This window comes from Antribacter gilvus (assembly GCF_003946865.1).
Taxonomy (GTDB): domain Bacteria; phylum Actinomycetota; class Actinomycetes; order Actinomycetales; family Cellulomonadaceae; genus Antribacter; species Antribacter gilvus.
In genome coordinates this window covers 284731-397562 of the sequence record NZ_QXTH01000004.1, presented here as the reverse complement: position 1 = coordinate 397562, position 112832 = coordinate 284731, and the positions used below count along the sequence as shown (strand labels likewise).

Genomic DNA, 112832 nt, shown 5'->3' with positions numbered 1-112832 from the left:
GCTTCGCGAGGAGCAGTGGCACGCAGGCGAACCCGGCCGCGACGTGCAGGCCTTGCGTGACCCGGTAGGCCCAGGCCGGCTCCGGGCCGAAGGGGAGCCACCACACCGGGTTCTGGTGCAGGTGCGAGACCAGGCCGGTCACGAACAGGATCACGATCGCGGCGCCGAACCAGACGCCCACCCGCGCGACGACGCGCTCGTCGTGGACCGCGGAGGTGAAGTCCTCGGGGCGCGGCACCCGGTCGAGGATCCGGCGGGCCGCGCTCACCACGGCGTCCTCAGCAGGGTCTCGAGCAGGATCGCCGCGCCGCCCTGGGCCCAGAGCCAGCCGCGGCGGGCGCGACCGGCTGCGGGGTCGGCGCCACCACCGGCGCCACCACCGGGGCCACCACCGGGGCCAGCACCAGGGACGACGGCGGCCGCCGCCACCGTCACCCAGTAGGCGACCGGCAGCCAGATCCGCTCGACCTCGCCGCGCTCGAACCCGATCAGGGCCCCGGCGACGGCAGCGCCGGCCGCCACCAGAACCACCCACCGGACCGGCACGGGCAGCCGGCGCAGACCCGCCAGCCCGCCGATCCCCGCGGGCCCGATCAGCGCGCCGAGCACCACAAGGTCGACCAGCAGGAAGTACAGGTAGGGCCGGCCCGTGCCGGCCCCCGCAGCCCAGGCCACCTGGGTGGCCGCGATGCCGTCCCAGAGCCAGAACCCGGCGAGCCCGCCCGCCACGGCGCCGCCGACCACCACCAGCCCGGCGACGACCGTCGGCCACACGCGGCGCGTGACCACCGGGACGACGAGCGCGAGCGCGCCCATGTGCAGCAGCCCGTACGACAGGAACGGGCAGGCAGCGAGCAGCAGCCCGGCGCCGACGGCGGCCACGACCCGCGTGGCGGTCCCGACCCGCGTGGCGGTCCCGACCCGCGCTGGAGTCCCGTCCGGCGCGGCCCTCCCGACCCGCGTGGCCGTCCCGACCCGCGTGGCGGTCCCGCTCGCCCGCCCAGCCCGAGCGGCCGCTGCGGCCCCAGTGGCCGCTGAGGCTGCGGGGCCGGGGGGCGCGGCGCCGTCGTCGGGCGGCGAGGTGGAGGCCACCGCCACAAGCGCGACACCCCAGGCCAGGACCCCCGCGAAGAACGCGTCCGCCGAGGTGGCGACCCACAGCGCCGCCGGCGCGAGCACCAGGGCAGGCGCGGCCCGCCGGGCGATGTCCTCCGTGCCCGAGAGCCGCCGGACGGTGATCAGCACGGCCGGGACCACGGCGGCCCCGGCGAGGACGAACAGGGCGGTGGCCCAGCCGGGACCGCCGAGACCGATCCGGTCGAGACCCGCGAGCAGGAGGACCAGCCCGGGCGGGTGGCCCTTGACGTGGATCGGGTAGTCGAGGAGGTCGCCGGTGAACCCGGACCAGAACGCGGCGGGGTCGGCGGCGGCGAGAGGGACGACCGGCAGGTACTCGTGCCTGCTGGTCGTGGGCGCGACGAGGTCGGACCAGCGCACGGACGCGCCGAGGGCCGTCGCCCAGGCGGTGGTGGCGACCCACGACCCGAGGAGCAGCCCTCGCCAGGGCAGGCGGGCTGCCACGTCAGGCCCGAACCGGACCACGGCGACGAGGAGCGCGACGGCCACCACGGTGCCCAGTCCGACGCCGAAAGACCAGTGCCCCACGAACGGCTCGGCGCCCGTGAGCAGCACCGCTTCCCCGCGCAGGCGGAGCAGCACCGCCCACCCGGCAAGCAGCGGGATCGCGACGAGCCACACCACCACGGCCCGGACCTCTGCTCTCATGCGTCCACAGTGCCAGCAGGGCGGGTCGTCGAGGCGGCTGGGGACCTGACGGAACCCTGACGGCGCCCTGTCCGCCACGTGGACCACCCCTGGCTCACAGGGCGGTCATGCGTATCCTGGAGAGCAGCCATCCAGAGCGGTCGAGAGTCCTGGCTCGTCGACACCGCAGCAACCCGCCGACGGAAGCCTCCCGAGGACAAAGGTGCTAACGCCAGGTCCGATGGAGAGACTCATGGTCACAGAGGCATCCGCACAATCGTCATCCGGCCGGCGCCCCACGGTGTCGTTCGAGCTCATGCCGCCGCGTCGGCCCGACGCCGCCCCGAACTTCTGGGAGACGGCGCGGCAGCTCGTCGCCGCACGACCGGATTTCGTGTCCGTCACCTACGGCGCCGGCGGGAGCGACCGGCAGACGGCGCGGCAGGTGGTGTCGAAGCTGCTGACGGGAACACCCGTCCTTCCCGTCGCCCACCTCACCTGCGTGGGGGCGTCCCGTGAGGACGTGTCGGAGGTCATCGACGACTTCCTCGAGGCCGGCGTCCGGTCGTTCCTCGCGCTGCGGGGCGACCCTCCGCGCGACCAGCCCGACTGGCGGCCCCCGGCCGACGGCGTGCACTCGAGCATCGAGCTGGTGCGCCTGCTCCGTGAGGTCGAGGCGGCGCGCTGTGCCGCGGACCCGGGCACGGCCCTTCGCAGCGCCGCCCGGCCGCTCACCGTCGCGGTCGCCACGTTCACCGACGGGAACCCCGGCGCGGGCACCACGCGGGAGCAGGAGGTGGCGCGTCTCCTCGAGAAGCAGGAGGCGGGGGCGAGCTTCGCCATCACGCAGCTGTTCTACAGGGCGTCGTCGTACGCGGAGTTCGTCACGGACGCCCGCGCGGCCGGCGTCACCCTCCCCATCCTGGCGGGCATCCTGCCCACCACGGAGCCGCGACGGCTGCGGCGCGTCGAGGAGCTCACGGGTGTGGTTCCGCCGCCCGAGCTGCTGCGGGAGCTGGACGCCCTGGACGACGCAGAGGCGCAGCACGCCCACGGCATCGAGCGTTCGGTGCGGCTGGCCCAGGAGGTGCTGGACGCGGACGCGCCCGGGCTGCACGTGTACACCTTCAACAAGCACCGCCCGGCGCTCGACCTGCTCTCCGGGGTGGGCCTCCTCACCCGGGCGGCAGCCTGACCTGGGGTTTCGCGCCCCGGTGGGTGTGTTCGCTCAGAGCGAACACACCGCATCTTGGCACTCGGCCCGAGGGAGTGCTAATTCTTGAGGTGTAGCCGGGCGGCGGGATCGCAGCCCCGCCGCCGATTCGCGACGGTCCCGGAAGGGCCGGGACCGAGTCGTCGTAGGAGGTGATGTGCGATGGCTACGCGGTGGGACCCCTTCCAGGAGATGGACAGGCTGTTCAACTCCCTGGCGACGACGACACGAGATTCCGCGGCGATGCCGATGGACCTCTTCCGCGCCGGTGACCACTACGTGCTCGCGCTCGACCTTCCGGGGGTGGACCCGGGCACGATCGACGTGTCCGTGGAGGACCGCACCCTGACGGTCCGGGCCGAGCGGACGGCTCGCTCCGGCGAGGACGTGCAGTGGCTGGTGCGTGAGCGCCCGGCCGGCACCTATGCCCGCCAGCTGACGGTGGGCCACGGTCTGGCTCTCGACAAGATCTCGGCGTCCTATGCCGACGGCGTGCTGTCGCTGACGATTCCCGTGAGCGAGGAGGCCAAGCCCCGCAAGGTCGAGGTCTCTCACTCCGGCATGGCGACCCCGATCGAGCAGAGCAGCGGACAGCAGACGATCGAGGCCTGATCCCCAGCCCGCCCGCCGCTGTGGGTAACCCACAGCGGCGGGTCTGCGTGTCCAGGATGTCCGGACTGTTACTTCTTGGGGAATTCTTTCCCTAGGCATGGTCATGACGTGGGTGAAAGTGGTACCTCTTCGGAGCACCATCTCCCGTCCCACACGACCACCGGAGGCCTGTGTGTCTACCCACCCCACCCACGACCACGCCCTGAACCGCCGTGACCTGCTGCGCGGGGCAGTCGTGCTCGGCATCGGCTCGTCCACCGGCGTGCTCTCCGCCGTCGTCGGCGCCGGATCGGCAGCCGCCGACGAGGCTGTCGGCCCGACGGCCGCCCCGGCCGCCGACCCTGCCGCGAACCCGGCCGCCGACCCGGCCCTGGCCCAGCCCGTCGTCGACCCCGGCGCCCGGGCTGCGCTCGACGCCACGGCCCCCGCCCCGGGAATCCTGGTCGCTGCCCCGACCATCGCGAGCTGCCCGACCTGGGGGGCCGCCGCCCCGCGCGGCACCATCTCGACGGTCAGCACGGACCCGGACAAGATCCTGATCCACCACACTGCGTCGGGGAACGTGACCGACTACTCGCAGGCTGCGGGCTACCAGATCGCCCGCGACATCCAGCAGTGGCACTTCGCGAACGGCTGGGTCGACACCGGCCAGCACCTCACGGTCAGTCGCGGGGGATACGTCATGGAGGGCCGTCGCGGATCGCTGTCCCGGCTGCAGAACAGCAACGGCATGGTCGTCGGCGCCCACGCCCCGGGCCAGAACGACAAGGCGATCGGCATCGAGAACCAGGGCACCTACACGAACGCGACACCTCCCGCCGCGCTCTGGAACCGCCTGGTCCAGCTCTGCGCCTACATCTGCCAGCAGTACGGCATCGCGCCGTCGCGGATCTACGGCCACCGCGACTTCACCGCCACCGAGTGCCCTGGCGAGGCGTTCTACGCGCTGCTCCCGCAGCTCCGGACCGAGGTCGCGGCCGCCCTCGCCGGGACCGCGTGGTCGGTGACCATCGACAACTCGTCGGCCGGTTTCGCCGCGGGAACCAGCTGGCTCACGTCCACGTACTCGGGCGAGCGGTACGGCGCGAACTACCGGTACGCGACTCCGGCGGAAGCCAGCGACCTCGCCACCTACACGGCCACGATCCCGTCGGCCGCCCGCTACCGCGTCGAGGCGTGGTTCCCGGGCGTCGCGGGCTACAACGCGTCGACGCCGTTCGTCATCAACACCGGCAGCGGCACCTCGACCGTTCGCGTGGACCAGTCCACCGGCGGCGGTGCCTGGCTCTCGCTGGGCACCTACGCCATGACGGCGGGGTCGCGACAGGTGGTGGCGGTCAGCCGGTGGACCTCCGGCACGGACTACGTGATCGCCGACGCCGTCCGCATCACCCGGGTCTGACTCACGCCCCCGCCCCCCGGGTTGTCCGAAGCTCTCCGGTCTATACACCGGAGAGCTTCTGACAGCTCGGGTGGGGCGAGCGCCCTACTTCAGCGAGCCCGCCGTCAGGCCGCCCACCAGGCGCTTCTCGATGGCGAGGAACAGCAGGACCACCGGCACGATCGCCACCACGGACACGCCGAACACGTAGTGCCACGAGGTCTCGTACTGGCCCACGAACTTGGTGAGCGCCACGGACAGCGGCTGGTTGCCCGCCGTGGACAGCAGCACGAGGGACGCCGCGAACTCGTTCCACGACGCGACGAACGTGAACACGATCGCCGTCACGACCCCCGGCCACACCAGGGGCAGGTTGATCCGCGTGAGCACGGTGAACGTCCCGGCACCGTCGAGCTGGGCCGCCTCGTCGACCTCCTTGGGGATCCCCGCGAAGAAGCTGTGCATGATCCACACCGCGAACGACAGGTTGAACGCGGCGTTCACCAGGATCATCGCGGCCCAGGTGTCGAGCAGGCCCACGGCGAGGAACTCCCGGAACAGGCCCGACGTCAGCACAGCCGGCTGCATCATCTGCGTGACGATGACGAGGAACAGGAAGATGTACCGGCCCGGGAAGCGGAACCTCGCCGTGTAGTACGCGGCGGGCAGCGCCACCGCGAGCACGAGGAGCGTGGCGCACACCGAGATCACGAGCGTGGAGACCAGGTTCTGCACCAGCGGCGTCTCGGGCGTGGACCACATGTCGAGGTAGTTCTCCCAGTGCCACTCCACCGGGAAGTACGTGGGGTCGACGGACCGGATCTGCGCCTTCGTCTTCACCGAGCCGAAGAACATGATCAGGTACGGCAGGAGGAAGACGACGAGCACCGCGAGCCCCGCGGTCGTGCGCAGCACGACCGCGCCCAGCGGCACCTGGTCCTCGGTGTAGCGCCGCGTGCGGGCGGCCCGGACGGGCACGCTGCCCGACGGCACGCTGCCCGACGGCGGACCGGTCGCCTCGGTCATGACAGCCACCTAGACCTCCTCGAGCGGGCGCACGACCCGCAGGTAGACGCCGACGATCACGACGACCAGCACGAAGGCGACGACGGACAGCGCGCTGGCCAGGTCGATCCGGTGCTGGTTCTGCAGGTACTTGAAGATCATCGTCATCACGGTGTCCGCGTCGTAGCCGGGGATCGACCCCGTCATGACGCGGAGGATCGGCAGCGAGTTGAAGACGTTGATGATGTTGATCAGCACGGCGACCGCGAGCGCGCTGCGGAGCTGGGGCAGGATCACGCCGAAGTAGGCGCGCACCGGTCCGGCGCCGTCGATGCGCGCGGCCTCGACGGTGTCGCCGGGCACCGTCTGCAGCCCGGCGAGGATGGTGTAGGTGGTGAACGGCAGCGAGACGAAGACCGCCACGACGATCGCCCAGGCGAACGCGGTGCCGGGGTTACGTGTCCAGCCGAAGCCCTCCGGCCGGTCGATGAGCCCGACGTCGACGAGGAACGCGTTGATGATGCCGAAGTACGGCTCGAGGCCGTAGTGCACCACCAGGGTGGTCATCACGACGCTCGCGGCCCACGGCACCACCACGGCCATGCGGACGAACCGCCGCCCCGGGAACGCCTTGTCGAGGAGCTGGGCGAGAGCGAGCGAGATCACCACGGTGAGCCCGACCACCACCACGACCCACACCAGCGTGCGCCCGACGATCGGCCAGAAGTACGGGAACGCGAAGACCTCGGCATAGTTCGCGAGGCCGACCCCGCCCCGGTCGATGCCGCTCTGGCTGATGTCCCGGGTGCTGTTCCCGATCATGAGACCGATCGGGAACAGCACCACGAGGACGATCAGGGCCAGCGCGGGTCCGATCCAGGGCAGTGCCCGGAGGAACGCCCGCATGTCGCCGTCAGCCTGCGTCGACCTGGGCCTGGATCTCCGCGAGCACGTCAGCGGCGGGCTTGCCGGTGGCGAGCTGGCCGAAGAGCGCCTTGAACGCGGAGTCCGCAGCGGACCACTTCGGGTTGGCGTTGGGGTAGAACTGCGCGTCGGGCAGCACCTCGAGGAACGGCGCCAGCGCCTCCTCGTCGCCGAGCGCGTCGGAGCCCGTCTTCGTGGTGGGCAGGAAGCCCTCGGCCTGGACCCACGGCACGTACACGTCGGCGGCGTAGAAGTAGTCGAAGAACGCGGCGATGGCCTCCTGCTTGTCGCCGTCGTTCTGGAACGCCATGAGGTGGTCGGCCACGCCGAGGGTGAACGGGCTGCCGTCCTGGGTGGGGATCGGGTGCACCGAGTACTCGAGCGCGGGGTTGTTCTCCGCGATCTGCCCCACGGTCGGCGGCAGGCCCACCTGCATGCCGATCTTGCCCTGCACGAAGATGTCGAGCAGCGGCGTGCGGTCGGTGGAGCCGGCGTCGGCCTGCGTGGCACCCTCCGTGACCATCCGCTGGATGAACTCGGCGCCCGCGAGGTTCTCCGGGGTGTCGATGGTGATCTCCTCGGCGTCACCGAACGTGCCGCCGCCGCCCCAGAGCCAGACGGCCGCCTCGGCCTGTGCCTCCTCGGAGCCGAGCGGCATGCCGTAGCCGGCCACGCCGCCGCCGAGAGCGGACACCTTCTTCGCGGACTCGACCAGCTCGTCCCACGTGGTCGGGACCTCGGCGCCGGCCTGCTCGAGGAGCGCGTCGTTGACGAAGAGTGCCCGCGCGGAGGCGATGAAGGGCAGCCCGTAGGTCACGCCATCCACCTGCGCGTTGGTCAGGAAGCTGTCCTGGAAGTCGGCGTAGGTCTCGTCCGAGGTGACGTCCTCGACCGGGTACAGCAGTTCGTCGGCCGCGAACCCGGCGAACGGGCCGCCGTTGTAGATGTCGGGGGCCTGGCCACCCTGGATCTTGGTGGCGATGACGCTCTCGAGGTTGTCCCACGACTCGACCTGGAGGTTGACGGCGACCTCCGGGTTCTCCGCCTCGAACCCGGCGATCACGTCCTCCCAGAGGCCCTGGGTCGCGTCGGAGTAGCTGGGGACGAGCAGGTCGAGGGTGGTCCCTCCGTCACCGCCCCCGTCGTCGGTGCCGCCGCCGAAACCGCAGGCGGTCAGTCCTGTCGTGGTAGCCAGCGTGATCGCGATGATCGCGCCGGCGCGCCTGGTGTCGCGCCCGGTGTGCCGCACGTGTACCCCTTGTCGCCTGGTGCTGACGAATTTGTGCCCGATACGTACTTTCTACTGAAAGCACGATGCTCGTGCACCGCGACACTCCGGTCAAGACCTCGCACAAAGGGGAAAGCGCGATCCAGGCGCCCGGCTCAGCGCTCCCGCGCGCCGACCATGGGCAGGCCGAAGGCCAGCGCCACGGCCACGATCCCGCCCACGAACAGGTACGGGCCTACGGCCACGTCCCGGGAAGCGCCGATGCCGATCAGCAGAAGGCCGGCGGTGAACAGGACGAAACACAGGATGACGCGGACGAGCAGGACCGGCGTCGGCTCCTGCTTCTCGCGGCGGGCCACCTCGAAGTTGCTCATGGCCCAACCGTAGCGCGGAGGCCGTGGCACGCATCACCCGCCGAACCCCTGGAAACTCACGGAGCCCGGTCCATAGAATCGATTCGATGCCTTCCCCCCTGCCGAACCGCGGCACCGCTCTGCCCGTTGATCCCCGAGTCTCCCGCGCCCGCCAGACCCTCATGGCGCTCTTCGTCCTGTTCGGCATGATCCAGATCAGCTGGATGAGCCGACTCCCGTCCATCCGCGAGAGCCTCGGCGTCTCGTCCGCCGAGCTGGGCGTGTTCCTCATCGTCGGAGCGGTCGGTGCACTCGCCGCCGTGACCACGGCCGGGGCCATCATCACCCGCTTCGGCAACCGGGCCACGCTCGTGGCCGCGACCGCCGGCAACGCCGCCGGGTTCTCGCTCCTGGCCGCGGGCACAGCCCTCGGCAGCGTGCCGCTGTTCCTCGGCGGCGTGCTGCTGAACGGCATCTGCGGCGCTCTGACGAACACCCCGATCAACCTCTCCGCCGCTCTCGTGGAGCAACGCCTGGGCCGCGCCATCCTGCCGCACTTCCACGCGGCGTTCTCGATCGGCGCGGGGGCGGGTGCGCTGGTGGCCGCCGGTTTCGCTGCGGCCGACGTGCACGTGTCCGTGCAGGTGGTGATCGTGGCCGTCCTCGTGACCGTCGCCCGTGTGTTCCTCGTCGGACCCGCCACGGCGCTCTCCGCCCGCAGCGGCCGGCCCGGCACCGCGGAGCCCAGCCCTCGCCGCGGCGCCGGGCTGCGCACCGCCCTGCGCGCGTGGCGCGAGCCGCGCACGCTGCTCATCGGTCTCGTCCTCCTCGCCGGGTCGCTCTCGGAGGGCTCTGCGGGCAACTGGCTCGCCATCGCGATGGTGGACGGATTCGCCGTGCGCGAGGCGGTCGGCGCCGCCGCGTACGGCAGCTTCGTGGCCGCGATGACCGTGGTGCGGCTGGGCGGCACCCGCCTCCTCGACCGCTTCGGCCGTGTCGCGGTGCTGCGCGTCTCGAGCGTGTCGGGCCTCGTCGGGCTGGCGCTGTTCGGCCTCGCGCCCGACCTCCGCTGGGCCTGGGCCGGGATCCTCCTCTGGGGCATGGGGTCTGCGCTCGGGAGCCCTGTGGCCGTGGCCGCGGCCTCGGACGAGCCGATCCACGCCGCCGCACGCGTCTCCGTCGCGACGTCGTTCTCCTCGATCGCCCAGCTCTCCGCACCACCGCTGCTCGGCCTGCTCGCCGACGGGGTCGGCGTCCGGCACGCGCTGCTCGTCATCTGCGCCGCGATGGTGGTGAGCCTCGTCCTGGCAGGACATGTACGGCCGGTCGGCACGGCGCGGCCCGCGCTGCCCGACGACGTCCCGGCCACGCCTCCCGTGGCCGGCTCACCCGACGCTCCCCTCGCCCAGGCAGAGGCCGACGCCCTCGCGGACGAGCTGCGGGACGAGACCGAGCACGAGCGACGGCGGGTACCCGTCGGGGTCTGAGTCCCACTGCAGGTAGTCGAGCCCCACCCGACCAGCGATCGCCTCGGGGCCTTCGGTAGGTGATCTTCCTCCGGTCCCCACGGCCGGGCCCGGCCGTGGGACTAGTCGGGACATCCGGCGCATTTCAAGGTTCCGTTATCAAATCTTCACCGGCGAATGCCTCCCTGTTCGCCCTCAGCGAAACAGGTTGCCCCAAGAAGTCACTACCATCCGTTCGTGAGCACTGCCACCTCTGCCTTCGACCAGCGTCCCGCCCGCGTCCGCACGGACTGGGGACTCTCCGGCGCCCTCGCCCTCACCGCGACCGGCGCACGGTCGTCGCTGGTGGTCGTGATCGACGTCCTGTCGTTCTCCACGTCGGTGACGGTGGCCTGTGAGCAGGGCTCGGGCGTCTACCCGTTCCCGTACCACGACCCGGCCGGGGCGGCCCGTCTCGCCCGCACCATGCGTGCGGCCCTGGCGGGACCGCGCTGGGAGCAGGGACTCAGCATCTCGCCCGCGTCGCTCATGGACCTCGACGCGGAGCGCCTGGTGCTCCCCGCACCCAACCCGTCGACGATCTGCCACACGATCGCCAGCCGGGGCGCCCTGGTCATCGTGGGCTGCCTGCGCAACGCGACGGCGGTCGCCGGGCTCGCCGCGGCGCACCTCGCTGCGAACGACGCGCACGACGTGGTCCTCGTCCCCGCGGGCGAGCGCTGGCCGGACGACACCCTGCGTCCCGCCCTCGAGGACAACCTCGCGGCGGGCGCCATCGCGGCCCGTCTCGCCGACATGATGGACGACGACGTCACGCGCCTCTCCCCCGAGACGGCCGCGGCCGTGACCCTGTGGCGCGGCACCAACGACGCGGCGGACACCATCGGGGGCGCCGGCAGCGGCCGCGAGCTCATCGAGACGGGCTTCGTGGACGACGTGACGATCGCGTCCGACGTGGACTCCACCGACGTGGTCCCGGTGCTCGTGGACGGCGCGTTCGTGCCGCTGGGCCACCGCATCGCGGTCGCCCGCGCCGCCCGCCAGGCCGTCCCGGCCTGACGATCCCAGCAGGTCCAGACCCGCCAGACCCGCGCCCTACGGGACGAGGTGGCGCTCGATCGCCTTCACGATCGGCAGGTCGCCGTCCAACCAGTCGACGTCGGCGAGCCCGTCCGGTGACAGCCACCGCAGCTCGTCGTGCTCCACGAGCGGGAGCGGGTCGCCGTCGGTCACGCGCGCGAACCAGAGCCGCATCACGTGCCGGTCCGTGATGACCCAGCCACCGTCGTCGGGGCCCGGGAGCTCGTCCCCCATTTCGACGCGGACGCCCAGCTCCTCGCGGAGCTCGCGGTGCAGCGCCTGGGTGGGCGACTCGCCGTCGTCCACCTTGCCGCCCGGGAACTCCCACCTGCCGGCGATCTCGACGGGACGCGCGCGACGTGCGCCCAGGAGCCGCGTCGGCCTCGCGAGGTCGTCCACGATCGCGGCCGCGACCACGAGGCGTCGTTGGTGCATCCCGTGAGTCTGCCACCGGGATGCCCCGGACGCGACGACGGCACCCGGCGACAGGGCGTCGCGGGTGCCGTCCGAGATGCTGCGCTCCGGGCTGCTCAGTAGAGTCCCATCCGACGCGCCATCGCGACCGCCTCGGCCCGGGTGGAGACCCCGAGCTTCTTGTAGACGCTGCGGACCTGGGACTTCACCGTGTTACGCGTCACGAACAGGCGGTTGGCGATCTGCTCGAGGGTCACGTCCTCGGTGAGGTTCGACAGCACGACCTGCTCCCGACGCGTGAGCGTGGGAAAGACCGGGTTCAGCTCGATGGCACTCATGGGGCTCCTCCTCTGCAGCGGCCGGGACTGGGGTCCGGCCGAATGGTTGCTGCTATGAGGTAGGAGTGACGTAGATCCCGTTCATGACGCGATCTACGGAAAACTTCTGTGCAGGTCAGAACTTGTGCTGACGTTCCGTCAGTGGCCGGTGTGCTGGCCGTACTCCTCGGCGGTGAGCAGCTGGCCCTCCGAGCTGACCTCGACCTTGAAGAGCCAGCCGGCACCGAACGGGTCGGCGTTGACGACGGCGGGGTCGTCGATCGCTGCCTGGTTGACCTCGACGACGGTGCCCGACACCGGCGAGTACAGCTCCGAGACCGACTTCGTGGACTCGATCTCGCCGATGACCGTGCCGGCCTCGACGGAGGCGCCCACGGCAGGCAGCTCCAGGTAGACGACGTCGCCGAGCGCCTCGGCGGCGACGGACGTGACGCCCACGACCGCGGGGCTCGACGTGTCGACCCACTCGTGCTCGACGGTGTAGCGCAGGGCTGCGGGGAACTCGGCCATGATGGCTCCTCGTTTCAGGGGTTCAGTGCTGGGGACGACGGTAGAACGGCAGCGGCACGACGACGAACGGTTCGGTGCGCCCGCGCACGTCCACGCCGACCTCGGTGCCCTCCGCGGACAGCTCGGGCGTCACGTACGCCATGGCCACGGGGTAGCCGAGCGTGGGCGACGGCGCCCCGGACGTGACGGTCCCGACAGGCCTGCCGGAGCCCGGGGCGACGACGGGGTACCCCGCACGCGCGGGGCGCTTGCCGAGCCCGCGCAGGCCCACGAGCACGCGCGACGGCGCCGAGTGCCGGCGCGACTCGAGCGCCGCCCGGCCCACGAAGTCGCCGACCTTGTCCAGGCGGACCACGCGGCCGAGGCCGGCCTCGTAGGGCGTCGTGGTCGTGTCGAGCTCGTGCCCGTAGAGCGGCATGCCCGCCTCCAGGCGCAGCGAGTCGCGCGCGGACAGGCCCGCGGGCACCAGCCCGAGCGGCTCGCCCGCGGCGAGCAGCGTGCGCCAGAGCGCCACGGCGGACGACGACGGCACGAACAGCTCGAAGCCGTCCTCGCCGGTGTACCCGGTGCGGGCCGCGAGGGCGGTCACCGTGCCGCCGTCGGCCAGCGTGAGCGTGACGGGCGACGCCGCGTAGTACTTCATCGAGCGCACCGTCGCGACGTCGTCGCCCGCGACCAGGCCGGCCACGATGTCCTCCGCCTGCGGGCCCTGGACGGCGATCAGGGCCGTCTCGTCGGAGCGGTCCTCGACGACCGCGTCGAACCCGGCGGACCGCTCCGCGAGCTCGCTCGCGACGAGCGGCGCGTTGCCCGCGTTCGCCACGACGAGGAACTCCGCGTCGCCGGTCCGGTAGACGATGAGGTCGTCGAGGACGGCGCCGTCCTCGGCGCAGATCATCGAGTACTTGGCCCGGCCCACGGCGATCGCCGCGGCCGACCCCACGAGGGCGTGGTCGAGGGCGGCCGCGGCGCCTGTGCCGCGGACCCAGATCTCGCCCATGTGGGACAGGTCGAACAGGCCGGCGGCCGCGCGCACCGCACGGTGCTCGGCGAGGTCGCTGGTGTAGCGCAGCGGCATGAGCCAGCCGCCGAACCCGGTCAGCGACGCACCGAGCGCCTCGTGCTCGTCATGGAGCGGGGTCTTCTTGTCCATCGTCGGCTCTCTCTCGTCTGCAGGGATCGTCACTCGGCGAACGCCTCGACCGGCGGGCAGGAGCAGACGAGGTTGCGGTCGCCCTTGGCGCCGTCGATCCGGCGCACGGGCGGCCAGTACTTCGCGGCACGCAGGCCCCGGACCGGGAAGGCGGCGACCTCGCGGGAGTACGGCTTGTCCCAGGCGTCCGAGGTGACGGACGTGGCGGTGTGCGGCGAGTTCCGCAGGGGAGAGCCCTCGACCGGCCACGTCCCCGCAGCGACGGCGTCGATCTCGCCCCGGATCGCGATCATGGCGTCGACGAACCGGTCCAGCTCGGCCAGGTCCTCCGACTCCGTGGGCTCCACCATGAGCGTGCCGGCCACCGGGAACGACAGCGTGGGCGCGTGGAACCCGTAGTCGATGAGGCGCTTGGCCACGTCCTCGGCGGTCACGCCCGTCTGCGCGGTGATCTGCCGCAGGTCGAGGATGCACTCGTGCGCCACGAGCCCGCCCGGACCGGTGTAGAGCGTGGGGAAGTGGTCCGCCAGCCGCGACGCGACGTAGTTCGCGGTGAGCACCGCGGCCTTGGTCGCCTCGGTCAGGCCGTCGCCGCCCATGAGGGCCACGTACGCGTACGAGATCGGCAGGATCCCGGCGCTCCCGAAGCGGGTCGCGGACACCGGGGGCACGGTCTCGCCGTGCGCGGCACCCGGCGTGGGGTCGCCCGGCAGGAACGGCACCAGGTGCTCCGCCACGGCCACCGGGCCGACGCCGGGACCGCCGCCGCCGTGCGGGATGCAGAACGTCTTGTGCAGGTTGAGGTGCGACACGTCGCCGCCGAACTCGCCCGGCCGGGCCAGCCCCACGAGGGCGTTGAGGTTGGCGCCGTCGATGTAGACCTGGCCGCCGGCCCCGTGCACCAGGTCGCAGACCTCGCGCACGTGCTCCTCGTAGACGCCGTGCGTGGACGGGTAGGTGATCATGATGCCCGCCACCTGAGGCCCGTGCTGTTCCAGCTTGGCGCGCAGGTCGTCCAGGAGCACCTCGCCGTCGTCGGCCGTGGCGACCACCACGACGCGCAGCCCCGCGAGCGCCGCCGACGCCGCGTTGGTGCCGTGCGCCGACGCCGGGATGAGGACGAGGTCGCGGCCGGCCTCGCCGCGCGACGCGTGGTACGCCTTGATGGCGAGCAGGCCGGCGAACTCGCCCTGCGACCCGGCGTTGGGCTGCACGGACACGGCCGCGTAGCCGGTGATCTCGGCGAGCTGGGCCTCGAGGCTGCTGATGAGCTCGGCGTAGCCCTGGGTCTGGTCCGCGGGCGCGAAGGGGTGGATGTCGGCGAAGCCGGGCCAGGAGATGGCCTCCATCTCGGCGGTGGCGTTGAGCTTCATGGTGCAGGAGCCGAGGGGGATCATCGTGCGGTCGAGGGCGAGGTCCTTGTCGCTCAGCGTGCGGAGGTAGCGGAGCATGCTGGTCTCGCTGCGGTGGGTGTGGAAGATGGGGTGCTGGAGGTATTCCGTCGTCCGGGTTATCTCCGCGGGGAGGGCGGGCAATGTCGGCTCGCCGCCTCGCTCACGCGCCCGGCTCGTTCCTCGCGCGGACGCTCCGCTACGGCTTGACGGCGTCGAGCCGACATCGCCCGCCCTCCCCGCTTCCTGCGGCGTCGCACCGTGCCAGGTGGTGGTGAGGGTCGTGAGGACTGTTTCCACGTCGTGCTCGGTGGTGGTCTCGTCGCAGCTGATTTGGAGGTGGTTCTCGTCCGGGGCGTAGAGGTTGTAGCCCACGTTCGCCGCTGCCTTCACCAGGTCCGCTGCCTTGCCCGGGACCTCTGCGCGGATCGTGTCGAAGAAGATCTCGTGCTCGACGTCGATCCCCGCCGCTTTCAGGCCGTCCGCGAGGGATGCCGCGTGGGTGTGGACCCGGTTCGCGATCGCCTTCAGGCCCTCCGGGCCGTGATAGACCGCGTACATGCTCGCCACGATCGCCAGGAGGGCCTGCGCCGTGCAGATGTTGGACGTGGCCTTCTCGCGGCGGATGTGCTGCTCGCGGGTGGCGAGGGCGAGGCGGTACCCCGCGGCTCCGTCGACGTCCACGGAGACGCCCACCAGGCGGCCGGGGAGCTGGCGCTCCAGCCCCTTCTTCACGGCCATGTAGGCGGCGTGCGGTCCGCCGTAGAAGAGGGGGACGCCGAAGCGCTGGGCGGAGCCCACCGAGACGTCGGCACCGAGCTCGCCGGGTGAGGTGAGGAGCGTGAGGGCGAGCAGGTCGGTCGCGACCGTGACGAGCGCGCCTGCGGCCTTGGCCTCGGCGACGACGCCGCGCGCGTCCAGGACGCGGCCCGAGGCGCCCGCCTGCTGCACGACCAGGCCGACCATGGTGCCGGGAGGCAACGCACCGGCGTCGGACACCATGGCCAGGGCCTGGGCGAGGCCCTGGGAGAGGTCCGCGACCACGACCGGGAGGCCGATGGCCTCCGCGCGGCCGCGCGCCACGGCGAGCGACTGGGGGAAGAGGTCGGCGTCGAGGACGACGTAGCCCTCCGCCGCGCGGGAGACGCGCCACATGAGGGCGACGGCCTCGGCGACGGCGGTCGCCTCGTCGAGGAGCGAGGCGTTCGCGATCTCGAGGCCCGTGAGGTCCTCGACAGCGGTCTGGAAGTTGAGGAGCGCCTCCAGGCGACCCTGCGAGATCTCCGGCTGGTACGGCGTGTACGCCGTGTACCAGGCGGGGGACTCGAGGACGTTGCGCCGGATCACGGGCGGGGTGTGCGTGCCGTAGTAGCCGAGGCCGATCATCTGCCGCTTCACGACGTTCTTGCCCGCCACGTCGCGCAGGTGGGCCAGCACCTCCGCCTCGCTGCGGGCAGCCGGGAGGTTCAGGGGGCGGTCGGAACGGATGGTCTTCGGCACCGCCGCGTCGACGAGGGCGTCGAGCGAGTCGTAGCCCAGCTGGTCGAGCATGGTGCGGACCTCGCGCCCGCGCGGGCCGAGATGACGGTCGGCGAAGACGTCGGGGTTGTACTGGGTCACGACGGGCTCCTGGCTCTCCGGAACGAGGTCCGAGACGGCGGGGTCGGGTACGAAGCCCTCCCCGCTCTGTCTTCGGACACTGTGCCCGCCTGCGGGCACCACGTCGACCTGAGAGTTTTGCCGGTCCGTCGGGTGCTCCGTGAGGAGGACGGGACGCGCCGGCTTGCACCGTCGGTGGGCCCCGGCGCGCTGCGCGTGCGGGGGCCGCTTTCCAGAGTTGCCTCGCCATGACGGTACGTGGGCCTGAGAGATTCCCGGGGAGGTCTTGCTCCTTCGGCGCCGGCCCTGCCCCGTGGGGCGCGGCCGGACTCTCCCGTCGCGGTTCTGGCGGCATGAAGTTGTGGGCACATCCTAGCCGGGCGCACCCCCCGCCGAGACAGTCACCTCGTCCGGTGCACCACGACCTTGCTCACCATCGCCAGCCGCTCCAGCGTGCGGACGAGGGAACGTGCCCGCCGCTCACCCGCGCGGAATGCCAGGGCCACGGTGCCCAGGCGGCCGGCGTGCTCCTGCGTCGCGACAGAGTCGACGGCGACCCCGCGCGTCGCGAACACCGCGGTGAGCGTGGCGACGATGCCGACCTGGTCAGCACCGACCACCTCGATGTCGACCTCCCAGGTCTCCGGGGCCGACGCCGGGACGCTCTCGACCGCCCGGGCCGGCATCCCGGGCGCCACCTTCGCGGGAGTCCCGGGAGCCGTGGGAGTCCCGGGCAGCAGCGACGCGAGCATCGCGTCGATCCCGCGGCCGGAGGCGGCGAGCAGCCGCTCCTCGTCCGGCTCCAGCGGGTCGAGGAGCACCTGCGTCCAGCCCTCCGGGCCCAGGACCACCGGGACACCCTGCACCCGGCCCGGCAGCGCGGCGCCGTCGGACAGCAGGACCTCGCGCTCGAGCGCGACCTGCCCGGCTACGACGATCTCCCGCCCGTCGAGGAGGGTGCGCACCAGGTCGACGGTGGCGCCCGCCGTCCCCGCAGGCGTCTTGGCGCCGCTCTGGTGGGTCATGGTGGGGCGGGCGACCATGCGCAGGTCCGGCGGGAGGAGGTCGACCTCGGCGAAGGCCTCGCTCATGTCGCGCGCGGCGACGGCGTTGAGCCGTTCCACCGCCGTCAACACCTCCTGGGCGAACGTGTCCAGGGTGCGGCCTCGGCGGAGCGCCGCCACCGCCGTCCGCCGCTCCGCCTCGTCCAGCCCGGCGATCCGCACCGTCGACCAGAGGGGGACGGCGCTCAGGCCGTGAAAGCCGCCCGCGAAGCCCGACACCCGGTGGCGCCGCACGCCGAGCGACAGCGCGACCTCGCGCCGGAACCGCAGGGTGTCGAGCCAGGCGCCCATACCGATCACCCGGTGCCTGCCCAGCGCCTCCGCGAACACGGCCACACCCAGCTCGACCGGGTTGGACACCACGATCACGACCTCGTGCCCCGAGCCGTGCCGGGCGAGCGCCTCGGCATACGCGGTGAAGCCGGCAAGGTTGTCTGCGGCGAGCCGGGCCCGGTCCATGCTGGCGCCTACCCGGGCGGGGGCGGTCGCGCCCGCGGCGACCACGACGACGTCGGCCACCACGTCCTCCGGCGAGAGCGCCACGTCGAGGAGCGGGGCACGCTCGTCGAAGGCGTCGACCAGGTCGGTGCGCAGGCCGTGGACCGCGCTCCCGCTCGCCCCGTCGCGACGGCCGACCAGCTGCAGCCGCGAGGTCGGGGACAGCACCCCGTTCGCGATGAGCTGGGTACAGACCTGCCGACCTACGTCCCCTGTTGCTCCGAGCACCGCGACATCCATGCCCCGAGCGTACGTCGGGCTCTGGGGGCTCCGGTCCGGTGGCGGGATCGGGTGGCCGGCCCGTGTGATCGGCAGTGCACGGCCGCGATAGGTTCGCGCTCATGTCGACTCCGACGACGGGCGACCGGTCCCGGGTCATCCTCATGTGCGGGCCGGCGGGCGCCGGCAAGAGCACGTTCGCCAAGGCGCTCGAGGGCCGGGGCTTCGTCCGCCTCTCGATCGACGCCGAGCTGTGGCGGCGGGGCGTGCGCGGCGCGGTGCCCGACGACAAGCGCGCAGCCGCCCAGCGCTTCCTCGAGGACCGGCTCGCCGAGCTGGTCGAGGCGGGTCGCGACGTCGTGGTCGACTCGTCGTTCTGGCGGCGGGCCGACCGGGACCACTACCGGGAGCTCGTCACCCGGTACGGCGGCACCTGCGAGCTCGTGTACTTCCAGGTCGCGCGGGAGGAGCTGCACCGCCGGATCGCGCGACGGAACACCGGGACCGGCGCCGACTCCGTGCACGTGGACGCCGCGACGCTCGACCGGTACATCGACGGCTTCGAGGTCCCGACGCCGGACGAGGCACCGGTCGACCCACGCGACGTCGTCTGAGGCCCGGCGCGCCAGGCGTCGGCGCGCGCCGGCCCGTGTGATCGGCAGTTCGGTGCGTGATCGGTAGTTCGAACTACCGACCACGCACCGAACTGCCGATCACACGGCTGATTCTGGCGAGCCGCCACCACCACCGCGACCGGCCCGGCGTTCAGGCCAGCTCCAGGCTCCGCGCCACGGTCACCATCTCGTCCACCACCGCCTGCACCGCCGGGCCGGGCTCGCGCCGCGACGACCGGTGCCGCACCACGAGGCGGCGCGAACCCAGGCCGGGCAGCCCCACCACCGTCACACCGGGTGCCACCTCGCCCTGGAGCGCGAGCGCCGGTAGCATCGCGACGCCCTGACCGGCGGCGACGAGCGCGAGGGCGGTGTCGAAGTCGTAGTAGGCGTGCCGGGTGGTGAAGGTCGTGCCGAGCGTGCGGGCGAGACGGCGCAGCGCTCGCTCGGCGGCAGTGCCGGACTGCGGCGCGATCCAGGCGACGTCGATCAGGTCGTCGATCCGCTCGGGCGTCGGTCCGGCCGCGGGGACCACGACGCGCCACGGCTCCTCGAGCAGCGGCACGTCGTGCGCACCGCGGGGTGCCGGCGCGTCCACGTCGACGTCTCGCTCCAGCACGACGGCGTCCAGGTCCCCCGCACGCAGCATGCGCAAGGAGTCGCCGGGGTCGTGCTCCCGCACGTCCACGACGATGCCCGGGTGACGCTCGGCGAGCGTGCCGAGCATGGGCGCGATGACCGCACGGATGCCTGTCTGAAACGACCCGATCGCGACCCGGCCGGTGACGTCGTCACCGAGCGCGGCGATGGCCTGCCGCGCCTCGACCAGCTCCGCCTCGATGCGCTCCGCCACCTCGGCGAGCACGCGGCCGGCGGGCGTGAGGGTGACGCCGCGGGGCCCGCGCTCCAGGACGTCGATGCCCTCCTCGGCCTCCAGCCGGGCGATCTGCTGGGACACCGCGGACGGCGTCAGCCGGAGCATGTCCGCCGCGGCGAGCACCCCGCCGGCACGGTGGACAGCGAGCAGGAAGGCGAGGCGCCGGGGGTCGGTTGCCATGTAGCAATGATACATGGTCCGTGCAGAATCATTCGATTGTGCTGAACGCTTGGTTGAGTCACCATAGTGCTGGCGCCGGCCGGTTCTCACTCCTCCTCAGCGGGCCGGCGCCCACACTCCCCCTACCGCACGTCGCCCCTGGAGCCCTTGCCATGTTCTCGCTCACCATCGTGGTCACCGCGCTCGGCTGGGTCGGCGCCGTCGCCGGCGTCCTGGCGTACGCCATGGTGAGCCGCGGGCGCTGGCGCCCCGACTCGCTCGCGTTCCAGCTCACCAACCTCGCGGCCGCGGGCGCGATGATGCTGGTGGCAGCGATGAACGGGGTCTGGCCGTCCGCGGTGGCCAACCTGGCGTGGGTCCTCATCGGCGGGGCCGCGGTGGCAGCCATGGTGCGGTCCCGGCGCCGCGCGCACTCCCTGGCGCCCGCCCCGGCCCTGGCCGTGGTCCCCGCCCTCGCCGCGGTCCCCGCCGAGGCCGTCCCCGCCCAGGCCGCGGTGACGGCCGAGGCGGCCTAGGGCAGTTCTGCCCCTGGCGAGGACCCGGCCGTACCGGGAGACTCGGCACATGATCCGCCTCGCCACCTTCAACGTGCAGCACGGGCGTGGCGCCGACGGCGTCGCAGACCCCCGCCGCCTGGCGCGGGCCGTCGCCGCGCTCGACGCCGACGTGGTGGCCCTCCAGGAGGTGGACCGGGCCCAGTCCCGCTCCGGCTGGGCCGACCTCGCCTTTCTCGCCGCCGAGGCGGCCGACGCCACGGACCATCGTTTCGTGCCCGCGGTCGCCGGTCCGGTGGCGGTCTGGGGTGCCCGACGGCGCGCGCGGGGCGACGAGCCGTCGCGCGTGCCGGGCTACGGCATCGCCCTGCTGACCCGGCACCCGGTCCGCGCATGGCACCGCCTGCGCCTGCCGCTGGCTGTCCCGTGGCTCCTCGGCCGGGGACAGGTTGCCCGGGACGAGCCGCGCGCCGCCCTCGCGGCCGAGCTGGACACGCCGGAAGGACCGCTGACCGTCGTGTGCACCCACCTCTCGTCGGGCCGGACGGGGCACAACGTGGTGCAGCTCCGCTACCTCCAGGACGCGCTGCGCGTGGCGCCGCGGCCGCTCGTCCTCCTCGGCGACCTCAACCTGCGCGGGAGGATCCCGCAGCAGGTCACGGGCTGGCGCCCCCTCGCGACGGCGGCGACCTACCCGAACGCGCGGCCGCGGTTCCAGATCGACCACGTGCTCGCCGACGGCCCCGTGGTGGCCGCGGGCGAGGCCAGGTCCGTCGACACCGGGGTCTCCGACCACCGGGCGCTCGTCGTGGACGTCAGGCTCGGTGCGCCTCAGGAGGGGTGACCGCCTCCTTCAGTCGTGGCAGCACCTGCTCGCCGAAGGTCTTCACGAACTCGTCCTGCCGCTGACCCACGTGGTGCAGGTAGAGGCGGTCGGCGCGCACGCCGTCGCCCAGGTCCACCAGGCTTGCGAGGTAGTCGACCGCCGCGTCCACGTCCGCGCAGACGAACACGCTGCCGCGTATCTGCTCGGCGCCGACCCCCTCGGCGAGCGCGTCGAAGTCGGACGGCAGCGGGAGATCCCAGGTCGCCGGCGGCCCGGCGGCGTTGGTGCGCCACTGCTCGACGGCGAGCCGCTCCGCCTCCTCGACGGTGCTCGCCCAGGACAGGTGCACCTGGAACGACACCTCCCCCCGACCGCCTGCGTCCCGGTACGCGCCCACGACCCGCCGCAGCTGTTCCCGGGGCTGGTTGGTGGTGATGAGCCCGTCCGCCCAGTCGGCGTGCATCGCCGCCGCCTCCGGCCCGATCACGGGCAGGATCAGCTGCGGCGGCTCCTCGGGCAAGGTCCAGACACGCGCCCGGTCCACGGTCACCAGGCCGTGGTGCGTCACCTCCTCGCCCGCGAGGAGCGCGCGGATCACCTCCACGCACTCGCGCAGACGTGCGTCCCGCTCGGACTTGGATGGCCAGGGGTCACCCGTCACGTGCTCGTTGACGTTCTCCCCGGATCCCAGCGCCGTCCACACGCGCCCGGGGAACATGGCCGCCAGCGTCGCGATCTTCTGGGCCACCACCGCGGGGTGGTACCGCTGGCCGGGCGCGCAGACGGTGCCGTAGGTCAGGCCGGTCGACGCGAGCGCCGCCCCGAGCCACGCCCAGGCGTACCCCGAGTGCCCCTGGTCCCGGCCCCACGGGGCGAAGTGGTCCGAGCACATCGCGGTGTCGAACCCGCACTCCTCGGCGAGACGGACGGCGTCGAGGAGGTCGCCCGGGTGGATCTGCTCGTGCGACGCGTGAAAGCCGACGACGGTCATGGCGCTCTCCTCACTCCGGCCGGTGGACCACGCGGTCCCGCGGCCGGAGCCAGCGGTACCCGTGCCCACGCAGCATGATCTTCGGGCGCTTGCCCGAGGGCGGGTCGTACGGTTCGTCCGCCAGCACGTCCACGAGGCCGTCGCCGCTCACGGGCGGCGGGTCCTGGATCGCGTCCAGGCGTCCCGTCTCGGCGCCGTCCGGGCCCTCGGCGTCCGGGCCCTGACCCTGGTCCGGCCCCCGGGGGCGGGTACCCGACACGCTGGCCGAGCCCTCCCGGCTCAGGGTGACCTCGACGTCGTCGGGACCCAGGTTGGCCAGCATCGTCACCGTGGACTCGCCCAGCGTGTAGCGCAGGGCGAGGACCTGGTGCGCCGGGCCGTCGTCGGTGCGGGCCTCCAGCCGCTCCGGGACCACGAGACCCGTCTCCCGCAGCGCCAGGCGCGCCCGGATCATCGCGCTCACCTTGCTGAGGAGGGAGCCGGGGTGCACCTGCTGGTCGTACACGTTGACGTTCTTGGGCGCGTAGCTGCCGGTCACGAAGGGTGCCACGAGGTTCTCCGGCTCGGCCGTGGAGAAGCCCGCGTTGGGTCCCGACGTCCACTGCATCGGCGTGCGGCCGGCCTCCCGCTCCGGACGGTCGAGGTCGTCCCCCATGCCGATCTCGTCGCCGAACCGCAGGATCGGCGGTCCCGGCAGGGAGAGCAGCACCGCATGGGCGAGCGCGATGCGGCGCACGTCGCCGTCGAGCATGGGGGCGAGCCGACGCCGGATCCCGCGGCGGTACGCCTGCATCTTCTTCTGTGGCGCGAAGGCGTCGAAGACCTCCTGCCGCTCGTCGGCCGTGAGCTGGCTCAGGGACAGCTCGTCGTTGTTGCGCAGCCACTGGGCGTACTGCGCGTGCACCGGCGGGTCGGGCTGCTCTGCGAGCGCGTACCGGATCGGGCGGGCGTCGTTCCTGGCCAGGCCCAGGAAAATATGGTTGTTGGCCCAGAAGTCGAGGAGCATCGTCAGGCCGTCGCCGCCACGGAAGTAGTCGGCGTACGTCTTGGGCTCCACGTCGGCCTCGCCCAGCAGGACCGCGCCGGGGTGCTGCGACGTGATCAGGTCGCGCATGTCGCGGACCAGCCACAGCCCGTCGTCCGTCGGGTCGGCCGCCCGGGCGCGCTCGACCATGAAGGGCACGGCGTCCACGCGGAATCCGGACACGCCGAGCCGCAGCCAGAACGTCATGATGCGCTCGAGCTCGTCCCGGACCCGGGGGTTGTCGAGCGCGAGGTCGGGCTCGAAGCTGTAGAACGTGTGGCGGTAGAACTGCTGCGCCTCTTCGTCCCAGGTCCAGACGTCGTCCTCGGCGTCGGGGAAGACCTGCTCCACGCCGGTCTTCACGGGCTCGTCGGACCAGACGTAGTAGTCGCGGTACTTGCTCTTCCTGCTCGACCGCGCCTCCTGGAACCAGGTGTGCTGGTCCGAGGTGTGCTGGGCGATCAGCTCGGTGATCACGTGGATGCCCAGGTCGTCCGCCGTCTCCATGAGCCGGGCCATGTCGGCGAGGTCGCCGAGCCGGGGGTCCACGGAGAGGTGGTCGGAGACGTCGTAGCCACCGTCCCGGAACGGGGACTCGTAGAACGGGAGGACCCAGAGCGCCGTGGCGCCCAGGCCACGCAGGTAGTCGAGACGGTCGGTCAGGCCGCGGAGGTCGCCGCAGCCGTCGCCGTCCGAGTCGTAGAAGAGACGGGGGTCGACCTGATAGATGACGGCGTTCGCGTACCAGCTCGAGGTGATCGACATGCGTTCACGCCTTTCCCGAGGCCTCCTGGCGGGCCTCGCGGTCGAACTTCTTCGGGTCGAGCCCGCTCTTCTCCAGCAGCGCGTCGACCTTCGCCTCGACCCGCTGCTCCCCCTCGCGGGACTGGGACGAGCCCCAGAAGTAGAAGAGGGCCAGGCCGGCGGCCTGCCAGACCAGCTGGAGGAACTCCGACTGCCAGTTCTCGAACGTCGAGGCGAGGAACTCAGGCCAGTACTCCGCCCAGGAGAACGACTCGCCGTGGTTCGACGCCTCGTTGCCGAACGCGACGGCCTGGAAGACGAACTGCCCCACCCACGAGAACAGGAAGAAGGCGCCCGTCACGAGCCCGAACGAATAGGCCCGGTGGAACGGGGGCCGGGACTCGATCTCGTCGGCCTTCGCATCGCTCATGACCCCTCCTCGGCAGCAGCCGGTGAGCGCCCCGAGGCTTGAGACGACACACCCAACGTAGGACGAATCGGAAGCCTTCGCGCGACCGTTCGCAGGGTTCACCGTCCCGGCGTGCGAGTGGTCGGCGCCTCGCCCACGGTGGTGCGGACCGGAGCTCCCGACCTAGGAGGCGCGAGATGACCCCCGTCGACCTCTCGGCGGCCGAGCGTCTCCGCGTCCTGCGCGACGTGCTCGGCCCGCTGGTGGCCCAGGGCGCCATCGTGCGGCGGCCTGCCGTGATGGCCTGGGCGGAGCGCCGCCAGTCGGACCGTCGCCTGATCGGCACGCTCGCCGACCTGCGCCACCGCCACGGCGGCGCGCCGCTCGTGGTCCGCCTCGGCCCGCGCAGCATCGTCCTGGTGTCGCGGCCCGACGACGTCGCTCGCCTCCTGCAGGGCACGCCCACCCCGTTCTCGGCGTCCACCCGCGAGAAGAGCGCAGCGCTCGGCCAGTTCGTGCCGCACGGGGTGCTGATCTCGTCCGCCGCGGCCCGGGAGGTACGCCGGCCGGTCAACGAGGCCGCCCTCGACACGGGCCGGGCGGTCCATGGCGACGCCGAGCTCATCACGAAGGTGGTGGACCGCGAGGCCGAGCAGCTCCTCAGCGACGCCCGCGAGCGCGGCTCCCTCGACTGGCCCGCGTTCACCGACGCGTTCCAGCGGTGCGTCCGGGAGATCACCCTCGGGCCCGCCGCCCGGGACGACGTGGCGCTCACCTCCATGCTCACGGCCCTGCGGCGTGCGGCGAACTGGTCCTACCTGCACCCGCGCCGCCGTCGGCTGCGGCAGGAGCTCGACGCGCGGCTCCACCTCTACGCCCGCGGCGCCCCGCCGCGCACCCTGCTGGGCCGCGCGATCGCCCGGGCGGAGGAGGACGGGACGACGACGGTGGCCGACCCTGCCGGCCAGGTGGGGCACTGGTTGTTCGCGTTCGACGCCGCCGGGATCACGGTGTTCCGTGCCCTCGCCGTGCTGCTGTCCCGGCCCGAGGACCGGGACCGGGTCCGCGCGGAGGGGGAGGACCCGTCGTCGGACACCACGCTGCCGTTCACGCGTGCGTGCGTGCTGGAGACCGTGCGGCTGTGGCCCACCACGCTCGTGGTGCTCCGCGAGTCCACGGAACCCACCGCCTGGGGTGGGCGGGAGCTGCCCGCCGGGACCGGGTTCGCTGTCGCGAGCGCGTTCTTCCACCGCGACCGCGAGCGCCTGGACTTCGCGGACGCGTTCACGCCCGGCGCGTGGCTGGACGGCCGCGCCGCCGACGACTGGGGAATCGTGCCGTTCAGCGGCGGGCCGGCAGTCTGCGCCGGGCGTGACCTCGTGCTGCTGGTCGCGTCGCGTTGGCTCACCCGGCTGGCGGCGGGCGACCTGTCGTTCGACCGTTCCGTGTACCTCGCTCGCCAGGCCCTGCCCGTGACCGTCGACCACTACGGCCTACGGTTCCGGGCCGATGGCGCCCGAGGCGAGAGCAGTCAGCCGGAGGAGGTCGCTGCCGGATGAGCTGGGATCCGGCCCGGCAGCGACCTCGGCTCACCCGGGCGGCGGCTGCGGTGATGGGCGTGGTGGGCGGAGCGCCCGAGTCCTCCTGCGGCGCCGTGGGCGCGGCCAGGAAGGCGGTGATCTCCTGGCCCGCCGGGAACGCCGTGACTCCCGGTCGCGAGAACCACTGCACGAGCCAGTCGGCGAGGTCCCGCACCGGGACGTTCGCTGCGTTGGAGGCCAGGCGAAGCCGGTCGAAGGCCTCGTCCGCGTCGATGCAGTACACGACCATGAGGACACCCTTGGCCTGCTCGATCACTGCTCGACGCTTCGCCGACGCCTGGATCGAGGCCGTGGCCTCACGCTGCGCCGCCTCACGCTGCGCCTCGGTGACGTCGATGAAGTAGCCGATGAGCTCGACCACCTCGCCGGTGCCGGGGTCGCGCCGGCCCTGGCCCGTCACGGCGAGCGTGCGGATCTTTCCGCGGGCGTCGTAGATGCGGTGGACGGAGCTGAACGGCTCGCCGGTCGCTGCCGCATGGCGGAGCACTCCGTCGACCCGGGCCCGGTCCTCCGGGTGCTTGTGGGACAGCATCATCTTGGTCGTGGGGACGACCTCGCCAGGCTCGAAGCCGTGCATGGCGTACACCTCGTCCGACCAGGACCAGTTACCGGTCGCCAGATCCAGGCGATAGCGACCGACCGGAGGACGATCCCCCGAGGCAAGGGCGGCCTCGAGGTTCTCGTCCGGAGGGGGAACCGCACTGAGGCGGGCGCTGGAGGTCACGTTGGTCTCCCTCGTCTGGTGCACAGGGAAGGGGCCGCCTTCTGGACCCCAGATTTCTCGTTGGCCCACGCACACGTGGTACCAGACCGGTGCTCCTTGACCCTACTTGACAGGGTAGAGAAAAGCAGTACGGGGAAGGTAGCGGGGAAGCCCGTTCGGCGCGAGTCCGGGCGGGAACCGGCATACGGTGAGGTCAGGTCGAGGAGTGGCCGACACGGCGAATCACCACGTCGCAGTGACGGAGGAGGACGGCATGAGCCAGGACCAGAGCTTCCCCCCGCAGCAGCAGGAGCCGCCGGGTTCGACGGAGAAGATGACACCGCAGCCGGACCACGGCGAGACCAGCTATGAGGGCAGCCACAAGCTCACCGACTGCAAGGCGCTCGTGACGGGCGGCGACTCCGGGATCGGGCGGGCGGTCGCCATCGCGTTCGCCCGGGAGGGCGCCGACGTCGCAATCTCCTACCTGCCGGAGGAGGAGTCCGACGCGCAGGAGACGGCGGAGTGGGTGCGCAAGGCCGGCCGCCGGTGCGCCCTCGTCCCCGGCGACCTGCGCGACGAGCAGACCGCCCGGCAGACGGTGCGGACGGCCGTCGAGGAGCTGGGCGGCCTGGACATCCTCGTGAACAACGCCGGCTATCAGATGGCCCGCCGGGAGTCGTTCGCCGATGTCACGTCCGAGGACCTCGACCGGACGTTCAAGACCAACCTCTACGCGCTCTTCTGGGTCACCCAGACAGCGCTGGAACACCTCGGCGAGGGCGGCGCCATCATCAACAACTCGTCGATCCAGGCGTTCGAGCCGTCCACGACGCTCCTCGACTACGCCGCGACGAAGGCGGCGATCAACAACTTCACCGTGAACCTGGCCGCGGAGCTGGGCCCCCGGGGCATCCGGGTGAACGCCGTGGCACCCGGCCCGATCTGGACGCCGCTGCAGCCCGCCACGCAGGTCGAGGAGAAGGTCACGTCGTTCGGCTCGGACACGCCGCTCGGCCGCGCAGGACAGCCGGCAGAGCTCGCCCCGGCCTTCGTCTTCCTCGCCTCCTCGGTCACCGCGTCCTACGTGTCCGGGACCGTGCTCGGAGTCACCGGCGGCAAGCCCGTCTTCTAGGCTCCAGGGCAGGATCGGCGGTGAGACGGTGACGCACACCACGGGAGGTGGGCATGGCTGAGGAGAACGCCCCGGGCGGGCACCTGAACCACGACGGCCGGCAGGAGTCCCCGACCCAGCGGGCGGACCGGAACTGGAACGAGCTGCTCCAGGAGCTGCGCGTCATGCAGACCGGTGTGCAGATCCTCACCGGCTTCCTGCTGACCCTTCCGTTCCAGCCCCGTTTCACCGAGCTGGACGACTATCAGCGGTGGGTGTACCTCGCCCTCGTCCTGACGTCGGTGACCGCCACCGCCCTGATCGTCGGCCCGGTGAGCGTGCACCGCGCGCTGTTCCGCAAGCAGCTCAAGAAGAGCATCGTCACCGCCGCCGACCGGATCACCAGGTTCGCCCTCTTCGTGCTGGCGCTGGCCGTGACGGGCACGGCCGTGCTGATCTTCGACGTCGTCGTGGGTCGCACGGCCGGCCTGGTGGTCGGTGGCGGCGTGCTCGTGGTGCTCGTTGTCCTGTGGGTGATCCTCCCGGAGGCGATCCGCCGCCGGGCGTGAGCCTCAGAGCGTCTTGTGCCAGGCGATGATGCGCTCCGTGGCGCGCGCGACGACGTCGGGCGCCGCCGCGAACGAGAGGCGCACCCAGTCCCGGCCGCCCACGCCGTCGAAGTCGGTACCGGGCGTGATGGCGACGTTCGCCTCCGCGAGCAAGCGCTCGCAGTACGTCACCGAGTCCAGGCCCGTCCGGCTGATGTTGCCGTACAGGTAGAAGGCGCCGTCGGCCGGGGCAACCGGCGACCAGCCCAGGTCGGGGAGCCGCTCGAGCAGCGCGGCCCGGGACGCGGCGTACCGCTGCACGTTGGCCGCCGCGGCGGCGTAGCCCTCGACGGTGAACGCGGCGATGCCCGCGTGCTGGGCGAGGGCGGGCGGGGAGAGCGCCACGTTGCCCGCGAGCGCGTCGACCGGCCCCACCAGCTCGTCCGGCAGCACGAGCCAGCCGAGGCGCCAGCCGGTCATGGCCCAGTACTTCGAGAACGAGTTGACCACCACGGCACCCTGCTCCGTGTAGGCGACGGCGGTCGCCTGAGCCACCTCGTCGGAGTACGCGATGCCGTGGTAGATCTCGTCGCTGATCAGGCGGACGTCATGGTCGGCGCACCAGTCGGCCACCGCGGCCAGCTCGGCGGGCGTGATCATGGTCCCGGTCGGGTTGGCGGGGCTCGCGACCACCAGGCCGTCGAGCCCGCCGCCGTAGTAGGCCTCCTGGAGCTGGGACACCGTGGGCTGGTAACGGGTCTCAGGCCCGCAGTCGAGCTCCACGACCTCGCAGCCCAGCGCGGCCAGGATGTTCTTGTAGGCGGGGTAGCCGGGCCGGGCGAGGGCCACGCGGTCGCCCACGTCGAACGCGGCGAGGAACGCCAGCACGAACCCGCCGCTCGAGCCGGTGGTCACGGCGATCCGCGCGGGGTCCACCTCGATCCCGTACCAGCGCGTGTAGTGCGTGGCGATCTCCGCCCGGAGGGCGGGCACCCCCAGCGCCTCGGTGTATCCCAGGTCGGCGGTGCGCAGCAGCTCGGCCGCCCGCTCGCGGACCACGTCCGAGGCGCCCGTCGAGGGCTCCCCCACGCAGAGGTTGAGGACGTCCTCACCGGCCGCACGACGGGCGTTGGCGGCGGCGAGCACCTCCATGGCGGCGAACGGCGGGACGTGGGACCGGCGCGAGACCTTCATGCGCCCATCATGCCCGGAGCGTCAGGCGAGAGCCTCCGCCAGGACCTGGAACGACGGGTCGGCGGCCACCGGTGCGGGGGTGAGCTCCGCGCCCTCGGGCCCGCTCGCCAGCTCCCAGGACTCGTCCTCGGCAACCCGCACGGCGGACGACCGCGTCCCCGCGGCGTCGGTCACCTTGATGCTGGCGGCGAACGGCCGGCCGGTGAGGTTGTCGAACGAGGCGCGCACGTAGCGCACAGCCGCGTCCACCAGGGTGTCCTCGGGGCTGAGCGGCCAGACGTACCAGATGCCGTACGGCCGGGGCTCGAGGACGACGGACCCGCTCGGGGCGGCGACCAGGAGCGCCGCGTTGGTGGTCTCCCCCACGACGCCCACCGCCTCGACCCACGACTCCGCCGTGGTGAGGATCCTCGTCATCGGGATCACGTTGCCGGCCGGGGCCACCACACCGTCAGCGGCCACGGCGAGCCCGCGGATGATCAGCGAGCTGAACCCGGCGTTCGCCAGGGGAGAGTCGTCGGGGACGTCGGGCAGGCGCAAGGCCGTCCGGGTCGACGACGACGCCTCACCCGGGTTGAGCGAGAGCAGCGCGAGCAGCTCGAACCCGGTCAGCTCGATCCGGGCGCTGTCGGTCGCAGCCTGGGCGGGGGCCCCGCTGGTCTCGGTGGTCATCTCGTTCCTCCTGGTGTGCCGTGGCCTGCGTCAGTGCGGTGGGGTGCTCGTACCACTCTCTCAGAACGGCCACGCCTTCTTGATGGTGTCCTTGGCGCCGTCGACGAAGTCCTTGCCCGCGTCGACCACGTCGCCGGCCGCCTCGCCGACCCCGTCGGCGACGTTCCCGGCCACGTTGCTGATGCCGCCGGCCAGGTCACCGCCCCGGTCGAGCAGCCAGCCGCCGGCGTCGGCAATCCGCTTGGTGACGGGGACGTCGCCCGAGAGCAGCGTGGCGATCCCCCAGACCGCACCCGCGCCGGCGATCGCCCAGCCCACGGGGTTCGAGGCGAGGAAGATCGCGGCGCCGATCCCCGCGGCGCCGAGGCCGGCGGTGATCACCCCGTCGGTCCCCTTGTAGCCGTCGCCCTCGGCGAAGCCCTCCCACGCCTGGACGGCGCCGCTGTAGACGGAGTACCCGTCGAAGATGAAGCCTGCCGCGCCGAGCACGTTCCCGACGGTCGTGAGCGACTTGGTGAGGCCGCCGACGTCGAAGACGTCGTCGAGCTTGTTGAAGTTCTTCCACGCCTCGGTGCCCAGGTTGGCCAGCGTGTTGTAGACGCCGCCCCGGGTCATCTCCGTGGTGAGGTCGCTCGGGGGCACCAGCCAGTCGGGCGGCCCGCCGTTACCGGACGCCGTGGTGGTGCCGTCGCCACCCCCGCCGGGATGCCCGCCGCCACCAGGCCCGCCATCACCGGGCCCCCCGCCACCGTCCCCGGCGTAGGTGGTGGACGTCTGCTCCTGCGCGTTCGCGTTGGTCTGCAGCTTGCCCGAGGCCTCGTCGAGCGCGTGCGCGGCCTGCCGCACGGACGGCTCGAGCTTGCCGGCCCACTCCCGGCGGAACGAGTCGGCGTTCGGACCCTCCCAGCGGATGCCCTTCAGAAGGGACGTCACGTTCTGCGCTGCGGACTGCAGGTCGCCGGCCTTCCGGTCGAGCGTCCGCGCCAGCGCGCGGAGCTCCGAGACATCGGCCCCGTACATCCCGTCGCCCATGTGCCATCCCTTCGGCATCAGGCCGTCACGGCCACCCTCGGCGACGCCGTCTGCGCCACCCGGCCTGGACCTTATCTCCCCCGGCCGGGGACGTGCGATGGGGATCAGTCCCCATGCAGGGGACGACGGTCCTCACGACGCAGCGCGGCGTACCGCCGCCACTTGACCACGGCGAACCGCCCGGTGATGCCCGACGCGAGCACGCTCGCCACGACCGACGACCAGGGGAACGGCGACCCGAGCACGAACCCCCGCGGGTTGGCGTCGCCGGTGTAGCCGTTGACCTGGGCGTTCCACCAGCCGAACACCATGAGCGCGCCCAGCAGCAGGGACGCGACGCAGAACGCCGTCAGGAACTGCGCGTACCTCTTGGCGTTGTTGGTGTCGCCCGCGATGCGCGGCATGCTCATCTGTCACCCCTTCTCCGATGGTGTGCAGGCCACGGTAGCGTCACTCCATGGACCGACGTCCCGGAACCGACGACGACCCCGCCCGCCGCGCAGCGCAGTACCGCGTGAACCGTGAGGCTGCCGACGACCGGGCCGCCGACGGCGCGCCCGCTCCCGAGGAGGAACAGGCACCGCGCCCGCGGATGGACGACCGCGCCCGCTTCGTCGACACGGTGATCGACCAGGCGATCCGTCGCGGGGAGTTCGACGACCTGCCCCTGCACGGCAAGCCGATCCCCAGCCTCAAGAGCGGTGCGCACGACCCCGACTGGTGGCTGAAGAACCTCGTGGAGCGGGAGCAGATCACCGGCATCCTGCCGACCGGCCAGCTCCGGAAGGACGGCGCCGAGCTCGACGACACGCTCGACCACGAGGTCACGGAGGACCGGGTCCGCGAGATCGTCCAGGAGTTCAACGCCCGAGTGGTCGACGCGCGCCGCCAGCTCATGGGCGGCCCACCGGTGGTCACGCCCACGCGCGACGTCGAGCGGGAGGTGGTCCGCTGGCGGGAGCGCCGCGCTGCCCGCCAGGCCGAGCGGCACGGCAGCGCCCGGGTGCCCGGCGGCGCAGGCGTGCCTCCCGTACGGAAGGTGACCGGTCCGTCGTCGGGCGCGGGCGCGAAGAGGCCCTGGTGGAAGTTCTGGGGGTGACCGGCCTCAGCCCACGTAGCCCCGGTACCAGCGCTCGAGCTCCCGCCAGACCGCCTCGCGCACCGGGGCGGCCGACAGCGTGACGTCGTGCAGCGCGCCGTCGACCCGCACGAGCGTGGTCACGGACCCGAGGTTGGGCACGCGCCGCGCGATGCCCGCCACGTCGAGCACCGTGTCGCTGTGCCGCATCTCCTCGGTCCACCGGATCGGCGGCGTGCTGCGCGCCGACAGCAGGACCAGCACCGGGACCTCGATCCCGAGCCCGCGTGCCACCTGCTGGTGCCCACGGAAGATCGCGGCCACCCAGCCCGACGTGGGACGCCAGCTCGCGGTGTCCGAGCGCCACCGCACGTCCAGGTTCCACTCCCCGTCCAGCTTGTCCGAGATGGTGCGGACGTAGAACCCGCGGTCGAGGAACAGCACCCCGCTCCGCGGTGCGAGCGCCGCCTGCGCACCGATGCCCGGCTCGAGCACGCGGCGCCCCACCTCCCGGGTCTGGAACTCCAGCCACGGCGAGTTGAGCACCAGCCCCGCCACCCGGTCCTGGTTCCGCGCCGTCCACAGGCTGAGGGTCAGGCCACCGGTCGAGTGGCCCATGAGGAGCAGCCGCCGGTCGGTCTGCGCGCCCTCCCCGTGCCCCATGGCCGCGAGCGCCGCCTCGATGTCCTCGTCGTACGTGGCGAGGTCGGTGACGTAGCCCGGTGTCTGGTGCTCGTGGAGGCTCCGACCGTACTTGCGCAGGTCCAGGGCGTGGAACCGCACGCCGAGCCCTTCCCAGAAGTCTGCGGTGTGCGTCTGGAAGAAGTAGTCCTGCCACCCGTGCACGTAGAGCAGGTCCACCCCCGTGTCGGGCACCTCCGCGCCGGCCGACGGCGGAGGGGCCGCCTCCGCGAGCCCCAGCGACTCCCGCAGGGCTCGCCAGAAGCGGGCCGGCCCCGACTCGCCCGGGGCGCCGGGGGCGCCGTCGGGCGCGGACCGGCGGGCGGGGCGGACCAGGGTGGCGACCACCTCCCCCTCCTCGTCCGGCTCGAGCCGGAGGGCGAGCTGCTCGTAGCCGGGGAGGAAGTCGGGGACCCAGCCCTCCTCCGGCTCGGCCGCCTGCTCGGGCGCGCCGGGTTCCAGGACCGGGCCGGGGACGGGTGGGCCGGCGTGGTCGTGGCCGGGTGCGTCACCGTACGCGCCGCCGGAGGCGACGAGAGGTTCCGCTCCCGGAGGGACTGGGGCGGGACGACTGCGCATGGGGCCGAAGGTATCCCCTGTCGAGGCTGCCGGCCGGTCATCCACGGAGGTGTGCCCACTCTGCGGGGTAGTCGTCGAGCCAGGTGGCGAGGGACCGCGCCGGGCGGGCCGCGAGCGACTCGACCGTGGCGCTGACCTTCTCGAACACGCCTGCGGCGACCGCCGCGCAGCAGGACGTCCAGGGATCGTCGGACGGGTCGTCAGGCCGGCCGTGGAACGGGCCGGCGTCGGGGTCCGGGTCCGCCGCCGGACTGGGTTCGTAGGTGATGGGGCGTCCCACGGCCTCGGTGAGGACGCGGGCGACGTCGTCCCCGGAGAGCGCCTCGGGGCCGGTGAGGTCGTAGACGGCCTGGTCGTGGAGGTGCACACGCTCGTCGAGGAGCACCGCCGTGGCGGCATCGGCGACGTCGTCGTGGGAGACGGACGCGACGCGGCCGGTGCCCGCGGGGGCGCGCAGGACGTCGTCGACCACAGCGTCGGTGAGGCGGCTGTGCGGGACGGAGGAGCGCAGGACGGTCCACTGCAGGCCGGAGGATCGCAGCCGCCGCTCCGCACGCCACGCGTCGCGGGCCCTGCGGGAGACGGCGTTCGGTGACGCGCCCACCTCGGACACGAGGACCACCCGCCGCACGTCCGCGGCGATCGCGGCCTGGAGCGGACGGACGGGGTCCGTGCGGGCCGGGACGAGGAGCACGGTGTCCGCGCCGGCGAACGTGGCCGTGAGCACGTCCGGGGCGGCGCCGTCGGGACAGACCACGACGGACGCGTTCGGCAGGGGACGGCCGTCCGTCAGGTGCGGGGCACGGCGCACGTCGGGCAGGATCAGCCGCTGCTGCGCACCCTCCGCGGCCAGACGGAAGGCGAGGCGCGTGCCGAGGCGGCCACCGGCTCCGGTGACGACGACCACACGGTCTGCCGAGGTTGCCATGGCCCCACGCTAGGGCGCACCCGGCCCCGGCGCGCGGAGGGCGCGGGGGGCCCCGGGCACGGAAGAGCCCGCGGGGTGGAGGTGCACCTCCCGCCGTGCTGGACAAGGCACGGCACCCGCGGGCCCCGGTGGTCGCGAGAAACTCGCTACCCGTCCCGTTCGCCCTGTTCAGGGCTGTAACGCTGCACGCGTCGCGCGACGGTTAGCGCGCGACCACCTCATGGGTCCGAAGAACCTTCATGTCTTCGATCACCTCCCTTCTCATGTGCCCCCGAACCTACGCGCGTCCCCGCGGGCCGCCAAGGTCTTTTTCCGACGGCGAACCGATGACTCCGCGGCCCTGCTGCGGTCCACCCCGTAGGAGAGCGGACCCCGAGCCGAGGAGAGCCCATGCCCACGACCACCGACGCGACCACCCGCTCGGCCGACGGCACCACCATCGCGTACGACGTCACGGGGACGGGAACGGGGGTCGTGGTGGTCGACGGCGAGCTGTGCCACCGGCTCCCGAGCATGGTCGCGCTGGCGGGTTTCGCGCAGGGTCTGCGGGTGGTCCGTTACGACCGCCGCGGCCGGGGGGCGAGCTCCGACACCCCGCCGTACGCCGTCGAGCGCGAGGTCGAGGACGTCCTGGCGGTCCTGGAGAGCGCTGCCCCCGAGGGCGCGGTGCTGCTCGGCCTCTCGTCCGGGTCGTTCCTGGCGCTCCGCGCCGCAGCCGACCTCGGGCCGGTCCGCGTCCGGGCCGTGGTGGTCTACGCGCCGCCCCACGACGTCTCGGACGTGGCGCCGCCGGACCTGCGGCACGTCACCGCCGTGGAGGGCTGCGTCGCAGCGGGCGACCCCGGCGCCGCCGTCGAGGTCTTCCTCGACCTCCTGGGCATGCCGCGCCGGTACGTCGCGGGCATGCGCCGGTCGCCGAGCTGGGAGACGCTCGAGACGATCGCCCCCACCATCGGTTACGACGGCCGGGTCATGGCCGCGATCACCGCGGGCCCGCGGCCGCTCGCCGCACGCTGGGCGGAGATCACCCAGCCCGTCCTGGTGGCCGACGGCGGCGCGAGCCCCGCGCTGATGGGCGCCGCCGCCGCGTCCCTCGCCGGCGTCCTCCCGCGGGCGCGCCGCGTCACCCTGGCAGACCAGGGGCACGACGCCGACCCGGCGGTCCTCGCGCCCGTGCTCGCGCAGTTCGTCGCGGGCCTGACGACCGCCTAGGCCGGCTCGACGGCCGCCTAGGCCGGCTTGCGGGCCGTCACCAGGATCCGGGGCGCCTCGTCGACGAGCTCGTGCCCCGCGGCGAACCGGAGGTGCAGGGCCCGGAGACCGGCCTCGTGCCGGGCGACGGCGGCCGGGGTCAGGTACGCGAGCCCCGGCACCAGCCACGTGGCGACGCGCAGGTACCAGAGCACCGTCGCGAGATCCTTGAAGGTGCGCGTCCCGGCGTGCTCCTTCGCCTCGGCCACCTCGAGGCCCGAGTCCACGAGGCTGTCCGCGATCACGTCCACGGTCACGTCGTCCGGGTCCCACGGCAGCGGCAGACCCAGTGCCTTCGCGACGCCGATGCCGTCCCGGCTGTCGATCTGCTCGGTGCAGAACGTGCCGCCGGGCGCCAGGACGCGGGCCACCTCGACGGGGTCGAACGCACCGAACCTGCTGAGCACCACGGAGTAGCGGGCGTCGAAGAACGGCAGCAGGACCTCCCCGGCCGACGCCTGGACCTGTCGCACGTCCACGCCGAGCGGCTCGAGGCGGCGCCGGGCCGCCAGGAACGTGTGGCCGCTCTCCGTCGCGGCGGAGCCGGCGGGCAGCGGCGCCAGGCCGGCGAACAGCTCGCCGTCACCGGTACCGACGTCGAGCACGGACCCGCCCGCGCCGGTGACGAGGTCCTTGGCAAGGGCCGGGTAGTCCCACGGCGGAGGGTCCTCGGCGAGCCGGCCGGCGACCGGGGTCGCCTCCAGCCCGTCCGGGAAGAGGGTGGCGGGGGTCGCGGGCGTCACCGGTGCGGTGCGGGCCCAGGCGATGTGATCCTCGAACGGCGCGTCAGGCGCCGGAGGTGGGGCGAGCGAGACGTCGAGCATGGAGGAGATTGTGACGTATGCCGGGGCCCGCCGGTGACACGCCGGTGCGGGCCTTCCCGGGAACGACGAAGCCCCCGACCGGGGTGACCCTGTCGGGGGCTTCGTGGCTGGTAGCCCTGGCGGGGAACTACCTGATGTGCGCGAGGGGGGAGTTGAACCCCCACGCCCTTTCGGGCACACGGACCTGAACCGTGCGCGTCTGCCTATTCCGCCACTCGCGCGCTGCTGATGGAGACTAGCACGGTCCGAGGCCCGATCCCGAATCGATACCTCGGGACGCAGGGCGCACCCGTGCTCGGTAGGTTCACCCTCGATGGGTAGTTCTCCGGCAGGCAGGTGGTTCTGCCGCGCGGCGCGGCACGGTAGCGTGCGAGTCCGCCCACTGTCGCCACCCGGAGGATTCGAGAAGATCTGCAGGACATCCACAGGATTCAAGCCCGTGGTGCCTCGTCGATCTATACGATCTAGGTAGTCTGCCATGCGACTGCAGACCATAGAAAGGAGGTGGCATGGGCGCCCTGGATCGCTTCGAGAAGAGCGTGGAGCGCATGATGAACAACGCGTTCGCCAAGGTAGGCCGTGGCGAGGTGAAGCCCGTCGAGCTGGCGAGCCGGCTCCGGAAGGAGCTGGACGACCGTGCCGCCGTTGTCGGGCGGGACCGCACCGTCGCGCCGAACGAGTACACGATCGAGCTGTCACCCGACGACTTCGCGCAGATCGAGGCCTGGGGCGCGCAGACGCTCGCGGACGAGCTCGCGCAGAACCTCACCGCGTACGCCGCGACCCAGCACTACGCCTTCGTGGGCCCGGTGAGCGTGACGTTCGACGAGAAGTACGAGCTGGTGCCCGGCCGCTTCCAGGTACGCTCCCGCAGCGTGCAAGGAAATGTCGCGCCGGCCACCTCGGCGAGCCCGAGCGTCCGCCACCCGCTGATCGACATCGACGGCCAGCGCTATCTCCTCACGGGACCCGTGACGGTGATCGGCCGGGACGCCGAGGCCGACATCGTGGTGGACGACCCCGGGGTCTCCCGCCGTCACCTCGAGATCCGGGTCACCCCGGACGGTGTGATCGCCACGGACCTCGGCTCCACCAACGGGTTGTACGTGGAGGGCCACCAGGTCCCGGCAGCGACGCTGCTGGACGGCAACACGCTCACCATCGGACGCACCAGGATCATGTTCTGGACCGGCCAGTCGGCGGGCGCCGAGAACGAGGAGTGGTGATCCACCACCATGAACGAGCTCACGCTCACCCTGCTGCGGCTGGGTTACCTGGTGCTGCTGTGGGTGTTCGTGCTCTCCGCGGTGGCCGTACTCCGGCGTGACCTCTCCGGTCCCCGGGCGCCGGCCACCCCGCGCCGTCGGCCGCGTCCCGACGGGCCGGGCCCGGCGCCGGCCGGCATGCCCGCCCCGGCCGCCGGACCTGCGCGCCCCGCTCAGCGGACGGGCCCCCACCGGCTCGTCGTCGTCGCGGGCCCGCTGACGGGCACCACGATCCCGCTGACCTCGTCGGCGATCCTCATCGGCCGCGCACCCAGCTGCACGCTGGTGCTCGACGACGACTACTCGTCGTCGCGCCACGCCCGCATCTTCCCGCAGGGCGGCCAGTGGTACGTCGAAGACCTCGGGTCCACGAACGGGACGTTCATCGGAGAGCAGCCCATCCACGGCGTCGTGCCGCTGGCACCCGGGGTCGGCGTGCAGATCGGCCAGTCCGTCGTCGAGCTCCAGGGATGACCACCACGTGACCGTGACCTTGCGCTTCGCCGCGCGTTCCGACGTCGGACTCGTCCGCTCCAACAACCAGGACTCGGCCTACGCCGGACCCAACCTCCTCGTCGTCGCGGACGGGATGGGCGGCCATGCCGGAGGCGACGTCGCCTCCGCGCTGACCGTGGCGGCGCTCGCCCCGCTCGACCGGCCCGACCACGGGCCCGAGCAGGCCCTGACGGACCTCGAGCAGACCGTCGACCAGGCACGCCAGGACCTCGTCCGGGCCACCGTCGCCAGCCCCGACCTCGCCGGGATGGGCACCACCGTCACGGCGCTCCTCCGCACCGGCAACACGCTCGCGATGGCCCACCTCGGCGACTCCCGGGCCTACCTGATGCGCGACGGCCTCCTGACGCAGGTCACCGTCGACCACACGTTCGTGCAGCATCTCGTCGACACGGGCCGCATCTCCCCGGACGAGGCCGAGCACCACCCGCAGCGCAACGTCGTCATGCGGGTGCTCGGCGACTTCGACCTCGACCTCACCCCGGACATGTCGGTCCGTGAGGCCCGCCCGGGTGACCGGTGGATGCTCTGCTCCGACGGCCTCTCCGGCTTCGTCCCGCTGGAGCAGATCACCGAGATCCTCACGTCCACACCCGAACCGTCGGACGCCGTCGAGCGGCTCGTGTCGCTCGCGATGCGGTCCGGCAGCACAGACAACATCACGGTGATCGTCGCCGACGTCGTCGACGACCCCGAGGGCGCTGTCGCCGCCGAGCCGGGCCGCACCCCCCTCGTCGTGGGCTCGGCATCCCTCGCGGGCGTCGGTCACGGCATGAGCATCGACCCGAACGGCGGCGGCGTGACGCCCGCGGGCGCCCCCGCGGCACCGGAGGGCACCGGCGCCGAGGCGGTAGGTGGTGGCGTGGCTGTCGCCGTCGCCGAGCAGGAGGACGCGAACGACCTCCAGCCCGCCGCTGACGGCGACCTGGCCGCCGAGCCCGAGGCGGACGACGACGACGCACGGCCCACTGCCAGGAAGCGTCCCTGGCTGACCGTGCTCGGAGTCCTGCTGCTGGTCGGCGGGCTGGCCGTGGCCGGCTGGGCGGGCTACCGGTGGACGCAGGGCCAGTACTACATCGGTGAGCACGACGGTCAGGTCGCGATCTTCCGGGGCATCCCGGCGACCGTCGGCCCGATCACCCTGTCCACGCCGATCGAGCTCACGGGCACCCAGGTCTCCGACCTGCCGGCCTTCATCGCCGACAGCGTCGACAAGACCATCCGCGCGTCGTCGCACGAGGACGCGCGGAGCCGGGTGGAGCAGCTCGTCGCGAGCGAGGAAGAGCCGGCGACCGAACCGTCCAGCAGCCCGACGCCGACGGGCACCGCGTCCCCCTCCGCATCACCCTCGCCGGCCGCGTCCGCCGGTACCCAGGGGCCGACGGGATGAGCGCCGTGACGACAGGCGCCGCCCCCGGCCTGCTGCAGACCGACGAGCGCCGCCCCGGGCGCGCCGCCGAGGCGACGCTGCTGGTCGTCGCCCTCGTGCTGTCCATGGGGGCGCTGGCCATGGTGGGGATCACCATGGTCGACGGGCTCCCGCCCGGGTTCTGGGCGTACAGCCTCGGACTCACCGGCCTCTCCCTCGGCGCGCACATCGTGCTGCGGTTCCGCGCGCCGTACGCGGACCAGGTGATCCTGCCCGCCGTCGTGCTGCTCAACGGGATCGGCCTCGCGACGATCCTGTCGCTGAAGCTGACCGGCTACAAGTCCATGGCGGACGCCGACCCCGCGCGTCACTTCATGTGGATGTGCCTGAGCATGGCCGTCGCCCTCGCTGTGCTGTGGATCATCAACGACCATCGCAACCTGCGGCGATACACGTACACGGCCATGATCGCGGGCATCGTCCTGGTGCTGCTGCCGCTGCTCCCGGATCCCATCGGCATCGAGATCCACGGCGCCCGGATCTGGATCAACCTGTTCGGCTTCTCGCTGCAGCCCGCCGAGTTCGCCAAGATCGCGTTCGCCGTGTTCTTCGCGGGCTACCTCGTGACCAACCGCGACACCCTCGCCCTGGCCGGCCGGAAGGTGCTCGGGCTTCAGCTTCCCCGCGCCCGTGACCTCGGGCCCATCCTGATCGTCTGGGCCGTGTCGCTCGCCGTGCTCGTGTTCCAGAAGGACCTCGGCACGTCGCTGCTGTTCTTCGGCCTCTTCGTCGGGATGCTCTACCTCGCCACCGAGCGCGGTGCCTGGGTGATCATCGGTCTGATCATGTTCGCCGGTGGCGCTGTCCTGGCGTGGTCGATCTTCGGCCACGTCCAGGCGCGGGTGGACATCTGGCTCACGCCGTTCGAGAAGGATATCTACGAACGCGACCCGGGCGGCTCGTACCAGGTGGTCCAGGGCCTGTTCGGCCTGGCGAACGGTGGCCTCTTCGGTGCCGGCTGGGGCGAGGGCATGCCGCGCCTCATCCCCTTCGCCTTCTCCGACTACATCTATGCGTCCCTCGGCGAGCAGGTCGGGCTCACCGGGCTGCTCGGGGTCCTGCTCGTCTATCTGCTGATCGTCGAGCGCGGTCTCCGCACGGCGCTGGGCGTGCGTGACGGGTTCGGCAAGCTCCTCGCCGGCGGTCTCGCGTTCGTCATGGCGCTCCAGCTGTTCGTGGTGGTGGGCGGCATCACCCGCGTCATCCCGCTGACCGGCCTGACCATGCCGTTCCTGGCCCAGGGCGGGTCGTCGTTCCTCGCCAACTGGATCGTCGTGGCCCTGCTGCTGCGGATGTCCGACGCCGCACGCCGTCCGTCCGCGCTGCCCATGCGCGGCCAGCTCGCCGGACCCGCCCCGGTGACCGTGGGACACCAGGACGGCACGGCGACCGGGGCGACCCCCGCGACCAGCGCGCTCCCCGTCTCCGGCGGGTCCGGCGGCGTCGTTCCGGTGTCCGGGTCCGGGACCGGCGCGCCGCCGCCCGTCGGCTCGGACGAGATGACCACAGTCATCCCGGCGCCGGGCACGTCCGGTGACGCCCCGAGCGGCGCGACCCCCACGACCGACGGTCCGGCGCGAGAGGCAGGTCCCTGGTGAACACGACGCTCCGCCGCATGTCCACGGTGGTCATGGCCATGTTCCTGGCCCTCATGGTGTCCACCACGTGGATCCAGTTCGTCCAGGCTGAGAGCCTCAGCGGCGACACCCGGAACACCCGCAAGATCTACGCCGACTACTGCAACCTCCGTGGCCCCATCGTCGTGGGCGGCGAGTCCATCGTGGTCTCCACCCCCGTCGACGACGTGTGCGCCTACCGGCGGGTGTACGGCGGCGGAGACCCTGCGATCGCGGAGCTCTACGCGCCCGTCACCGGCTTCTACTCGATCGTCAACGGATCCACGGGGATCGAGAACGCCGAGAACTCGTTCCTGTCCGGTCAGGCCGACTCCCTCTGGCTCGACCGTCTGCAGAACCTCATCACGGGCGAAGAGGTGCAGGGCTCGTCGGTCGAGCTCACGATCGACCCGGCCGTCCAGCGCGCAGCCTGGGACGCCCTCGGGGACCGGCGTGGTGCCGTCGTGGCGATCGAGCCGTCGACCGGCAAGATCCTGGCGATGGTCTCCAAGCCGTCCTTCGACCCGAACCCGCTGTCGATCTTCTCGAGCGCGGACGCGTCCGCGGCCTACACCGCCCTGCTGAACGCGCCGGTCGAGGGCAGCCCGTACGGACCGCTCATCAACCGGGCCACCCGGGCCACCTTCCCGCCCGGATCCACGTTCAAGCTGGTCACCGCCGCCGCGGCCCTCGAGACCGGGCGGTATACGGCCGACACGGAGATCGACGCGCCGCGCACGTACCAGCCGATGCCGAGCGTCGACTACCACATGCCCAACTTCGGCAACGCCGCGTGCTCGCCGACCGACCGGATGTCGCTCCTCGACGCCCTGCGCATCAGCTGCAACACCGCCTTCGGCAAGCTGGGCGTCGACCTCGGCGAGGACGCCCTCCGCGACCAGGCGGAGAGCTTCGGCTTCAACCAGCGCCTCGAGATCCCGCTGTCGACCGCCGAGAGCGTCGTCCAGGACTCCCTTCCCGACGCGGCGATCCTCGCCCAGTCGGCGATCGGACAGCGGGACGTGGTGGCGACTCCGCTGCAGGTCGCCATGATCGCCGCGGCGATCGCGAACGACGGCGAGCTCATGGAGCCCTACCTCGTCCAGGCAGTCCGGGACAGCGACACCGCGGTGATCCAGGAGGCGACCCCCCGCCGGCTCAAGACGTCGGTGTCGGGGTCCACGGCCGAGGCTCTCACCCAGATGATGCTCGCCGTGGTGAACGACGGCTCCGGCACGTCGGCCCAGATCCCGGGCGTGCAGGTCGCCGGGAAGACCGGCACCGCGCAGAACGGCCAGGGGGAGCCGACCACGCTGTGGTTCACCGCCTTCGCCCCGGCCGACGCGCCGCAGGTCGCCGTGGCGGTCGTGCTCGAGAAGGAGGGCCAGAGCACCGACGAGACCACCGGTGGCCGGCTGGCCTCCCCCGTCGCACGCGCGGTCATCGAGGCGGTGCTCGCACCATGAGGCCGGTCGAGGGTCTGCGGCTGGGCGAGCGCTACCGTCTCGTGCGGCGCCTGGCCATCGGTGGGATGGGCGAGGTGTGGGTGGCGGTGGACGACACTCTGCGCCGTGAGGTCGCCGTGAAGGTGCTCCGCGAGGAGTACACGGGCAACGAGGACTTCCTGCGACGCCTCCGGACCGAGGCCCGCAACAGCTCCGCGCTGGTGCACCGGAACATCGCCCAGATGTACGACTACGGCGAGGAGCGCGGTGCCGGCTACCTCGTGATGGAGCTGGTCCTCGGCGAGCCGCTGGCCGACCTGCTCGAGCGCGAGCCGGTCCTGGCCCCGGCCCGGCTGCTCCCGATCCTGTCGCAGACGGCCCGCGGGCTGCACGCCGCACACCTGGCGCACGTGGTGCACCGGGATGTGAAGCCGGGCAACATCCTGCTCGAGCACTCCGGCACCGTGAAGATCACCGACTTCGGCGTCTCCGTGGCCAAGAACCAGGTGCCGATGACCGCCACAGGCATGGTGATGGGCACCGCCCAGTACCTCTCGCCCGAGCAGGCGGTGGGGCAGCAGGCCACCGGCGCCTCCGACATCTACGCCCTCGGCGTCGTGGCCTACGAGGCAACCGCCGGACGTCGTCCCTTCACCGGGCGCACCCCGGTCGACATCGCGATCGCGCACGTCAACTCGCCCGTGCCGCCGCTCCCGTCGTCCGTGCACCCCGGCCTGTCCGAGCTGATCATCCGCATGCTCGAGAAGGACCCTGCGCACCGCTTCCCGTCCGCCGAGGAGCTGGCGCGGATCCTGGACGCGCTCGCCGCGGAGATCGCCGCCGACCCGTTCGGCACCGCGCGCTTCACGTCGCGACGCGCCCGGCGCGAGGCCGCCCCCGTGGTCGTCGCCTCGCCGCAGCCCGCGCCACCAGGACCGGCCGCTCCCCCGGCGCGCGTCCCGCAGGAGCGCCCGCCGCACGCGGCCCCGGCCCACGCGGCGCGCGCCAGCCATCACGCACCCACCTTCGCCCCGCGACGCCCCCCGGTGCACGACGACGGAGCGTACCCGGGTGCACCGGGCTCGGACTTCGACCTGTCCGAGACCAGCACGGGATACGTTCCGAGCGCGCTGGCGGCGACGAGCCCCCCGCGGGCGTACCCCTCGCGCCGCGACGTGCGCGCGACCACCCGCTCCGACATCGGGCGGGTCGACGCGACAGGGCCGGGACCCGCCGGCCGGAATCGATCGTCCTCGACCGGGGGCTCCCGGCCCGGCCGGCGACCGGCGTCGTCCGAGATCGGACGCCGACTCGGCGCGCTCGGCCTCTCCTGGCCGCTCGTGGCCCTCGTGGGGCTCCTTGTCGTGGTCCTTGTCGCCACCCTGATCGCCAACGGCGCCAAGGACGACACCTCCGACGACCGTGGTCTCGAAGCTTCCGTGGCTTCCTCTCGAACATTCGCTGAAATGCTGGCGTCCAGAACGGCCTCCGACGTCGCCGTCTCTGGGATGATGCTCCCTAACGAGCCGCGAGACGTCGATCTTGTGGCCACGACACCGAAGGACGTCTGAGTGGTGGACAACACGCCCCGGGTACTCGCCGGCCGATACGAGGTCGGCGAGCTCATCGGTCGTGGCGGCATGGCCGAGGTGCATATCGGTCATGACACACGGCTCGGCCGGACGGTCGCGATCAAGGTCCTGCGATCGGACCTCGCCCGCGACCCCTCCTTCCTTGCCCGGTTCCGGCGGGAGGCTCAGGCCGCCGCGTCGCTCAACCACCCGGCGATCGTCGCGGTGTACGACACCGGCGAGGACATCCACACCGACTCGCAGGGCGGGGAGGTCCACGTCCCGTTCATCGTCATGGAGTACATCGAGGGCCACACGGTCCGCGACATCCTCCATGACGGTGCGGCTGTGCCGATCGAGGAGGCCGTCGAGATCACCGTCGGCGTGCTCACCGCGCTCGAGTACTCCCACCACGCCGGGATCGTCCACCGCGACATCAAGCCCGCGAACGTCATGATCACCCCCACGGGCGCGGTCAAGGTGATGGACTTCGGCATCGCCCGGGCCGTCGCCGACTCCGCGGCCACCATGACCCAGACCCACGCCGTGATCGGGACCGCCCAGTACCTGTCTCCCGAGCAGGCCCGCGGCGAGCAGGTCGACACCCGCTCCGACCTGTACTCCACCGGCTGCCTGCTCTTCGAGCTGCTCACCGGTCGCCCGCCGTTCCAGGGCGACTCGCCCGTCGCCGTCGCCTACCAGCACGTGGGCCAGGCGCCGCAGCGCCCGTCGGAGATCGCCACCGACGTCCCCGACGTGCTCGACCGGATCACTCTCCTGGCTCTCACGAAGGACCGCGAGCAGCGCTACTCCACCGCCGCGGAGTTCCGCAGCGACCTCGAGGCAGCGATGCGCGGCGGGCACGTCGCCGCGCCGATGCTCGGCGCAGGTGCGGCCGGCGCGGCCGGCGCAGCAACGACGGTCATGATGGGCCCGGCTTCCGGCCAGTTCCCGCCGTACGGCGGCGCTTCGGCCACGCAGGTCATGGCCCCCATGGGGCAGGGCGCGCCGACGGCCTGGGGCGCCCCCGTGGGCCCGACGACGCCGGGGGCGGGCTTCCCCGGACCCGGCGGCCCGGGCGCGCGTGAGCCTCAGCGCCAGGAGACGGACAACAAGAAGACGCTCCTGTGGACGCTGATCGCGGTCGCGGCGACGGCGCTGGTGGCGATCCTCATCTTCACGCTCCTCAACCCGGAAGGCGGGGACACCGCGGAGGTCCCCACGGTCGCCGCCGGGCTCAGCGTGGAGGACGCGCAGGAGATCATCGAGCGCGCGGAGTTCACGTTCGCCTCCGAGGTGGACCCCGAGGCCTCCGGAGAGGTCGGCCTCACGACCGGCGAGACCAACCCGGAAGCCGGCGAGACCGCCGAGGTCGGGAGCACCATCATCGTCTACACCGTCGGGCAGCCGGGCGAGCAGACCATCCCTGACCTCGAGGGCCAGTCCCAGGACCAGGCGCGGGCCGCGCTGGAGGCGCTCGGGTTCACCGTCGCCGGCACGGTCACTCCCGAGAACCACGCGACCATCGCGAAGGACCTGGTCACCCGCACGGAACCTGGGAAGGGGCAGACCGTCTCGACGGACACGCCGGTGCAGCTCTTCGTCTCGTCGGGCCAGGTCACCCTCCCCGACCTGGTCGGAAGGTCTCAGGCCGAGGCGGAGACGGAGCTTTCCAACCTCAACCTGAACATCCGCGTCGAGAAGGAGGAGAGCGACGAGGAGCCCGGGACGGTGATCCGGCAGGAGCCCGTGGCCGGCAACGTCGCCCAGCGGTCCTCCGTGACGATCTTCGTGGCGGAGGCACGTCAGGTGGAGACCACGAACGTGCCGAACGTGGTCGGCATGAATGCGGCCCAGGCTCAGGAGACGCTCAACCAGAACGCCCTGAACCCGGTTGTGAGGTTCGAGCCGAGCGACGAGCCGCTCAACAACGTCATCCGGCAGGAACCCGAGGCGGGCAGCGAGGTCAACGAAGGATCTGACGTCATCATCGTCGTCTCGCTCGGCCCGGAGGACGAGCCCGAGCCGTCGCCCACCCCGAGCGGAAGTGGCGGCGGGGGCGGAGGCGGAGGGAACATCCTTCCGTAGCCCCCCACCCGAGAACGACGAAGGCGGGCGCCCATCGGGCGCCCGCCTTCGTCGTTCTCCAGGCGTGTCGCGCGGGCACTGCCGCCGCCCGCTCGACGACGTCAGTCCGTATGGACCAGCGGGGCCATGCCGGCCGACCGCTCGACCGCCCCGGCAAGGCCGCACAGCTCGAGCCAGTTGGCGAGGAGACGGTGCCCGCCCTCGGTCAGCACGGACTCCGGGTGGAACTGGACACCGTGCAGAGGCAGCTCACGGTGCTGCAGCCCCATGACGACGCCGCTCTCGGTGGTGCAGGTGACGGCGAGCTCGTCCGGGATCGAGTCGGGCGTCGCGGCGAGCGAGTGGTAACGCGTCGCGGTGAACGGCGAACCGAGACCGGCCAGCACGCCCGCGCCGTCGTGCTCCACGAGGCTCGTCTTGCCGTGCATGAGCTCTGGGGCGTGCGTGACCTTCGCACCGTAGACCTCGGCGAGGGCCTGGTGCCCGAGGCAGACACCGAGCATCGGGGTGCGCGACCTGGCGCACGCCCGGATCACGTCCTCGCTGCTTCCTGCCTCGTGGGGTGTGCCGGGACCCGGCGAGACCAGGACCCCGTCGAACGGTGTTCCGTCGGCGTCGCGGAAGCGACCGTCGGCGTCCGGCTCGGGCACGGCGTCGTTGCGCACCACGACGGTGCTCGCGCCGAGCTGGTCCAGGTAGCCGACGATCGTGTAGACGAACGAGTCGTAGTTGTCCACGACGAGGATCCGGGTCATCGACCTCACCTTCCGTCAGCAGTGTCCCGCCGAGGATACTCGGTGCCCCGCCGACACGAGCAACCTGCTCACGCCGCGGCCGCGCCCACCGTCGTCTCGTTGAACGGCATGTACTCCGCGAGCCACGGGAACAGCCACTCGAAGCAGGCTGCGACCGCCAGGGCTGCGAGGAGCAGCGCCAGGATCGCCCGCAGCCACACCGGTCCGGGCAGCAGTCGCCAGATCAGGCCGTACATCAGAGTCCTCCGTCGGCGAACGAGATCCCGGCGTCGAGCAGCTCCTGCGGCGTGCCCTCGCTCACCGGCGCCCAGTAGTCCAGCTCCCCGTGCACGATGTAGCGCTCCTTGGCGGAGTACATCGGGTGGCACGAGGTCAGTGTGATGAAGCGCTGCGTCAGCTCTGGCAGCGGGTCGCCCGCCTTCAGACCGGGAACCGGAGCCACCACCTCGGTCTGCCAGGGCGTGACGATCTTCGACTCCGTCACGCGGTAGACGTACCAGGTGTCTTCCGTGCGCACCACCACCGGGTCTCCCGCCTGGAGGTCGGCGATCAGGTGGAACGGCTTGCCGTAGGTGGTGCGGTGCGCAGCGGTGGAGAAGTTGCCCAGGTCGCCCGGCATCGCGGTGTCCGGGTAGTGGCCGATCCCGATCGTGTCGAGGACCGATTCCTTCTCCACGCCCTCAGCGATCGGCTTGACGTAGTCCGCTCCCCAGCGGGGGACGTACAGCTGGCCGAAGACCTCGCCCTCTGTGGGCGGGGCGGCGACAGGTGGTGCTTCCGGTGCGCGGTGCTGCGTGGCCACGGCCGGGCCGGCCGGCTCCGCCGGCGGGGGAGTCCAGTCGAGCCCCGCGATGATCTCCGCCTGGGCCCGGTCGCCCTCGACGTCGGTCCACCAGAGCTGCCAGACCACGAACAGGCCGAGGATCACGCCGGCCGTGACGAGGAGCTCGCCCACCACGCCGACCGCGGAGGCCACGACCCCGCCCGAGTCGCCCGACTGCCGTCGGGCACGGGGAGGCGGCGCATAGTGCCTCGCCACGGGCGAGGGCTCCCACCACTGGTTGGCGCTCGGGCGCGTGTCCGGCGCGTGGGTCACGAGAAGACGTCCGTTCCGTCGGGAACCTGTGCATGACGGAGGCCGCTGCCCGCGGAGTAGGCGGGGAGCTCGACTGCGTCGTGACGCTGGACCGCCCAGCCGAGGTTCATCAGGCTCACGTAGTCGCGGTAGGTCTGCACGCCCTCCGACCGGTCGAGCGCCGCCTCGAGCTGGTCCGGGTCGCCCACCACCGTCACGACATAGGGCGGCGAGAACACCTTGCCGTGCAGCAGCAGGATGTTTCCCGAGCATCGGAAGGCTGACGTCGCGGTGACCCGCTCGCCCTGCAGCGTCATCGCCTCGGCGCCGCCGGCCCAGAGCGCGTTGATCACGTCCTGCAGGTCCTGCTGGTGAACCACCAGGTCGTCAGCAGTGGCGCCCGAGATCGACCAGGACGACGGCGGGGCGTCGTCGAGCGACACCGTGAGCCCGGGCCCTGTGACCGGCAGTGTTCCGGCGGCGACGCCCTGGCGCGCGGCGAGGGCGGGATCCGTCCGGGGCACGTCAGCGGCCACCTGCCGGTCGAGCGCCCGGACCTCTGCGTCGAGGTCCTCCGCCCTCGAGGCCAGCTCGGTGACACGGCGCGCCTCGGCGTCGGCCAGCGTGGCGAGGTCCTGGGCGTCGCGGCCGCCCGAGGTGTCTGCCAGCTGGGCGCTGGCGGCGAAGAGAAGGCCCGCCGCAGCCAGGACTGCGCCCACGGTCATGGAGGAACGCAGCTGCACACGCAGCGGCGGGCTTTGCGGCCCTGTGCCCGATCCGGCCATCACCAGGCCCCCTTCGTCACGCTTCCTGGGTGGTTTCCCGCTGCCCTGGTCGCCTGCCGGCAAAACCCGAGTGCTCGTTGACGCATCCTGTGTCACTCATGCGTCATGGTGACCACTACGCTAGTCCACGAAAGCCGTCGTCGGCCGACCATCTGGGGCCGGCCGTCACCTCCAGGACAGGAGCCCGCCTCGTGCCCGAGTCGAAGTCCCGCAAGAAGAAGACCGCGCCGGACGCGGACAAGCCTGCTGCCGCATCGCAGCCGCAGGTGAGCCCACCCTGGCTCGCTCCGGTCATGCTGGGTCTCATGATCCTCGGCCTTGCCTGGGTGGTGACGTTCTACCTCACCAGCTCGGGTCTCGGCCTGCCGATCCCGCAGATCGGCCGCTGGAACCTCGCCGTGGGCTTCGGTCTGATCGTGGCCGGCTTCGCCCTCACGACCCGCTGGCGCTAATTTTCCACAGGCGTGGCGTGGTAGGTCGAAGATACCCACAGCTGTGGGTAAAGCTGGGGAAAAGAGACCTTCGCCCTGTCGGGGTCCTGAGGACGGCACCGTAGCCGGCACCTACAGGACCCCGACCGAGGCGTACTTCCAGGTCGAGGCGACCACGAGGACCACCATGCCGACCACCGGCACGAGCCAGGCCGCGGCCGCGCGCATCGAGCGGGGCGCATAGGCGAAGGCTGCGGCCACGACGGCACCTGTGACGAGCCCACCGAGGTGGGCCTGCCAGGCGATGCCCGGCACCCTGAAGCCGATCACGAGGTTCACCGCGAGCAGCACCAGGATCTGTCCGCCGCTCCGGCCGAGCCGGTTCAGCACCGGCAGCATCGCGCCGAAGAGACCGAACACCATGCCGGACGCCCCCACCACCGCGGGCCCCCACACATACATGCCCGAGGCCGTGAGCTCCGGCCCGGGGGACAGCACGAGAACTCCCACGGACCCGCCGACCGCTGCGAGCACGCAGAGCACGACGAAGCGCGCGCGGCCGAGGATCGGTTCGAGGAACGAGCCGGTGATCCACAGGGCGTACATGTTGAACAGGATGTGCAACGGCATGGGGGTGGCGTGCAGGAACGCGGCGGTGAAGAACCTCCAGGGCTCCCCGTCGATCCCCGCTCCCGGCCAGAACTGCCACAGGGTGGTCCACTGCCCGCCGGTCACCAGCTGGAGGAGCCAGCTCACGGCGCAGATCGCGACGATGGAGATCGTCACCATGGGCCGGCCCGTCGTCGCCGCACCGCCGAGCGCGGTACGCACCCGCGGCGCGGCCCGGGCGGCGTCCCGGACGCAGTCGACGCACTGGACTCCGACTGCGGCAGGGCGCTGGCACTCCGGGCAGGTGGGGCGGCCGCAACGCTGGCACCGCACGTACGACACCCGGTCCGGGTGCCGCGGGCAGACCGGTGGTCCGGCCGCGCCGGGGTCGGCGGGGCCCGGGCCTGCAGGCCCGCCGCCATGCTCCGCGCTGATGCTCAGTCCTCGATGGTGACCGACGTGATGGCGATGTCCTCGACCGGGCGGTCACCCGGACGGGTACGCGCCTGGTCGATCGCGTCCACGACGGCCCGCGACGCGTCGTCGGCCACGCGACCGAAAATCGAGTGCTTGCCGTTCAGCCACGGGGTGACGGTAGTGGTGATGAAGAACTGCGACCCGTTGGTGCCCTCGGTCTCGCCGGTGACAGGGTTGCGGCGCTTGCCCGAGTTCGCCATGGCGAGGAGGTACTTCTGGTCGAAGGAGAGTTCCGGGTGGATCTCGTCCTCGAACGTGTAGCCGGGTCCGCCGGTACCGGTCCCGAGGGGGCAGCCGCCCTGGATCATGAAGTCCTGGATCACGCGGTGGAAGATCAGCCCGTCGTAGAACGGGTCCTTGCGCTCCTCACCGGTGCGCGGGTCCGTCCAGACCTTGGTGCCGGTCGCGAGCCCGACGAAGTTCGCCACGGTCTTGGGCGCGTGGTTCGGCAGGAGCTCGATGCGGATGTCACCAGAGGTGGTGTGCAGGGTTGCGAACATGGCTCAATCCTCCCATGCCGAGGCACCCGTTCGCTGGCAGTACGCCAGGCGCGGACCGGACTCCGGCGCGGACTTCCCTCGCTTCGTCCGCGCACCGGTGGCAGAGTGGGGACACGAGGGAAACGTACTGTTCATCCGACCCAGGACCGGCGTCCCGGAGGTATTTCCATGACGCGCAAGAAGCTGACCGACCACGTCGACACCAGCAAGTTCGAGCAGATCGATGCGGAGAAGCTGAAGGAGTCCGCGGCAGCCGCAGCCGCGGTCCTGGCTGACGCAGGTTCTCGCGCAGCTGTGCAGGCCGGCATCCTTGCCGGCCAGGCGAAGGAGAGGGCCACACAGGCCAAGGGGTGGGCTGAGCCGAAGGTGTCGGAGCTCGCCGCGTGGCTGACCCCGCGCGCCGAGAAGGTCTGGCAGGACGGAGTGCAGGCTGCCGCCCCGCGCGTCGAGAAGGCGGCGGTGAAAGCCGCCCCCGTCATCGACAGCGCGCACGACAAGCTGGTCGACGAGATCCTGCCCAAGATGGTCGCGGCGTTCAACGCCGCGGCGGCCCAGGCGGCCGAGTCGTCCCAAGCCCGTCTGGCGGGCGGCACGACGGCGGCTGCGGTGTCCGCGCAGTCCCTCGCCGACGCTGTGGCCGCCTCGGCGGACAAGGCCTCGGGAAGGAAGCGCGGCTGGCTGTGGGCGCTGTTCGGCCTCGGCGCTGCGGCGGTGGGATACGTGTTCTGGAGGCGGGCCCAGCCGCAGAACGACCCATGGGCAGAGCCGTGGGAGCAGGCCACCAAGCCGGACTACACGGGTGCGGCTCGTGATGCCAAGCACGTCGTGGCCCAGGCGGCCGAGACGGTCGGCGAAGCGGCGGGCACCGCCGTCGCAAAGGGTCGCGAGGCCGCCGACAAGGCCGCACACGCTGCCGAGGACCTGAGCACCAAGGCAGCTCAGGCCGCCGAGGCGGCGCGCACCCGTGCGGCCGAGGCTGCGGGCAAGGCCTCGGAGGCAGCCAAGGCGGCCGCGGCCAAGGCCACGACCAGGGCTCGCACCGCGTCCCGGAAGGGCGATGACGTCTTGGCGTCGGGTGCCCCGATCCCGGAGCCGGCGAGCGCGGCCCCGGCGCCCAGCCCCGCGTCGACCACCGCGACGTCGACCACCACGACGGCGGCGACCACGGACGCGCCCTCACCCAAGCAGTCCGGAGTCGCGGCTGCCGAGGCCGCTCCGGCGACCAAGGCTTCCGACTCCGCGGCCGCGAAGGCCCGGGAGATCGCGGAGGCCGCAGCCCGCGCTGCTGAGAAGGAGCAGGGGTCGGCGCCCAAGGACCAAGCCTGACGACTGGCCCGCGGACAAGGAGAGCCCTCGACCGGGAAGCCGGTCGGGGGCTCTTCTCTGCCTAGGTGCTCTTCCACCGAATGACGAATCCCACCGAGAGCCGATTGGATCGGCCCTGGTGGGACGTGGTGGGGCCAAGGGGACTCGAACCCCTGACCCCCTGCTTGCAAACGTGTCCGGACTGCCGGATCAGACCTCGCTCCACGGGAAGCCGTGCGTACGCGTGCACGCTTGTGCCGCCACGGTCGCGGTCGTCGTCAGGCACTTCGTCAGGCGGGGCCGAACGCGCGGCGAGCCGCGCCCTGAGCCAGTAAGGAAACTCCTCACGAGCCTGCAAGGATGACGGGCATGGAAGGCATCGCAGTTATGGGCATGGCCATGCTGATCGTCCCCGGTGCGGTCGTTGGCCTCATCGTCATGCTCGTCTGGGCCGGCCTTCACGCCAGCGAGGGTTTTGAGAAGCGCGAAGACCGCTCCGACGACTAGCCGAGGCCCGCGGTTCCGCCTGGCTATGCGTCGAAGTCGTAGGGCAGGACGTAGGCCGACGAGTCCATCGTCATGACGTTGACCTCGACCGGCTCGCCGTCAGCGGTGACCGCTGTTCGGGTGACGATGAACACGGGTGTGGCAGCCGCAGTGCGCAGGCGCTCAGCCTTCGTCGGCATCCGCGACACGATGTCCTCGCGGAAGTGCGCCGGGGCGTGACCAATCTCGGACACGCGCGCGAAGACGCCGCCCGAGCCGGTGTCGGTGTCGAGGATCCGAGTACCGGCCACGAGCTGCGCGGGAACGGGGAAGGCGACGATGACGCGTAGTCAGGCAGCTCGTCAGGCAGCGGCCTTTGGAATGACGAATCCCACCGAGAGCCGATTGGATCGGCCCTGGTGGGACGTGGTGGAGCCAAGGGGACTCGAACCCCTAACCCCCTGCTGGTGGAGCGGGTTTCGACGCTCGCTCACAAGGCTGTCTTGAGTGGGCCGGGATTGCCCTGATACTGGTGCAGAAACGGCTATATTCCGCCGTTTCTGCGCTGCTCGGGTTCAGCCTGACACGGTTGGTATCCGTAGGCAAGCGTTGTCGCCGGTGGTCGCTGGAACCGTGTCACAGTGCGTGTCACGGGCTGTAATCGTGTCAGGAACCGTGTCACAGCTCGAACCGCAATGCGGCTCGAAAGGGTTCGTCCCGCTCCGCCGAGCAGAAAGGCTTCGGTTGAAATCCTTCGCCCGCTTGCGTGGACGGGGTCGGATCGGCGGAATCTCAACGATTCCAGCATGTCGAGTCTAGCGCAGAGCCGGTGGCCATGAGAGGTCAGTGGCGGTTGACAGCGGTGCTCGGATGCGGGCGAAACCGAGGCAGGAACGGGGAGAGCGCGGCGCAAGCGAGGCACAGCCACCGTCCACAAACGGCCGACCTCCTTCCCCCTCTGATCATCCTCGACCGGTGAGCACGCGGCGGCGCCACATCGGTCGGCCGGTTGTGGGGCTTGGTCTGCGTCGGGGTGCTCTGGGTACTGGTGGGCCTGGGCTGGTCGACGGTGAAGACCCCCCTCGGGCGCATCATCCGTCGCACCAGCCCCGGCTGAGCGCGGATGCGATGACGACGTTCGTGGCCACCGCTCCGCGAACGAGCCAGCGGACCACAACCCCGGACGCCGACCTCGACCACGCCGTCCAGGTCTTGCGGCTGCTCGCCGACCGCACCCGCCTGGCGATCCTCGCCATGCTCGACGGCACCGAGATGTCCGTGACGGCCATCGCCGAGACCCTCGACCGCCCGACCGCGGCCGTCTCGCAGCACCTTGCCAAGCTGCGCGCCGGCCATCTGGTCACCGCCCGCCGAGATGGCACCACCATCTACTACGGGGCAGCCCGACGCACACGTCGCCGCCCTCGTCACTGGCGTCCTGCAGCACACAGAGCACATGCTCTACAGGGTCCCACCGCACCACCGCTGAGCGACAACCAGTTGTCAAGCCCCGGGTTTGACACGTTGCCGTCAGTATCGGCTTGTGCCCATTCGCGGTGACCTGCTGTGCGTAGCTGCTTACGCAGAGTGCCATTCGCTGGATCATGCGATATCGCGGCCATGCTGAGCGCCGTGTAGGTCGTCGGGCGTGGCTCGATCTTGACCGGCATCGCGGCGCCTGCTCCGCACTTGGATGATGCCAGCGGCGATGTCGACCACGACGAACGCCGCAAGTGTGTATCCGACCAGCGGTAGGAACAACCCAACCGCGATGGTTCCTACCCCGATGGCGACGACGCCCCACCATGGTGCGCCGCGCAACACGCCCCCGGCCGGGGGCGGTCCCCCGAGCCTCCGCGGCTGGCGGGTAGGCCGCCGCTTCCACCACATGAGGTAGCCGAGCACGACCATCGACCCGATACCGAGGGCGAGGACGAAAAGCACCAGTTGGTTGGCCAGGCCGAACAGCAGCCCCATGTGCAGGTCGATGCCCCAGGTGGTGAGCTTGGCTGCCAGCGGGAAGTCCGCGACGTCGGTCCTGTCGACCACCTGCATGGTGGTTCCGTCGACGGCGACCGTGTCGCCCTCGGTCGGCACGCTGCTCTTGTTCTCCTGCACGACCCATGCGGTACCGGCTTCGGCCGGCGGCCTGATCTCTACCTCTCCGGTGTTCACGTTGACCCGCTGAGCGACGGCAAGCACGGCGTCGAAGGTCGCCGGGTTGGCCGCGCCCGTGTGATCCGGGCCCGCGCTCCCGTGACCGGCGTGCTCGTCGCCCGCGCCCGAGGCGGCGTCGGCCAGGCTGGTGTTCACCGCAGGGGTGAGCAGGCCGAGGCCGGCCCGCAGCTCGCCGACGTTGGCGCCCCCGTGCTGGGACCAGGTGATCCCGGTCGCGGAGAGGAACAACGCGCCCAGCACGACGACGGCGCCGATCGTGGTGTGCCAGGACAGCACGCGCCGGTAGACGGTGCGCCGCCGCTTCGGACGGGTGGCGCCGGCCTGACGCCGAGCGGCGCGCAGCCGATTGATCCACAGCACGAGCCCCACCGTGACGACGATGCCGAGCCAGGAGGCCGCGAGCTCGCTGTACAGCCGCCCGGGGTCACCGAGGTGCAGGCTGCGATGCAGGTCGGAGACCCACGCCCGGAACGGTAGCGATCCGCTGGACCCGTAGGTGACCAGGTCGCCCCGGACCTCGCCGGTGCCAGGATCGACGAAGATCGCCCGGGACTCGCTGGGCTCCAGGCCGTCCTGCGCGAACATGATCCGGGTGGTGTCACCCGGCTCGGGCGCGGGCCGCACTGCGGTCAGGACGGCGTCCACCCCCACGCTTTCCTGGGCGATCTCGACCTGCTCACCGAGAGTCAGCGACGTATCGCTGACCGGTGCGTGCAGCTCGTGGTCGTACACCACCTGTTCGAGCGCGGGAGTCAGCGCGTACAGGGCGCCACTGGTCGCGGCGACCAGGATGAACGGCCCCACGAGGATCCCGGCGTAGAAATGCAGCCGTCGCAGCAGCGGGCCGAACCACGGGCGGCGGCCCGTCCTCGGCTGTGAGGAGTCCGTCGCGATCGGCGCGTCAGGGGTGTCGGTGGCGAGGGTCTCGGTCATTGGGGTGCGCACTTTCGGGGAAGTAGGGGTCGGCGCCATCGAGACCGGTGGTGTCGTTCAGCCCTTCACGAGCTCTGCGAACACGATGACGTTGTCCAGGTGGCGCCCCGCGTCCTTGTCGTAGGTGCCGCCGCACGTGATGACCCGCAGTTCCGGACCGTCCGTCGCGCCGTAGACGTCGATGCGCGGGAAGTCGTCCTTGGGACTGCTCTTGACCTCGGTCACCTCGAAGGTCGCGGTGCTGCCGTCGGCCCGGTCGACCTCGATCCGGTCACCCTTCCTGGTGTCACCCAGCTCGAAGAAGACCGAGGGCGCGTAACCGGCACCGGTCACGTGTCCCTCGAGAACCGCAGGACCCACCTCGCCAGGGGTCGGCGACCCGTCGTACCACGCGACCTGGTTGTAGAGCTCGCCGCTGGGGACCTGCAGCTTGCCCTCCCCGTCCAGGCCGAGCCCGTGGACCGGAGAGTCGACGCCGATGGCCGGGATCCGCACTGCCGTGGGCTCCGCAGCGGACATGGGCGCCACGTCGGACGGCGACGGTGCGGACTCGGGCGTCGAAGGCGACGGCTGAGCGGTCGCCGGCCCCGAGGCGGTGCCGGACGCAGAAGTCTCGGGCCCGGTCGTGCTGGTGGCCGCGGACGGCGTCGGCGGAGGGCCCACCTGCTGGGTCGCTGCCCAGGTCACGATGCCGCCACCGACGACGAGCAGCGCAGCGCACGCCACCAGCACCGGTGTTCTGCGTCGGCGGTGTGCGCTGCGCTGCTCGGTTGTCATCTGCGTCAGATGGTGGCGCGGCGGCGGGCTGCGACCAGGCCGAAGGCGCCGAGCGCCAGGGCCAGGGTGCCGAAGCCGAGGGCTGCCGGGTACTCGATACCCGACGTGGAGGAACCACCGGTCTCGACGCCACCGTGCGGCATGCTCATCTGAGCAGCGTTCAGCTCACCACAGGCGGCCGGGTCGGTCGCTTCGGACGGCAGGGCCGGGTCGAGGTCCGACTTCGTGTCGCCGTCGTAGGTGCCGGAACCGTCGTGGTCGACGCCGTGGACGACGACCACACCGTCCCCGTTGGCGATCTGCTGCGCGACCTCCTCGGAGACCTCGATGGTCCGCGAGTAGGAGTAGCTGACCTCGGCGGGGAAGTTGTCGACGTCGAGAGCAGCGTCGGCGCCGGTCTTGCCCGGCTCCTTCGTCAGCGACACCGCGACGGCACCGTACTGGTCGGCGGCGTCGCTGACCTGCAGGGCGCCTTCGAAGCCGCTGCCCTCCTGGTCGTTGGCCGGGCACACGTTCTGCCCGCCGATGTGGATGTGCTGGGCGTGCGGGGCACCGTCGAGCAACCCCTGGGCCTCCAGGCTGATCTCGACGCTGGTGCCGTCGACCTTGGCCCACGCGGTGCCCGAGGCACCGGAGTCGTTGAGCTGGCTGAGCTCAGCGGTGAGCTCACCGCCGTGGTCGTCAGCGGTGGCGGGCCCGGCCGCCAGGGGCAGACCGACGAGAGCCACCGTGGCGGCGCAGAGTGCGAGTCGTGACGTGCGCATAACAGATCCTCCTTGGTACTGGCGGCGAGCTGCCGCCTGAGTAGGACATCGGGGGTTCGGAGCCGTGGACGATCCGGATGGGTCCGCGCCGGCAGTCGATCCCGGCGCAGAAGCCGTCCTCCGGTTACGCCAGGGGCGACCCGGGTGAGGCAGTAGCGGTCTGCCGCTGGGGCCACAGCGCGATAGCCAGTCCGATCAGAACGCTCAGGATGTGCAGCACGTTGTCCGCCGCGTTGATGTTGAGAAAGTTGATGTCGGGGTTGTTCACGGCGATCAAGCCGTAGGCGAAGGTCGCCCCGTACCCGACGACGAGCAGCCAGCCGAACACCCGTGCCCGGCCCGGGACGGACCACATGACGAGTCCGAGGAGCCCGATCAGGAGGTGCACGACGTTGTGCAACGGGTTGACCGCGAACCCGAGCAGCGTCTGGTCATGGTCGTGCTCCGCGAAACCGCCGAACCCGGTCACCAGGAACCCCGCCGCGCCGACCAGGAGGTAGACGGCACCGATCGTCAGGGCGAGCCACTGATGCGGTGCCCGGGTGCGCGTCGAGGACGTGGACTGTGCCATGGCATTTCTCCGTTCTGCGTTGTGACCAACACGCGCTGGCCGCAACGGGTGGTTGCGGCAACGCTCATGTAGGTCGTTCGGAGCCACGGCACAACCGGATGGGTCGTGATCTCGGACAGTTCGGGCACTGGCAGGTCAGCGACCGGGCCGGCTCTGCAGGGGCGGGAGCGTCCGGTGCGACAGTGCCCGCACGGACGGCAGTCTTCGTCCGTGGCGCAAGAGCGTGCGGATCTCGGCCAGGCGACGGCGCATCCCCCACCAGGTGACGAGTAGGAGCGACTCGGAGACGATCGATCCGTTCATCTTCGACTCGCCGTGGACCCGTTCGACGAAGGTGATGGGCACCTCGACGACGCGGAGCTCACGCTCGAGCGCACGCCAGAGCAGGTCGATCTGGAAGCAGTAGCCCTGGGAGGCCACGTGCTCGAGGTCGACGCGTCGTAGGGCCTCCGCGCTGAAGACGCGGTAGCCGCCCGTCGCGTCGCGCACGTCGATGCCGAGCGCGAGGCGTGCGTACCGGTTCCCCGCCCGGCTGAGCAGTTGTCGCCGCCTGGACCAGTTGACCACGCTTCCGCCGGGAACCCAGCGCGAACCGAGCACCAGATCGTGGTCGGCGAGCTGCTCCAGCAGCAGCGGCAGCTGTTCGGGCAGGTGGGACCCGTCGGCGTCCATCTCGACCAGCGCGTGGTAGCCCCGTTCCAGCCCCCAGGCGAAGCCGGACAGGTAGGCGCCGCCCAGCCCGTTCTTCTCCGCGCGATGCAGCACGTTCACCTCGGGGTGCTGGGCCGAGAGCCGGTCGGCGAGCTGTCCTGTGCCATCGGGTGACGCGTCGTCGACCACGAGGAGGTCCACGTCGTCGGTCGCCGCCAGGACACGGTCGACCATCGGCTCGAGGTTCTCCACCTCGTTGAAGGTCGGGATGATGACCAAGGTCTTGTGCATGCTGATCCTTTCCTCGCAGCCGTCTCAGTCGCTCAGCGTCGCGAAGACGACGAGGTTGTCGACGTAATGACCGCTGGACGCGTCGAACGCGCCGGTACAGGTGACCAGGCGCAGGTCGGGTGTGGGGACGTTGCTGTACACGTCAGCGGTCGGAAAAGCGGTCTTCGCCGAACGCACGGCGCCCGTGACCTCGAACGTGAGCCGTGCGCCGTCGGTCATGGTGAGCACCACGTCGTCGCCGGGGCCGAGCTCGTCGAGTCGCACGAAGACGCCGGGCGCCGTCCTGGAGTCGACGTGGCCCGCGATGATGGCGGGACCGACCTCGCCCGGGACGACGCCGTTCGCGTACCAGCCCGCGAGGTCGTAGTCGGCCGGTGCGTCGAGGCGCCCGCCCGCGCCTAGGCCGAGCGTCTCGAACCCGGACTCCACGTCGATGGACGGAATCTGAAGGGTCTCCGGTGCCGCAGTCGTGGTACCGGCGTCCGGATCCGGCTCGGACGGGTCCTGCAGCGTGCCCGCGTCGAACACGTCCCCTGCGGTGGTCGACGACGAGCCCCTCGATGCCTCCGACCCGGTTTGCGTCGAACTGGTGATCGCGCAGCCACTGACCAGCAGCAGACACAGGAACGTTGCGGTCCAGGCGCCCGCACGCTTCGTGCGGTACGACCGCTCTGGCGCGGTGCCGCCCGTCACGACGCCGCTCCCGGCAGTACGGCACACCCGCGGAGGCTGTCGTCGGTCAGCATGGCGGCCGCTAGCATCACCCACGCCTGCCCGTAGTACGTGGGGTACGCGCGAGCCAGCGCCCCCGCCCGGTCAAGGTCCTCCGCGCCCGAGTTCTCGTCGCCCGCAGCGGCCCCAGCCGCTGCCCGTGCGGCGAAGCTGAGCGCTGACCGGTCCTCGCTCAGGGCACCGCCGCCCAGGTCGAGCCGAGCAGCAAGATCGTCGGTGCGGTCGAGCGTGGCAAAGGTCCTGGCTGCGAGTTCGACGTCGGCCGGGTCGCAGGACTCGGCGTAGCGCAGCGCGAGCCGGGGAGCGTCGAACCCGTATTGCACCGGATCGCCTTGGCCGAGCGGGCCGGGCGTGGCCTCGACGAGGCCGTCGGAGTGAATCTGGGCCCAGTCCGGCGGTAGAGCCGCCGAGTCGAGTAGCGCTCGGGTGGCCTGGGCACTGCCGTCTCGGAGCTCAGTCCAGCGTTCGTCCTCGGTTGCTTCCGCGAGCAGCGCGAAGGCGGCGGGCGAGGCATAGCTCGGGTTGTAGGCGTAGGGGTCCTGCTCTTTCGCCCACAGTCCAGGAAGGAGGATGCGACCGAGCGAGGTCTCGACGGTCAGCTGGTCGATGATGACGGCCGCGAGGCCCAACCCGTCCTCACGAAGGTCGGGCCGGTCGAACCGGTCTCCCGCGAGCACCAGCGCACGGGCGGCGTCGAGATCCGCGTCCGAGGCGGGCTCGTCGTCAACAACCCGGCCCTCGTCCCATCTCCACGCCAGGAGCCCGTCATCGCGTACGAGTTCCGCCGCGGTCCAGTCCCAGATCTCGTCGAAGGACTTCTCGTCGTCGGCGGTCACTGCGGCGAGCAGGCCGTAGGCCTGCCCTTCGCTCACGGTGTCGCCGCCCTCGTCGCGGCGGACCACGCGACCGTCGTCCACCCACTCGTCGAGGAACGCGGCGGCCTGCGCCGGCGCCTCCAGCTCGACCGGGCCGGCGTCGCCCGACGGGAGCATCGAGGCCACCGGGGCGGACGACGGGTCTCGTTCGGCAGGTCCCTCACCGAGGCCAGTCAGGCCGACGGCGAGCGCTGCCGCGCCGCTGGTCACGACCACCGCACCCGTCGCGACCCCGAGGAGCGTCGCGCGGCGCATCAGGCGATTGTCCAGCCCAGCGGCCCCCAGGCGGGCGCCGCCGCCTCGGTCGAGCCGAGGAAACCACCGCCTGTGTCCACGCCACCCTGGGGGACCTCGCCGACCGACGAGCTGTCGAGCACCGGGCGGATGGTGAGCCCGCCGTCGGCCGTGTCGAGGACGAACAGGGTGGTGACGCTGCCAGGCTTGACGGAGATGTCGGCGGTGTCGCGCGCACCTTGGCCGTCGAGGCGGAGCGACCAGTCGCCGGCCTCGATCTCGGCGTAGCGCGTCGCGGAGCCGGTCTGCGCGTCCTGGACGATCGCCTGCCCGGTGGACGTGGTGACGTCGACCTCCGGCGTGGTCGTGGAGGCCTGGATAAGACGGATCCGGGCCTTGTCGGCCTTCGGCTCGGTCAGGTCGTCGGCGAACGCCCGGACCTGTAGGTCCTCGCTCGGTCCATAGGCCGCGACAGTCGTCGCGGCCTCGGGGCCGATGCGCACGGTCTGCGAGATGACGGGCACGGTCGAGCTGGCTGCACCGGCGGGCACCATGCTCACTGTGTAGCTGCCGGAGGGCAGCGACTCGTAGGAGGAGACGTCGCCGTAGCTGACGCCCTCCAGCTCGAACATGGTCGCGCCCCCGCTGAGCGCGGAGACGCTGACGTCGACCGACTTCGTGTCCGGCGAGAGGTGCCCGAGCCTCAACCACCCGGTGCCCTCCTGTTGCACGGTGGCAGGTGCGGCCGGCTCGATCGCGGCGACTGGCGAGATAGGTGCGAGGGCGGCTACGGCCGCCAGGGCTGTCGCGGTGGCCCCCAGGCGGGAGAGGCGTGAACGGTTCATCGTGTGCTCCTTTCGGTGGTACTGCATGACGTGTCCTTGCGGTGGGAAGAGCGCAGGAAGGTGCGGCCGGCCGAGGTGCCGAAGGTCACGGCAGCACCTCCTGGAGGGAGACCGGGTAGCGCAGCACGAGGCTGTCGCCGTCGACGCGGGCCTCCGCTGGGGCGTAGGTGCCCCCGAGGGAAGCGACGAGACGGCGGCTGTCCGCGCTGAGCTCGCCGTCGACGACCACGGGCCGGTCACCGAGCTCGGAGACGGCGACCTGCCGTGCGGGGCGGTCCTCCTCCCCCTCGACGACGGGGAAGCCCGAGACGACCACGTCCCCCGATCCGGCCAGTGCCCCGAGCAGGGCGACGATCGGCGAGTCGACCTGGCCCGCGACGAGCCGGTCGCGGTCGGCGTCGGCGAGCTGTACCTGAGGGTTTGTCGCGAGCTGGGCGCCGAGCTCGGTGCGTTCCGTAGCCGCCTCGGCCCGTGCATCACGGGCGGCACCAGCACCTGAGGCTGCGACCCGCCGTATCTCCACGGCCTGCTGTCCTTCGCCGAAGGAAGCGACCACGAAGGAGTTGTCCGTCGCCTTCTGTATCTCCGGGAATGCTCCGGGGAAGGTCCGCATCGAGTCGGTGGTGATCACGTAGTCGATATCGCGCCAGCCGTTGGGAGACTGGGCGCGGACCGCCGGGTCGGTGTCGAGCTTGTAGTACCAGACGACGTTCCGGCGGTCCCAGCCGGCCCGCACCAGGTCCACCCACATGGCGTCGTCCACGACCAGGCGCTGGTCACGGGGCACGTTCTCCGCGAGCCATGCCTCGGCCGAGCGCAGCGGCCGGTCGAGGTCCGCGAGCAGGAAGCCGCGCAGCTGGGTGCCCCACAACGGGACCGCCACGACCGCGCCCGTCGCGATGACCGCGACGGTCCCGTACGCGGCCCTGCGCCAGTGGCCCCCCTCGCACGCAGCCGGGCGACCGCGTCGCCCGCCACACCGGCGATCAGGAGCGCGCCGAACGGCAGCAGGGCGATCACGTAGGGCACTGGCACATAGCCGCCGGGCCGGAGCATGAACAGTGCCAGCCCCAGCACCAGGGCCGCGTATGGCCGCAACCGGCGGAGGAAGAGTGCCGCCACCGCGGACAGGAGGCCCAGCACGATGAAGACCTGGTCGAGCTGCCACCACATGCCGAGCGTGCGGTTCAGCAGGGAGTCCGGGTCGGTGAGAGAGCCGCTACCTGCGCGCGAGCTGAGCTGGAAGACGATGCCGTCCATCAGGCTCACCCGGTCGGCCCCGCTGAACAGCTCGCCCTTGACGGCGGCCAGCAGCAGGTAGCTCCCCCCGATCAGGACCAGCAGGCTGGCGGCGACCGACAGGGTGTAGCGCCTTGTCTCGCGGTGCGAGGCGCGCAGCATGACCCAGACGAGGACCGGCAGCGCCAGGAGGAAGGTCTCCTTGGACAGGACGGCGACGCCGAACGCCACCGCCGACCCCGCGAAGGCGGCGAGCTGCCGGTTCCGGTTCGTGGCGAGCACGAACGCCAGGAGCAGCCAGGGCACCGCGACGTTGTCGAGATAGACCGTACGGTGAAACTGCAGCGCGAGCGGCGACACCAGGAAGATCAGCCCCGTCGCAGCAGCGGCCGGCCGCGAGAGCCCTACCCGGCGGGCGAGGACCCAGAGCAGCACGGTGGCAATCAGCGACGCGACGACCACCGCCTCGCGTGCCGCGAGCACCGCGACGTCCCAACGCGCGAAGGCGCCGGTCAGCTCGGTGTAGGCGGCGAGCTGCAGCCACCCGAGCGGCGGATGGTCGTACCAGTACGTGTAGTGCGCGAGCTCCCCCAGGTTCGTCACGGCCCACGCCTGCGCCGTGTAGGTGCCCTCGTCGTCGATCCGCTGCGGGGCCCCGCCGAGATTGACCAGGTTCACGACGGCGCCGACGGCCAGGACGGGTGAGAGCCAGACCAGCGCACGCCGGTGCGCACGCACCCAGGCAGCCGCACGCGCCGCTGGTCGGCGGCGCCCCGCCCGGACCACTGGGGTCGGAGCGCGGGTCCCGGTGAGCGCCGTCATGCCGCGACCTGCTGCCTGGCTGCTTCCGGAGCCGGCGAGACGGCTTCCGTGCCCGTCTCGCGGTGGGCTCCGGTGTGCTCGGTCTTCTCCCAGTTCCTGGTACCGCGCGCCTCGCGGAACACGGCGCGCAGCGCGGCGAGCGCCAGGAAGACCTGGAACGGGACGGTGCCGAGGATCAGCCGGGCGTAGTCGCGAGCCCGTACTTTCTCGCCGTACAGCCGCCCGAACTCGCCCAGGCCGGCGACCTCCACCGCCAGGGTGACCAGCGTCGGCGCGAGGGGGACGAACGTGAGGAGCGCGACGACCGTCGGCACCTTCGCGAAAAGGATCAGGCACACGGAGAGCGGGATGAGGAGCCCGGTCGCGGCCTGCAGGAACGGCATGGCCAGCAGGTAGCGCGCGAACGTGCGCTGCGACCGGGTGGGCAGTGCCCGCCACTCGCCCTTTCTCAGCACCTGCAGGAACCCCTGGTTCCAGCGCGTCCGTTGCTTGTACAAGGACTTCAGCGACCCGGGTGTCTCCTCACGGGTCACGTAGTCGGGGCTGTAGGCGACGACGACCTTGGCTCCCTGGCTGGACAGGCGCACCCCCAGCTCGCAGTCCTCCGCCAGGCACTCCGCGTCCCACCCGTGATTGCGCTCGAGCGCGTCGCGCCGCACGAAGACGGTGTTGCCGCCCAGGGGGATGAAGTTCGCGCCAGCATGGAAGTGCAGCCGCGACCTGAACCAGAAGTAGTACTCCAGTACGTTGCGCAGCGACCACCAGCTGGTGCGGAAGTTCATCAGCTGCACACCGCCCTGCACGACCACGGCGCCGGTCTCGGTGAACCGCGAGTCGATGTGCCGGAGCAGGTCCGGATGTACCTCGTCCTCCGCGTCGAAGACACCGACGACGTCGCCCGTGGCGAAGGGCAGCGCGCGGTTCAGCGCTTTCGGCTTGTTCTTCGGGACGCTGTCGTCCACGACCACCTGGACCCGGTCGGGATGGCGCGCCGCGGCCTCCCGCGCGACCGCCTCGGTCCCCGGATCGTCGTCGCCGACGATCGCGATGATCTGCACGTGGGGGTGGGTCTGCGCGGCGAGCGTATCGAGGGTCTGGCCCAGCACCTCCTCTTCGTGCCGGCCCGGGACGAGCAGCGTGAAGGTGCTGGTCGGTGCGTGCGGCGTCCTGGAGAAGCCCGTGCTCTCCAGCGTCCCCTTCGAGCGCCACGCGTAGAGCATCCACCAGAGGGTGGTCGCGGCGACCACCGTGAGGCCGAGGGCGAGCAGCACCAGCGCGGAGTACCCGGCGACAGCGCTCCAGTCGAACGCCGTACCGTCCCGGGTCGCGTCGAGCAGGCCGGTGTCGAGGCCGCGGTTCGGCACGTCGGTCGGAGCACCGGCCGGTACGGGCTCGGGCGTGAGGAGCGGACCTGGGGGCGAGTCTGAATGGCGGACGATGAACGGCGTCGTCACGATCTGTCCTTCCGGGTCGGGGCGAAGACAAGGAAGCGATAGGCGGAGTACCTGAACGCGGTACCGAGCGCCAGCCCGACGACGTTCCCTGCGACGTTGTCGGCTACGGCGGAGGTAAGGCCGAGCAGGTGGTGCGAGACGAAGAGGCAGCCGGCGGCGATCAGCAGGCCCCCGCCGTTCGCCAGCACGAACAGGAGGAGCTCTCGGCCGATCGCGGTCTGCCGAGTCCGGCGAAAGGTGAGGTAACGGTGCCCCAGCCAGGCGACGCCGGTAGCGACCGTGACGGAGGCGACCTTGGCCCAGATCACCTGATCCGCGAGGATCGTCGCGCGCAGCGCGTTGAAGAGGCCGACGTCGACCAGGAAGGCGACTAGCCCCACGCTTCCGAAGGCGGCGAGCTGCGAGCCGACAGGACGACGGAGGACGGGGATGATGCGGGACAAGGCCGCGAGCGGAGCAGTAGCGGCAAAGGTCATGTCGCGGGTTCGGAGCCGTCACTGGACCGGATTGGACTTGATTTGTGGGCACCTCGTCCGGCCGGCGGTGCGCCGGTCGGCGGCCGGGTGACATTGACTCACCCGGCCGCCGGCCTGATGCGGACTCAGCCGTTGTTCTGGCTGACCCGCAACGTGCCGTTGACACTGTTGGGGAAGAAGCCTCCTTCGCTCACCTGGCCGGGGTTCAGGTAGACGATGTTGAGCACCTGGCCCGGGGTCCGGCTGTAGGCGATGCCACTGGCGTCGGTAGGCACCAGGTTGGCAGCGCGGCGCTTGGTGACGATCCCCTGATCGAGGTCGGTCGTGCCGTCGAGGCTGTCCCGGGCATCGGAGATGGCGTTCGCCGCATCGGCGAGACCCTTTTCGAACAGCGCGCTGCGGACCACCCCTGCGTGGTAGGCCTCGACGGCCAGGATTCCTGCAGCGGCTTCCAGGTACGTCTTGTTGCTGATCAGCGGTGAGGCACCCTTGTAGGCGGTGACACCGACGTCCTCGAAGATGTAGGCCCCGAGCAGGAAGCTGTCCTCGTCCGCGAACGGGTCGAACGACTGACCAGGGCCGATCAGGCCTGCCGCCTGCGCCGCGGCGGTGAAGCTGTGCTTCAGGTCGATGTTGGGCTGGGCCGCCTTGGCCCCACCCAGCGCGGTGCGCAGGAACGTGACGTGGGCGAGCTCGTCGCCGGCGATCTCCTGGGCGTACTGGCGGATCCGCTTGGACTTGAACGGGACCTTCGCTCCCCCGGTGACCTTGCCGATCGAACCTCGACCGTCGGTGAGCGAGTCATCGATCCCGTGGCCGGTGGCGGCGTAGGCGTAGAACTGTGCCTCGAGGTACTCCAGCTGGAGGGCGAAGTTGAGGATCGCCTCGTCGCTGATCGTCTTGCTGCTGTTCTCCTCGGCCACCGCGCTCGGCGTGTTCTGCGCGAGCAGGGTCGCGCCGCCGATGACACCGAGGCCGCCCACCCCTGCCGCCCGCAGGAAATTGCGCCGGTCGGGCTGGCTCGCCGTGCTGCGGCCGATCATCTCGACCACCATCTTCTTTCCGAACATCGTGAACCCCTTCACTCTGATGGATGGGACAGCGCACGCCCGGACGCACAGCGGTCAAGGCTCGGCCCTACGCGGTCGAGCTCCTGATCCACCCCCGGGATGCGTAGTGGATTCGGAGCACTGGGCTTTGCGGATTGGTCGACCATGTGTTGCGGGTCACCCCATCCGGAAGCGTGTCGGCGCCGAACCATCCGGGCAGGACGACGTACGTGCTGTGCGGGACGAGCTGCGGAGGGCGGTGGTGGCCGGATGACGATCACGCTGTCCAAGCCGCATTCGGCACCGGCTGCGCCGGCCGCGAGCGCCAGGGCATTCTTGGGGCAGACTGGAGCGGTGGCCTCACCACCTACCCGGACCTCGTCACAGGACGTCGTCGACGCTCTCCTCGTGAAGTGCGCGCACGGCGACCCCGCGTCGTTCACCCCCGTGTACGACGCACTGGGGTCGGTGGCGTATGGTGCCGCCCTCGGCGTCCTGCGCGATCCCCACCATGCGGCCGAGGTGACCCAGGAGGTGATGGTGGAGGTGTGGCAGACGGCGGCACGTTTTGAGCCGGCGCGTGGTTCTGCCCGTACCTGGGTCGCGACCCTGGCCCGGCGTCGCGCGGTGGACCGTGTCCGCTCGGAGCAGGCGCACCGGGACCGCGACCAGCGCGACGCCGATCTGCGCACCGGCCAGGCGCGCGACGTCGTGGTCGAGGATGTCGAGCGCAAGCTCGAGGGAGCCGCGGTGCGGCGCTGTATCGAGGGCCTGACCTCGACCCAACGCGAGGCGGTGGTGGTCGCGTACTACGGCGGCCTGACCTATCGCGAGGTTGCCGAGCAGCTCGACACGGCCTTGCCGACCGTCAAGAGCCGGATCCGTGACGGGTTGAACCGTCTGCGGGAGTGCCTGGGGGTGCGTCATGGCTGACAGGACGAGCACCGGCGCGCGGAGCCTGCGTTCGGGCGCCTGGGACCTGCTGCCCGGGTACGCCCTGGACGCTCTCGATGACGCGGACCGACTTGCCGTGGAGCGCCTGCTGGAGACGGATGCCGACGCGCGACGGTCGCTGGACGAGTACCGCGAGGTCGTCGCGGCCTTCGCCGTCGAGACCGAGCCGCCGACCTTCGTGCGAGCCAATGTTCTGGAGCGCGTGCGGACCACGCCCCAGCACCCGGCCACGGGTGCTCGGTTCGCTCCCGCGGCGGCCGACCGAGTGCCGCATGCCGATTCGACGTGGGCGACGCCGGGCGCGCCGGAGAGCGGTCCGTCGCCGGACGGCACCGGCGACAGCGACGTCTTAGATCTCGCCGCTCGTCGGCAGCGACGCCGCTGGGGCCTTGCGGTCGCTGCGGTCGCGGCGGCGGCAGCGATCGCCTTCCCGACGACGATCGCCGTGCAGGTGACCGCGGAACGCAACCAGCTGCGAGAGCAGAGCGAGATCGTGTCCGAGATGCTTGCCGACCCGGACGCCTCGATCCGTCGCGCCACCGTCGATGGCGGCGGTGAGGCGTCGATGCTGGTCGCGGACGGTGACATGTATTTCCGTGCGGACGGGCTGCCGCAGCCCGACCAAGGCCGCACCTACCAGCTCTGGATCGTCAAGGCCGACGGAAGCGTCTCCTCCGCGGGCGTCCTGTCCTGGCAGGACGGCGAGGCGTCCTCGCTGGTCCGAGGGTCCGACGGCGTCGGCCTGGCCGTCTCGGTCGAACCCGAGACCGGGTCCGAGCAGCCGACCACCGACCCGGTAGTGGTCCTGGGTGCCTGACGTGTATCCCGTCCCTGACCAGACCGGTCGTACCGCTGTCGTCACCGGCGCCAACAGCGGCACGGGCCGCGAGGCGGCCAAACGGCTGGCGGCGGCGGGCGCCCGAGTGATCTTCGCCGTCCGCGACCCCGAGAAGGGCGCCGAAGCGCTCGCCGAGACCCTGCGAACCCGGCCGGACGCGCAGGCCGAGGTACGCGTCGTCGATCTCGCCGACCTCGCGTCGGTACGTGCGTTCGCCGACGGCCTGCAGCGCGACCTCGACCGGCTCGACACCCTCGTCAACAACGCCGGCGTGATGGTCCCGCCCCGGCGTCACGAGACCGCCGACGGTCACGAGCTGCAGTGGGGAACCAATTTTCTGGGCCCGTTCGCCCTGACCAACCTGCTCCTGCCACTGCTTCTGGCCGCGCCCGCACCGCGCGTCGCCACCATGAGCTCAGGCGCCGCCAACCTGGGCCGCATCGACTTCGCCGACCTCGACTGGGAACGCCGTCAGTACCGCCCGTGGGAGGCGTACGCGCAGTCGAAGCTCGCCGACGTGCACCTCGCCCGGCACCTCGCGCACCTGGCCGAGACGCGGGGCTGGAGCCTGGTCAGCAACGCCGCCCACCCCGGCTTCACACGGACGAACCTGCAGACCGCCGGACCGAGCCTCGGCCGGGAGCGGCCGGTCACTCGACCGGTGGGCTGGCCCCTGCCCAACATGGAGTCTCCGGAGGGCACCGGTTCGATCCTGTTCGCCGCGGCCGACCCCGCCGCCCTGCCCGGTGCGTACTACGGTCCCCGGTTCTTCATCACGGGTGACCCGCATCGAGCAGGTCTGAGCCGACGCATGCGCGACGCCGCGACGACGGCCCGCCTCTGGTCGACTGCCGAGGAGATCACGTCGACCGCCGTTCCTACCCGGTAGGTGGTGCTCCTCGGAGGTACCTGGGTCGCCAGGGCGGGCGTGTCGTCCTCCGGGATCAGGCGATCGTGCTTGACGCCCTCGGCAACCTCGACATCTTCCGGGCCAAGCACGGGTTCGGTCGTTCCGGCGGCGGCTACCGATGCGGACACGGTGCTCGTCGGCAGGTCGAGAGCTTCCTCGTCCGCATGGCCGGCGGCTCCGCTGCCCAAGTCATGCTCTGACGGCGCCGGTCTGGCGGGCGGCGCGCACGCGCAGTACCAGGGTGACGCCGAGCACGGCGACGGCGGCTGCACCAGCGGCTGTCGCCGTTGGCTCCGAGTTCGGCGTGGTGGCCCAGCGGGCCACGGCGATCCAGGCCAGACCCCAGGCGATGGCCGCTGCCACGGCGATGCGGCCTCTGCTCCGTGCCGCCAGGGCGATCCCGATTCCGCCGACGACCACCAGTGTCGAGACCGCCCACCACTCCGGGTCGAGGCCGCCTCCGTCGAAACCGGAACTGGTGAGGGCTGCCGCGACGTTGGCCGCGGTGGCCACGCAGACCCAGCCCAGGTAGATGCCGAGCGTCCCGTCGACGAGCAGGCGCTCCAACGCTCCGCTCGCACGGGACCGCATCAGGATCACCAGGACCCGGCAGAGCAGGGCGAGCAGCGCCGCGATGACCGCAACGCTCACCCAGATCCAACCGGCCTGGACCGCCAGGATCCATGTCGCGTTGAGCAGCATCGTCCCGGCGACGGGCAGCCGGAGGAGGCGTTGCCGGGCAGCGGATGCCGCTGTCGGGAACCACTGCAGCGCCGTGTATCCGGCCAGTCCGAGATAGACCACGGTCCACACGGAGAACGCTCCGGAGGCCGGGGCGAGGAGCGTGGCGTCGGCGGCGAGCGCGCCGTCTGCCGCTGACGCGATCGGGGTGCCACCGAGCACGCCGACCCCGATCATGGAGCCGACCAGGCACACCAGGAAGCTGGCGGTGACGATGATCTGCTGGGACCGGTCCTTGGCGCGCATGTCGGTCTGGTTCTTCGTCACGAGGTCCTCCTCCTGGGCCGCACGGACCCGGTCAGGTCACGGCAGGCCGATGGCCGCGACATTCGCTAGCCTATCTAGGAATCCCACCAGTCACATAGGGGCCGAGCGAGGAAGCGGGAGCAGTCGCGATGACCTGGATCGAACGACGGCGGACGGGCCGGTGACGGGCCGGGCGCGCGTCCTGGTGACCGGGGCCACCGGATATATCGGGGGGCGGTTGGTGCCTGAGCTGCTGGCCGCGGGGTACGACGTGCGCGTGCTGGCCCGCCACCCGGACCGGGTCGCCTCCCGCGACTGGTCCGGCGAGGTTGAGGTGGTCGCCGGCGACGCCACCTCGCGCGACGACCTGCACAGGGCGCTCGACGGCGTGGACGTCGCTTACTACCTGATCCACGCGCTGGGTGCCGGGCCGGGCTTCGCCGAGCGCGACCGCAGCACTGCGCGCGGCTTCGCGGTCGTGGCGCGGGAGATCGGTGTCGGCCGAGTCGTCTACCTCGGTGGCCTGTACCCGGACGGTGAGCGCCTCTCACCTCACCTGGAGTCCCGTCGGGAGGTCGAGCGGATCCTGCTCGACGGCGGCGCGCCGACCCTCGTGCTGCGGGCCGCGGTGATCCTCGGCTCGGGCAGCGCGTCGTTCGAGATGATGCGTTACCTGACGGAGCGGCTGCCGGCGATGGTCGCGCCGCGCTGGATCAACAACCGCATCCAGCCCGTCGCAGTGCGCGACGTCCTGCGCTACCTCGTTGCCGCGGCGAGCATCCCGGCCACGGTCAGCAGAGGCTTCGACATCGGCGGACCCGAGGTGCTGACCTACCGCGAGATGATGCAGCGCTATGCCGCCGTCGCCGGGCTGCGCCCGCGGCTGATCCGTGCCGTGCCCGTGCTGACACCCGGGCTGGCCAGCCACTGGGTCGGCCTGGTGACCCCCGTGCCGCCAGGGATCGCGCGACCACTGGTGGGCTCTCTGGTGCACGAGGTCGTGGCCCAGGAGCACGACATCAAGACGTACGTGCCCGACCCACCCGAGGGACTCATCGACTTCGACACGGCGGTCGAGCTCGCGCTCGCCCGGATTCACGACCTGGACGTGCGCACGAGCTGGGTCTCCGCCTCCACACCTGGCGCGCCGTCGGACCCGTTGCCGGAGGACCCGGACTGGGCCGGCGGAAGTCTGCTCGTGGACGACCGGTCCAGCGAGGTGGACACGACGAGCGAGGCGCTCTGGACCGTGATCGAGGGCATCGGCGGCGCACACGGCTGGTACTCCTGGCGACTGGGTTGGGCGGCCCGCGGTCTCATGGACCGCCTCTTCGGCGGGCCGGGGCTCCGGCGGGGCCGCAGGCACCCCGACCGCCTCGCTCCCGGCGACGCCCTGGACTGGTGGCGGGTGGAGACGGTCGACCCCGGTCGGCTGCTGCGGTTGCGCGCAGAGATGCGCCTGCCTGGACTGGCCTGGCTCGAGCTGTCCATCGAAGGTGGTCCCGATGAACGCCCCACGTTCCGCCAGCGCGCGATCTTCTCCCCTCGCGGTCTGCCCGGACAGCTGTACTGGTGGGCGATCAGACCGTTCCACGGCATCGTCTTCGGTGGCATGCAGCGCAATATCGCTCGCGCAGCCGAACAGCAGAGCCGCAGGAGGCGGCCATGAACAACGCGAGCCGCTCCTCGCCAGCCTCAGGCTGCGCCGGCCAAGCGCTCGTGGCGTGCGTGGGAGCAGATCCCGCCACATTCGGTCCGGTCTACGACGTACTGGCGCCGGTGGCCTTTGGAGTCTCGCTCGGAGTGGTGAACAACGCGGATCGTGCCGCCGAGGTAACTGAAGACGTCATGATGGAGGTCTGGCAGACCGCCGCACTCTACGACCCTGCACTCACGTCCGCCAGGACCTGGGTCGCCACGATCGCTCACCGGCGAGCTTGCGACCACGTCCGGGCCGAGCGGCCTCTGGGCGACCCGGGCTCGCGCGCCCCGGATGTCGAAGCGGAAGCCGTGACCGCCCCTGGCGACGCCCATGAACTCGGTGGCGGCGTCAAGGACGAAGCCCTGCGCCGTCAGCTGGACTCGCTGGCCCCGGCTCAGCGCGAGGCCATCGCCGTGACCTACTACAGAGGCCTCACCTATCGTGAGGTCGCCGAGCGCCTCGGCGTGGAACCCATGAAAGTCCGGACCCGCATCCGTGACGGGCTTGAACACCTGTGCGGTCACCGAGGGAAGTCGCACGCCTGACAGCCGTCTTCTAGTGCGTCGACTGCTCGGCGGGCCACCATCGTGGGATCTGAATTCGGGATCCGGCCGATGCCGCCGGACGCGCCGGTGACGAGAGCCACGTCCTGCCCATCCCCGGAACCTGGGCTGTGTCCGGTGTCGAGTGCGGCGCCTCACAAGGTGCATCTCGACGCGTCGTGCCCAAGGGCAGGGCTACCGGTGCCGTGGAGCGAATCAAGAAACCTCCCTGGTTCGGGCTGAGCTGGAGCTCAGGCGGCGTTTCCGGCTTTCAGCCGGCGCAGGACCGCCTGGGCGGTACGGGTGCCGCTGGCCATCGCCCCTTGGATGGAAGGCGTGTCGCGGTGGTCGCCCGCGACGAAGAGACCGTTGCCGAGGTCGACGGACCGGCGCAGGTCGCCCAGCGGTGGTGGCGCGGCGGGCAGTGCGTTCGGGATGGTCACGGTTCGCAGATGCTCCCAGTGCGTCGTGGGGACCCCGTAGAGGTGAGCGAGCCGTCGGCGGACAGCCGGTTCATCAGCCTCCAGGGCGGCGGGCGCCACGAGCGAAGTCGCGATGAGCGCGCGACCGTCGGGTGCGTACTCGGCAGCGACGTTGCTCAGGACGACCGAGCTGGCGATCATGCGGTCATGGTCGCCGTCGAGCAGCAGGATTGGTTCGGCACCAGGCGGTTCCGGCGCGACGTGGTAGATGGTCGTCAGACCACGCATCGGCGGGACCGTGAGCGAGGGCAGTAGCTGTCCCGCGGTCGGCGGATCAGTGGCGACGACTACCGCGTGGGCGCGCAGCCGTCCGCCGGAATGGTGCACCTCACCGGTGTCGACGCCGTGCACCTCGACACCGCACCGCAGGATGCCGTCGGGCAGTCGCGCGGCGAGCTGGTGCGGGACGGCGGACATGCCCGCGGCGGACATGCCCGCGGCGGGCACGCCCACGCGACCGCGAACGAAGCTGCGCCAGACCAGGTCGACATAGTGGCTCGACGTGTTCAGCTCGTCCTCGCCCAGCACACCGGCGAGGAACGGCCGCAGGAAGTGCTCGAGCCCGGCCCCACCCAGACCCCACCGGCGTAGCGAATCGGCAGCGGTTGTCTCGTCCCACGTGAGCAGGCGGTGGACGGGTCGGTACGCCGCGTGGGCGGTGTAGGCGGCCAGTGCCAGCTTGTCGTTCCACGGCAGCAGCCTTGACCCGACGGTCGCCGCGAGTCCGCCGGGGTGTCGGCGTGGATCGACGACCCGATGCAGCCGACCGCCGTAGCGCACCAACGCGCCCGCGGTGAACAACTGCAGGTCGAGCGACGGAAGGTCCAGTCGGCGACGCACCTGGGGGTAGGAGGTGTTGAGCACCTGGAACCCGCGGTCGACCACGAAACCTTCGACGTGATCGGTGGTGACCCGGCCGCCGGGTCGTTGCGAACGTTCCAGGAGACAGACGTCGAGCCCGGCGTCCGTCAGATCGATGGCGGCGACGAGCCCGGCCATGCCCGCTCCGACGATCACCACGTCGTGATCTGTCACCGAGACCTCCCAGGTATGGCCAGCTTTCCACGACCTTCGAACCCGTCCGGGTCACGCGCATGGCGGCGTCTACCGGCCACGGCTACGTTGGTGCAGACATGAATGACTCCCCAGCGCTGGTGTGGTTCCGCCGCGACCTTCGCGTGACTGACCAGCCCACCTTCCTCGCCGCGGGGCAGAACACTCGCGCACTGGCGCTGTTCGTGCTCGACCAGCGACTGCTCGCGCCCGCCGGAGCGCCGCGGCACTGGTTCCTCTACGGCTGTCTGCGAGATCTCGATGAGAGCCTGGACGGCCGGCTGCTGGTCGTCGAGGGTGACCCGGTCGAGGTCGTCCCACGGGTCGCCCGTAAGATCGGCGCGGACAGCGTCCACATCGCCGCCGACTTCGGACCCTACGGCCAGGCACGCGACCGTGCCGTGGAGGGGGCGCTCACCGAGCAGGACCGAGAGCTGGTCCGCACAGGCTCTCCCTACGCAGTGGCACCTGGCCGCGTCCGGAGCGCCGACGGCGGTCGCTACCGCGTGTTCACCCCGTTTCGACGGGCCTGGGCCGAGCACGGATGGCGCGACCCGGCCGACACCGATGCGGACTACCTCGACTGGATCGACCCGGGGACGGTCAAGGTCGAGGCGACACCGGTGCCCGAGGACGTCCCTGTCACCGCGGAGCTGCCGGACCCCGGTGAGGCGGCAGCACGGAAGCGGTGGGAGACCTTCGTGCACGATCACCTCCAGGACTACGCGGACGGCCGGGACCGGCCCGACCAGCCCGGTACCTCGCGCATGTCGGTCTACCTCAAGTACGGCTGCGTGCACCCCCGCACCCTGCTCGCCGACCTCGCTGCCAAGAGATCGGACGGGGCGCAGTCGTTCCGCAGCGAGCTCGCATGGCGCGACTTCTACGCCGACGTCCTCGACCAGCGCCCGGACTCCGCCCGTCGGAACTACGACCGCTCGTACGACGCGCTGAAGACCGACAGCGGGCCGGACGCCAACCGGCTGTTCACCGCCTGGAAAGAGGGTCGCACCGGCTTTCCCATCGTCGACGCCGGGATGCGGCAGCTGCTGGCCGAAGGGTGGATGCACAACCGCGTGCGGATGATCACCGCGTCGTTCCTCGTCAAGGACCTGCACCTGCCGTGGTGGTGGGGAGCCAAGCACTTCATGCGCTCGCTCGTCGACGGCGACCTCGCCTCCAACCAGCACGGCTGGCAGTGGGTCGCCGGCAGCGGCACCGACGCCGCCCCGTTCTTCCGGGTGTTCAACCCCGTGCTGCAGGGGGAACGGTTCGACCCGGACGGCGACTACGTGCGGACCTACGTGCCCGAGCTCGCTGACGTGACCGGAAAGGCGGTGCACAAGCCCTGGGCCCTGCCGGACGGCCCGCCTGCCGGGTATCCCGCGCCCGTCGTCGACCACAAGCGCGAAAGGGCAGAAGCCCTGGATCGTTACGAAGCCGTCCGGGAGTCCAGACGCCGCGAACGCGGAGCTCACTGACAACGGGTTCGTCGACCCGGGCACTGGTTGCCTCAGAGGGCCGCCAGCGCGGCGCGCGGGTTGGGGCAGCAGGTCTTGTGGCAGTACGCGGATGTTCCATCCTGACTGCCGCGAAGCGCCGCAACGACCTGCTCATCGCGTTCGGTCGACGCGCGTTCGAGGACCAGCTCGCGCACCATGGACACGAACCGAGGGTCGACGCCTGGTGTCGCCGCGCGGGCGAAGGGCAGCCCGACGCGCTCGGCAACGTCCTTGGCCTCGGTGTCGAGGTCGTAGATGACCTCCATGTGGTCGGAGACGAAGCCGATCGGTATCACCGCGGCGCCAGGAGTGCCGCTCGCCGCGAGCTGTTCCAGGTGATCGCCCACGTCCGGCTCCAACCAGGGCTGGCTCGGGGGCCCGGACCGGCTGCAGTACACCAGGTCGTAGGCAGCTGACCCGCCGGTGCGTCGGGCGACTTCGCCCGCGACCGCCCTGGCCACGGCGTGGTGCTGGGCGACGTAGGCGCCGCCGGCTCCGCTCACGTCGTTCATCGCGGTCGGGATCGAGTGCGTCACGAAGACCATCCGCGCACCCGTCGGCAGCTCGTCCAGCGAAGCGAGCGTCGCGTCGACGAACGGTTCGACGAAGCCCGGGCGGTCGAAGTAGTGCGGCAGCCGGTGCAGCTCCGGCGCGTCGTCACCGACCGTGGCCACCGCGGCGGCCAGGTTCTCGCGGTACTGCCGGCACCCGGAGTAGGACGCGTAGGCGGCGGTGACGAAGTACGCGGCGCGCCGCACGCCGTCGGCGGCCATGGCCCGCAACGTATCGGGGAGGTACGGGTCCCAGTTGCGGTTGCCCCAGTAGACCGGAAGGTCGATGCCGTTGGAGGAGAGGTCGGTCTCGATCGCCGCCATCAGCGCGCGGCACTGATCGTTGATGGGACTGCGCCCACCGAACCCGTAGTAGTGCTCGCCCACCTCGACCAGCCGCTCGTCGGGGATCCCACGACCACGAGTGACGTTCTGGAGGAAGGGGAGAACATCGTCGGGTTTCTCCGGCCCGCCGAAGGAGACCAGGAGCAGGGCGTCGAACGGCAGTGGGGCAGCTGACATGGTTTCTACGTTGCCTCTCATCGGACTAGTCCCCGACTGGATCCGGGGGTTCTTGCAGTTCAGATTCCGGGTCGGGGACGGGCTTCGGCGTGCTCCCGACCGAGCAGGTGTCGCAGGGCCGGCTCCAGGGTGGCGTACCGGAAGCGGTGTCCTTGTGCGAGCAGGGCGGCGGGTGAGACGCGTTGGCTGGCCTCGGCGAGCTCGGTCGCGCCCTGCTTGCCCAGCAGCAGCCGTGGCCCCAGTGCGGGTACCGGCAGCGCTGCCGGCCGCCGCAGCACGGTGGCCAGGGTCTTGGCGTAGGTCGTGTTGCGTACCGGCTGTGGCGCGACGGCGTTGACCGCACCGGACAGGGCGGTGTCGTAGATCGCGCGGTGGTAGACGTCCACCAGGTCGTCGATCCCGATCCACGACTGCCACATCTGCCCGTGGCCGAGCTTCCCGCCGAGCCCGGCGGCGAACAGCGGGTAGAACAGCCGCAGCGTGCCACCGCGCGGGGACTGCACCAGTCCCGTGCGCACCTGGACCACCCGTAGTCCTGCGTCCGCGGCTGCCGACGCGGCGTTCTCCCAGTCCGCGACGACGTCGGCCAGGAAACCGTCACCTGGTGCACTGGACTCGTCCAGGATCTCGTCGCCGCGGTCCGGGCCGTAGTAGCCGATGGCCGACGCGCAGACGAAGACGGCCGGTCCGCCCCGGGTGCGGCCGGCCAGCTCGGCCAGTGCCCGGGTCGGCCCGATGCGTGATCCGCGCACTGCTGCACGGTGGGAGTCGTTGAACCGGCCGGCGATCGAGGCGCCGGCGAGGTGGACCACGGCGTCAACGCCGCGCAGCAGGTCGTCGGCCGGTGCCTGCGGGTCCCAGCGCCGCTCGTCGGGCCCCTCCGGGCGGCCTCGGACCAGCCGGATGACGCGGTAGCCCGCCGTGGTCAGGAACGGTGCGAGGGCGCTGCCGACCAGGCCGTGGCTGCCGGTCATCGCGACGACCCGGGGACGGTCGCCGTTGTTCCGGGCCGTGGCCTGCGCCGCCAGGTCCATGCTGAGCTGGCGGTGCCGGTAGGCGAACATGCCCCGCAGCAGCGCACGCGGCACCGGGGTCTGCACCGTGTCCGTGATGCGGGTGTGGTCGCCCTCGGTACGGAAGTCGTGGGTGTGCCGCCACGGCAGAAACCAGCGCAGCGGCGCGGAGACCAGCTCGTCGACGAACCGCTCTGGCGGTCGGTAGCCCGAGTGCCGTGCCACCCACCGCACGCCGAGGGGCAGCCCGAGCACGGCCTCGCCGCCGGCCAGCGACGGCGCCTCCTGCACGACGTGGACGGGTGCCCAGGGCGGTGTGAGTCTGTGGATCGCGCCGGGCTGCTGGTGCCAGGCGAAGACCTCGGACCGGGGGTAGGGCACGACGCTCGAGAAGGTCTGTGGCATGGCTCTTCCTGTTCAGATGTCGAAGGTGGCGATCGTGATGAGCAGGATCGTCACGGCGGCGCCCACCGCGTAGTTGACCCACAAGAAGTGCCGCCAGCCGCCGTTCGCGCGTGCCGAGTCCTCGTCGCGCAGGCGAGCGTAGGGAAGTGCCAGGGCGAGGTAGGGCAGCACGAGCAGGCCGGCGAGCGCGCCCGGCCACCCGGTGGTGACGACCAGCAGCCCGGCGGCGACCCAGGCACCCAGGGCGCAGCGGACGGTGCGGGCCGCACCGAACACCGTCGCGATCGAGGAGATGCCGCCCGCGCGGTCGGGGACCACGTCCTGGACCGCACCGAAGGCGTGACTCGCCATGCCCCACAGCAGGAAGGCGCCCAGCACCGCGACGATCTCCGGGGTGGGGGCGGCCTGGGCCAGGGTCAGGCCGTAGACCGCCGGGCTGACGAAGTGCACGCTCGACGTCAGCGAATCGAGCACCGGCACCTCCTTGAAGCGGAACGGCGGCGCGGAGTAGGCGATAAGCGCGAAGAGGCTGACGGCGAGCGCTACCCAGGACAGCGGCGGGCCGAGCACGAGCAGGACGGCGACGAACGGTAGGCAGGTCGCCACCGACGCGATCAGGACGGTGCGGTGCCGTCGTGGTGCCAGGAGGGCGCCCTCGACGCCGCCCTTGCGGGGGTTGGCCAGATCGGACGCGTAGTCGAACACGTCGTTGATGCCGTAGAGCGCGAGGTTGTACGGCACCAAGAAGAACAGCGTGCCGATGATCAGCGTTGCGTCGATCTCGCGCACGGTCAGGAGGTACGCCACGGCGAACGGATAAGCGGTGTTGATCCAGCTCAGGGGCCGCGATGCGCGCACGAGGTCAGCGATCACGACGGCTCCCCAGGTAGGTCCAGAGCGCGGGCAGCAGGATGACGGCCGCGAGCGGGTAGGCGAAGTCCTCGACGGGTGCCAGGCCGATCCGGAGCCCTGAGATGTGGGCGTCGGAGTAGGCGAACAGCCCGCTCGCGATCATGATGGTGTCGAACACCGCGGTGAGCAGGAGCAGGGCCACGGTGGCGAGCACGACGGCGCGCCAGCCGGCGGGTCGTGCCCCGGTGCGGCGCGTGGCGGCTACCCGCGCCACGACGGCGACCACCGTGGCCGCCGCGAGGAAGCCGAGCGCCAGCATCAGGTAGGTCATCGGGGCCCGTCCTCTCGTTCGGGAGCGCGCTCGTCCCGTCGGCGGTCGCCGCGCCGGCTCGAGCGGTCAAGGACACGCTGGGCGCCGAGCACCAGCACCATGGTCAGCTCGCAGAGGAACAGCAGGAACACGAGCTCTTCGACGGGTAGCTCGGGGGCGAGCATGAGCCCGGTCATGTACCGCCCGGAGCCGTGGAAGAACACCCCGAGCCCGATGCCCGCCAGGTCCCAGAGCAGGAAGAACACGGTGCCCAGGGCGAGAACTGCCGCCGCCCGGGCGGGGTCCTGCCAGCAGAAGAGCCGGTACCTGCGGTCCAGCAGCAGCACCCCGGCCGCCGAGAAGAGCAGCACGACGAGGTAGGCGAAGCTCATCGGCCCTCCGGCAGCGGGCCGCCACTGGTGTCGCCCCGCAGGCGCTTGACGACCAGCTCCGCGCTGATGAGGCACATCGGCAGCCCGATCCCCGGGATGGTCGTGGCGCCCGCGTACAGGAGACCGTCCACCCGCGACGACGCGTTCCGTCCACGGAACATCGCGCTCTGCCGCAGCGTGTGCCCAGGGCCGAGGGCTCCGCCACGCCAGGCGCCGAAGTCCCGCTCGAAATCGGCCGGGCCGATCGTGCGCCGGACCATCACACGGTCCGCGAGGTCGAGCGTCCCGGTCCAGTCGGCGATCTGTGCGATGGCGTCGTCGACGATGCGTTCGACCTGGGCATCCCCGGAACCGTCGACGCCGCCCGCTCCTATGCCGGTGTCGGCCGGTACGGGGATCAGGACGAAGAGGTTCTCGTGGCCGGGCGGTGCGACGTCGTCGGTAGCACTCGGCCGGCAGACGTAGAGCGACGCGGGACGGGGCACTGTGCGCCGGTCGCCGAAGATCGCGTCGAACCCTTCCTGCCAGTCGCGGGCGAACAGCAGCGAGTGGTGGGCCAGTTGCGGGAGCTCGCCGCGCACCCCCAGCAGTGCCAGCACCGCACCGGGTCCCGGGTCGCGGCGCTTCCACCAGCGGTCGCTGTGGCTGCGGTGCTCGGGTTCGAGCAGGTCGTGCTCGGTGACGCGCAGGTCCGCCGTCGAGACCACGATGTCTGCGGGCAGGTGCCGCGAGTGACCGGTGAGGTCGCTCACCTCGACGCCGGTCACGGCGCCGTCTGCCACCGTGATCCGGTTCACCCGCTGTCCGGTGTGCAGCTTCGCGCCCTGCCCCTCGGCGGAGCGCGCGACGGCGTCGATCACGGAACCGAACCCGCCGCGGGGGTACAGCACTCCCTGCGTGACGTCGAGGTGGCTCATCAGGTGGTACATGCTGGGCGCCGCACTCGGTGAGGTGCCCAGGAACACCGCCGGGTAGCCGAGGATGCGGCGCACCCGGTCATCCGTCGTGTGCCGGGCGATGAAGCGGTCCAGCGGCTCACCGAGCAGGCGTGCCAGACGCGGCAGCCGGCCCACCAGGTCACGGTCGAGGAAGGGCCGCGGAGACGCGAACGTCGCGTAGAGGAACCGCTCGGTGGCGATGCGGTACGTCTGCGCCGCCGAGTCCAGGTAGGCCCCCAGCCTCCCCGCGGACGGCGGATCGAGCGCCGCGAGGGCCTCGCGCGCGCCGTCGGCCGGCAGGTCGAAGGGCTCGGGGCCGCCCTCGAAGAAGACCCGGTAGGACGGATCGAGGCGCACGAGGTCCAGCTCCTTGGCCGCGCTCGTGCCCAGCAGCCGGAAGAAGTGCTCGAAGACCTCCGGCATGAGGTACCAGGACGGGCCGGTGTCGAACCGGAAGCCGCCGTGCTGCCACTGCCCCGCGCGGCCGCCGAGCTCCGAGCGCGCCTCCAGCAGAGTGACCGCCGCACCGTCCCGCGCGAGCAGGGCGGCGGTCGCCAGGCCCGAGATACCACCGCCCACCACGACCACGCGTCGACCGCGCACCGCATCGTCCGTGAGGTCGTTCATGCGTCCCATCGCCTTCCTTCGCGCGCTCCGGCCAGTGTCGTGGCGACGATGCGGAGCTTGACGGCGGTGGGCACGGACACTCGCTGGTTGCGCAGATGGGCGGTGGTCGTGTGCCGCAGTCTCTCGTTGAGCTCGGTGAACAGTCCGGCGGCCAGCGCGGTGGCGCGGCGTGGGCCCGGGGGAAGCAGGGGGACGGCGGCGCGTGCTGCTGCCAGGTCGGCGTCGATGTCCTTGACGATCACTGCCTTGTGCTCGTCGTCGAACCCGTCCGGGGCCATGTCGGGGAAGTAGGACCGGCCCAGGCGGTCCTGGTCGTCGCCCAGGTCGCGCAGGAAGTTGATCTTCTGGAACGCGGCGCCCAGCCGGCGGGCACCCTCCTCGAGCCGTTCACGTACAGCGGGGGAGACCGGGTGCTCGTGCAGGAACGCGCGCAGGCACATCAGGCCAACGACCTCGGCGGACCCGTGGACATAGGTGCGGTACTCCTCGTCACTGAGCGAGACGACCGGGTCGAGATCGCGCCGCATGGAAGCGAAGAACGGGCGCACGAGCTTCTCGTCGATACCGACGGTCCTGGCGGTGGCGGCAAAGGCATGCACGACGATGTTCGCGCTGAACCCGCTGTGCAAGGTCGCGAGCGTCTCTTGTTCCAGGGCGTCGAGGGTGCTGCGACATTGGGCCGGTGCGAGCCCTGCCTCGTGTGCGGGGCCGTCGACGACCTCGTCAGCCACCCGCACCAGCGCGTAGATGTCCTCGATCATCGCTCGCATCGTGGGTGGCAGCAGGCGGGTGGCCAGGCTGAACGAGCTGGAGTACGCGCCCAGGACGCGGGCCGCCGCGTTGTGCGCGGTCTCGGAGTACAGCGCGAGGGAGGACGACGGGTTCATGACTCACGCTCCGCGAGAGTGTTTGTGAGCGCGACCAGCTGCTGTCGCAGGCCGGAGGGCAGGGTCGTCTCGCCGATGGTGGTGATCGTTGCCCGCCGCATGCGGTCGATGAGGTCGACGGTCGCGTCGCGTGCACCGGTGGTGACCAGCGCGGTCCGGAGGCGTTCGGCGCCGCTCTCGTCGAGCTGCGAGTCGCCCCACAAGTGACGCACCGCGCTCCATGCGGGCCGGCCCTCGGCGAACGCGACCAGCAGTGTCCGTTTGCCCTGGCGCAGGTCGCCCGTCGTGCTCTTTCCCGTGCGGTTCGTGTCGCCGAAGACGCCGAGCAGGTCGTCACGCAGCTGGTAGAGCACACCCAGGGCGACACCGACCTGCTCCAGCTCGGTGGACGCCTGCTCCCCGGTCCCGGCGAGCGCCGCCCCGGCGCGCAGCGGTGCGGCGAACGAGTAGCCGGCCGTCTTGTTCTCCATCATCCGCACGACGCGCTCGGGTGTGGCCTGTGCCGTACCCAGCCCGAACGCGATGTCGTCGTGCTCGCCGGCTGCGGCGCGGAACAGGCTCTCGTCGATGATGTCGGCGAGCTGGGCGCGAACGGCAGGCCGCACCTGCGCGACGAGGGCGTGTGCGGCACTGAGCAGCAGGTCGCCGCCCAGGATGGCCGAGGCGTCGCCCCAGGCCGATGCGGTGTGGGACGACAGGCCTGACCGGCTCGCGTCGGCCGCGAACTCGGCGGACACGGTGGGCCGTCCGCGTCTGCTGAGGTCGCGGTCGATGACGTCGTCGTGCAGCAGCAGTGCCGTGTGGAGCAGCTCGAATGCCGCCGCCGCAGTGGTGGCGTCCTCGGGGGACGGGGCGCCGAACGCCCGGTGAGTGTCCAGCAGGAGGCGCGGTCGCAGCCGCTTGCCCCCGCTGCTCGCCAGCTCCAGCCGCCTCCACAGCCGCGCGTAGTGCTCGCCCAGTGGTGCGGCTCGCCGGATGCGGTCTGCGAACAGCTCGTCCAGGACGACGTCGACGCCGTCTCGGGTCAGGACCGCGGTCATCGGTGGGCCCGCTCGTTCGGGGCGGAGACGGTGTAGTAGGACAGCTCGGTGGCCTGGCGTACGAACCAGGGCGAGTACGCCCAAGGAGCAGCGCCCAGAGCCAAGCCGAGCGCGCCTGGTTCGGACGACCGGGCCTCCATCACCTCGTCCGGCTCCGGATGGCCGCTGAGCTCCGTTGCGATGGGTGTGCCGTCCTCGTCCAGCAGGACCACTCTCTCCGTTGACATCGGTCCCCTCGGGTAGATTCTTGCTAGCCAGGCTATATTTAAGCACGGGAAGCATTACTCGCAAGGATAGGATCTGAACGTGGTCCAGGAACAGGTGTCGGGCGGCTCTGTGGAGCCGTCGATGCTGGACCCGCGCGTGCTGGATCCCGACCAGGAGCTGGTCAGTCGGACCGCTCTCACGGATCGTGACGTCGACCAGGTGGTGCGCCTGCTGGAGGGTCTGCGGCGCTGGCGCGAGGCCGAGCATCGTGTGAGCGAGGCGTCGCGGCGCTACATGAAGCTGGGCGAGACCGATATGCGCGCTCTGCGTTTCATCATCACACTGAGCAATCAGGCTCGCCTGGCGACGCCCGGTGCCATCGCCACCCATCTCGGCATCTCGTCCGCCTCGACGACCAAGCTGCTGGACCGGCTCGCCGAGAGCGACCACATCCGCAGGCTTCCGCACCCCTCCGACCGCCGGAGCGTCACCATCGAGGTGACGGAGGAGACCGCGCGCGTCGCCCGTGAGACCGTCGGGCGGAGCCACGCCCACCGGTTCGACGCCGCGGCCCGGCTGACCTCGCAGGAGAGAGAGATCGTCACTCGTTTTCTCGATGACCTGGCGGCCACGGGCGAGCACCTGTAGCACGTCGTCGCGCGGGCCCGGCACGCCTGCCGGGCCCGCGGGCGGCCTGATCGCCCTGCTGCGCCTGGGCGGAACCGCTGGCAGCCCTAGCGGCGCCCGCGGGCGAGCTTGGAGGGCCACCAGATGGCCCGGCCGACGTCGTAGGAGAGGGCAGGAACGAGCAGCGAACGGACGACGAACGTGTCGAGCAGCACGCCGAACGCGACGATGAAGGCGAGCTGGACGAGGAACAGCACCGGGATGACCGCCAGCGCGGTGAAGGTGGCGGCGAGCACCAGGCCCGCCGACGTGATGATGCCGCCGGTCAGCCTCAGGCCACGAAGCACGCCCTCCCGGGTGCCATGCGTTATCGACTCCTCCCGCACCCGTGTCATGAGGAAGATGTTGTAGTCGATGCCGAGCGCGACAAGGAACACGAACCCGAACAGCGGTACGGCAGGATCGGCGCCCGGGAAGCCGAGCAGGTCGTTGAACACCAGGGCGGCCACTCCCATCGCCGTGCCGAAGGAGAGCACCGTGGTCAGGATCAGGAGCACGGGCGCGAGGACGGCCCGCAGCAGGAGCATGAGGATCAACAGGATGACGACCAGCACGGTCGGCACGATGACGGTGCGGTCGCGGATCGATGCGTCGTTCGTGTCGAGGTCCGTGGCGGACACGCCCCCGACGAGGGCCTCAGGAACGACGTCGGCGTAGCTGGCGCGCAGGTCGCGGATGGTCTCTTCCGCGGCGGCGGAGTCGGCGGCGTCGGACAGGGTGGCCTGGAGGAGCACGTCCCCGTCGGACACGACGGGCTCGGGTACCGGGGTGCCGGGCGGGCCGAGGGCCTCGATGCCGTCGGCGGTGACCGGGGCCGTGCTGCTCGGGGTATCCGCGGTGACCGCGACGGACGCGATGCCGTCCTCGTCCAGCAGGACGTCGGCGGCGTCCTGCAGGTCCTCCTGGGGCGTGAGGACATAGGCGGGGCTGCCGGAGCCAGCTGGGAAGTGCTCGGCCAGCCGGTCCTGTCCGGTGCGCGCCTCGGAGGCGCCGAGGACGAGTTCCGACTGCGGTACGCCGGAGGCCTGGAGCTGGGTGACGCCCAGGCAGCCGACGGCGAGCACGAGCGCGGTGGTGACCCACGTGATACGCGGACGGGCGCGCACCAGGCCAGCGACCCTGCCCCAGAGGCCGCCGGCCTCGCCACCCGCCTGGGCGGAGGCAGGGTCGTACACCGGGCGCCGCGGCCAGAACGCGGCGCGGCCCATGGCCAGCAGCAGCGCCGGGAGCAGGGTGAGCGCCGCCAGCATCGCGAACGCGATGCCGATCGCCGCGACCGGTCCAAGGGTGCTGTTGGAGCGCAGCTCGCTGAGCAGCAGGCAGAGCAGCCCCACGATGACGGTGCCGCCCGAGGCAAGGATTGGTTCGAACGAGCCGCGTAGTGCGCGTCTGGTGGCGGTCCACCGGGCGGGCGTGTGCACCAGCTCCTCGCGGTAGCGAGCCACGTACAGCAGTGCGTAGTCGGTCGCCGCCCCGATGACGAGGATGAACAAGATCCCCTGAGTCTGTCCGCTGAGCAGCAGCACCCCCTGGTTCGCCAGGTTCCAGACGACCAGCAGGGCCGCGCACAGGGCGAACAAGCTGGTGGCGAGCACGGCCAGCGGGAGCAGCAGCGAACGGTAGACGATCACGAGGATGATCAGTACGGCGGCGAGGGCGACTCCCAGCAGGAGGCCGTCGATCCCCGCGAAGGCGGTCCCGAGGTCGCTGGACAACCCTGCGGGACCCGTGATGTACACGTCGACGCCGTCCGGCAGGTCGGTCGCCAGGGCGTCACGCAGTGCGGTGGTCGCCTCGCCGAGGTCCGCCGAGCCGGACAGCGGGACGAACGCCTGCGCTGCCACGCCGTCATCAGACGGGATCACCGGGGAGACATCGCCGTCCACCGTGCCGAGCCCGCCCGCCTCTGCCAGCCGGTCACCGATGACGTCCAGGTCCTCGTCGGTCAGAGCATCCTGCGAGACGAAGACCACGACCGCGGGGATCGCGTCGCCCTCGGTGAAGCCGTCGAGCCGTTCCTGCACCTCGGTGGCCTCGGCCGTGGTGGGCAGGTACGCCGTGCGGTCGTTGGAAGAGACCTCGTCGATCCGCCCGAACAGCGGCCCACCGAGCCCGGCTGCCGCCACCCAGACCAGGATCAGAGCGGCGGGCAGCAACACGCGTAGCCAGCGGGGTACCCGTGAGACCGCTCCATCAGACACCTCACCGCCCGACGGGGAAGGGCTCGGGTCGGTGCGGTGCGGGCGCGAGTTCATGTACTGGAGTGCTCCGGGTCGAATTTATTTAGCCTGGCTATATTCAAGCATAAGACGCAACTTCCAGGCGGTAAAATCCGCGGGTGGATCCAGAACCTCCAGCGCGCGACGAGTTCGAGCCGTCGATGATGGACCCCCGAGTCATGGATCCCGACCAGGAGATCGTGCTCCGCTCGGGCATGGACGACGGGGACGTGGACCAGGTAGTACGCGTCCTGGAGGCATTGCGTCTCTGGCGTGAGACCGAACGCCGCATGAGCGAGGCCTCCCGGCGTTACATGAAGCTCGGCGAGACCGACATGCGGGCGCTGCGCTACATCATCGCGATGCAGAACCACGGGCGCGTCGTAACACCGGGCGCGATTGCCCAGCACCTCAGCATCACGACGGCGTCGACCACGAAGCTGATCGACCGGCTGGCGGCGGGCGGACACGTGCTGCGGTCTCCGCACCCCTCAGACCGGCGCAGCCTCGCGATCGAAGTCACCGAGGACACGCGGCGTGCGGCACGCGAGACGGTCGGCCGAAGCCACGCACGCCGGTTCGCCGCGGCCGCCCGCCTGACCGCGCAAGAGCGGGAGATCGTCACTCGCTTTCTCCACGACCTCGCAGACCCTGGCATGGACGAGCAGCAGCGTAAAGCTGTGATACGCGCACCGTCGCTCCACAGTGCCGGCCACGTTAGGTGACTTAGCGAACGCTGCGATGCAGGCGATCGTGCGGGCGGTCGTGCACGGGGTGACACTGAAGAGCCGTCGTCCGATCTCTACCGGAGGGGCTATGCCTCGTGTTGCCGTCGCACACGGCGTCGTACCGGGCGACGTGGTGCGTGCCGCTGCGGTGGGCAGTCTCGTGGTCGGCATCGTGGCTCTCGGAGGGGTTGCGGGCGCGTTGTTCTTCCTGGTGCTGGGCGGGGTCCTCGTCCCGCGGCTCCTGCGTCTGCCGACGGTCCTCGACCTCTGCTTCGGCTTCAGCCTCTTGCTGGCGGCGTGGGCCTCCCAGCTCGGGTGGTACGAGGCCGTGCCATGGCTCGATCTCCTCATGCACGCGGTGTGTACGGGCCTCATCGCAGCCGTCGGTGTCATCATCATGCTCCGCGCGCGAATGCTGGAGGCCGGTGCGCTCCCCGGGCGAGCGAAGGCCGGACTGGTCCTGACGACCACCGCAGTCGGCGCACTGAGCGCGATCGTGTGGGAGCTGGGGGAGTGGGCCGGGCACATCTACCTCCACGAAGGCATCGACGTCGGATACCCGGACACCATCGCTGATCTTGCCTTCGGCCTGTTCGGTTCGATGCTGGCCGGAGTCGCCCTCGCAACCAAAGACCAGGCATGGAGGCGCGGGCGTGACAGCTGACCTCGCGCCGACCGTTTCGGTAGTCGTCCCGGTGCGCGACGACGCGCCGGCGCTGGACAGGTGTCTGTCCCTGCTGGCCCGCCAGACCGTGGCCCCGCTCGAGGTCGTCGTGGTCGACAACGCCTCGACCGACGCATCCGCTGCGGTGGCACACCGCTGGGGTGCCGTGGTCGTCGCCGAACCCAGCGTCGGGATCCCCGCCGCCGCAGCGACCGGGTACGACGCCGCGAAGGGTGCCGTCATCGCGCGGCTCGACGCCGACTCCCGGCCCGGCCCGCTGTGGGTGCAGACGGTCGTGGAGCGTATGGTCGCCGACCCGGGGCTCGATGCGCTCACAGGTACCGGCAGCTTCTACGATGCGCCGCGGGGTCTGCGGTCCGCTGTGGCCGTGGCCTACCTGGGGGCGTACTACGTCCTCGGACACCTTGCACTCGGGCACATCGCCCTGTGGGGCTCGTGCATGGCGATGCGCTCCAGCGCCTGGCGGGCCGTACGCCGAGACGTCGTGCGGGACGACGCCGAGGTGCACGACGACCTCGACCTGGCGTTCCGGCTCGGTCCTCGCCGACGCATCCGACTCGACCGTTCGTGGCGGGTAGGCGTGTCCGCGCGCAGCTTGCGCGGGCGGCGCCAACGACGTCGGCGGCTCGACCGCGCGTGGCGCACCCTGCGGCTCAACTGGGAGGTCTCACCCCCGTGGGATCGGTGGCGGCGCCGAACGTCGGGTCCAGAAAATGCCCGGCAAAGCTGACTGGGACTTCAGGTCATCACCACAGAGACACGCGCGGTGCACATCCATAGCACTGGACGACGCGTCGCGAGCTTGCCGACTGTCCGAGGCGCGCTGTTCGTACGGCGGATTCCTTGTTGTTAATCGAGAGAGAACGTCAAACGTCGTTCGAGCACGTCCTCTGCGACGGATCGTAGGCTCGTCGATCGCAAGAAGGCATTCGCCCGGATCACCGCGAACGCATCCTCTGCGCGTATCCCCAGTTGGGCGATGACCATTCCGGCTGCCCGATGGAGCAATGCTCGCTCTGACCAATCAAAGAACTCGGCGTTCGCCAGGAGGTACGCCCCAGTGATGTCGGCGAGGATCTGCAGGTCCTTCGCACCGCGGGAATGCGCATCCGTCACGTAAAGGCTGAGCACCCCGACGACGCTGCCCCCCGCCCGCATCGGCACCGCGTAGAGCGTCACCTCAGCGCCGACCGATCCAGCCAGCTGGGAGAAGACGGGATACTCGTCCACCACTCCATCGATGCGCATGACCACCAGCTGGTCCTCGGCCATCGCCTGGTGCACCGGGCCCTCGCCCAGGATCTCCTGAAGCGGTTCGAGGTCCTCGAACGCTCCTGATGTGCTGACGGCGACTCGCTCGTCCGGCCCGGCCGCGACCGTCAGGGCACCGCCTTGCGCACCTAAGGCGTCGACGCATGTCTCGCACAGCCTCATCGCCCACTTACGGTCAGTATCAGCCTCGGGTAGAGACCGCGCTAGCAAACCCAGAAGTCGCGGCGCATTCACCTCGTGCGTCACCCCCTTGCCCCCGACCTCTCTCTCACACCACGACCTACCAGTCGCATGGCCCGCTTCGTCACCGTCGACGAAGCGAGAACAGAATAGCCGCCGCGCCGCTCGGTGATGCTTCCGGGCCGCAGGAGGTGTCAGAGGTTGTCCGGCCGTCACATACACCTCGTCGGACCACGCCCGCTCACCCGTCGCCAGGTCGAGCCCGTAACGCCCGACCGGGGGCCAGCGCACAGCAAGTCGACGATGCCTGCCCGTCAAGGTTGCATCGACCCCCGCAGTCCTGATCGAGGAGCCAACCTTCTATCCGCATCATCGCGCTCGACCTCGACCACCACGTAGACGAGTGAGCAACGACGGGCCGCAAGGGGTCGTCACACTGCATCAACGCATCTACAGGCTTGGGACGGGACGAATTCCCGACTGTGAACGGCCCCGAACCTCTGGACGATTCACGCGTTGCAGGGCTATTCGGGCGGCATCGCGGTCCCGGCCTTGACGGAGGTCGCCGCCCGGCGATCCGAGTGGTACTGGCCCGGTGACGTCGTACCTGTCCCGGTAGGCCGCAACCGCCCCGACAGCCCTGGACCAGGCTTCTCGGCCAGGCCCATCGAGTGGCTCACGACCGATCCGCTCGACCCAGGCTGCCCGGGTCCGGATTGCGGACCTGGCCAGCGCGGTAGCGCGTTCACGGATGAGTCGGGCTCGTTCCTCGAGTGCCTCGCGCGCGTCGTCGGACATGGGTCCGAGGGCAGGCGGAATCAGGCCGGCGATCAGCTGCGCGGGACGACGCGATGGTCGGACGCGTCGTGGAGTGTCGCGGGCGAGCCGGGCCAGCACGACGGCGCAGGGATCGTCGGCGTCCAGGAGGTGGCGTCGCCCAACGACGCGAGCGAGTGTGGCGTGGGCGTCGTGTCCGGCCGCTTCGGTGCGGCGGAGCTCAGCACACAAGGACCAGAACGAATCGCTTTCGATCGCGGTACGCGCCTCGGCGGGCTTAAGACTGCCGTCGGTGACGAATGTCCGCAGGGCCAAGTCGGCCCAGCGGTCGCGCTGGGCGAGGCTGGCGATGGTGTCATATTCCGCGGCGAGCTGTGCGATGCCGGCCCACTTGTCGTGCTCGGCGGCCCGGGTCTGCTGGGCAGAGAGTTCGGCACCGGAGTGCTGGAGCACCCCGAACAGGATGCCATGGGCGGTGGTCTCATCATCGGGTCGCGGGTTGTGCTCGATGGTGGGCTCGTCCAGCGCGACGTACGCCATGTTGGTGTCGCGCCCTCGGGTCATCGCGACATAGAGGTTCTCCCGGTTCGTGGTGCGAGTGACCAGGACGTGGGAGGAGTCCACGGTCAGGCCCTGGGCACGGTGGGCGGTGACCGCGTATCCGAGGTCGAGGTATTCGGCGACATAGTCTGCGGGCAGGCGCACGCTGGCGTCAGGCCCGTTGCCATCGCGATGTGCTTCGACCGCACCGTCCGGGTGGATGTAGGTGATCTGCCAGCGGTCGCCGTTGCGGACGAACCCGTCATCGAGGTCGTCGGTCGCAGTGGTCAGGGTGCGGTCGTTGCGACGGGTGATGACCAGGTCCCCGGCAGAGGCGCGGTCTCCGTCGGCCAGGGGTACGTCGCGTCCAGCGCCGGTGAACCCGGCGAGGATGCGGTCGGCGCGAGCGCGCTGGTTCAGGTCACGCACCACGGTGCTCGCCTCGGCGACAAGCACGCTGGACTCCCCTGCCTCGATGGACCGCTGCCAGGCGGAGTAGGCAGTGTCGATCATGTCCGCGGTGGTGCCCTCTGTGATGCGGTCGTGCTCGTCGTACGTGCCGATCACAGTCGGGTCGCCGTCGCGCAGAGCGAGGGAGGCGGTCTTCTCCCAGTCGTTGCGGAACCGGTGCACTCCGGTCAGGGTCGGCGCGCACCCGCCCGCGTGCGTCGTGTTCTCGGTGGCGGCCGTGTTGCGGGCTTCGACCAGCATGCCGAACGCCCCACCGGCGTCTACGGACTGCAGCTGCGCCGGATCGCCCACCAGCAGTACCTTCGCGCCCGCGTGTTCGGCGGCGGTGGTGATGCGGTCCAGGTCCATGGTGCTCGCGAGGGACGCTTCGTCCACGATCACCAGCTGCCCCCGTGCGAGCTCGGCGTATCCGTGGTGGTGGGAGGTGAGCCATCGGGCGGTGGTGTCGCACGGGATACCCAGGTCGTCGGCCAAGACTTTCGCGGCGGCGGCCGACGGCGCCAGCCCGATCACCGACCTCTCGCCGTGCTCGTGGTGCCACGCGGTCAGCAGGGCGGACATCGCGGTGGTCTTCCCGGTGCCGGCCGGGCCGACCAGCACCTCCACCACGCGCCCTGAGGTCGCGATCGACACCAACGCCGCAGCTTGCTCCGCGGTGAGGTAGTGCCCCCGGTACCGGGCCCGGGCCGCCACCCGCAGCCCACTCCGACTGCACACGGGGCCGGTGGTGTCCTGGGCGCGGGTCAGGAGCCGGGTCTCGGCGGCCATGATCCGGGTGTTGGAATACAGGACGTGATGCCGCGGCCTCAGCGCGCTCGACCCGTCAGCGCGTAGCAGCATCTCCGGGGTGGGCGCGAGCTCCGGCGGCGTCAGCGGCAGGGACCTTGCCTGGGCCGCGGCCACGACCCGGGATACGAGCTGTTCGCGATCCTCATGGGACGTGAGGCGGACGCCCATGGTCTGGCGGGTGGCCTCAGCCCACAGGTTCCAGTACGTCCACGTGGCGCGCTGCTGAGAGACGACATCGACGACCCGGGTGCCCAACTTGTCGACGAGATCTGCCGAGACGTCGTCGGCGCGGAAGGCGTGGCCCAGGCCGGAGGTGATCACGTCGTGCGCCCACGCCGTGGTACCACCGAGGTGAGGCTCGGCGCGGTGGTGCCATTCGGCGGCCAGGTCGGCCAGGGACCGGATCTGCTTCTCCGGCCGCGTCTCCAACGTCGCCTGCGACCGCAGCTTGTTGATCGTCGCGGGCGACGGGCGCCGCCCGTGGCGGGCCTCGTACCGGGCGACCAGTTGATCGGTGCGGACGTCGACGTCCCGCGACCGGGAGGAGAACTCCTTGATGAGGTTCTCCGGGACGCCGGTGATCTCCCACGCCTTCGTACGCCGCTCGCCTCGATCGCGCTGGTCCCAGCCGATCCCGAACGTGCCCGTGAGGCGGTCCATCAGGACGGCGTTGTAGTGCTCCGAGAGCGCCACCTGCGCCTTGTACATCGCCCGAGAATCCAGAGTGCGCCACTGACCGTCGATCAGTGTGCGGACCTTGTTGGAGATGACGAGGTGGGTGTGTAGCTGCGGGTCGTGCGCTCGCGAGTCCCAGTGGTCGTACGCGACAGCGGCTACCCCGGCGACGTCGACCTGCGCGGTGCCTGCGTGGCCGATTCGGGTGGCGGCGATCTCGCGCTCGAAGAACTCCACCACTTCCGCCATCGCGGCGTGATGCGCGGCCAGGATCATGGCCTGGTGCTGGCGGTCGGCAAGGCCCCACAGGACCGAGACCGACTTCGACGCCGAGAACGTCAGATCGAACCCCGCCACAACCTTCCGGGCACTCGACCCGGCCGCCTCCGGGAACGTCAGCCCGAGCGGCTCCTCCGTGATCGGATCCAGGCCGGCGCCGACCAGGCGTTTGAGGTGTTCCTCGGTCACCGTGTCACCGGGCTTCAGGCTCCCTTCGCCGAACTCGGCGATGCCCTTGCCGAGCCACTGGCCCGGGGGTGTGCCGGCCTCGGTGTAGTAGCGGAGCACGGCCGACGGATCGGCGAGGTCGCAGTCGCCGCGCACGACCGAGCGCAGCAGGTAGCCGACTCCGTCTCCTGCCGCGACCACGCTGATCGATACGGTCACACCCCTCAGGTGTGCGGCGCGTTCCAAGCCCGGCGGGATTGTCAGAACGCGGCCAGGCGTGGGTCCAGCAAAACTTATCAAGCGGCTCGATCTGCCATTGGTGCCAGAGGTGTGGTGCGTGGTGGGGAGGCGGCTAGTGGAGGCGGTTTGGATGCGATTTGAGGCGTATGGGCGGGTATGGGGCTGCGGGAAGGTATGGGAGGCATGGGCAGGTCGAGGCGGAACCAGCTGGGGTGGGCTGGAACGGGAATGGTCGGGTGGCTCGGGGCGAGTTGAGGAAGGGGATGGGCAGACCCCCACCTATCACCGCCGCGCCCGGCCTCCCGGGGTCACCGTTGCGGAGTCAGCACCAGATACCCGCTGTGCCCATCGGCGAGGCTTGAATCAGCCGAAGACGATGTCGCGATACCGGTCCCGGATGTGAGCAAGGGGTTCGCGGTCACGGGTGTAGTAGAGCCTGTTGGTGAGCAGGACTGCCCAGCGGCTCTGCTTGGGGTTGAGCCAGATCGCGGTGCCGGTGAAGCCGTAGTGGGTCCAGGTCTGGTCGGCGGGGTCGGTGCCGGGTGCCGGGTGCCAGAACAGTCCCCGGGCCGGTTCGAGATCGCCGGTGTGCACGGTGAGGGACTCGCGGATCCATTCAGGACCGAAGCCTGGCGGGGTCGCGGCGGCGTCGGGGACCAGCAGGTACCGCAGCAGCACAGCGAGGTCGTCGACGGTGGAGAACGCTCCGGCGATGCCGCATACACCGCCGAGCAGGCGGGCCGAGAAGTCGTGAGCGATGCCCTTGAAGTGGGTGTCGGTCTCGTCGTCGAGCTCGGTCGGTGCGCAGCGCGCGGCGATCCTTGTCGGCAGAGGTCCGTAGCGGGTCTCCCGCATGCCGAGTGGACCCCAGACACGGTCGGCGGAGAGATCGTCCAGTTGCTCGCCGCCGAGGTACTCGGCGAGGTAGCCAAGGATGAGTGCGGCACGGTCGGTGTACTCCACCGCCTGGCCCGGTGGGCGGTGCAGTGCTTCGTGTAGGACACCCCCTCGGATCGCGTCAGCATCGGTGCCGTAGAGGTTCTTGAGCTGGGCACGCAGCGGCAGTCCGGCGGTGTGGGTGAGGAGCTGGTGGGCGGTGACTCGGCCGAGTTCGTGCCCGGCGACGTCGGGCCAGAACTGGCCGAGGGGCTCGTCGAGGTCCAGGTGCCTGCCCTGCCAGAGGGTCCCGATGGTGGTCCAGACGGCGAGGAGTTTGGTGAGGCTCGCGACGTCGAAGATGGTGTCCGGCTTCATGGGCTCGTCGGAACGTGTCGGGTCCAGGAGACCGGAGGCGCCGCGGTCGATCACGCCGTCGGCGTTGCCGACTGCCCACACTGCACCGGGATAGACGCCGTTGTGGACTCCGGCGGTCACCAGGCCGTGGAGGTGTTCGGTGGTGGAGGGCATCGGTACCTCTGCTTCTTGGATAGGCCGTCGTGGTCAGCGTAGGGGCGGCCAGCACGGCATGGCTGGATCTGTCTGTGGTCAGGAGAGCCTGTCGCCGAGCTGGTTCAACGAGGCGGCAGCAGCGGACAAGGGGAAGCGAGCCGCATTGGTGCGGGCGGCAGCTCGGAGGTCGCCGGCCAGGTCGGGCACCGCGAGGTGACGCAGATTGGTCGCGACTTGGTCCGGGTCGGTGAAGTCGGTGCAGTCGGTGCAGTCGGTGCACGTGGTCGGGTAGCACGCGACTCTTCTGGTGTGACACGGTGTCGCCGTGACCTCCGGCAACGTGATCGATGCCTACAGCAGCGTGCAGGTACAGACGGCCGTAACGGGCGCGCTGGGAGTGGCGCGCAGCGACGACGAGTTGATCCGGAAGGCTGCGTTCGGGTTGGCGCAGGCGTGTCTGACGGAACTGCGCGACACGTTCGGGTCAGCGCACGGACGCACCGTCGTGCTGCTGGTCGGCACAGGCAAGAACGGTGCGGACGCGATGGTCGCGGGTAAGCACCTCCGTGAGCGTGGTGTTGCAGTGCATGCGATTGCTACGGGCGGTCACGTAGATGCGATCGGCACCCGCCACCTGAACGTGCCGGCTATCGACGCGACGGACACGGCTGGGCTCAAGCAGGCGCTCGACCTGATCGCGCGCGCCGACATGGTGGTCGACGGGATCGTCGGCGACGCAATGGTTGGCGACCTGCGCGCTCCGGCGAGCGATCTTGTCGAGGCGATTCCGGATAGTGCCTTGGTGGTCGCAGTGGACCTGCCCAGCGGTGTAGATCCGGATTCGGGCGCGATCGACGGCGTTCACGTGCGGGCAGACGTCACGGCTACCTTCGGGGCTTACAAGCGGTGTCTGCTGCTGCCGCCGGCCGCGGAGGTCGCGGGGCGCCTGGTGTTCGTCGATGTCGGGATCACGCCGCGCCTCGACGCGGAAGGCCAGGTGCAGCGGCTGTCCCCTTCGGGCGTCGCCCAGAGGTGGCCGGTTCCTGGCCCCGGCGATCACAAGTATTCGCGTGGTCTGCTCGGCATCGTGGCCGGATCAGAGCGGTATCCCGGAGCGGCGGTCCTGGCGTGCCTGGGTGCGTTCGGCACGGGTGTTGGCATCGTTCGGTACACGGGTCCGCGCCAAGTCGGCGACCTGATCTTGGAGCACGTGCCCGAGGCCGAGAGGTTCCCGGGAAAGGTCGACACCTACTTGTTGGGGTCGGGTGTGCTTGATGACCCGGACCAGGAACGAGCGATCGACGAGGCGCTAGCGACGGGCCTGCCCTGCGTGGTCGACGCCGGTGCGATCGAGGCCTGCGTTCGCCGTCGTGCGGCGGGCGACCGACCCACATCGGGAGACCGCGTCTTGCTGACCCCGCACGTGGGCGAGTTGGCCCGGTCGTTGGCCGCGCACGCCGACGCCTCGAGTATTTCTGCGCGGGGCCGGAGTGCTCGAACTGCTGGACCCTCTGCGTGCACTGGGTGTCACGGCGACCGCTGGCGGTCCAACGTGGGTGGACGTGACGCCACCTGACCTGTCGAAGGCAACGGCGTTGGATGCGGTCCGGCAGACCCTGGGTATACCGAGCACTCTCACGGTCGCGGTGGGCGACGGAATCAACGACATCGCGATGCTGATCTGGGCTGCCCGGGGCGTCGCGATGGGTCATGCCCCTGCCGAGCTGAGGGCAGTCGCCGACGAGGTCACCGGGACCATCGCGGACAACGGCGTCGTTCCCGTGCTGCGGTCTTTGCTCGCGACGTCTCCTGCCTCTATCTCCCGCGACTCCACTTTCGATCGGAGCGTCAGATGAGCATCCTTGCCCAGAACCCCGACACTGCAGCCAGTGAGACCGGCGCCGCACATGACGACGTCGCCGATATTTCTACGGCCGAAGCACATGCCGGACTGATGCTCACGGCGCTCGGTCTGGATGTGTCCGACCCCGGCCTGATCGCTACGCCGGGCCGGATGGTCCGTGCACTGCGCGAGATGACCACACCCGCGCAGTTCACACCGACGGACTTCGAGGTCACCGCAGAGCCCGGCCAGCTCGTCCTGGTACGAGACATCAGATTCGTGTCGGTGTGCGAGCACCACGTGCTGCCCTTCGTCGGTGTCGCTCACGTCGGCTACGTACCGCGCTACCGGATCCTCGGGCTGAGCAAGGTCGCCCGCGTCGTGCACCACTACGCGCGCAGGCTCCAGGTCCAAGAGCGCCTCACCCGGCAGATCGCGGACTGGATGTCAGGACAGCTCGACGCCGCCGGCGTCGGCGTGCTGATCTCTGCCGAGCACACCTGCATGACTCTGCGCGGAGTCGGAGCGGCCGGATCCAGCACCAAGACGTCTGCGCTGCGCGGCCTGCTCCTGGACGACGTCGCCGCCCGCGCCGAGTTCATGTCGCTCGCGACAGGCCCGGCATGACCATCACCACGGCGGCCCGCCACCTAGCCCGAGCATGCGTAGGCGGCCCAGGCTGGGACTTCAACGCCGCCCACACCGGCCTGCACGACGGCACCTTCGAGCCCCTGCACGGGCACACCTACCAGGTCACGCTCACGGTCTGGGGTGAACCGGACGATGCCGGGATGATCGCCGACTTCGGCATCCTCAAGAGCGCCCTGCGTGCGACCCTGGCCCCACTCAAGCTCCGCACCCTGCTGGCGACCAGTACCCCTGGCGTGCTGGTCGCCGAAGACGACGAGCTGGTCCATGTCACGGGCGGCGGCGCCTTCTTCACCTTGCCGCGCCGTTGGGTCGCGCTCCTGCCGATCGCGAGCACGAGCACCGAGGCGCTCGCCGGGTACCTCGCCGACCAGCTCGCGGTGCAGCTTGCCGTCTCGTGCCCGAGTGTGGAACGACTCGAAACGACGATCACGGAGTCCGCTGAGTGCGCTGCCACCGTCGAGGTAGTGCTCCGATGAATGTGGACCCGCTACGCCTCAGTGCCGCCCTCGGACTGGGTCTGGAGACATGGCTGCATGGCGCGGTAGCACCCCCGGTCGCCCTGGAGTCGGCGTGGGATGCGTGGTGGATCGCGATCCGTTCCGGCGGTCTCGTGCGCCCGATGCTCGATGGCAGGTCAGCGTGCCCGGTGTGCTCGGGGTCAGTGATGGCCGAAGTCGTGCGCGCGGTCCCTGAGCATCCAGGTCTGGAGTGGCGATGCGGTTGCTTCATGGCGTGGGCGTCCGCGATGCGCAGCCCGTCACCTGTACTGCGTAGGACGTGGGCGTTGCCGCAACGGATCACCGTCGCGCTCCTCAAGCCGGGCGCTCCCGAGGCCGAGATCTGGGCGCACCTGAGACGGCGATTCCGGATCGTGCATCAGGCTGAACGAAGCTTGACCACCGCCGACTGCAACCGGCTCTACCCCGACGCCTACGGCACGGACTTCGTCGCCACGACCTCCGCCTACCTCACCTCCGGACCGAGCCAGGTCCTCGTTCTGGTGGGCGGGGATGACGCCGTCGTCACCGGGCTCGACGTGAAACGCGCTGTGCGCAAGGAGCTGGCCACTGACAGGATGCGGAACCACCTGCACATGCCTGATACCCCCGCCGAAGCCCTGGCCGACGTCGCCCTGCTCGCCGGGACCGACACCCTGCAGACCCTCTACGATCGCTGGGAGACACCCCATGACCGACACGCCCGCACCCGCCTGGCGGCCTACCGGGCTCGTCTGGACCCAGACCGACACTCCGGCCGCGGCCCTGGAGTGGCTCTCCCCCACCGGTGAGGTGCGATCCAGTGCCCTGGACGTCGGGGCACGGCTGGTGCTGACGGTCGGCATGGACCGCCGGTGCATCGGGCTCTGGTGGGACGGGCGCCGCATCCCCTGCGTCGCCCAGGCACCGATCGCACCGGAAGCGAAGTCCGGTCAGTGCCAATCGTGCGCCGCGATAGCCCGCTCCCGGTCCATCGCGACCGACACGAGACTGGACGACTCACGGGAGTTCAGCGTCTACCTCGCCCATCATGGAAGCCTGGTCAAGGCCGGGATCACCGCCACGGAACGCGGACAGGTCCGGCTGCTGGAACAGGGTGCGCTGTCCTCGCTGTTCCTCTCGGCCGGCTCCCTGATGTCCGCTCGGCGGTGCGAGTCCCTGCTGACCGCTGCGCTCGGCCTGCCGCAGCAGGTCCACACCGCCCGCAAGCGTGCCGCCCGTCTGGCACCCGGGACTGCGTCGTCCCGCGCAGAGGAGCTGACTGCCGTCGCTGAACAGGCGGCTGGTCTGGACTGGCCGCCCGGTCAGAGGCGGACCAGCGCCGAGCCGGTGGACCACACGCGGGCATATGGGCTGACTGGCGACGGCGTCGCCCCGAACCGTCAGCTCGAACCCCTGCACGTGGGAGCGACGATCAGCGGCGAACTCATCTGCCGGGTCGGGCGCGACCTGTACCTGACAGTGCCTCACGGTGTCGTGCTGCTCGATACCGGCCTGCTGCAGGGCTGGGCCCTGACCCGAGCCGACCACGACACGTCGTTCACCGCACAGACCTCACCCGTGGCGCCGTCTCCAAAGCCGTCCAGGGAGATCGAGCATGACGTCCTCTTCTGATGACCAGATGCTGGAGGGGCCCGTCGTACGCTTCGCGGGCGTTGTCGCGGTGGAAGGCATGCCAGGCGCCGGGAAGACCACAGCGATGACCGTTCTCGCCGACCGTGGACACACCGTGCTCGGCGAGTACACCGATGACCACGCGCGGTCACTCACCCTGGCCGCGCACCCCCATCACGACGACGAGCACCCACATCTGGCGAACTGGCTCCGCAAGGATTCCCAGGCCCGTCGGCTGGCCCGTGCGAGCTGCGTGGTCATGGACCGGAACTGGCTCACCGCTCTCGGCTGGGCCGCGTCCGTCGGTGGCTTGCCCGACCGCGCCGGGTGGGCATACTCCCAGCTCATTGCCGGGCGGCTCATTCTGCCGGAGCGCTGGATCATCTTGGACTGCACCGTCGAGACGAGCCTGACCCGCCGTCGCGAACACCTCGACCTCACGCACCCGTGGGCCCGCACGGAGCCACTCGACCGGCTCCGCGCGTTCTACTCCGACCCTGCCGCTGCCGTCCGACCCGCGCTGCACGCCCTGGCTGATGCCCTCGCCACGGTGCCCGTGATGAGGATCGACGCCGAGGCCGACCGCGACACCGTCGGGCGCGCCATCTGCGAGGCCACGCCGTGAGGCAAGCGCTTGTCGTCGCGCTGCACGACGGCTTCTACAGCGCCGCCACCGGCGCGGGCCTGTCTAATCAGGCGCTCTTGGCAGCCGTCGCCGAGCACCTGCCCGACGGGACCGACCTGGTTGTCGCACCCGTCCACCTCGACCCGACCAGCCCTGAGCACGACCCCGCCGCTCACCAGCGGACTCTCGCAATCCTCGGCCGAGTCCGGCACAAGGTCATACCGCTGAGCAACGGGACCGGCGGGCAGTCCCGGTTCGGCGACCTGGCTGCGTTTCAGCACCTGGCTAAGGACTCGGCGCGCGTGCTTGAGGGCCTGAAACGCGACTACGGCAGCGGAGCGTTCGTCGCGATCGACCGGCCGTTCGTCGGCCTCGGCCCTCACCTGTCCGATGCCCCCTTGTGGAACATCGTCTACCTGCCACGATCGAGCGCTCTGCACCACGCCGACGTCGAGCATACGGAATGGGAGGCTCGTGGCCTGGTCGGCTGGCTGCGCGCCGGCGCGACATTCGGAGCCATCAGCACCCACATGCGCGAGCTCCTGGAGGGCCAAGCGGTCCCGGCGGACCGAGTCCTCGATGTACCTAACGGGCTGACCGGGGCCGTCGTCCCGCTCTCCGCTGCACCGCCGATCCCGCCCGAAGCCGAGAACGGATTCCTGCTCGCGTTCGGCCGCGCCGCACCCTACAAGGGCTTCGACGACCTCCTCGACGCACTCGACCACCTGCGCTCCAGTGGCGTCCCGGTCCCGCACCTTGTGCTCGCCGCCGTCACCGACGATGGCGGACCGAGCGCCTATCAACGACACCTCAGGCGCCGCTGCTCCGACCTGGCGGTCACACTCTGGACGCGCTTCGACCGCGGCATACCGGGGCTGCTCGGCCACCCTGCGCTGGTTGCGGTGATCGTGCCGTCCCGGGTCGAACCGTTCGGGCGCATCCCGCTGGAGGCTTTCATCGCCGGAGCCGGACCCGTTGTCGCCACCACCGTCGGCGGCCTCACCGACACGGTCATCGACGGCGTCACTGGTTACACCGCCGCGCCAAGGTCCCCGATTGCCCTCGCCGATGCGATCCAGCGCGCGCTCAACGCTGATCCCCAGACCATTGCGTTGATGGGCCTCGAGGGCCGACAACTCGCTGCCGACCGGGACTACACGCGCACCATCGGCGCCCTGGTGGATTATCTTCTCGACCGGCGCCCGATGACGTGTTGAGCAAGAGCCTGCGCCTTGGGCGGATCAGGTCGTCGAGACCCCGTCGTGGCCGTGGACGCCTCGCACACGTCGTCCCGGCGCACCGCAACGCGTGAGCTTCGCCGTCGCCGTAGCGCTCTTACAGTCCCGGCGCATCCATGCCTCCGCTGTCGCGCCGACGGGACGGGCTCGCTGGAGACGACCAGGGCTCGGTCTGCGGTGGCTGGGGCTTGGTTCGCCGTGTCGGTACCTGCACGTTGGCCTCGAACGCGGTGGCTGGCCGGGTCAGGTCGGGTGGGGTCCACCGGTCTTCGGGATCGTTCTGAAGGTAGAAGGGTGTGGCTCCGGGTTCGGGGGCGCCGATGGTCAGGACTCCGTGCACGTCGGGTCGTTCGAACGGGTCCTCGATGAACCCGGGAGGGGGCGTGGTGGCGACATGCTCAGCTATCGCGCGTTCCTCGTCGCTCACTGCGGGCCTGGTGTCGCCGACCTTGGCCGCGAGCAGCTGGTACGCGGTGATTGCGTCGAGGGCCCAGCGTGCGAGGTCGTAGACCTCCATCCGTAGGACCCTCATGAACTCAGCGGGCGCGGGGGCGCCGGCCCTCTCGGCACGCGCTTCCAGGGCTCCGGCCTTCTCTTCTTCGCGAAGCATCGCCAGGAGCTGGCCGCGGGCTTCGAATCTGCCGTAAGCGGTGATGGCCGCCAGCCGTGCTTCGAGGACTCTGCCGTACCCGCCGGTGAACCACGCGACGGCAGCGGGAACTCGCTCGGTATGGCCCGGCAGGACCTCAGCGCTGGTGTTCTTCAGCACGCCACGCCGGACCACCCCCACGGGTGTGGATGTGGCGGTCGGGACGGTGCTGACCTCCAGCGGATACAGGATCTCGACCGGCGAGACGCCGAGCGCGGCGGCCAACACGGTGACGTCTTGCAGGTAGATCTTCTCCCGCGGCCTGGTCTCCAGGTTCGCAATGCTCGCCCGCGCCATCGGATAACCCAGCGCGGCGGTCCGGTCGGCGACCTGCTGTGTCGTCAACCCAGCGGCCCGACGGACGGAACGTAACCGCTCGCCGATGCCCGCAGTCCAGGACCTCGACCACGCCTGGCCGTCATCCGGCAGGCGCACGCCACCAGGCTGGCCGGGTCCGGTGGCCAGATCGGGGAGTTCGGGCTCGGTGGGCTGTCCCATGCGCATCAGGCTATCCCCAAGGCGCACGATCACAACACTCCGGTCGCTTGTGTGTCTATCTTGCACATTACCTGCTTCCGACGTAACGTATTGCACACGCCGTGGTGTGCCGATGCGTGCCGTGGCTGGGGAACTGATGATGAGCGATCAGAGCACGGGCGCGGTTCGGACGGCAGGGCCGGACCGCCACCCCGACCAGCAGCCCGCCGGCACTTCTTCGCGCCCCGACGCCGCCACGGCACTTTCGTCCGCCGGCCGGAGCGGTGGCCCCGCCCACACAGACACTGCGCCGGAGTTCACTACCCCAGATGGACTCCGCTTCCTACTGAACAGGCTCGCCGGGGCAGGTGATGAGGCGTGGTCGACGGATCTGGAGGCCGCGGAGCTGCTCGCCTACTGCACCGAGCGGTACCGGGCCCTGGCGCGCAAATACCGCCTGACCGAGCACGATGCCGTTGTCGCGGCGTTCGAAGTCCTCCGCAACGACGCGGTACGGCACGCAGACAACCCGTGGGCGGTCGTGACCGTAGCGGTAAAGCGCACACTGGGGGCCGAGGCCCGGGCCGATCAGCTCCTGTGCTCTCCGAGCCGCGCCCGCCACTTGATGACGCACACCGACCTGCCACCTGCCCTACGTATCGGCGACCCGTCTACACCGACTGCGACACCAGCAGGTGAGACTGCCCCCTGGCTCGAACTCGCCCTCGCCACGACGAACACGGGCGCGACAACAGCCACCGATCTAGACCCGACCACAGCCGCCACCATCGTTAGGGTCCAGGCCGCGACCCGGGCGACGATCGCGGTCCTGGTCGCGGTCGGATGGCCCCAGGACGTCGCTCTGGCCGGTTTGGAGCACATCACCACGACCCTGACCACAGCAGCCGGTGTACCCGCCGCGCGCGACCGCTTGCGCAAGGACCGCCACCCCGCAGCGGAACTCGACGTCGACCGCGCAGCCTGGACCCGCCTCGTCACTGCGGTCCTGGGCACACCGGCCCGGCACGGCCTCCTGCACCGCCTCCTGGCCGGGCACACCGCACGCCTGGTGATCGAGCAGGACGCGCACGACCTGACCCCGCCCCACCAGCTCGACGCTCAGGAGGCCGGCCATGCCGCATGACGACACCGACGGACTACGAATGGATCGCGCCGTCGGCTCCATCACCGTCGGACATCGGCACCGGCGCGAGCTCGGCGACCTCCAGGCGCTGTGTGACTCGATCCGTCGTGTCGGGCTGCTGTGCCCCGTGACTGTCACCCCGGACGGCCTGCTGCTGTGCGGGTGGCGACGCCTGGAAGCCGTCAAGTTGCTCGGCTGGAAGACCGTACCCGTCTTCGTACGCCGTGCTTCGGCCGCGCTGCGCGACCTCATCGCCGAACACGACGAGAACACCATCCGCGACCCCCTGCCGCTGGAGACCGCCGAAGAGCTGTACCGCGAGTACAAGAGTGCCGAGACCGAACACGCCGCCCTGCGGCAGCAAGCCACCCGCTTCCACGCCACCAAGAACGCGACCAACGCGGGCTGGAAGGACGGCAACACGAACGGCGGGGGCAAAGAGGACACCAACGGCCCCGCCGAATCGGCGGCACCGGGACCGGCAGAGCCCGTTCCGGGTCAACACGGTGACGCGCGCGCCAAGGCCGCCCAGATGGTCACCGGCACCAAGTCCTACACCCGCCTCGAACACACTGGGCGGATCAAGGACACCCGGGACGATCCCGCCATGCCTGACCACATCCGCGCCATGGCCGAGACAGCCTGGCACGACATCACCGCCCACGGGGCTTCCCCCGAAAAACAGTGGAAGCAGATCCGAGCGGCGATCACCGAACACGACGCCACCGGCGACGGGCCCTCAGCGGATGACGCGCATGACGATCCCGCTGAGCTGGCCGCCGTCGCACAGGCTGCGCTCGCCCGACCACGCAAACCACGCTCCAAGACACCCGCGCCTGACGACAGGCGTCAATCGACGACGCCACGCGCGGCACGGCCGCTTGCCGAGGTGGTCGCAGACCTGGACGAGTGGATCGACCACGCCGACCTAGGCGCACTCTCCACACTCGCTAGCAGCGGCGATCTCGCGGGCCTGCACCACGTGACCGAACGCCTCGACCACCTCTGCACCGAGATTCACGCCGCACACTACAAGCGACACCCTGCGCTCCGGCGCAAGAAGCCATCCGGAGCACAGGGTCACGCCGTCAACGAAGAGCAGCCACCGCTCTGGTAGGTGCGCCCGCTGCAGCCTCGTCGTTCTCGGCTGCTTCGCGTGCCGCTTCCGCATCTCCAGCCTCGACCATGGCTTGCAGCACCGCCGAGGTGTCTGGCGCCAGCCGGAGTCGTTCGATGTAGTACCTGCCGGTGATCCCGGCGTCGATCGCGTGACCGAGCAGCGCGGCTGCGTCCGCTGTTCGCATCTTGCGCGCCACCTGGGTCGCGACGGTCGAGCGCAACAGGTGCGGGTGCACCGCTCCCTTCATGTCCGCGAGCTCCAGCGCGGTACGCAGCATTCGACGGAGATTGTGCGTCGACACGGGCCGCCCAGCGTTGCGTCCGTCCTTGAACAGCCGGCCCTGGAACACCGCCATCTCGGCGGACGTAACGGCGGGCCGGATCGAGTTCAACGCATCAACCGCGAACGGCGGGAGGATGATCGTGCGCATGCCGGCCTCGGTCTTCGGCTTCCCCTGCCGCACCACCCCCTGACCCTTGATGTCAGTCATGGTGGCCTCCACGGCGAGCGTGGGCAGGCCGTCGGGGGAGAGGTTCACTTCTCCCCAACGCAGTGCCATTACCTCCCCGATCCGTAGACCAGCTCCAAGCATCACGTCGACCGCCACGCGTAGGTGCCCGGTTGGCTTCGGCCCCAACTTGCCTTCCCTCGACGCCTCCCAGCTACGCACGATCCTTCGCAGGCGGCCGATTTCCAGAGCGGTAATTGCCTTCGGTACCGGCTTGACCTTCGACGGCGCGATGGTCTTGCGCATCGGGTTGTCTCGCAGTGCGTCGTGCACGACGGCACGGTCGAGCACCTGGTTCACCACGTTTCGGGCCTGACGCGTCGTAGTGACCATGTTGTTCTTGCCGCTCTTGCCCTGCTTCAGAAGGGAGTCCAGGAACTTCTGGCACAGCGCCGGTGTCAGCTCGTTCAACCGCCGCTGGCCCAACTGCGGGACGACGTGGTTGCCGATGACCCGCTCGTATTCGTCCACGGACTGCGCGAGGATCGGCGGCTTTGGCCAAGACGACCGCTCCCGCATCTCCTCGATCCACTGCCGACACGCGAGTCCGACCTTCGACGTCGGCTTCAAGTCGTCCGAGCCGCGCGCCGCGGTGAGGCGTTCCAGCACTCCCTTCTGCACCTTCAACCGGGCCGCATCGCTTGTCGACCCGTTGCGGGAAACCCACACCTCCGAGTTGTCCCACAGGCACAGCCGCGTACGGCCACGCCACGTGTTCGGAGCAGTCTCCTGCAGGAAGATCTCGCCGTGCTCGCCCGGCTGCAGCTTCTGCTTGCCCACGAGTCACCACCCCGACCCGTTGGCGGCAGAGCCTCGTTCGCCGCTCGGCTCGCCGTCGATGTCAGACTCCGCGGCGGAGGCGCATGCAGCCAGCCACTCAGCCACGTCCGCCTCCGCGAACAGCAGGTGTCGTCCGACCTTGTAGGCCCGCGGCCCTGTGCCGCGCTTGCGCCACGTGTGCACCGTGGCTGGCGTCGTGCGCACCAGCGCGCACAACTCGTCCAGCGTCCACATCGGAGTGCGCTCCAGCCGGGGGTGCTGCTGCTCGTCGGGCGTCGTGCTCATACCCATCATGAGTGCAGCGGCGACCAAGTCCCGTCCGCATTCACTGTCGATCACGGGCAACCGTCGGCGCCGCAATCGTGTCACGAACCGTGTCATCCTCATCGCATCGCTCTTTCGTCGATGCCTCACGAGGAACGTCGAAGGCCGTTGACCAGCAGGTCAACGGCCTTCACCAGGTGGAGCCAGCGGGACTCGAACCCGCAACCCCCTGCTTGCAAAGCAGGTGCGCTACCAATTGCGCCATGGCCCCGGTGGAGACGGACCGGGTTCAGTCCAGGGTGTCCGTGACCTCGGACCAGAGGTCTCGGCCTTGCGCATCCTCGTTGAGCTTGCGCCACAGGACATACCCGGCGCCAGCCGCCAGGAGCAAGATGAACAGCTTCTTCACGAGTTCCTCCTGGTGTACCCGATCGGGTCCGGGGAGTGGGGCTAGGAGGACTTGAACCTCCGACCTCTTCCTTATCAGGGAAGCGCTCTAACCGTCTGAGCTATAGCCCCGTCACGCCAGCTAGTTGCGCTGGCGCCGCACGAGACCTTACCGCAGGTCGGGGGTCTCCCCCAAACCGAAATGATCGTGCGATGGTGTGACGTGCGCCCGGCGGACCGGGCGCACGTCGAGGATATGTCAGTCGTCCGTCAGGGTCATGTGCACGCCGCCGACGAGCGCCGCCACGATGTTGTATAGGAACGCCATGATCGTCGCGATCCCGGTCATCAGGACGATGTTGCAGATGGCGATGAGCGTCGCGAGGGAGACCACCCGGTCGAACTCGACGTACTGCATCAGATCGACGTTGCTCTGGGTGCCGACGACCTCGCCGGCGAACTTCTCGATCGTCGTGAACACCTCGAGGCTGTTCAGGACGGACCAGAACACGGCGGTGGCGACCACCGTCATGATGGCGACGGCGACCGAGAGAAGGAACGCGAGCTTCATGACCGACCACGGGTCGACCCGCGAGACCGCGAGCCGGACACGGCGGGGACCAGCGGGCGCGGGGGCGGCGACCTGAGGCATGGCACCGCTCTGCGGCCGGACCTGCGGTCCGGCGCCGCCCGCGCCATGGGCGACCGGGGGAGTCCCCGGCGGCACCGTGGCAGCAGCCGGATCCGGGGTGGCCGTGCCGCGTACGCCGGCAGCCGTGTAGTGCATATCCGGTCGAGGGCCCGTAGTGGCCGGCCGGGACTCCGAACGGCTGCTCTCGTCGGACTGTTCAGGAAGCACAGACGACACCCTCTTCGCCGCCGAACGTGCCGCTGCCAGCGCAGCGGCCGCAGCCTTGACCGCACCTGCCTTCATGCTCGCGGCGGCGTCCCCGATGGGGGAGGCTGCCGCATCGTCCGCCGGCACGGGGACGCCGTTGGAGGGTTCCGGCTGACCCGGACGGTTCCATGGGTCGCTGGGCGCGGGCACAGCACCGAGGGCCCCCGCCCCCGACGGCTGGCTCTTCTCCGGCGCACCCGGAGGCGGAGGCACCGGACGGGACGCGGCGGGAACCGGCGTCGCCACGGGGGTGGACCCCGTCCTCGGCTTCGGCGGCGTTGCGCCGGCCTCGTAGGCGGACCGCCAGATGCCGCCTTGGACCGGGATGCTGTCGGCCGTGCTCGAGGCGTCCGAACCGCTCGCCGAACCGCTCGCCAGGGCGGGCGAGGGCGAGGCGGGCGCAGAAGAGGGTGCGGGCGAAGGAGGTGCCGGCTTCACGGGCACGGGCTTGGCCGCGTCGGCCGGCTTGCCGTTCGCGCTGCCGGAGGAACCGTTGGTCGGTTCCTGGTTCTTCGACTCACCGTCAACTTCACCCGAGAAGGGAGTCTTCTCCGAGGTCGTGTCTGCCTTCGCCGGGGTGGCGGGTCTCTGGGGGTCGACCCGCACCCGTGTGATGTCCAGATCCTCGTCGAGCTCCGGCTTCGCGGTCGTGCTCGTCGTAGGGCCGGTCTTGTCGCTCGTCATCAGGTGTCCTCGCGTCCGGGGCTGTCCTGCTCAGGGGTGCTCGGGGTCTCACCGGCACCCGACTCTGAATCCACCGTATCGCGGTCGACAGCGGCTTGTTCGTCAGTCTTGTCGCTCGGCTCGCCATCGGCGACCTCAGCGTCCTCGTCACCCAGGTTGCGCTCGGCGTTCCGGGCGACCGCGATAATACGGTCCCCCTTGTCCGGCTTTGCAAACGTCACGCCCTGCGTGTTGCGCCCGGTGACGTTCACCTCGGACACGGACGAGCGAACGATCTTGCCACGTTCCATGATCACGAGGACCTCGTCGTCCGGCTCTGTGACCAGGGCACCGACGAGGTCGCCACGTGCCTCCACGAGGTTGGCCACCTTGATGCCGAGGCCTCCACGACCCTGGACGCGGTACTCCGAGATCCGGGTGCGCTTGGCGAAGCCGCCCTCCGTGACCACGAACAGGTCTGTGCCGTCCTTGACGACGTCGGCGGACAGGAGCTCGTCGTCCTCCCGGAACTTCATGCCGGTGACACCGGAGGTGGCGCGGCCGAGGGGACGCAGCGCGTCGTCGTCGGCCTTGAACCGGATCGACTGGCCCTTGCGGGAGACGAGGATCAGGTCGTCGTCCGCGTTCACCAGACGTGCCGAGACCAGCTCGTCGGACCGGCCCTCCTCGTCCTCGCGCAGGTTGATCGCGATGAGCCCGCCGGATCGCGGCGAGTTGTACTCCGAGAGCCGGGTCTTCTTCACGACTCCGCGCTTCGTGGCGAGGACCAGGTAGTCCGCCGTGTCGTAGTCGCGGATGTCGAGCACCTGGGTGATGCGCTCGTCCGGCTGGAACGCCAGCAGGTTCGCCACGTGCTGGCCCTTGGCGTCGCGGCTACCCTCGGGCAGCTCGTAGCCCTTCGCCCGGTAGACGCGACCGAGGTTCGTGAAGAACAGCAGCCAGTGGTGCGTCGTGGTGACGAAGAAGTGGTCGACGATGTCGTCCTCGCGCAGCTGGGTGCCGCGGATCCCCTTGCCACCACGGCGCTGCGACCGGTAGTTGTCGGACCGCGTGCGCTTCGCATAGCCGCCACGGGTGATGGTGACGACAACCTCCTCCTCGGGGATGAGGTCTTCCATCGACATGTCGCCGTCATAGGGGAGGATCGAGGTGCGACGCTCGTCGCCGTAGCGCTCCACGACCTCGATGAGGTCGTCGCCCACGATCTTCCGCTGGCGGTCGGGCTTCGCCAGGATGTCCTCGTAGTCGACGATCTCGGCCTCGAGCTTGGCGTGCTCCTCGAGGATCTTCTGCCGCTCGAGGGCCGCGAGGCGCCGGAGCTGCAGAGCCAGGATGGAGTTCGCCTGCTGCTCGTCGATCTGCAGCAGCCCGATCAGTCCGGCGCGTGCCTCGTCGACGTCGGGGGAGCGGCGGATCAGCGCGATGACCTCGTCGAGGGCGTCGAGCGCCTTCAGGTAACCCACATAGATGTGGATCTGCGCCTGTGCCTCACGAAGCAGGTAGGCCGTGCGCCGGCGCACCACGTCGATCTGGTGCGCCGTCCAGTGCCGGATGAACGCATCGAGGCTCAGCGTGCGCGGGACGCCGTCCACGAGCGCCAGCATGTTCGCGCCGAAGTTGTCCTGCAGCTGCGTGTGCTTGTAGAGGTTGTTGAGCACCACCTTGGCCACGGCGTCGCGCTTGAGCACGATGACGAGCCGCTGACCGGTGCGACCGGAGGTCTCGTCGCGGATGTCGGCGATGCCCTGGATGCGACCCTCGTTCACCAGGTCCGCGATCTTCGCGGCCAGGTTGTCGGGGTTCACCTGATACGGCAGCTCGGTGATGACCAGGCAGACCCGGTTCTGGATCTCCTCGACGGTCACGACGGCGCGCATCGTGATGGAGCCGCGGCCCGTGCGGTACGCGTCCTCGATGCCCTTGCGGCCCAGGATCTGCGCACCGGTGGGGAAGTCGGGGCCCTTGATGCGCTGCATCAGCGCCTCGAGCAGCTCCTCGCGTGTGGCCTCGGGGTGATCGAGGTGCCACTTGACGCCGTCCGCGACCTCTCGCAGGTTGTGCGAGGGGATGTTCGTGGCCATGCCGACCGCGATGCCCGCCGAGCCGTTGACCAGCAGGTTCGGGAACCGGGAGGGCAGGATCGTCGGCTCCTGCGTTCGGCCGTCGTAGTTGTCCTGAAAGTCGACGGTGTCCTTGTCGATGTCCCGGACCATCTCCATGGCGAGGGAAGCCATGCGGCACTCGGTGTATCGAGGGGCAGCCGCCGGGTCGTTGCCGGGGGAGCCGAAGTTGCCCTGACCCGCGACCAGCGGGTACCGCAGCGACCAGTCCTGCACCAGACGCACGAGGGCGTCGTAGATCGCGGTGTCGCCGTGCGGGTGGAACTTTCCCATGACGTCGCCGACGACACGCGAGCACTTCGAGTAGGCGCGGTCCGGCCGGTAGCCACCGTCGTACATCGCGTAGAGCACGCGCCGGTGCACCGGCTTCAGGCCGTCCCGCACCTCGGGGAGCGCACGCCCCACGATGACGCTCATCGCGTAGTCGAGGTACGACCGCTGCATCTCGAGCTGAAGGTCCACCTGCTCGACACGGCCGTGCTGCACCGCCAGGAGCGCGTCGACGCCCGGCAGTCCGTCGTCCGTGCTGTCCGGCCCGTTGTTCACGCCGGGGATCTCGTCCGTCACCGTCTGTTCTTCCTTTCGTCTCCCTGGTCGCCGTACGCAGCCCGACCACGACCGCCCGTGGCGGGCGGGGCGTCGTCGGGCACCGTGCTAGGCGTCCAGGGCCCTGTCGATATCCGAGGCTCGCAAGGTCGCTCCTCAGATATCGAGGAAGCGCACATCCTTGGCGTTGCGCTGGATGAAGCTGCGCCGGGACTCCACGTCCTCGCCCATGAGGACCGAGAAGATCTCGTCCGCTGCCGCTGCGTCATCCATCGTGACCTGCAGCAGCGTGCGGTTCTCCGGGTCCATCGTGGTGTCCCACAGCTCGGAGTAGTCCATCTCACCCAGGCCCTTGTAGCGCTGGATGCCGTTCTCCTTGGGGATCCGCTTGCCCTGGGCCTGGCCGGCCACCAGGAAGGCATCCCGCTCGCGGTCCGAGTACACGTAGTCGTGCGGCGCGTTCGCCCACTTCAGGCGGTACAGCGGAGGCTGCGCCAGGTACACGTGTCCGTGCTCGATGAGCGGCCGCATGTACCGGAAGAGCAGCGTGAGCAGCAGGGTGGCGATGTGCTGGCCGTCCACGTCGGCGTCGGCCATCAGCACGATCTTGTGATACCGGAGCCGCGCCAGGTCGAAGTCCTCACCGATGCCCGTGCCGAAGGCCGTGATGATCGACTGGACCTCCTGGTTCGACAGGGCCTTGTCCAGGCGCGCCCGCTCGACGTTCAGGATCTTGCCGCGGATCGGGAGGATCGCCTGCGTGCGGGGGTTGCGTCCACGGACGGCGGAGCCGCCGGCGGAGTCACCCTCGACGATGTAGACCTCGCACTCCTCCGGCCGGTTCGACTGGCAGTCGCGCAGCTTGCCCGGCATGCCGCCGCTGCTGAGGATGCCCTTGCGCCGTGTCGCCTCGCGGGCCTTGCGCGCCGCGATCCGGGCCAGGGACGCAGAGATCGCCTTGCGGATGATGTCCCGCGCCTCGCCGGGGTGGGCGTCGAACCAGTCGGTCAGACGCTCCCGCACCACGCGCTGCACGAACGTCTTGGCCTCGGTGTTGCCCAGCTTCTGCTTGGTCTGGCCCTCGAACTGCGGCTCGCCCAGCTTCACGCTGATGACGGCGGTGAGACCCTCGCGGATGTCGTCACCCGTGAGGTTCTCCTCCTTCTCCTTGAGGATGCCCTTCTCGCGTGCATAGCTGTTGACCAGCGTGGTCAGCGCCGCGCGGAAGCCCTCCTCGTGCGTGCCGCCCTCGGGGGTGGAGATCGTGTTCGCGTAGGTGTGGACCGACTCGCTGTATGCGCTGGTCCACTGCATCGCGATCTCGACCGCGATCTTGCGCTCCTTGTCCTCCGACTCCACGTCGATGATCTCGTCGTGGATCAGCTCGACCTTCTTGGCGGAGTTGAGGTGCTTCACGTAGTCGACGAGGCCGTCCTGGTACACGTAGGTGACCGTGCGCGCGCCGCCCGACAACCCGCCCGGGGAAGTCGGGTCGCCGTCCACCGGCGCCGCGTGGACCTCGTCGGCGTGAACTTCGCCGGGCGCGACGAGGAGCCCGCCGGTCACCTCGTCGGCGTTGATCGTGTGCCCGGCACGCTCGTCGGTGAGCGTGATCTTCAGGCCCTTGTTGAGGAACGCGTACTGCTGGAAGCGCGACCGCAGCGTCTCGAAGTCGTACTCGGTCGTCTCGAAGATCGTGTCGTCGGGCCAGAACGTCTGTGTGGTCCCGGTGCCCTCGTCGGTGCCCAGCGGAGCGAGCTGCTCGACGCCGGTGACCGGGGTGCCGCCGTTCTGATACTCCTGACGCCAGTTGTGGCCGTCACGGCGGACCTCGGACACGAAGCGGCTGCTCAGGGCGTTCACCACGGACATGCCCACGCCGTGCAGACCACCCGACACCGCGTAGCCGCCACCGCCGAACTTGCCGCCGGCGTGCAGGATCGTCATGACGACCTCGAGCGTCGGCTTTCCCTCGGTGGGGTGCATGGCCACCGGGATGCCGCGGCCGTCGTCACGGACGCGTACGCCACCGTCAGCCAGCAGGGTCACGTCGATCGTTTCGGCATGGCCCGCGAGGGCCTCATCCACAGAGTTGTCCACAATCTCGTAGACGAGGTGGTGAAGTCCGCGCTCACCGGTAGAACCGATGTACAT

Annotated in this window: 109 protein-coding genes, 3 tRNA genes, 1 pseudogene and 2 riboswitches (2 of these 115 only partly in view); of the genes and pseudogenes, 45 read left to right on the top strand and 68 right to left on the bottom strand. The window is 70.8% G+C overall.

Annotated elements, in window-relative coordinates:
• Both D1350_RS09525 and D1350_RS09520 read right to left on the bottom strand, forming a co-directional pair.
• On the bottom strand, nt 1–268 hold the beginning of the coding sequence (locus D1350_RS09525) for a molybdopterin-dependent oxidoreductase (protein WP_170180914.1). Its footprint begins 971 nt before the window's first position; only the first 268 of its 1239 coding nucleotides appear in the window; the start codon lies at nt 266–268; its stop codon lies beyond the left edge, outside the window.
• Nucleotides 265–1785 carry a hypothetical protein gene (locus D1350_RS09520; RefSeq protein ID WP_125775733.1) on the bottom strand — a complete coding sequence of 507 codons (1521 nt, stop codon included), beginning with the start codon at nt 1783–1785 and terminating at the stop codon, nt 265–267. Before D1350_RS09520 ends, D1350_RS09525 begins: the two co-directional genes overlap by 4 nt.
• A gap of 124 nt (nt 1786–1909) precedes the next feature.
• Nucleotides 1910–2012: riboswitch (SAM riboswitch) on the top strand.
• A 5-nt stretch (nt 2013–2017) separates the two neighbouring features.
• On the opposite strand from D1350_RS09520, the gene D1350_RS09515 reads away from it, so the two are divergent.
• The 3 genes from D1350_RS09515 (at nt 2018) to D1350_RS09505 (ending at nt 4991) form a co-directional block, all read left to right on the top strand.
• Nucleotides 2018–2959, top strand: a complete 942-nt coding sequence (locus tag D1350_RS09515; protein ID WP_125775732.1) for a methylenetetrahydrofolate reductase — start codon at nt 2018–2020, stop codon at nt 2957–2959.
• A gap of 180 nt (nt 2960–3139) precedes the next feature.
• On the top strand, nt 3140–3589 hold the full coding sequence (locus D1350_RS09510; RefSeq protein ID WP_125775731.1) for an Hsp20/alpha crystallin family protein: 450 nt from the start codon (nt 3140–3142) through the stop codon (nt 3587–3589).
• Between the two features lie 172 nt (nt 3590–3761).
• Nucleotides 3762–4991 carry a golvesin C-terminal-like domain-containing protein gene (locus tag D1350_RS09505; protein ID WP_240643996.1) on the top strand — a complete coding sequence of 410 codons (1230 nt, stop codon included), beginning with the start codon at nt 3762–3764 and terminating at the stop codon, nt 4989–4991.
• 84 nt (nt 4992–5075) lie between these two features.
• Here D1350_RS09505 and D1350_RS09500 read toward each other — a convergent pair whose 3' ends face one another.
• From D1350_RS09500 to D1350_RS09485, 4 genes are all read right to left on the bottom strand, one after another.
• Entirely contained in the window at nt 5076–5996 is a 921-nt protein-coding gene (locus D1350_RS09500) for a carbohydrate ABC transporter permease (protein ID WP_125775792.1), read from the bottom strand.
• A gap of 9 nt (nt 5997–6005) precedes the next feature.
• Nucleotides 6006–6881, bottom strand: coding sequence for a carbohydrate ABC transporter permease (locus D1350_RS09495; RefSeq protein ID WP_125775729.1), 876 nt, complete (start codon nt 6879–6881; stop codon nt 6006–6008).
• Between the two features lie 7 nt (nt 6882–6888).
• A complete protein-coding gene (locus D1350_RS09490; RefSeq protein ID WP_240643994.1) occupies nt 6889–8148 on the bottom strand; it encodes an extracellular solute-binding protein in 1260 nt (419 codons plus the stop codon).
• A gap of 134 nt (nt 8149–8282) precedes the next feature.
• Nucleotides 8283–8501 carry a hypothetical protein gene (locus D1350_RS09485; protein ID WP_125775728.1) on the bottom strand — a complete coding sequence of 73 codons (219 nt, stop codon included), beginning with the start codon at nt 8499–8501 and terminating at the stop codon, nt 8283–8285.
• A gap of 86 nt (nt 8502–8587) precedes the next feature.
• Here D1350_RS09485 and D1350_RS09480 point away from each other — a divergent pair, with 86 nt between their 5' ends.
• Nucleotides 8588–9967, top strand: coding sequence for an MFS transporter (locus tag D1350_RS09480; protein ID WP_125775727.1), 1380 nt, complete (start codon nt 8588–8590; stop codon nt 9965–9967).
• Nucleotides 9968–10183: 216 nt separating this feature from the next.
• Nucleotides 10184–11005 carry a 2-phosphosulfolactate phosphatase gene (locus tag D1350_RS09475; protein WP_164545102.1) on the top strand — a complete coding sequence of 274 codons (822 nt, stop codon included), beginning with the start codon at nt 10184–10186 and terminating at the stop codon, nt 11003–11005.
• 36 nt (nt 11006–11041) lie between these two features.
• Here D1350_RS09475 and D1350_RS09470 read toward each other — a convergent pair whose 3' ends face one another.
• From D1350_RS09470 to D1350_RS09445, 6 genes are all read right to left on the bottom strand, one after another.
• On the bottom strand, nt 11042–11461 hold the full coding sequence (locus D1350_RS09470) for a (deoxy)nucleoside triphosphate pyrophosphohydrolase (protein WP_125775725.1): 420 nt from the start codon (nt 11459–11461) through the stop codon (nt 11042–11044).
• 95 nt (nt 11462–11556) lie between these two features.
• Nucleotides 11557–11778, bottom strand: coding sequence for a helix-turn-helix domain-containing protein (locus D1350_RS09465; protein ID WP_125775724.1), 222 nt, complete (start codon nt 11776–11778; stop codon nt 11557–11559).
• Nucleotides 11779–11916: 138 nt separating this feature from the next.
• Nucleotides 11917–12288, bottom strand: coding sequence for a glycine cleavage system protein GcvH (gene gcvH / locus D1350_RS09460; RefSeq protein WP_125775723.1), 372 nt, complete (start codon nt 12286–12288; stop codon nt 11917–11919).
• Between the two features lie 22 nt (nt 12289–12310).
• Complete coding sequence (gene gcvT, locus D1350_RS09455; protein WP_125775722.1) at nt 12311–13441, bottom strand: glycine cleavage system aminomethyltransferase GcvT; 1131 nt, start codon at nt 13439–13441, stop codon at nt 12311–12313.
• A 29-nt stretch (nt 13442–13470) separates the two neighbouring features.
• Nucleotides 13471–16452, bottom strand: coding sequence for an aminomethyl-transferring glycine dehydrogenase (gene gcvP / locus D1350_RS09450; protein ID WP_125775721.1), 2982 nt, complete (start codon nt 16450–16452; stop codon nt 13471–13473).
• Between the two features lie 221 nt (nt 16453–16673).
• Nucleotides 16674–16778, bottom strand: a riboswitch (glycine riboswitch).
• A 54-nt stretch (nt 16779–16832) separates the two neighbouring features.
• Entirely contained in the window at nt 16833–18233 is a 1401-nt protein-coding gene (locus D1350_RS09445; protein WP_125775720.1) for a lactate/malate family dehydrogenase, read from the bottom strand.
• A 101-nt stretch (nt 18234–18334) separates the two neighbouring features.
• Between D1350_RS09445 and D1350_RS09440 the strand changes: the two genes are divergently transcribed.
• Nucleotides 18335–18826 (top strand): P-loop nucleotide/nucleoside kinase family protein, encoded by a 492-nt coding sequence (locus D1350_RS09440; protein ID WP_125775719.1) that lies wholly within the window; start codon nt 18335–18337, stop codon nt 18824–18826.
• Nucleotides 18827–18977: 151 nt separating this feature from the next.
• On the opposite strand, the gene D1350_RS09435 is transcribed toward D1350_RS09440, so the two are convergent.
• Nucleotides 18978–19883 carry a LysR family transcriptional regulator gene (locus D1350_RS09435; protein WP_125775718.1) on the bottom strand — a complete coding sequence of 302 codons (906 nt, stop codon included), beginning with the start codon at nt 19881–19883 and terminating at the stop codon, nt 18978–18980.
• A 152-nt stretch (nt 19884–20035) separates the two neighbouring features.
• Here D1350_RS09435 and D1350_RS09430 point away from each other — a divergent pair, with 152 nt between their 5' ends.
• The gene (locus D1350_RS09430) at nt 20036–20398 is read left to right on the top strand and encodes a CBU_0592 family membrane protein (RefSeq protein ID WP_206074476.1); all 363 of its coding nucleotides are present in this window, start codon (nt 20036–20038) and stop codon (nt 20396–20398) included.
• A gap of 49 nt (nt 20399–20447) precedes the next feature.
• Nucleotides 20448–21221 carry an endonuclease/exonuclease/phosphatase family protein gene (locus D1350_RS09425; RefSeq protein ID WP_338068156.1) on the top strand — a complete coding sequence of 258 codons (774 nt, stop codon included), beginning with the start codon at nt 20448–20450 and terminating at the stop codon, nt 21219–21221.
• Here D1350_RS09425 and D1350_RS09420 read toward each other — a convergent pair.
• Genes D1350_RS09420 through D1350_RS09410 form a run of 3 tightly spaced genes read right to left on the bottom strand, consistent with a single transcriptional unit; the run spans nt 21193 to nt 24392 of the window.
• Nucleotides 21193–22194 carry a TIGR03885 family FMN-dependent LLM class oxidoreductase gene (locus tag D1350_RS09420; protein WP_125775717.1) on the bottom strand — a complete coding sequence of 334 codons (1002 nt, stop codon included), beginning with the start codon at nt 22192–22194 and terminating at the stop codon, nt 21193–21195. The two genes, D1350_RS09425 and D1350_RS09420, sit on opposite strands and share 29 nt — an antisense overlap.
• A 10-nt stretch (nt 22195–22204) precedes the next feature.
• Nucleotides 22205–23983 (bottom strand): alpha-amylase family protein, encoded by a 1779-nt coding sequence (locus D1350_RS24400; RefSeq protein WP_240643993.1) that lies wholly within the window; start codon nt 23981–23983, stop codon nt 22205–22207.
• Between the two features lie 4 nt (nt 23984–23987).
• On the bottom strand, nt 23988–24392 hold the full coding sequence (locus tag D1350_RS09410; protein WP_206074475.1) for a DUF6766 family protein: 405 nt from the start codon (nt 24390–24392) through the stop codon (nt 23988–23990).
• Between the two features lie 176 nt (nt 24393–24568).
• Here D1350_RS09410 and D1350_RS24395 point away from each other — a divergent pair.
• Nucleotides 24569–25738, top strand: a pseudogene (locus D1350_RS24395) (cytochrome P450); the annotation flags it as partial.
• A 37-nt stretch (nt 25739–25775) separates the two neighbouring features.
• Here D1350_RS24395 and D1350_RS24875 read toward each other — a convergent pair.
• Complete coding sequence (locus D1350_RS24875; protein WP_420807803.1) at nt 25776–26549, bottom strand: PAS and ANTAR domain-containing protein; 774 nt, start codon at nt 26547–26549, stop codon at nt 25776–25778.
• A 400-nt stretch (nt 26550–26949) separates the two neighbouring features.
• Between D1350_RS24875 and D1350_RS09395 the strand changes: the two genes are divergently transcribed.
• Together D1350_RS09395 and D1350_RS09390 are read left to right on the top strand one after the other, a co-directional pair.
• Nucleotides 26950–27810 (top strand): SDR family oxidoreductase, encoded by an 861-nt coding sequence (locus tag D1350_RS09395; RefSeq protein ID WP_125775715.1) that lies wholly within the window; start codon nt 26950–26952, stop codon nt 27808–27810.
• A gap of 53 nt (nt 27811–27863) precedes the next feature.
• A complete protein-coding gene (locus D1350_RS09390; protein ID WP_125775714.1) occupies nt 27864–28358 on the top strand; it encodes a DUF6328 family protein in 495 nt (164 codons plus the stop codon).
• Nucleotides 28359–28361: 3 nt separating this feature from the next.
• Here D1350_RS09390 and D1350_RS09385 read toward each other — a convergent pair whose 3' ends face one another.
• From D1350_RS09385 to D1350_RS09370, 4 genes are all read right to left on the bottom strand, one after another.
• A complete protein-coding gene (locus D1350_RS09385; RefSeq protein WP_125775713.1) occupies nt 28362–29531 on the bottom strand; it encodes a pyridoxal phosphate-dependent aminotransferase in 1170 nt (389 codons plus the stop codon).
• Nucleotides 29532–29552: 21 nt separating this feature from the next.
• Entirely contained in the window at nt 29553–30203 is a 651-nt protein-coding gene (locus tag D1350_RS09380; RefSeq protein ID WP_125775712.1) for a hypothetical protein, read from the bottom strand.
• Between the two features lie 60 nt (nt 30204–30263).
• Nucleotides 30264–31235: a WXG100 family type VII secretion target gene (locus D1350_RS09375; protein ID WP_164545101.1), complete on the bottom strand. Its 972-nt coding sequence runs from the start codon at nt 31233–31235 to the stop codon at nt 30264–30266.
• 104 nt (nt 31236–31339) lie between these two features.
• Nucleotides 31340–31645: a hypothetical protein gene (locus D1350_RS09370; protein WP_125775710.1), complete on the bottom strand. Its 306-nt coding sequence runs from the start codon at nt 31643–31645 to the stop codon at nt 31340–31342.
• 47 nt (nt 31646–31692) lie between these two features.
• On the opposite strand from D1350_RS09370, the gene D1350_RS09365 reads away from it, so the two are divergent.
• Nucleotides 31693–32334 carry a DnaJ family domain-containing protein gene (locus D1350_RS09365; RefSeq protein ID WP_125775709.1) on the top strand — a complete coding sequence of 214 codons (642 nt, stop codon included), beginning with the start codon at nt 31693–31695 and terminating at the stop codon, nt 32332–32334.
• A 6-nt stretch (nt 32335–32340) separates the two neighbouring features.
• Here D1350_RS09365 and D1350_RS09360 read toward each other — a convergent pair whose 3' ends face one another.
• Nucleotides 32341–33573: an alpha/beta hydrolase gene (locus D1350_RS09360; RefSeq protein WP_125775708.1), complete on the bottom strand. Its 1233-nt coding sequence runs from the start codon at nt 33571–33573 to the stop codon at nt 32341–32343.
• Between the two features lie 37 nt (nt 33574–33610).
• Nucleotides 33611–34501, bottom strand: a complete 891-nt coding sequence (locus D1350_RS09355; protein ID WP_125775707.1) for an NAD(P)H-binding protein — start codon at nt 34499–34501, stop codon at nt 33611–33613.
• Between the two features lie 390 nt (nt 34502–34891).
• On the opposite strand from D1350_RS09355, the gene D1350_RS09350 reads away from it, so the two are divergent.
• Nucleotides 34892–35713, top strand: a complete 822-nt coding sequence (locus D1350_RS09350; RefSeq protein WP_125775706.1) for an alpha/beta fold hydrolase — start codon at nt 34892–34894, stop codon at nt 35711–35713.
• 17 nt (nt 35714–35730) lie between these two features.
• Here the strand turns inward: D1350_RS09350 and D1350_RS09345 are convergent, their stop codons facing one another.
• Nucleotides 35731–36576 (bottom strand): class I SAM-dependent methyltransferase, encoded by an 846-nt coding sequence (locus tag D1350_RS09345; RefSeq protein WP_125775705.1) that lies wholly within the window; start codon nt 36574–36576, stop codon nt 35731–35733.
• Nucleotides 36577–36713: 137 nt separating this feature from the next.
• Nucleotides 36714–36797: transfer RNA gene (locus D1350_RS09340), tRNA-Leu, on the bottom strand.
• Between the two features lie 288 nt (nt 36798–37085).
• Here D1350_RS09340 and D1350_RS09335 point away from each other — a divergent pair.
• The 7 genes from D1350_RS09335 to pknB are packed head-to-tail and all read left to right on the top strand — an operon-like array spanning nt 37086 to nt 46506.
• The gene (locus tag D1350_RS09335) at nt 37086–37802 is read left to right on the top strand and encodes an FhaA domain-containing protein (protein ID WP_125775704.1); all 717 of its coding nucleotides are present in this window, start codon (nt 37086–37088) and stop codon (nt 37800–37802) included.
• A 9-nt stretch (nt 37803–37811) separates the two neighbouring features.
• Complete coding sequence (locus D1350_RS09330) at nt 37812–38315, top strand: FHA domain-containing protein FhaB/FipA (RefSeq protein WP_125775703.1); 504 nt, start codon at nt 37812–37814, stop codon at nt 38313–38315.
• Between the two features lie 7 nt (nt 38316–38322).
• Nucleotides 38323–39747: a PP2C family protein-serine/threonine phosphatase gene (locus D1350_RS09325; protein WP_125775702.1), complete on the top strand. Its 1425-nt coding sequence runs from the start codon at nt 38323–38325 to the stop codon at nt 39745–39747.
• Nucleotides 39744–41384 carry an FtsW/RodA/SpoVE family cell cycle protein gene (locus D1350_RS09320; protein ID WP_125775701.1) on the top strand — a complete coding sequence of 547 codons (1641 nt, stop codon included), beginning with the start codon at nt 39744–39746 and terminating at the stop codon, nt 41382–41384. Before D1350_RS09325 ends, D1350_RS09320 begins: the two co-directional genes overlap by 4 nt.
• Entirely contained in the window at nt 41381–42868 is a 1488-nt protein-coding gene (locus D1350_RS09315; protein ID WP_125775700.1) for a peptidoglycan D,D-transpeptidase FtsI family protein, read from the top strand. Before D1350_RS09320 ends, D1350_RS09315 begins: the two co-directional genes overlap by 4 nt.
• Nucleotides 42865–44418, top strand: a complete 1554-nt coding sequence (locus D1350_RS09310; RefSeq protein ID WP_125775699.1) for a serine/threonine-protein kinase — start codon at nt 42865–42867, stop codon at nt 44416–44418. Before D1350_RS09315 ends, D1350_RS09310 begins: the two co-directional genes overlap by 4 nt.
• Nucleotides 44419–46506 (top strand): Stk1 family PASTA domain-containing Ser/Thr kinase, encoded by a 2088-nt coding sequence (pknB, locus tag D1350_RS09305; protein WP_125775698.1) that lies wholly within the window; start codon nt 44419–44421, stop codon nt 46504–46506.
• 101 nt (nt 46507–46607) lie between these two features.
• Here pknB and D1350_RS09300 read toward each other — a convergent pair whose 3' ends face one another.
• The 4 genes from D1350_RS09300 to D1350_RS09290 form a co-directional block, all read right to left on the bottom strand.
• Nucleotides 46608–47261, bottom strand: a complete 654-nt coding sequence (locus D1350_RS09300) for an aminodeoxychorismate/anthranilate synthase component II (RefSeq protein WP_125775697.1) — start codon at nt 47259–47261, stop codon at nt 46608–46610.
• A 68-nt stretch (nt 47262–47329) separates the two neighbouring features.
• On the bottom strand, nt 47330–47497 hold the full coding sequence (locus tag D1350_RS23660) for a hypothetical protein (RefSeq protein WP_164545100.1): 168 nt from the start codon (nt 47495–47497) through the stop codon (nt 47330–47332).
• A complete protein-coding gene (locus D1350_RS09295; protein ID WP_240643992.1) occupies nt 47497–48357 on the bottom strand; it encodes a class E sortase in 861 nt (286 codons plus the stop codon). The genes D1350_RS23660 and D1350_RS09295 overlap by 1 nt, the downstream gene beginning before the upstream one ends.
• Entirely contained in the window at nt 48354–49061 is a 708-nt protein-coding gene (locus D1350_RS09290; protein WP_240643991.1) for a DUF881 domain-containing protein, read from the bottom strand. Before D1350_RS09290 ends, D1350_RS09295 begins: the two co-directional genes overlap by 4 nt.
• A 251-nt stretch (nt 49062–49312) precedes the next feature.
• On the opposite strand from D1350_RS09290, the gene D1350_RS09285 reads away from it, so the two are divergent.
• Nucleotides 49313–49573: a cell division protein CrgA gene (locus D1350_RS09285; RefSeq protein WP_164545099.1), complete on the top strand. Its 261-nt coding sequence runs from the start codon at nt 49313–49315 to the stop codon at nt 49571–49573.
• A gap of 111 nt (nt 49574–49684) precedes the next feature.
• Here the strand turns inward: D1350_RS09285 and D1350_RS09280 are convergent, their stop codons facing one another.
• Together D1350_RS09280 and D1350_RS09275 are read right to left on the bottom strand one after the other, a co-directional pair.
• Nucleotides 49685–50341 (bottom strand): rhomboid family intramembrane serine protease, encoded by a 657-nt coding sequence (locus tag D1350_RS09280; protein ID WP_338068155.1) that lies wholly within the window; start codon nt 50339–50341, stop codon nt 49685–49687.
• A gap of 257 nt (nt 50342–50598) precedes the next feature.
• On the bottom strand, nt 50599–51138 hold the full coding sequence (locus D1350_RS09275) for a peptidylprolyl isomerase (protein WP_125775694.1): 540 nt from the start codon (nt 51136–51138) through the stop codon (nt 50599–50601).
• Nucleotides 51139–51306: 168 nt separating this feature from the next.
• Between D1350_RS09275 and D1350_RS09270 the strand changes: the two genes are divergently transcribed.
• Together D1350_RS09270 and D1350_RS23655 are read left to right on the top strand one after the other, a co-directional pair.
• Nucleotides 51307–52464, top strand: a complete 1158-nt coding sequence (locus D1350_RS09270) for a hypothetical protein (protein ID WP_125775693.1) — start codon at nt 51307–51309, stop codon at nt 52462–52464.
• Between the two features lie 348 nt (nt 52465–52812).
• Nucleotides 52813–52950 carry a hypothetical protein gene (locus D1350_RS23655; protein ID WP_164545098.1) on the top strand — a complete coding sequence of 46 codons (138 nt, stop codon included), beginning with the start codon at nt 52813–52815 and terminating at the stop codon, nt 52948–52950.
• A gap of 23 nt (nt 52951–52973) precedes the next feature.
• Here the strand turns inward: D1350_RS23655 and D1350_RS09265 are convergent, their stop codons facing one another.
• A complete protein-coding gene (locus tag D1350_RS09265) occupies nt 52974–53240 on the bottom strand; it encodes a UTRA domain-containing protein (protein ID WP_240643989.1) in 267 nt (88 codons plus the stop codon).
• Between the two features lie 817 nt (nt 53241–54057).
• Here D1350_RS09265 and D1350_RS09260 point away from each other — a divergent pair.
• Nucleotides 54058–54489, top strand: coding sequence for an ArsR/SmtB family transcription factor (locus D1350_RS09260; RefSeq protein ID WP_240643988.1), 432 nt, complete (start codon nt 54058–54060; stop codon nt 54487–54489).
• Nucleotides 54490–54531: 42 nt separating this feature from the next.
• On the opposite strand, the gene D1350_RS09255 is transcribed toward D1350_RS09260, so the two are convergent.
• The 12 genes from D1350_RS09255 to D1350_RS09200 all read right to left on the bottom strand — a co-directional run bounded on the left by D1350_RS09255 (nt 54532) and on the right by D1350_RS09200 (nt 66841).
• Entirely contained in the window at nt 54532–56040 is a 1509-nt protein-coding gene (locus tag D1350_RS09255) for a PepSY-associated TM helix domain-containing protein (RefSeq protein ID WP_125775691.1), read from the bottom strand.
• Between the two features lie 57 nt (nt 56041–56097).
• Nucleotides 56098–56817: a class F sortase gene (locus tag D1350_RS09250; protein ID WP_125775690.1), complete on the bottom strand. Its 720-nt coding sequence runs from the start codon at nt 56815–56817 to the stop codon at nt 56098–56100.
• A gap of 5 nt (nt 56818–56822) precedes the next feature.
• Nucleotides 56823–57581, bottom strand: coding sequence for a CHRD domain-containing protein (locus tag D1350_RS09245; RefSeq protein WP_125775689.1), 759 nt, complete (start codon nt 57579–57581; stop codon nt 56823–56825).
• Nucleotides 57582–57705: 124 nt separating this feature from the next.
• Nucleotides 57706–58152 (bottom strand): DUF4383 domain-containing protein, encoded by a 447-nt coding sequence (locus tag D1350_RS09240; RefSeq protein WP_125775688.1) that lies wholly within the window; start codon nt 58150–58152, stop codon nt 57706–57708.
• A gap of 135 nt (nt 58153–58287) precedes the next feature.
• Nucleotides 58288–59094 carry a polyprenol monophosphomannose synthase gene (locus D1350_RS09235; protein ID WP_125775687.1) on the bottom strand — a complete coding sequence of 269 codons (807 nt, stop codon included), beginning with the start codon at nt 59092–59094 and terminating at the stop codon, nt 58288–58290.
• Between the two features lie 24 nt (nt 59095–59118).
• Entirely contained in the window at nt 59119–59622 is a 504-nt protein-coding gene (locus tag D1350_RS09230; RefSeq protein ID WP_164545097.1) for a sortase domain-containing protein, read from the bottom strand.
• Between the two features lie 161 nt (nt 59623–59783).
• On the bottom strand, nt 59784–60956 hold the full coding sequence (locus D1350_RS09225) for a glycosyl hydrolase family 8 (RefSeq protein WP_206074474.1): 1173 nt from the start codon (nt 60954–60956) through the stop codon (nt 59784–59786).
• Nucleotides 60956–61780, bottom strand: a complete 825-nt coding sequence (locus tag D1350_RS09220) for a DUF4397 domain-containing protein (RefSeq protein WP_164545096.1) — start codon at nt 61778–61780, stop codon at nt 60956–60958. The genes D1350_RS09225 and D1350_RS09220 overlap by 1 nt, the downstream gene beginning before the upstream one ends.
• 627 nt (nt 61781–62407) lie before the next feature.
• A complete protein-coding gene (locus D1350_RS09215) occupies nt 62408–63841 on the bottom strand; it encodes an ArnT family glycosyltransferase (protein ID WP_125775684.1) in 1434 nt (477 codons plus the stop codon).
• The gene (locus D1350_RS09210; protein ID WP_240643986.1) at nt 63838–65295 is read right to left on the bottom strand and encodes a glycosyltransferase; all 1458 of its coding nucleotides are present in this window, start codon (nt 65293–65295) and stop codon (nt 63838–63840) included. Before D1350_RS09210 ends, D1350_RS09215 begins: the two co-directional genes overlap by 4 nt.
• Nucleotides 65292–65771, bottom strand: a complete 480-nt coding sequence (locus D1350_RS09205) for a GtrA family protein (protein ID WP_164545095.1) — start codon at nt 65769–65771, stop codon at nt 65292–65294. The genes D1350_RS09210 and D1350_RS09205 overlap by 4 nt, the downstream gene beginning before the upstream one ends.
• A 125-nt stretch (nt 65772–65896) precedes the next feature.
• Nucleotides 65897–66841, bottom strand: a complete 945-nt coding sequence (locus tag D1350_RS09200; protein WP_125775682.1) for a ferritin-like domain-containing protein — start codon at nt 66839–66841, stop codon at nt 65897–65899.
• 249 nt (nt 66842–67090) lie between these two features.
• Between D1350_RS09200 and sigK the strand changes: the two genes are divergently transcribed.
• The 4 genes from sigK to D1350_RS24830 all read left to right on the top strand — a co-directional run bounded on the left by sigK (nt 67091) and on the right by D1350_RS24830 (nt 69722).
• On the top strand, nt 67091–67753 hold the full coding sequence (gene sigK, locus D1350_RS09195; protein WP_125775681.1) for an ECF RNA polymerase sigma factor SigK: 663 nt from the start codon (nt 67091–67093) through the stop codon (nt 67751–67753).
• Nucleotides 67746–68591: an anti-sigma factor gene (locus D1350_RS09190; RefSeq protein ID WP_125775680.1), complete on the top strand. Its 846-nt coding sequence runs from the start codon at nt 67746–67748 to the stop codon at nt 68589–68591. The genes sigK and D1350_RS09190 overlap by 8 nt, the downstream gene beginning before the upstream one ends.
• Nucleotide 68592: 1 nt before the next feature.
• Nucleotides 68593–69501 carry an SDR family oxidoreductase gene (locus D1350_RS09185; protein ID WP_125775679.1) on the top strand — a complete coding sequence of 303 codons (909 nt, stop codon included), beginning with the start codon at nt 68593–68595 and terminating at the stop codon, nt 69499–69501.
• Between the two features lie 65 nt (nt 69502–69566).
• The gene (locus D1350_RS24830; RefSeq protein ID WP_206074473.1) at nt 69567–69722 is read left to right on the top strand and encodes a hypothetical protein; all 156 of its coding nucleotides are present in this window, start codon (nt 69567–69569) and stop codon (nt 69720–69722) included.
• Here D1350_RS24830 and D1350_RS09175 read toward each other — a convergent pair.
• Entirely contained in the window at nt 69712–70530 is an 819-nt protein-coding gene (locus D1350_RS09175; protein ID WP_338068154.1) for a tryptophan-rich sensory protein, read from the bottom strand. The genes D1350_RS24830 and D1350_RS09175 overlap by 11 nt on opposite strands.
• Before the next feature lie 49 nt (nt 70531–70579).
• On the opposite strand from D1350_RS09175, the gene D1350_RS09170 reads away from it, so the two are divergent.
• Nucleotides 70580–72178 carry an SDR family oxidoreductase gene (locus D1350_RS09170; protein ID WP_420807802.1) on the top strand — a complete coding sequence of 533 codons (1599 nt, stop codon included), beginning with the start codon at nt 70580–70582 and terminating at the stop codon, nt 72176–72178.
• Nucleotides 72175–72756, top strand: a complete 582-nt coding sequence (locus tag D1350_RS09165) for a sigma-70 family RNA polymerase sigma factor (protein ID WP_240643985.1) — start codon at nt 72175–72177, stop codon at nt 72754–72756. Before D1350_RS09170 ends, D1350_RS09165 begins: the two co-directional genes overlap by 4 nt.
• A 248-nt stretch (nt 72757–73004) precedes the next feature.
• Here D1350_RS09165 and D1350_RS09160 read toward each other — a convergent pair whose 3' ends face one another.
• Nucleotides 73005–74270 carry an NAD(P)/FAD-dependent oxidoreductase gene (locus D1350_RS09160; protein WP_125775677.1) on the bottom strand — a complete coding sequence of 422 codons (1266 nt, stop codon included), beginning with the start codon at nt 74268–74270 and terminating at the stop codon, nt 73005–73007.
• 98 nt (nt 74271–74368) lie between these two features.
• Here D1350_RS09160 and D1350_RS09155 point away from each other — a divergent pair, with 98 nt between their 5' ends.
• Nucleotides 74369–75769 (top strand): cryptochrome/photolyase family protein, encoded by a 1401-nt coding sequence (locus D1350_RS09155; protein ID WP_125775676.1) that lies wholly within the window; start codon nt 74369–74371, stop codon nt 75767–75769.
• Between the two features lie 32 nt (nt 75770–75801).
• On the opposite strand, the gene D1350_RS09150 is transcribed toward D1350_RS09155, so the two are convergent.
• The 9 genes from D1350_RS09150 to D1350_RS23650 are packed head-to-tail and all read right to left on the bottom strand — an operon-like array spanning nt 75802 to nt 83554.
• On the bottom strand, nt 75802–76863 hold the full coding sequence (locus D1350_RS09150; protein WP_125775675.1) for a ferrochelatase: 1062 nt from the start codon (nt 76861–76863) through the stop codon (nt 75802–75804).
• A 59-nt stretch (nt 76864–76922) separates the two neighbouring features.
• Entirely contained in the window at nt 76923–78281 is a 1359-nt protein-coding gene (locus D1350_RS09145) for a TIGR01777 family oxidoreductase (protein WP_125775674.1), read from the bottom strand.
• 12 nt (nt 78282–78293) lie between these two features.
• On the bottom strand, nt 78294–79154 hold the full coding sequence (locus tag D1350_RS09140) for a prenyltransferase (RefSeq protein WP_125775673.1): 861 nt from the start codon (nt 79152–79154) through the stop codon (nt 78294–78296).
• The gene (locus D1350_RS09135) at nt 79144–79464 is read right to left on the bottom strand and encodes a lycopene cyclase domain-containing protein (protein ID WP_125775672.1); all 321 of its coding nucleotides are present in this window, start codon (nt 79462–79464) and stop codon (nt 79144–79146) included. Before D1350_RS09135 ends, D1350_RS09140 begins: the two co-directional genes overlap by 11 nt.
• Nucleotides 79461–79835, bottom strand: a complete 375-nt coding sequence (locus D1350_RS09130; protein WP_125775671.1) for a lycopene cyclase domain-containing protein — start codon at nt 79833–79835, stop codon at nt 79461–79463. The genes D1350_RS09135 and D1350_RS09130 overlap by 4 nt, the downstream gene beginning before the upstream one ends.
• Nucleotides 79832–81400 carry a phytoene desaturase family protein gene (gene crtI / locus D1350_RS09125; protein ID WP_125775670.1) on the bottom strand — a complete coding sequence of 523 codons (1569 nt, stop codon included), beginning with the start codon at nt 81398–81400 and terminating at the stop codon, nt 79832–79834. Before crtI ends, D1350_RS09130 begins: the two co-directional genes overlap by 4 nt.
• Nucleotides 81397–82287 carry a phytoene/squalene synthase family protein gene (locus D1350_RS09120; protein ID WP_125775669.1) on the bottom strand — a complete coding sequence of 297 codons (891 nt, stop codon included), beginning with the start codon at nt 82285–82287 and terminating at the stop codon, nt 81397–81399. Before D1350_RS09120 ends, crtI begins: the two co-directional genes overlap by 4 nt.
• Nucleotides 82284–83327 (bottom strand): polyprenyl synthetase family protein, encoded by a 1044-nt coding sequence (locus D1350_RS09115; protein ID WP_164545094.1) that lies wholly within the window; start codon nt 83325–83327, stop codon nt 82284–82286. The genes D1350_RS09120 and D1350_RS09115 overlap by 4 nt, the downstream gene beginning before the upstream one ends.
• On the bottom strand, nt 83324–83554 hold the full coding sequence (locus D1350_RS23650) for an NUDIX hydrolase (RefSeq protein WP_164545093.1): 231 nt from the start codon (nt 83552–83554) through the stop codon (nt 83324–83326). Before D1350_RS23650 ends, D1350_RS09115 begins: the two co-directional genes overlap by 4 nt.
• Nucleotides 83555–83633: 79 nt before the next feature.
• On the opposite strand from D1350_RS23650, the gene D1350_RS09110 reads away from it, so the two are divergent.
• Nucleotides 83634–84182, top strand: coding sequence for a MarR family winged helix-turn-helix transcriptional regulator (locus D1350_RS09110; RefSeq protein WP_240643984.1), 549 nt, complete (start codon nt 83634–83636; stop codon nt 84180–84182).
• A gap of 86 nt (nt 84183–84268) precedes the next feature.
• On the opposite strand, the gene D1350_RS09105 is transcribed toward D1350_RS09110, so the two are convergent.
• A complete protein-coding gene (locus D1350_RS09105; protein WP_125775667.1) occupies nt 84269–86476 on the bottom strand; it encodes an MMPL family transporter in 2208 nt (735 codons plus the stop codon).
• 83 nt (nt 86477–86559) lie between these two features.
• On the opposite strand from D1350_RS09105, the gene D1350_RS09100 reads away from it, so the two are divergent.
• The 3 genes from D1350_RS09100 (at nt 86560) to D1350_RS09090 (ending at nt 88583) form a co-directional block, all read left to right on the top strand.
• Nucleotides 86560–87165, top strand: coding sequence for a MarR family winged helix-turn-helix transcriptional regulator (locus D1350_RS09100; RefSeq protein WP_240643983.1), 606 nt, complete (start codon nt 86560–86562; stop codon nt 87163–87165).
• Between the two features lie 91 nt (nt 87166–87256).
• Nucleotides 87257–87832 carry a DUF2238 domain-containing protein gene (locus D1350_RS09095; RefSeq protein ID WP_125775666.1) on the top strand — a complete coding sequence of 192 codons (576 nt, stop codon included), beginning with the start codon at nt 87257–87259 and terminating at the stop codon, nt 87830–87832.
• Nucleotides 87822–88583, top strand: a complete 762-nt coding sequence (locus D1350_RS09090; protein WP_125775665.1) for a glycosyltransferase family 2 protein — start codon at nt 87822–87824, stop codon at nt 88581–88583. Before D1350_RS09095 ends, D1350_RS09090 begins: the two co-directional genes overlap by 11 nt.
• Nucleotides 88584–88702: 119 nt before the next feature.
• On the opposite strand, the gene D1350_RS09085 is transcribed toward D1350_RS09090, so the two are convergent.
• From D1350_RS09085 to D1350_RS09075, 3 genes are all read right to left on the bottom strand, one after another.
• Nucleotides 88703–89287: a GAF and ANTAR domain-containing protein gene (locus D1350_RS09085; protein ID WP_125775664.1), complete on the bottom strand. Its 585-nt coding sequence runs from the start codon at nt 89285–89287 to the stop codon at nt 88703–88705.
• A 468-nt stretch (nt 89288–89755) separates the two neighbouring features.
• The gene (gene mobF, locus D1350_RS09080; protein ID WP_240643982.1) at nt 89756–93523 is read right to left on the bottom strand and encodes a MobF family relaxase; all 3768 of its coding nucleotides are present in this window, start codon (nt 93521–93523) and stop codon (nt 89756–89758) included.
• A gap of 84 nt (nt 93524–93607) precedes the next feature.
• Nucleotides 93608–94651, bottom strand: coding sequence for a serine hydrolase domain-containing protein (locus D1350_RS09075; protein WP_125775663.1), 1044 nt, complete (start codon nt 94649–94651; stop codon nt 93608–93610).
• A 307-nt stretch (nt 94652–94958) separates the two neighbouring features.
• Here D1350_RS09075 and D1350_RS09065 point away from each other — a divergent pair, with 307 nt between their 5' ends.
• From D1350_RS09065 to D1350_RS09030, 8 genes are all read left to right on the top strand, one after another.
• On the top strand, nt 94959–96209 hold the full coding sequence (locus D1350_RS09065) for an NAD(P)H-hydrate epimerase (protein WP_125775661.1): 1251 nt from the start codon (nt 94959–94961) through the stop codon (nt 96207–96209).
• Nucleotides 96196–96489, top strand: coding sequence for an HAD family hydrolase (locus tag D1350_RS09060; RefSeq protein ID WP_240643981.1), 294 nt, complete (start codon nt 96196–96198; stop codon nt 96487–96489). The genes D1350_RS09065 and D1350_RS09060 overlap by 14 nt, the downstream gene beginning before the upstream one ends.
• Entirely contained in the window at nt 96486–97103 is a 618-nt protein-coding gene (gene folE / locus D1350_RS09055) for a GTP cyclohydrolase I (RefSeq protein ID WP_125775659.1), read from the top strand. The genes D1350_RS09060 and folE overlap by 4 nt, the downstream gene beginning before the upstream one ends.
• Nucleotides 97100–97603 carry a 6-pyruvoyl trahydropterin synthase family protein gene (locus tag D1350_RS09050; RefSeq protein ID WP_125775658.1) on the top strand — a complete coding sequence of 168 codons (504 nt, stop codon included), beginning with the start codon at nt 97100–97102 and terminating at the stop codon, nt 97601–97603. The genes folE and D1350_RS09050 overlap by 4 nt, the downstream gene beginning before the upstream one ends.
• Before the next feature lie 308 nt (nt 97604–97911).
• Nucleotides 97912–98415: a nucleoside-diphosphate kinase gene (locus D1350_RS24380; protein WP_240643980.1), complete on the top strand. Its 504-nt coding sequence runs from the start codon at nt 97912–97914 to the stop codon at nt 98413–98415.
• 37 nt (nt 98416–98452) lie between these two features.
• On the top strand, nt 98453–99238 hold the full coding sequence (locus D1350_RS09040) for a DUF2797 domain-containing protein (RefSeq protein WP_240643978.1): 786 nt from the start codon (nt 98453–98455) through the stop codon (nt 99236–99238).
• On the top strand, nt 99222–99863 hold the full coding sequence (locus tag D1350_RS09035) for an AAA family ATPase (protein WP_125775655.1): 642 nt from the start codon (nt 99222–99224) through the stop codon (nt 99861–99863). Before D1350_RS09040 ends, D1350_RS09035 begins: the two co-directional genes overlap by 17 nt.
• On the top strand, nt 99860–101080 hold the full coding sequence (locus D1350_RS09030; protein WP_125775654.1) for a glycosyltransferase family 4 protein: 1221 nt from the start codon (nt 99860–99862) through the stop codon (nt 101078–101080). Before D1350_RS09035 ends, D1350_RS09030 begins: the two co-directional genes overlap by 4 nt.
• A gap of 118 nt (nt 101081–101198) precedes the next feature.
• Here D1350_RS09030 and D1350_RS09025 read toward each other — a convergent pair whose 3' ends face one another.
• Nucleotides 101199–102248, bottom strand: coding sequence for a helix-turn-helix domain-containing protein (locus D1350_RS09025; RefSeq protein WP_164545092.1), 1050 nt, complete (start codon nt 102246–102248; stop codon nt 101199–101201).
• A gap of 112 nt (nt 102249–102360) precedes the next feature.
• Here D1350_RS09025 and D1350_RS09020 point away from each other — a divergent pair, with 112 nt between their 5' ends.
• Nucleotides 102361–103371, top strand: coding sequence for a hypothetical protein (locus D1350_RS09020; protein WP_164545091.1), 1011 nt, complete (start codon nt 102361–102363; stop codon nt 103369–103371).
• Complete coding sequence (locus D1350_RS09015; protein ID WP_125775651.1) at nt 103361–104488, top strand: ParB N-terminal domain-containing protein; 1128 nt, start codon at nt 103361–103363, stop codon at nt 104486–104488. The genes D1350_RS09020 and D1350_RS09015 overlap by 11 nt, the downstream gene beginning before the upstream one ends.
• On the opposite strand, the gene D1350_RS09010 is transcribed toward D1350_RS09015, so the two are convergent.
• The 8 genes from D1350_RS09010 to gyrB all read right to left on the bottom strand — a co-directional run.
• The gene (locus D1350_RS09010) at nt 104460–105779 is read right to left on the bottom strand and encodes a tyrosine-type recombinase/integrase (protein ID WP_125775650.1); all 1320 of its coding nucleotides are present in this window, start codon (nt 105777–105779) and stop codon (nt 104460–104462) included. The genes D1350_RS09015 and D1350_RS09010 overlap by 29 nt on opposite strands.
• A gap of 3 nt (nt 105780–105782) precedes the next feature.
• Nucleotides 105783–106064: a helix-turn-helix transcriptional regulator gene (locus D1350_RS09005; RefSeq protein ID WP_164545090.1), complete on the bottom strand. Its 282-nt coding sequence runs from the start codon at nt 106062–106064 to the stop codon at nt 105783–105785.
• Nucleotides 106065–106241: 177 nt separating this feature from the next.
• Nucleotides 106242–106314: transfer RNA gene (locus D1350_RS09000), tRNA-Ala, on the bottom strand.
• Nucleotides 106315–106332: 18 nt separating this feature from the next.
• Entirely contained in the window at nt 106333–106452 is a 120-nt protein-coding gene (locus D1350_RS24375) for a DLW-39 family protein (protein ID WP_240643976.1), read from the bottom strand.
• Between the two features lie 36 nt (nt 106453–106488).
• A tRNA-Ile gene (locus D1350_RS08995) sits at nt 106489–106562 on the bottom strand.
• A 127-nt stretch (nt 106563–106689) separates the two neighbouring features.
• On the bottom strand, nt 106690–108012 hold the full coding sequence (locus D1350_RS24370) for a DUF3566 domain-containing protein (protein ID WP_240643975.1): 1323 nt from the start codon (nt 108010–108012) through the stop codon (nt 106690–106692).
• Complete coding sequence (gyrA, locus tag D1350_RS08985; protein ID WP_125775648.1) at nt 108012–110699, bottom strand: DNA gyrase subunit A; 2688 nt, start codon at nt 110697–110699, stop codon at nt 108012–108014. The genes D1350_RS24370 and gyrA overlap by 1 nt, the downstream gene beginning before the upstream one ends.
• A 135-nt stretch (nt 110700–110834) precedes the next feature.
• A protein-coding gene (gyrB, locus tag D1350_RS08980) for a DNA topoisomerase (ATP-hydrolyzing) subunit B (protein WP_125775647.1) crosses the window boundary here: on the bottom strand, nt 110835–112832 show its 3' portion. The gene runs 84 nt beyond the window's last position; the window shows 1998 of its 2082 coding nt (coding positions 85–2082); its start codon lies off the right edge, out of view; its stop codon occupies nt 110835–110837.

Excerpts from the sequence above, each read along its gene's own strand:
- D1350_RS09465 (WP_125775724.1), bottom strand. The coding sequence starts at position 11,778 with ATGAGTGCCATCGAGCTGAACCCGGTCTTTCCCACGCTCACGCGTCGG.
- D1350_RS09300 (WP_125775697.1), bottom strand. The coding sequence starts at position 47,261 with ATGACCCGGATCCTCGTCGTGGACAACTACGACTCGTTCGTCTACACG.
- D1350_RS09095 (WP_125775666.1), top strand. The coding sequence starts at position 87,257 with ATGCCTCGTGTTGCCGTCGCACACGGCGTCGTACCGGGCGACGTGGTG.
- D1350_RS09270 (WP_125775693.1), top strand. The coding sequence starts at position 51,307 with ATGACGCGCAAGAAGCTGACCGACCACGTCGACACCAGCAAGTTCGAG.
- D1350_RS09130 (WP_125775671.1), bottom strand. The coding sequence starts at position 79,835 with ATGAGCTTCGCCTACCTCGTCGTGCTGCTCTTCTCGGCGGCCGGGGTG.
- D1350_RS09005 (WP_164545090.1), bottom strand. The coding sequence starts at position 106,064 with ATGAGCACGACGCCCGACGAGCAGCAGCACCCCCGGCTGGAGCGCACT.
- D1350_RS24875 (WP_420807803.1), bottom strand. The coding sequence starts at position 26,549 with ATGCACGGCTTCGAGCCTGGCGAGGTCGTCCCCACGACCAAGATGATG.
- D1350_RS09225 (WP_206074474.1), bottom strand. The coding sequence starts at position 60,956 with ATGCGCCGCGCGACGCTCCTCGGGGTCGCGACGGGTGCGGTGGTCGTG.
- D1350_RS09385 (WP_125775713.1), bottom strand. The coding sequence starts at position 29,531 with ATGAAGGTCTCGCGCCGGTCCCACGTCCCGCCGTTCGCCGCCATGGAG.
- D1350_RS09320 (WP_125775701.1), top strand. The coding sequence starts at position 39,744 with ATGAGCGCCGTGACGACAGGCGCCGCCCCCGGCCTGCTGCAGACCGAC.
- D1350_RS09240 (WP_125775688.1), bottom strand. The coding sequence starts at position 58,152 with ATGGCACAGTCCACGTCCTCGACGCGCACCCGGGCACCGCATCAGTGG.
- D1350_RS09205 (WP_164545095.1), bottom strand. The coding sequence starts at position 65,771 with ATGACCTTTGCCGCTACTGCTCCGCTCGCGGCCTTGTCCCGCATCATC.
- D1350_RS09290 (WP_240643991.1), bottom strand. The coding sequence starts at position 49,061 with ATGACCGTGGGCGCAGTCCTGGCTGCGGCGGGCCTTCTCTTCGCCGCC.
- D1350_RS09120 (WP_125775669.1), bottom strand. The coding sequence starts at position 82,287 with ATGAACCCGTCGTCCTCCCTCGCGCTGTACTCCGAGACCGCGCACAAC.
- D1350_RS09050 (WP_125775658.1), top strand. The coding sequence starts at position 97,100 with ATGACCATCACCACGGCGGCCCGCCACCTAGCCCGAGCATGCGTAGGC.
- D1350_RS09510 (WP_125775731.1), top strand. The coding sequence starts at position 3,140 with ATGGCTACGCGGTGGGACCCCTTCCAGGAGATGGACAGGCTGTTCAAC.
- D1350_RS09035 (WP_125775655.1), top strand. The coding sequence starts at position 99,222 with ATGACGTCCTCTTCTGATGACCAGATGCTGGAGGGGCCCGTCGTACGC.
- D1350_RS09390 (WP_125775714.1), top strand. The coding sequence starts at position 27,864 with ATGGCTGAGGAGAACGCCCCGGGCGGGCACCTGAACCACGACGGCCGG.
- D1350_RS09215 (WP_125775684.1), bottom strand. The coding sequence starts at position 63,841 with ATGACGGCGCTCACCGGGACCCGCGCTCCGACCCCAGTGGTCCGGGCG.
- D1350_RS09190 (WP_125775680.1), top strand. The coding sequence starts at position 67,746 with ATGGCTGACAGGACGAGCACCGGCGCGCGGAGCCTGCGTTCGGGCGCC.
- D1350_RS09430 (WP_206074476.1), top strand. The coding sequence starts at position 20,036 with ATGTTCTCGCTCACCATCGTGGTCACCGCGCTCGGCTGGGTCGGCGCC.
- D1350_RS09310 (WP_125775699.1), top strand. The coding sequence starts at position 42,865 with ATGAGGCCGGTCGAGGGTCTGCGGCTGGGCGAGCGCTACCGTCTCGTG.
- D1350_RS09335 (WP_125775704.1), top strand. The coding sequence starts at position 37,086 with ATGGGCGCCCTGGATCGCTTCGAGAAGAGCGTGGAGCGCATGATGAAC.
- D1350_RS09015 (WP_125775651.1), top strand. The coding sequence starts at position 103,361 with ATGCCGCATGACGACACCGACGGACTACGAATGGATCGCGCCGTCGGC.
- crtI (WP_125775670.1), bottom strand. The coding sequence starts at position 81,400 with ATGAACGACCTCACGGACGATGCGGTGCGCGGTCGACGCGTGGTCGTG.
- D1350_RS09520 (WP_125775733.1), bottom strand. The coding sequence starts at position 1,785 with ATGAGAGCAGAGGTCCGGGCCGTGGTGGTGTGGCTCGTCGCGATCCCG.
- D1350_RS09355 (WP_125775707.1), bottom strand. The coding sequence starts at position 34,501 with ATGGCAACCTCGGCAGACCGTGTGGTCGTCGTCACCGGAGCCGGTGGC.
- D1350_RS09085 (WP_125775664.1), bottom strand. The coding sequence starts at position 89,287 with ATGAGGCTGTGCGAGACATGCGTCGACGCCTTAGGTGCGCAAGGCGGT.
- D1350_RS09345 (WP_125775705.1), bottom strand. The coding sequence starts at position 36,576 with ATGCTCGACGTCTCGCTCGCCCCACCTCCGGCGCCTGACGCGCCGTTC.
- gcvT (WP_125775722.1), bottom strand. The coding sequence starts at position 13,441 with ATGGACAAGAAGACCCCGCTCCATGACGAGCACGAGGCGCTCGGTGCG.
- D1350_RS09260 (WP_240643988.1), top strand. The coding sequence starts at position 54,058 with ATGACGACGTTCGTGGCCACCGCTCCGCGAACGAGCCAGCGGACCACA.
- D1350_RS09135 (WP_125775672.1), bottom strand. The coding sequence starts at position 79,464 with ATGACCTACCTGATGCTGGCGCTCGGCTTCCTCGCGGCGGCCACGGTG.
- D1350_RS09220 (WP_164545096.1), bottom strand. The coding sequence starts at position 61,780 with ATGAACCGTTCACGCCTCTCCCGCCTGGGGGCCACCGCGACAGCCCTG.
- gcvH (WP_125775723.1), bottom strand. The coding sequence starts at position 12,288 with ATGGCCGAGTTCCCCGCAGCCCTGCGCTACACCGTCGAGCACGAGTGG.
- D1350_RS09445 (WP_125775720.1), bottom strand. The coding sequence starts at position 18,233 with ATGGATGTCGCGGTGCTCGGAGCAACAGGGGACGTAGGTCGGCAGGTC.
- D1350_RS09280 (WP_338068155.1), bottom strand. The coding sequence starts at position 50,341 with ATGGTGACGATCTCCATCGTCGCGATCTGCGCCGTGAGCTGGCTCCTC.
- D1350_RS09075 (WP_125775663.1), bottom strand. The coding sequence starts at position 94,651 with ATGCCCTCCACCACCGAACACCTCCACGGCCTGGTGACCGCCGGAGTC.
- D1350_RS09495 (WP_125775729.1), bottom strand. The coding sequence starts at position 6,881 with ATGCGGGCGTTCCTCCGGGCACTGCCCTGGATCGGACCCGCGCTGGCC.
- D1350_RS09440 (WP_125775719.1), top strand. The coding sequence starts at position 18,335 with ATGTCGACTCCGACGACGGGCGACCGGTCCCGGGTCATCCTCATGTGC.
- D1350_RS09350 (WP_125775706.1), top strand. The coding sequence starts at position 34,892 with ATGCCCACGACCACCGACGCGACCACCCGCTCGGCCGACGGCACCACC.
- D1350_RS09360 (WP_125775708.1), bottom strand. The coding sequence starts at position 33,573 with ATGCGCAGTCGTCCCGCCCCAGTCCCTCCGGGAGCGGAACCTCTCGTC.
- D1350_RS23655 (WP_164545098.1), top strand. The coding sequence starts at position 52,813 with ATGGAAGGCATCGCAGTTATGGGCATGGCCATGCTGATCGTCCCCGGT.
- D1350_RS09420 (WP_125775717.1), bottom strand. The coding sequence starts at position 22,194 with ATGACCGTCGTCGGCTTTCACGCGTCGCACGAGCAGATCCACCCGGGC.
- D1350_RS09200 (WP_125775682.1), bottom strand. The coding sequence starts at position 66,841 with ATGTTCGGAAAGAAGATGGTGGTCGAGATGATCGGCCGCAGCACGGCG.
- D1350_RS09470 (WP_125775725.1), bottom strand. The coding sequence starts at position 11,461 with ATGCACCAACGACGCCTCGTGGTCGCGGCCGCGATCGTGGACGACCTC.
- D1350_RS09485 (WP_125775728.1), bottom strand. The coding sequence starts at position 8,501 with ATGAGCAACTTCGAGGTGGCCCGCCGCGAGAAGCAGGAGCCGACGCCG.
- D1350_RS23650 (WP_164545093.1), bottom strand. The coding sequence starts at position 83,554 with ATGTCAACGGAGAGAGTGGTCCTGCTGGACGAGGACGGCACACCCATC.
- D1350_RS09145 (WP_125775674.1), bottom strand. The coding sequence starts at position 78,281 with ATGCCACAGACCTTCTCGAGCGTCGTGCCCTACCCCCGGTCCGAGGTC.
- D1350_RS09025 (WP_164545092.1), bottom strand. The coding sequence starts at position 102,248 with ATGGGACAGCCCACCGAGCCCGAACTCCCCGATCTGGCCACCGGACCC.
- D1350_RS09425 (WP_338068156.1), top strand. The coding sequence starts at position 20,448 with ATGATCCGCCTCGCCACCTTCAACGTGCAGCACGGGCGTGGCGCCGAC.
- sigK (WP_125775681.1), top strand. The coding sequence starts at position 67,091 with ATGACGATCACGCTGTCCAAGCCGCATTCGGCACCGGCTGCGCCGGCC.
- D1350_RS09410 (WP_206074475.1), bottom strand. The coding sequence starts at position 24,392 with ATGAGCGATGCGAAGGCCGACGAGATCGAGTCCCGGCCCCCGTTCCAC.
- D1350_RS09375 (WP_164545101.1), bottom strand. The coding sequence starts at position 31,235 with ATGGGCGACGGGATGTACGGGGCCGATGTCTCGGAGCTCCGCGCGCTG.
- D1350_RS09500 (WP_125775792.1), bottom strand. The coding sequence starts at position 5,996 with ATGACCGAGGCGACCGGTCCGCCGTCGGGCAGCGTGCCGTCGGGCAGC.
- D1350_RS09115 (WP_164545094.1), bottom strand. The coding sequence starts at position 83,327 with ATGACCGCGGTCCTGACCCGAGACGGCGTCGACGTCGTCCTGGACGAG.
- D1350_RS24400 (WP_240643993.1), bottom strand. The coding sequence starts at position 23,983 with ATGTCGATCACCTCGAGCTGGTACGCGAACGCCGTCATCTATCAGGTC.
- D1350_RS09480 (WP_125775727.1), top strand. The coding sequence starts at position 8,588 with ATGCCTTCCCCCCTGCCGAACCGCGGCACCGCTCTGCCCGTTGATCCC.
- folE (WP_125775659.1), top strand. The coding sequence starts at position 96,486 with ATGAGCATCCTTGCCCAGAACCCCGACACTGCAGCCAGTGAGACCGGC.
- D1350_RS09020 (WP_164545091.1), top strand. The coding sequence starts at position 102,361 with ATGCGTGCCGTGGCTGGGGAACTGATGATGAGCGATCAGAGCACGGGC.
- D1350_RS23660 (WP_164545100.1), bottom strand. The coding sequence starts at position 47,497 with ATGTACGGCCTGATCTGGCGACTGCTGCCCGGACCGGTGTGGCTGCGG.
- D1350_RS24370 (WP_240643975.1), bottom strand. The coding sequence starts at position 108,012 with ATGACGAGCGACAAGACCGGCCCTACGACGAGCACGACCGCGAAGCCG.
- D1350_RS09275 (WP_125775694.1), bottom strand. The coding sequence starts at position 51,138 with ATGTTCGCAACCCTGCACACCACCTCTGGTGACATCCGCATCGAGCTC.
- D1350_RS09235 (WP_125775687.1), bottom strand. The coding sequence starts at position 59,094 with ATGCACAAGACCTTGGTCATCATCCCGACCTTCAACGAGGTGGAGAAC.
- D1350_RS09255 (WP_125775691.1), bottom strand. The coding sequence starts at position 56,040 with ATGACCGAGACCCTCGCCACCGACACCCCTGACGCGCCGATCGCGACG.
- D1350_RS09435 (WP_125775718.1), bottom strand. The coding sequence starts at position 19,883 with ATGGCAACCGACCCCCGGCGCCTCGCCTTCCTGCTCGCTGTCCACCGT.
- D1350_RS09370 (WP_125775710.1), bottom strand. The coding sequence starts at position 31,645 with ATGAGCATGCCGCGCATCGCGGGCGACACCAACAACGCCAAGAGGTAC.
- D1350_RS09515 (WP_125775732.1), top strand. The coding sequence starts at position 2,018 with ATGGTCACAGAGGCATCCGCACAATCGTCATCCGGCCGGCGCCCCACG.
- D1350_RS09245 (WP_125775689.1), bottom strand. The coding sequence starts at position 57,581 with ATGCGCACGTCACGACTCGCACTCTGCGCCGCCACGGTGGCTCTCGTC.
- D1350_RS09105 (WP_125775667.1), bottom strand. The coding sequence starts at position 86,476 with ATGAACTCGCGCCCGCACCGCACCGACCCGAGCCCTTCCCCGTCGGGC.
- D1350_RS09165 (WP_240643985.1), top strand. The coding sequence starts at position 72,175 with ATGAACAACGCGAGCCGCTCCTCGCCAGCCTCAGGCTGCGCCGGCCAA.
- D1350_RS09380 (WP_125775712.1), bottom strand. The coding sequence starts at position 30,203 with ATGACCACCGAGACCAGCGGGGCCCCCGCCCAGGCTGCGACCGACAGC.
- D1350_RS09150 (WP_125775675.1), bottom strand. The coding sequence starts at position 76,863 with ATGTCAGCTGCCCCACTGCCGTTCGACGCCCTGCTCCTGGTCTCCTTC.
- D1350_RS09250 (WP_125775690.1), bottom strand. The coding sequence starts at position 56,817 with ATGACAACCGAGCAGCGCAGCGCACACCGCCGACGCAGAACACCGGTG.
- D1350_RS09155 (WP_125775676.1), top strand. The coding sequence starts at position 74,369 with ATGAATGACTCCCCAGCGCTGGTGTGGTTCCGCCGCGACCTTCGCGTG.
- D1350_RS09170 (WP_420807802.1), top strand. The coding sequence starts at position 70,580 with ATGGCCGCGACATTCGCTAGCCTATCTAGGAATCCCACCAGTCACATA.
- D1350_RS09365 (WP_125775709.1), top strand. The coding sequence starts at position 31,693 with ATGGACCGACGTCCCGGAACCGACGACGACCCCGCCCGCCGCGCAGCG.
- D1350_RS09395 (WP_125775715.1), top strand. The coding sequence starts at position 26,950 with ATGAGCCAGGACCAGAGCTTCCCCCCGCAGCAGCAGGAGCCGCCGGGT.
- D1350_RS09330 (WP_125775703.1), top strand. The coding sequence starts at position 37,812 with ATGAACGAGCTCACGCTCACCCTGCTGCGGCTGGGTTACCTGGTGCTG.